We start from the raw sequence: 115,343 nt of genomic DNA on the forward strand, positions 1-115,343 counted from the left end.
TGTCTGACGCGGCTGGGTCGCGACGACGAGGCCGCGGTCATCGGTCGGCAGCTCGACGAGGCAAAGGCCCGGGCGGACGTCCCGATCGTGGCGTCGTGCGCGTGCCGGCTCGACGTCGAGGACGGTGATGGCGGCTGTTGTGGCTCCGGTTAGCGTCAATCGTCCGTGGGATCGGGTGCGCTGTTCTAGCGACCCGCTGACGCGTAGCAGGCCGGCGCGTGCCGCTGCGTACACTCCGGCTGTGGCAATCAGCAACGGCGACCTCGGTCACCTGCGGCGTTGCGTCGAGCTGGCCGGGGAGGCGCAGGCGGCCGGTGACGAGCCGTTCGGTTCACTGCTGGTCGACGCCAACGGCGTCGTCCGCCTCGAGGCCAGGAACCGGATCACCGAGGGTCCCCACGGTGGCGACGCGACCCGGCACCCGGAGTTCGAGATCGCCCGCTGGGCCGCGTCGAACCTCTCGCCCGACGAACGCGCCGCCGCCACGGTCTACACCTCGGGTGAACACTGCCCGATGTGCGCAGCCGCCCACGCCTGGGTGGGTCTCGGCCGCATCGTGTACGCGGCGTCCACCGCGCAGATGGTCGACTGGCTGCAGATCTGGGGCGTGTCGGCCTCACCCGTCGCACCGTTGCCGATCACGACGATCGCCCCGGGTGTCGACGCCGCCGGGCCCGCACCCGAACTCGCCGAGGAGATGAAGGTCATGTACGAAGGGACTTTCCGAAGGTGACCGATCCAGCGTGGGTCGAGCACGCGATCTGGTGGCAGGTCTACCCGTTGGGGTTCGTCGGCGCCTTTCCCGCCGACCCTCCACCGACCGCCGACGAACACCGCCTGCGCCGCGTCGCCGCGTGGTTCGACCACGCGCTGGAGCTCGGCGCATCGGGTATCGCGCTCGGACCCGTCTTCGCCTCGCAGACACACGGTTACGACACGGTCGACCACTACGCGATCGACCCGCGCCTCGGCGACGACTCCGACTTCGACCACCTCGTCGAGGAGGCCCGCGGGCGGGGGTTGCGCATCCTCCTCGACGGGGTGTTCAACCACGTCGGTACCCAGTTCAGCCGCCATCGGGATGCGCTCGCGGGCGGTGACGACTCGTGGTTCCGCAAGGGCCGCAACGGGTTCGCCACCTTCGAGGGGCACGACGGGTTGGTCACCCTGAACCATCGCAACCCGGCCGTCGTCGACTACGTCGTCGACGTGATGCTGCACTGGTTGCGCCGAGGTGCCGACGGCTGGCGGTTGGACGCCGCCTACGCGGTGCCCGACGCGTTCTGGGCGGAGGTGCTGCCCAGGGTGCGCCGCGAGTTCCCCGATGCGTGGTTCGTCGGCGAGGTCATCCACGGCGACTACGCGGGCACCGTCGCCGCATCGACGTTCGACTCCGTGACGCAGTACGAACTGTGGAAGGCCGTCTGGAGCAGCCTCAACGATGGCAACTTCCACGAACTCGACCACGCCCTGACGCGGCACGACGAATTCCTCACCGCGTTCGTTCCGATGACGTTCCTCGGCAATCACGACGTCACCCGCATCGCCAGCCAACTCACCGACGAGAGACACGTCGGGCATGCGCTCGCGCTGCTGCTGACCATCGGGGGCACGCCGAGCGTGTATGCGGGCGACGAGTGGGGCTACCGCGGAGTCAAGGAGGAGCGTGTCGGTGGCGATGACGCCGTCCGGCCCGAGTTCCCCTCCAGCCCAGACGAATCCGAGCACCTCGGCCACGACGCATTCCGGCTTCATCAGCACCTGATCGGCCTGCGCCGTCGCCACCCGTGGCTGCACGATGCGCACTCGTCCGCCCTGCACCTGACCAACCGCCAGTACGTCTACCGGACCACCTCCGAAACCGGAACGCTGCTGGTGGCGCTCAACGTGGATGACGAGCCGCTGCGAAAGTCATTGTCGGACTTCGACATCGACAGCGCACGCATTGCCGCCGGCTCCGGTGTTCCCGGCGAGGACCGCATCGACCGCATCGATGTCGAGCCGCACGGCTGGGTCATCCTCGAGGTCTAGCGCGGCCCCAGCATGCGCACGGTCCGCTCGTCGCGCTGGCCGCCGTAGTACCTGTGCAGCACCGCGGTGAAGTCACCGTCATCGTCGGTCACCTCGGCGAACAGCGTCATCGACGAGGCGAGCTTCATCGCATCGACCGAGCCCATCAACGCCTCGGCGGTGACGGCACCGGACTGCGCCACCAGCCGCGCGCACTGGTGCAGCCGTGGTCCCAGTACGTCGTGGCCGAGGTAGGCGAGCGCCTCCTCGCGGGAGCCGATGCCGTACCGGTCGGCCATCGCCGTCGACCCCAGCCCGCGCAGCTGCGGGAAGACGAACCACATCCAGTGCGAGCGCTTGCGACCGGCGCGCAGTTCGTCCAGCACGTCGTCGAAGACGGGGTGCTGCGCCTCGACGAAGCGCTCCAGCTGATGAGGATCGTCCATCCCTCCACCATGCCCGACCGCGGTCGGCGACGGCGCACGGGTTTGCTGAATCTGCGGCCCCCCAAGTGTTGTGTCCAGCCTCCCCGCCGGTGGGACACGCCGGTCGGCGCGCCGACCGCGTCGGGTGTCGTGCGGAGGGGATGGCGGCGCTTCCTCCGGATTGGTGTGGCTTGAGCTGCGACGATGACGACACATGCGCGAAAGATTTGTCGCAGCGGGTTGAGGCGGACCTGTGGACGCGGGGTATGTCGTCGCCACGTTAACCACTCCATTCACACAGGTCACAGGCAAGATGTGGTCCCGTTGGGCGGTCGAGGTCTCTGCGCCGAGTCGAAATCGTTAGCCAACCGCGACGTCACAACTCGGCGTTGAGAGCCGGGGCGAACCACATCCACGTGATTCACTGACGCTCGCAAGCAACGGAGATTGCTTAGGGACACAGAGATACAAAGGGAAGGACGGTCTGTTGCCGTTATGAAGTTCGACAGAATGATTCGTGGTACGTGGTTGCGCCGGTTGGTCGTTGGGCTGATGGCGGCGATCACCCTGCCCGGGCTGATCGGCTTCGTCGGGGGTTCGGCGACGGCTGGGGCGTTCTCCCGGCCCGGGCTGCCAGTGGAATACCTGGACGTGTTCTCCCCGGCGATGAACCGGAACATCCGGGTGCAGTTCCAAGGCGGTGGCCCGCATGCCATCTACCTGCTGGACGGCCTGCGCGCGCAGGACGACTACAGCGGCTGGGACATCAACACCCCCGCCTTCGAGTGGACCTACGGGTCCGGCCTCTCGACCGTGATGCCCGTCGGTGGTCAGTCGAGCTTCTACACCGACTGGTACCAGCCGTCGAAGGGTAACGGCCAGGACTACACCTACAAGTGGGAGACGTTCCTGACCCAGGAGCTGCCCGCCTTCCTCGAGACCAATTACGGTGTGTCACAGAACGGCAACGCCGTCGTCGGCCTGTCGATGGCCGGCGGAAGCGCCCTGACCTACTCGATCTACTACCCGCAGAAGTTCGTCTACGCGGCGTCGTTGTCGGGTTTCCTCAACCCGTCCGAGGGCTGGTGGCCGATGCTGATCGGGCTGGCGATGAACGACGCGGGTGGCTACAACGCCGAGAGCATGTGGGGTCCGTCGAGTGACCCGGCCTGGAAGCGCAACGACCCGATGGTGAACCTCAACCAGCTGGTCGCCAACAACACCAGGGTCTGGATCTACTGCGGCACCGGTACCCCGTCGGACCTCGACACCGGTACCTCCGGCGGCAACCTGATGTCGGCGCAGTTCCTCGAAGGGTTCACGTTGCGCACCAACGTGGCCTTCCGGGACAGCTACCTGGCCGCCGGCGGCACCAACGGCGTGTTCAACTTCCCGGCCACCGGCACCCACAGCTGGGGTTACTGGGGTCAGCAGCTGCAGCAGATGCTGCCCGACGTCCAGCGCACGCTGGGTGCTCAGGCCACCGCATAGGCGAACTGCCTGAAGAGAAGGACCAGGGAACCTGCCGTCACCCCCCGGGCGGCAGGTTTCCTTTTTCGTTCACAGCCGGGTGCTTCACAGCCGGGTGCATTGGGCGATGTCCTCCTCGAATTCCGCGAGCATCGCGTCGGTCAACGTCGGCCGGGTGTCGGCGATCGCGGCCAGATAGTCCTCGGTGCGTGCCGGCTCGCCGCGTCGGAACTCGATCTCGCGCTCGAACGCGGACTGAGATCCCTTGCGGGCGGCGAACTCGATGTCCGCAGGGGTGAACATCGCACTGGCGGCCACCAATTGGGTGACATCGGTCGAGTCCGACGGCGCGAGATACCTGGCCCAGATGGCGGCCCTGGCCGTCGCATCGGGTGGACCGACCGGGATGACGTAGTCGAATCGCCCGGGCCGCAGAATCGCCGAATCCAGCGACCGCACCGAATTGGTGGCGCAGACGAGCAATCTGTCCCCGTGCTGGCGGAAGGCGGGAATCAGCTTGAGCAGTTCGTTGGTCACCCCGTGCGCCGGATCCGTGGGAACGCCCGAACGGGAACCGGCGATCTCCTCCACCTCGTCGATGAAGACCAGCACGGAATCGAGGTCGGCCAGGGTCGCGAAGGCGTCGCGCAGCGCCCCTGCCATCGCGACACCCGGCGTGGCGAGCCGCGATGGAAACAGTTCGACGAACGGCCAGCCGAGCCGCCCGGCGACGGCCTTGGCGAAACTCGTCTTGCCCGTGCCGGGTGGCCCGAACAGGATCACCGCCTTCGGTGGCGTCACCGCGTATTCGGCTGCAGCGCTTGGCTCTACGAGGGGTAACACGATGCGTCGCTCGATGACGAGCTTCTCGGCCTCCATTCCGGCCATGGCGTGCCACTGGCCGCGCGGGATGACCTGCGCGCCAAGCGCTGACAGCAAGCCCGCATCCGACGAGCCCAGGTGGTCGATCTTCTCGAAGTAACTCAGCCCGGTGCGCTCCTCGTAGCCCCCATTCGACAGCGCCGTGGTCCCGGCCGCCTTGGGGGGCAGCATCGCCGTGATGCGCCGCGCCCCCGCCACCCTTAGGCGCTGCTCGAGTTCGTTGAGCAGAGCGCTGCCAATACCCCGATCGCGCCAGCGACTCGCCAACGCCACCATCGTGATCCACGCCCGGTCCCCGTGGACCAGTCCACTCGCCATGCCCACCGGTTGATCGCCGACGACCGCGACGACGCATGGTTGACCACCACGCGCACTGGTCACCACTTCGGATATGCCGAACGCGGGCAACGGTTCACCGGGGAGTCGGTTCTGCTCCCAGATCGAGATGAGCTCGTCGAGGTCGTCGTCGTGGAAGTCGCGCAGTCGCCAGGGGTTCATGCGTCATTCGTAGCTTGGCGAATGGCCCGTGCCATCGCCCGTTCGGGGGTTTGACACGGGTAGACGCCAAGCGGGGCCGCGGAGTCGAAAGACTCCACGGCCCCACTGTCGCCGGCGATCACCCGAGACGTGTCACCGGGCCGACCGCGGCTCAATCGAAGAACATGAACGGGGCCGGCGAGGAGAACTGGCCGTAGCTCATCGGCGGCGAGACGACCGGTGGCTTGACGACGATCGCGTTGTGGCCTTGCTTGTCGACGACCGTGGTTCGACCGTTGTCGGTGACGGTGCTGGGGTTCGCGGCGGACGCCATCGGCATCGCGGCGATCGCTGCTGCGGCGAGGCCCGTCATGAGGCCGGTGGCGATGTAGCGGAACTTCATGTGTTGCTCCTATCGTGGTTGTCGGATTCGATATCAGCTCCGAAATATGCTGTCCGTTAATGGAATCCGTTCTTTGCTTACGAGTTCCAATCTACCGAGCGGTGGTGGGAAGTCACGGCTTTCATGCCGAACGCACATGTGGCGAGGTGGGAGACGTGCGTTCGACGCGGTGATCACCGCCGAAGCGAAACGCGAACTCCAACAGAGGATGTCAACGAGCGTCGTAACCATCGATCGGCAACAGGACGCGGAATACGGTGCTGCCCTTGGCTGAATGCGCGGTGACGGTACCGCCGTGCGCCTCGGTGATGGAGGCGACGATGGCCAGTCCCAGTCCCGTACTGGTGCCCTCGCCGGACCGGGACCGGTTGCCTCGCACGAACCGGCCGAACAACTCGGGTAGGAGCTTCGCGTCGATCCCCGGCCCGTCGTCGGAGACCGTCAGCTCCGCCTCGGACCCGACCATCCGCAGGGCGGTTCTCACGATCACTCCCGCGGGAGTGTGATGACGAGCGTTGCCCAACAGGTTGCTGACCAGCTGATGGAGCTGTGCCTTGTCGCCCATCAGCCACAGCGGCTCGCGGGGAAGCTCGGTTAGCCATTCGTGATCGGGCGCGGAGACGGTTGCGTCGTTGACGGCATCGACGACCAGCTGGGTGAGCTCGACCCGCTCCATCTCGAGCCCCTGGCCCTCGTCGAGACGGGACAACAGCAGCATGTCACTGACCAGAGCGGTCATTCGGCGGGACTCCGACTCGATCCGGGCCAACGCGTATTCGGTCGTGGCGGGCAGCGACTCACTCTCCTGCCGGGTCAGTTCGGCGTAACCGAGGATCGCCGTCAGCGGTGTGCGCAGTTCGTGGCTGGCGTCGGTGAGGAACCGCCGCATCCGGCGATCGGACGCGGCCCGGGCGGCCAGCGCCGTGTCGACGTTGGCCAAGAGGCGGTTCAGGGTCTCCCCCACGATGCCGACTTCGTTGTCCGGGTCGGAGTCGGCCTTGCGAACGCGGTCGATGATGCGGTGGTCCTCGGCGGCCAGTGGCAAGGTGGCGGCGCGCGAGGCGGTGGCGGCGACTCTGCGCAACGGTCGCAGGGCCCACCGCAGCAGCACGACGGTTCCGATGCCGGCAAGGATGGCGGCCGCGAGTGAGATCGCCACGACCAGAACGGTCTTGGTGGCGACGAACGCGTTGACGCTCTCCAGTGACACGGCCGACACCAGCCGCTGGCCGTCACCTTCTTCGCTGCTGACCACCCGATAGTTGCCGAGGTCGCCCAGCTTCACGGTCCGCGGTGAGGGTCGACCCCAGTCCTGCGACTGGATCGAGGCGACCGCCGCCGGGGAGGCCGCGATGGTCTGGTCATCGGAGAACACCGCCGACGCGACCACCTCTCCGTCGTCGAGCACGGCGATCAGCGTGCCCGGCGCCTGACCTGTGAAGGCACTCAGCGCCATACCGCCGTCGGGCTGGGGCTTGGTGACGTAGGAGTGTTCGAACGCGGCCAGCGAGTGCGAGACCTCGTCGTCGCTCATCGCAGTGACGTAGGCGTGCAGGCTGTAGACCGAGAGGCCGCCAATGGTGAGGGCGACAACGGTTACCAGCGCCGAGACGCCGTACATCAGCTGGCGGCTGAGCGTCCGCGGACGCCACCAGGGCGAGGTGCGCTCGCGGGTCAACTGGGGGCCCGGAGTTGATATCCCACACCACGGATCGTGTGGATCATCGGCACGTGGCCGGCGTGCAGCTTCTTTCTCAGGTACGAGATGTAGAGATCGACGATGCTGGTGCGCCCACCGAACGAGTAGTTCCACACCTTCTCGAGGATCTCCTCGCGGTTCAGCGCACGACCATGGTGGCGCATGAGGTAGCGCAGCAGGTCGAACTCAGTCGTGGTGAGTTCGATGCGCTCACCACCGCGGGTGACCTCGTGGCTGGCGCCGTCGAGGACGAGGTCACCGATGCGAAGTACTTCGTCCTCCGCAGGCGTGACCTCGGCACCGCGGCGAAGCAGACCACGGAGCCGCGCGACCAATTCCTCCAGGTTGAAGGGCTTGGTCAGGTAGTCGTCGGCGCCTGCGGTGAGCCCCGTCACCCGGTCGCTGACCGAGTCCCGGGCGGTGAGGAAGAGCACCGGCGTGTACCCGGGCTGGGCACGGATGCGCTGCAGGATCTGCAGCCCGTCGACATCGGGAAGCATGATGTCGAGCACCAGGATGTCGGGATCGGTGCCGGAGAACTTGTCGATGGCCTGGCGGCCGTCGTGGGCCACCTCGACTTCCCATCCTTCGTAGCGAAGGGCCATCGTCACCAAGTTGGTGAGCGCGCGTTCGTCGTCGACGAGCAGAACCTTGATCGGTGATCCGTCGAGCCGGCGCATGGGCGGGAGCTTGCCCAGAATTGCGGACCTGGGTTGGGCACGTCGGGTCTCGGACGTCATCGTCATGCTTCCAGTCTCCCCCAGGTTGGGCCACTGCCAACAAGTTCACAGGTTCTTATTATGTTGGCTATTGGCAATGCATTTCGCTGGCTTCGCATGACGCGTGCTCATGTCCTTTACTTAGGACGTTGTCCGACAGCATCTCTGGACGGTCACCGAGGGGCGCGGTCAGCTCCCGGACAGGTAGTCGGCAGTCCGAGTCTGTGACGACCGCAACAGAACCGTTGGAGCGGGCAACATTTGCGTCTTCTATGCGTCCGACCATCTACCTTGCCGCATCGTGGATGCCATAACTACTCTCGCACTTGACAATTGATTGCGTCCGCGTCAAATGGACAAACCGCGATCACCTCCGCCAGGTTCGAGTCCGTCGACCGGCGCCCCCGATGGGAGTTCGACATCTTGCAAGGCAAACAACATCGTGATCCTGCGGATGCGGGTCGACTAAGCGCGCTCTCCGAGCGATTTGCTCCCGTAGTGCGATATGACCTGCCCGCCTCGCTGGTGGTCTTCCTCGTCGCGCTGCCACTGTCTCTGGGCATCGCGATCGCCTCCGGTGCGCCGGCGATGGCGGGTCTGATCGCCGCCGTGGTGGGTGGCGTCGTCGCGGGCGCGCTCGGCGGATCACCGCTTCAGGTCAGCGGTCCTGCGGCGGGCCTCACGGTCATCGTGGCCGGTCTGGTCGCCGAGTTCGGTTGGAAGGTGACCTGCGCCATCACCGTGGCGGCAGGTGTTCTCCAGGTGCTGTTCGGTGTGAGCCGGATCGCCCGCGCGGCCCTGGCGATTTCACCGGTCGTGGTCCACGCGATGCTCGCCGGGATCGGCCTCACGATCGTCCTACAACAAGTCCACGTATTGCTGGGCGGCGACTCACAGAGTTCGGCTTGGCGCAACGTGCTCGAACTGCCGAACCAATTGTTCGGCGCCGACCGGCCGGGTCTCATCGTCGGTGCGCTGGTCATCGTCATTCTGGTGGGGTGGCGCTGGGTACCGAAGCGCATCAACAAGATTCCGGGGCCGCTCGTCGCGATCGTCGCGGCGACCGCGGTGGCCATGGTGTTCGCGCTCGACGTCGAGCGTGTCACGCTGGATGGGTCGCTGCTCGACGCCATCGCGCTGCCGGGCCTGCCGGACGGTAACTGGGGCGCCTTCGCCACCGGTGTGCTCACCGTCGCTCTGATCGCGAGCGTCGAGAGCCTGCTGTCCGCGGTGTCGGTCGACCGGATGCAGAACGGTCCGCGCACGAACTTCGACCGCGAACTAGTCGGCCAGGGAACGGCGAACATTGCGTCCGGCGCCCTGGGCGGCCTCCCCGTCACCGGGGTCATCGTGCGGAGCTCGGCGAACGTGGCCGCCGGGGCCAAGACCCGGGCGTCGGGAATCATGCACGGCATCTGGGTGCTGGTCTTCGCTCTCCCGTTCGCGGGGCTCGTCGAGGCCGTTCCCATGGCGGCACTCGCCGGTCTGCTGATCGTGATCGGGTTCCAGTTGGTCAAACGCGCACACATCGAGACGGCCAAGCGCACGGGCGACATCGCCGTCTACGCGGTCACCATCGTCGGTGTCGTCTTCCTCAACCTCCTCGAGGGCGTGTTGATCGGCCTCGCGCTATCGATCGCGCTGACGGTGTGGCGGGTGGTCCGCACCCGGATCGTGGCCGAACCCGCCGATGACGGCACGTGGCGCGTCGTCATCGAAGGCTCGTGCAGTTTCCTGTCGCTGCCGCGGCTCACCGGTGTACTCGCCTCGGTGCCGCCGGGAACCAAGGCGACGGTCGAGCTGTCGGTGGACTTCATCGACCATGCCGCGCACGAGGCGATCGACGATTGGCGCCGCCAGCACTGCGCAGGCGGTGGCACCGTGGACATTCGCCAACTGGGCTCCGTCGAGATGGCCAGCGCACTGGATGGTCCGCCGGTGCGCGACATCCAGGCCGTCGACGTACGCGCCGGCGTCATGCCGTGGAGCTCGTGGCAGGGCGAGGTCACGAATGGTCAACGCAGTGAGGGGGATTCGTCTGCGGTGCTGAACGGGTTGGCGATCTACCAGCGTCGAACGGCATCCCACATGCGCCCCCACCTGGAGAAGCTCGCCCACGCGCAGGAGCCGGAGACGCTGTTCATCACCTGCACCGACTCGCGGATCGTGCCCAATGTCATCACGAGTAGCGGACCCGGTGACCTGTTCACGGTGCGCAACGTCGGAAACCTGGTGCCGGCCGATCATCGGGATCCGTCGGTGGAGGCTGCCATCGCGTTCGCGGTCGAGAAGCTCGACGTCTCGTCGATCGTGGTGTGTGGGCACTCCAGCTGCGGGGCAATGCACACCCTGCTCGGGGGCAAGGCGCCGCGCAGCCCCGGTGAGCAGCACCTGTCGACCTGGCTGGCGTACGGCAATCCCACCCTCGGGGCGTTCGACGGCGGCGACCACCCGGTGGCCCGCGCGGCAGCCGAGGCCGGCTTCGGTCCGGTGGATCAGTTGAGCATGGTCAATGTGGCGCTGCAGGTCGAGACCCTCGTCCGTCATCCGCTCGTCGTCGACCCGCACCGGCGAGGGACGCTCGAGGTCTTCGGGGTGTTCTACGACATCGCCAGCGCGGTCGTCCTGCGCATCACGACCACCGGCGTCGACTCCTTCGAGCTGGCGGCGAACCCCGCGTGACGCGCGTGGCCGCTAACCCTGAACGGTGGGGCGGATGGTGATGTCGCCGATCTCGACGTCGGGCGGCTGCTCGATCGCGAAGGCGATGGCTCTCGCGACGGCGTCGGCCGGGATGCCGAAGTCTTGGGTGTGGAGTTCAGTGCGGACGTACCCCGGAGAGATCGAGGTCGTGCGCACCACACCGTCGGTGGACTCTTGGCGGAGCGCCTCCATGAAGGTGCGCACGGCGTTCTTCGTCGCCGCATAGGCGGCCATCGTGGGCACGATCTTGAGGCCGGCCGTCGAGACCGTCGTGACGAAGTGGCCGCTGCCCTGGCGTTGGAACACCGGCATGGCGGCGGCGACGCCGTAGAGCACGCCGCGGAGGTTGACGTCGATCATCGTCGACCAGCCGTCGACATCGCCGTCGATCACCGGGCCAAGGTGCGCGATGCCGGCGTTGGAGACGAGCACGTCGAGCCTGCCGAACTCGTCCACCGCCCGGCTGACGAGTCGCTCCAGATCGGGTCGTCGGGTCACGTCCGTCGGCTCGACGAGCACGTGGGCACCCCGCTGCCGCAGCTCGGAGGCGAGGCGGTCCAAGCGATCGGCCCGGCGCGCTCCGAGCACCACCCTGGCTCCCCGCCCCGCCAACAGCCGGGCGGTCGCCTCCCCGATGCCGCTACTGGCTCCGGTGATCGCCACGACCTTCTCGAGCTGAACTGGTGTGGTCATCCGAACTACGACCATCGATCCCGCACCCGTATTCCCAGTCACCACAGCGCGCGGCCGCCGAGGAACCGGGGAACAAACCGCACTGGCCCAGGGTTGAGCGCATCAGGCTGAACTTTGAAGGAGTCACATGTCTGAAAGCATCGCAGTGCCCGTGCTCTTCGTCAGCGAGCCGATCGTGCTGCCCGGGATGGTCGTTCCGGTCGAACTGGACGACGCCGCCAGGACCGCGGTCGACGCCGCACAGGCCAGCGAGAGCGGCAAGCTGTTGATCGCGCCGCGCCTCGAAGACCGCTACCCCACCTACGGCGTGATCGCGTCGATCGTGCAGGTGGGCCGCATCCCCGGTGGTGGTGCCGCCGCCGTCGTCCGCGGTGAGCGTCGGGCCCACATCGGCTCCGGGACCACCGGACCCGGCGCGGCACTGTGGGTGGAGGTCACCGAGGCGACCGAGGTCGAACCGACCGACGAGACCAAGGCGCTCGCCGCCGAATACAAGAAACTCCTGCTGGCGATGCTTCAGCGCCGCGAGGCATGGCAGATCGTCGACGTGGTCAACAAGATCAGCGACCCGTCTGCGCTCGCCGACACCGCCGGCTACGCGTCGTACCTCACCGACGTCCAGAAGCGCGAGCTGCTGGAGACCGAGGACGTGGGGCAGCGGCTGCGGCTATTGATCGACGTGACCGCCGAACACCTCGCCGAGACGGAGGTGAACGACAAGATCGCCGACGACGTCCGCAGCGGCATGGAGAAGACGCAGAAGGAGTTCCTGCTGCGCCAACAGCTGGCCGCGATTCGCAAGGAGCTCGGCGAGGGCGAACCCGACGGGTCCGACGACTACCGCGCCCGTGTCGAGGCCGCCGATCTGCCCGAGAAGGTGCGCGAGGCCGCGCTGCGCGAGGTGGGCAAGCTGGAACGCTCTAGCGAGCAGAGCCCCGAGGGCGGCTGGATCCGGACCTGGTTGGACACCGTGCTCGACCTGCCGTGGAACGTCACGACCGAGGACTCGACCGATCTGGCGTCGGCCCGGGAGATCCTGGACGCCGATCACCACGGGCTCGACGACGTGAAGGATCGCATCGTCGAGTACCTGGCCGTGCGCGCCCGTCGTACCCAGCGGGGGCTGCAGGTCGTCGGGGGCCGTGGTTCGGGCGCCGTGATGGTGCTGGCCGGCCCTCCCGGCGTGGGCAAGACCTCGCTCGGTGAGAGCGTGGCGCGGGCGCTGGGCCGCAAGTTCGTGCGCGTCGCCTTGGGTGGCGTGCGCGACGAGGCGGAGATCCGCGGTCACCGGCGCACCTACGTCGGCGCGCTGCCGGGTCGGCTGGTCCGGGCGATCGGCGAGGCGGGCTCGATGAACCCCGTCGTGCTGCTGGACGAGATCGACAAGGTGGGTTCCGACTACCGCGGCGATCCGAGTGCGGCGCTGCTCGAGGTCCTGGACCCCGCGCAAAACCACACGTTCCGCGACCACTACCTGGATCTGGATCTGGACCTGTCGGACGTGGTCTTCCTGGCCACGGCCAACGTGATCGAGAACATCCCGTCGGCGCTGCTGGACCGGATGGAACTGGTGCAGATCGACGGCTACACCGAAGACGACAAGGTGGCCATCGCGCGTGACTTCCTGCTGCCGCGGCAGCGGGAGCGGGCGGCGCTGACCGCTGAGGAAGTCGAGGTGACGGATGTCGCGTTGCGGAAGATCGCGGCCGACTACACCCGCGAGCCCGGTATGCGTCAGTTCGAGCGCTTGCTGGCCAAGGCGTTGCGCAAGGCCACTACCAGGTTGGCCAAAGCTGACGAACCATTGGTGATCGATGAGCCCGATCTCGTTGACTACCTTGGCCGTCCGCGCTTCACGCCGGAGTCCGAGGAACGGACCGCGGTGCCCGGCGTGGCGACCGGTCTGGCCGTCACGGGGCTCGGTGGTGACGTGCTCTTCATCGAGGCGAACGCCAACGACGGGGACGCCGGCCTGCAGTTGACCGGTCAGCTGGGTGACGTGATGAAGGAGTCGGCGCAGATCGCGCTGTCCTACGTCAAGGCGCACGCCGAGCAGTTGGGCGTCGACCGTGCAGCGTTGGATCGGCAGATCCACGTCCACTTCCCCGCGGGTGCGGTGCCGAAGGACGGTCCGTCGGCAGGTGTCACGATGGTCACGGCCCTGGTGTCGATGGCCACCGGGCGGAAGGTCCGCTCCGATGTCGGCATGACCGGTGAGGTCACGCTGAACGGTCGGGTGCTGCCGATTGGTGGGGTGAAGCAGAAGCTGCTCGCTGCCCAGCGGGCCGGCCTGAAGACGGTGTTCATCCCGCAGCGCAACGAGGCCGATCTGGACGACGTCCCGGCCGAGGTGCTCGACGCGCTGGAGGTGAAGCCGATGACCGACGTCGCCGACATCGTCGCCCAGGCGTTGGAGCCGGCGGAGGCGGCAGCCACCGTCGCGGCCTGACACACGACCGCGAGCAGACGCAAAGGGCCCTGATCGAGTCGGTTTCAGGGCCCTTTGCGTCTGCTCGCGCAGAAGCAGAGGAGCGGAGAAGCTGGGCTGGACGCCGGCGACGTGAGAACCTCGAGGCATGGCCTACGACGAGGAGCTGGCCAACCGCGTCCGTGAACTCTTCGCCGCCGTGGGTGGGGTCGAGGAGAAGCGGATGTTCGGCGGGCTGGCGTTCCTCGTCGGGGGCAACATGGCGGTGTGCGTCAGCGGTAGCGGTGGGTTGATGGTTCGCGTCCCCGCCGAGCAGACCGACGCACTGACCGCACGCGACCACGTCGAACCAATGATCATGGGCGGCAAGGAGACCCGAGGCTGGATCAGGGTGACCACCGACGGGCTGACGACTACGCGCCGCCTGGGTGCCTGGGTCGACCGCGGTACCGCCTACGCCTCCAGCCTGCCCGCCAAGTAGCGGCGTTTCCCGTCGCCGCCACCGGGTATCACCGCGCCATGGCCACCAGCGACTCCAGCCAGAACGACACCGCGAATCGACTCCTCAAGGTGGCGGGTAAGACCTACGCCGACGAGGCAGGTATCACGATGAAGGACACGCCGATGCCGCTGTTCCAGTTGCTGGTGCTGTGCATGCTGGCCAGCAAGCCGATCGATGCGGGCATCGCGGTCGAGGCCGCTCGCGAGCTGTTCCACGCCGGTCTCCGCACGCCCGACGCCGTGCTCGACGCCGAGCGCCAGACGATGATCGACGCCTTCGGCCGCGCGAGCTATGCCCGCTACGACGAGAGTTCGGCGACGCGGCTGGTCGAGATGGCGCGGCTGGTCCGCGACGACTTCGACGGCGACCTACGCAAGTTGGCCGAGGCCGCCGACGGGGACGCTGCCAAGGCGGCCACGCTGCTTCAGCGCTTCAAGGGCATTGGCGCGACGGGCGCCGACATCTTCCTGCGTGAGGTGCAGGACACCTGGACGTGGGTTCGGCCGCGCTTCGACGACCGTGCCCTGGATGCCGCGAAGCGCCTCGGCCTGCCGACCGATCCGCAGGAGTTGAGCCGGCTCGCCACGGGCGGCAACGCCCAACTGGCCGCGGCGCTGGTGCGCGCCGCCCTCGACGATGACGTGCGGGCCGCCGTGACCGGCTGACGCCCGACACGCGCGGCCGAGGCGTAGGACACAATGGGCACCCAACGGTGCAGGGGGTCGCGTGAGCTCAGTGGCATGCGGGGAACCGCTGTCGTTGGCGCATCTCCCCTCCCGCCAGGTCGTCAGGCTCGAAGGGGTCACCGCCGCGGGTGCTCGCCGTCATCGAACGCCTGCTATCCAAGAAGAGAAAGCGATGAAGGGAACCTGCCGTGATCGTCGACCCCGAGGAACTGACCGGCACCAAGCAGGCCGTGCTGCTCGTTCTGATGGCCGAGGCGCGAGCCGTCCGCAATCCCGAACTCGCAGCGCTGGGGCCAGAATTGAAGAAGCAGGACCGTGACGAGCTGGTCCGGCGCGGCCTGATCGAGGTCTCGACGGAGAACCGCGCGATGGTGTTGGAGCTGACCGACCGGGGCTGGGCGACGTGCGCGGCGATCATCGGTGCCGAGGTGCCTGCACAGTCGAAGGGTCAGGGCAAGGCGCTCTACACCGTCCTGCGCGCACTCCGCCGCTACTTCGACCGCGAGGGTCTCAAGCCCGGCGAGGTCTTCTTCCCGCTCGACGACAACGCGCTGGCCGGCGAACCCGACGTCCTGGGTGACGAGGTGGAGGAGAAGGTGCGCGCGGCCTACGTCCGACTGGCGGCGCGCTCGGGTGGTTGGGTCGACCTGGTCCGGCTGCGGCAGGACCTCTTGGAGGTGTCGCGGCACGACCTGGATGCCGCGCTGACCCGGATGTACCGCATCCCGGGGGTCAGCCTCGTGCCCGAGGAGAACCAGAAGACGTTGACCGCCGAGGATCACGCCGCCGCCGTGTCGATCGGCGACCAGGCCAAGCACCTCATTGCGATCGAGATCTGATGGATCCACGCGAGAGGGAGGCCCTGAGCTCATTGCGGCTGTCGTGGGCGCCGACCGCCGACGACCTGTGGCACGCCCAAGGCGCTCTGCACGTGCCCGGCTTCAACGACAAGGCCCTCGACGAGGTGATGTCCGCGTTCGGCGACGCCGGCCGCGAGCAGCAGTCCAGCCCGCTCGGCGTCGTCGTGCAGGGCCCGGCCGGTTCGGGAAAGACCCACCTGCTCGGGCAGGTGCGCGAACGGGTCCAGGACGCCGGCGGATTCTTCTTCGTCGTCGAGCTACTCGACGCCACCAGCTTCTGGGAGTCCGCTCGCAGCAGCATCCTTCGCAGTTTGAACCGACCCGCCAAGGGCCGGGAGACGCAGCTCAAGGAGCTGCTCTACCAGCTGTGCTCGGTGGCGCACGTGTCCCGGGTGGACCGCAAGGCCATCATCGGCGACGACCCCCTGACCCCCGAGGTGTTGACCTCGTTCGTCAACGCGCTGCGCACCGCAGACCCGGCGACGGTCGGACAGACGCGCCACACCCTTCGCGCGCTGGTGCTGTCCGGGGCACTGGACTTCGACGTCCAGGACGTCGGGCAGGCGTATCTCAACTCTGCCGAGGACGTCGACGACTCCGGGCGCCGGGAGTGGTCCCTCGGGGTGTCGACCCTGTCCCCGCAGGAACTGGTGCGCGACATCTCGTGGCTCGTCGCGCTGGCCGGTCCGTCGGTGTTGGCGATCGACCAGATCGACACCCTTCTCGCCCAGGGCGCCGATCGCGCCGACCCGGCTGCGCGGGCCGGCGGGGCCGTCGACAACAGCGACGTGGAACACGTTGCGCACGGGCTGATGTCGATCCGGCAGAACATGCGCCGGACCGCCGCGGTGGTGGCGTGTCTGCCCACCGCGTGGGAGTCGATCCGCCTGCGCGCCACCGCGACCGTCTCCGACCGGTTCCGCGAGGCGACGAAGCTTCAGGGCCTGCCGAGCCCGGACATCGGTCGCGCCATCCTGGAGCGGCGATTCACCGCCAGCTACCGAGCGATCGGCTTCACGCCGCCGTACCCGAGCTGGCCGATCCTTCCGTCGGCGTTCGACGACGCCCCGGACTACACACCCCGCATGCTGCTCAAGCGCGCCGACACCCACGTCAGGAGCTGTCTGGACCGCGACGTCGTCGGCGAGTTGGCGCACCTGCATGCACCGTCGGTGGTGGACGCGCCAGTAGATCAGCCGTCCGCCGACGCAGGCACCGAGCTGGACCGCCGGTTCGCCGACTACCGGCGACGGGCGGTCGGTGCGGCCGCGCTCGATCCCGAGGGCGAGGACACCACGGTGCCGAGCCTGCTGTCCGCTGCCCTCGACGCCTGGATCACCGAACGGGGTGACACCGAGCAGTCGTTCCGGCTCGACCCGCCACCTCCGGCCCGGCAGGCGCATCTGCACGGTCGGCTTCGGCAGAGCCTGGATGCCGGGGGCGACGACGAGCGGCATTGGGGTTTCCGCGCGATCGCCGCCACGCATGCCGGCGCCGCGCAGAGCCGAATTAGGAATGCTTACGCCGCAGCGGGTTTCGGCACGAACCTGAACAAGCGCAAGCTCTTCCTCCTGCGCAACACGCCATGGCCCAGCGGCGTCAAGACCGCCGCCCTGGTCGCCGACTTCGAGGCGGCGGGCGGTCGCACGCTCGCCCTGTCGGAGGACGACCTGCGCACCCTGTCGGCGTTGCGGGATCTGATCGTGGACAACGATCCCGGGCTACCCGGATGGTTGCAGGCGCGCAAACCCGCCCACGGGCTGAGCTTCCTGCGGCATGCCCTCGGCGAGGGCGCCGGGCCCATGCCCGATCCGCCAACGGTGCACGAACCGGACCCCGCGCCCGAAACCGAGGCCGCCGGGCCGCTACCGCGGGAGCACTCCCCCACCGCCATCACGTTGGGCACCGACGACACCACGGGTGAACCGTTGAGCGTGAACCTGCTCGCGTTGCGCAAGCACACCGCGATCTTCGCGGGCTCGGGGTCGGGCAAGACCGTGCTCATTCGGCGGCTCGTCGAGGAGTGCGCCCTGCGTGGCGTGTCGTCGATCGTCCTGGACCCGAACAACGACCTCGCCCGCCTCGGCGAGCCGTGGCCCGAGCCGCCGCAAGGGTGGAACGTCGCCGATACTCCGCGTGCCGACGAGTACCTGGACAACACCGACGTCGTGGTGTGGACTCCGGGGCGGGCCGGCGGCAGACCCCTGTCGTTTCAACCGCTCCCGGACTTCGCCAGCGTGGCCGACGACCGCGACGAGTATCACGAAGCCGTCGAATCCGCTTTCGCCGCACTGGAATCCCACGCCCTCATCACGGGTAAGACGCCCAAGGCCAACCAGTCCCGGGCGGTCTTGCGGGAGTCGCTGCAGTGGTACGGGCGCCAACCGTCGCCGACCCTGCGCGGCTTCCTCGCGGCGCTGGCCGACCTGCCCGACGGCGTCAGCGTGATCGCCAATGCCGGCGAACGGGCCGCCGAGCTCGGTCAGAACCTGCGGGCGGCAATGGTCAACGATCCGATGTTCGGCGGTGACGGCACGCCCGCCGATCCCGGGATACTGCTTACGCCGCCGCCCGGCTATCGCGCCAGGGTGTCGGTGATCAGCCTGGTCGGTTTGCCGAACGACCAGCAGAAGGCGGGTTTCGTCAGCCAGCTGCAGATGGCGCTGTTCGCGTGGATCAAGCGCAACCCCGCGGGCGATCGACCCCTTGGCGGACTGCTCGTAATGGACGAGGCGCAGAACTTTGCGCCGTCGGGGCGTAGCACGGTGTCACTGCAGAGCACGTTGGCGTTGTCGTCGCAGGCCCGCAAGTACGGGCTGGGCCTGGTGTTCGCCACGCAGTCCCCGCGAGGGCTGCACAACAACATTCCTGGCAACTCCGCCACGCAGTTCTACGGGCTGCTCAACTCGCCCAACCAGATCACGGTCGCCCAGGAATTCGCTCGCGTCAAGGGCGGGTACGTGTCGGACATCAGCAGACTGCGGGCGGGCAATTTCTACGCCGCGCTCGAAGGCACCGCATTCCACAAGATCACCACACCCTGGTGTCTCTCGCAGCATCCCCACAGTCCGCTCACCACCGAAGAGGTCTTGGACCTGGCCCGACGACCGTTGCGAGACAAGGATCGACGGTCGTGAAGATCACTGCGGGGCAGGTGGCGGTCGTGACCGGTGGCACGAGCGGTATCGGCTTCGCCCTGGCCGATTCGCTGGCGGCCCGTGGTGTGCACGTCGTGATCGCCGACGTGCGCGACGAGTCGATCCCGCCCGCCGTCGAGGCGCTGTCGTCACACGGCGTCGACGTCGTCGGTATGCGCACCGACGTGGGCGTCGAGGCCGAGGTTCAGTCGCTCGCCGACGCCGTCGTCGAGAGATTCGGCCGGGTGGATCTGGTGTGCAACAACGCCGGGGTCGTCTGCGAGCTGGCGCCGATGTGGGAACAGAGCGTCGAGACGTGGCGCTGGCTCGTCGACGTCAAGCTGATGGGTGTGGTGCACGGTGTGCGGGCCTTCGCCCCCATGTTCATCGCACGGGGTTCGGGACACTTCCTCAACACCGCGTCGGCAGGTGGGCTGATGGCGCTGCCCATGATGACGCCGTACAACGCCACGATGCACGCGGTGGTCGGCCTGACCGAGACGCTGGACGCCGAGTTGCGTTCGCTGTCAACCAATCTGGGCGCGACGGTGCTGTGTCCCGGCCTGGTCAACACCGCGCTGGGATCCCACTCCGCGGCAATCGCCCCGCCGGGTGTCACCACGCTTCCCGCGGACTCGGGCATCATCACCGGCGGCGACGAGCCGTCGGTCATCGCCGAGGCGGCCCTCGCGGCCGTGGCGGCCGGCCGCGTGCACGCCGTCGTCGGCGCCGGTGCAGACCCGGCGGCGCGCGGCCGTGTCGACGCGCTGCTGGCCGACCTCGGCTGAGGTCAGTAGTCGACGCGAAAGTTGCCGATCAGCCGGATCAGGTTGCCGTCGGGATCGCTCAACGTGGCCAACTCGACGCCTTTGTTGACGCCCTCGACCGCACCTGGTTCGAGCCCGAGACTCGTAGCCTCGCCGACGTGCGCCGCCAGGTCGCTCACGGCGAAGTTCACCAGGCCCGAACCCGCCCGCTCCGCGTCGACGAACACCTGCAGCCAGCCGCCCGGCACCACCTGCCACTCGGCCAGCACCGGCATGGGTTCGTTGTCGGCGGGGCGGCCGAAGAGCTTCTGGTACCACGCCTTCGAGACGTCGAGATTGGATACCGGCACGACAGACAGCACGTGTTGAAACGACATGTCAGTACAGACCTCTCGGGCTCGTAGAACTCATCGGCTACGAAGGCGGGACCGACCACGCCGTGGCCGGTCCCGCTTCGTTCGAATCAACTTACGGCTGCTTCTGCCCGGGAATTCCCTCGTAGGCGATGTCACCGCTCTTGAGGTTCTGCGCGGTCAGCTCGCCGAGGCCGTCGAGGAACTTCTGGCGCTCGGTCACCACGTGCTGGATGGCGACGTCGACGTTGTCCTTGGTGATGGCGGGCATCACGTAGACGGGCTCCTTGTTGACGTCCTCCTTCTTGACCAGCGCGTTGGCGACGGCGAGACCGGCGGACAGTTCGACGGTGCCGTTCTGCAGTGAGGTGCCGATGAACTCGCCGCTCTTGACGGCGTTGAGGCCGTCCTCGATGCCGTCGATGCCGACGATCGGCACGTCGGTGCGGTTGGCTTCCTTCAGTGCCTGCAGGGCGCCGAGGCCCATGTCGTCGTTCTGCGAGACGACGCCGTTGACCTGCGGTCCGAAGCTGGAGATCCAGTTCTTCATCTTGTTGACGGCTTCGTCACGCTTCCAGTTGGCCGTGTCCTTGGCCAGCACCTTGATGTCGGGGTACTTGGCCAGCACCTGGTCGATGCCCTTGCCGCGGTTGATCTCACCGGAGCCACCGAGGGGGCCCTGCAGGATCACGATGTTGCCCTTGCCGCCGAGGCGGTCGGCCATCATCTGCATCTCCTGCGCGCCCGCCGCCACGTCATCCGGCTGGACGTTGCCCGCGAGGTCGGGGCTGTCCAGCGCGGCGTTGACCGCCAACAGCGGAATGTCCTTGGCCTTGGCCGCCTGGATCTGCGGTGCGAGCGAATCCGCTTGCACCGGAACGACGATGATGGCCGCCACGCCCTGGTTGATCAGCGAGTCGACTTGGCTGGCCTGGGTGGACACGTCGTTGTTGGCCGAGTTCCACACCAACTCGATGTTGTTCGCCTTGGCGTAGGTCTCCATGCCCTCCTTGCCGGCGGTGATGAACGAGCTCATGTCGTACACCGTGACACCGACCCGCGTGGTGTCACTGTTGGCCGCGGTGTCACCCGCGCCGCACGCGGTCAGGCCAAGGCCTAGCAGGCCCGCCGAGGCGATGACGCCCAGCTTGATCGTAACTCTCATAGGTGATGTCTCTCTTCGTTGAATAGGTTGTCGGACAAAAGATTACGGTTGCGTCTGCCCTGGGATGCCCTCGTAGGCGATGTCGCCGGTCTCGAGGTTCTTCTTGGTCAGCTCGGACAGACCGGCGAGGAACTCAGCCCGCTTGGTGACGACGTGCTCGATCGCGACGTCGACGTTCGCCTGGGTGATTGCGGGCATGATGTAGACCGGCGCGGTGTTCACCTTCTCGCCCTTCGCCAGCGCGTTGGCGACGGCCAGCCCGGCGGACAGTTCGACGGTGCCGTTCTGCAGTGAGGTGCCGATGAACTCACCGCTCTTGACGGCGTTGAGGCCGTCCTCGATGCCGTCGATGCCGACGATCGGCACGTCGGTCCGACCGGCTTCCTTCAGCGCCTGCAGGGCACCGAGGCCCATGTCGTCGTTCTCGGCGACCACGCCGTTGATCTGCGGCCCGAAGCCCGAGATCCAGTTCTTCACCTTGTTGACTGCCTCGTCGCGCTTCCAGTTGGCCGTGTCCATCGCCAGCACCTTCATCTCGGGGTACCTGGCCAGCACGTTGTTGATGCCCTTGGTGCGGTCGAGCTCGCCGGACTGGCCGAGCGGGCCCTGCAGGACGACGATGTTGCCCTTGCCGCCGAGCTTGTCGGCCATCATCTGCATTTCCTGCTCACCGGCCTTGACGTCGTCCGGCTGCACGTTGCCGGCGATGTCCTTGCTGTCCAGCGCGGCGTTGACGGGAACCAGCGGGATGTCCTTGGCCTTGGCCGACGCCACCTGCGGCCCCAGCGAATCCGCCTGCACCGGAACGACGATGATGGCGTCGACGCCCTGGTTGATCAGCGAGTCGACCTGGGTGGCCTGGGTGGAGACGTCGAGGTTGGCGGAGTTCCACACCAGCTCGATGTTGTTGTCCTTGGCGTACTGATCCATCCCCTCCTTGCCCGCGGTGATGAACGAGCTCATGTCGTAGACCGACACGCCCACCCTGGTCTTGCCGCTGTTGGCCTCCGTGTCACCGGCGCCGCAGGCGGTCAGGCCGAGGCCCAGCAATCCGGCCGAGGCGATGGCGACGAACTTCGTTGTTTGTCTCATGTGGTTTCTCATTCTCGTGTAGTCGAAGGGTTGGACGAACAGGTTGTCTGGCTGCCGATCACGTACGTCTTCTGGTCGACCAGACGTCGACCGCCACCGCTGCGACGATCAGGACGCCCTTGATCACGTCCTGCCAGTAGGCAGGCACGACCAGGATGTCCAGTCCGTTGTTCAGCGTCTGAATGATGAACAGGCCCAGCACCGTTCCCCAGATGGTGCCGCGACCGCCCATCAGGCTGGCACCGCCGATCACCACCGCGGCGATGGCGTCGAGCTCATAGCCCTGGCCGAGGTTCGGTGGACCCGAGATGACACGGGAGGCCAGCATCACGCCGGAGATGCCCGCCAGCAGCCCGGACAGCGCGTAGACGCTGAACAAGACGTTCTTGGCGTTGATGCCGGCGATCTCCGACGCGTTGCGGTTTCCGCCGACGGCGTACACGCGCATGCCATAGGTGGTCCGCTTCATCACGATTGCTAGCACGACGATGCCGAGGATCATCACGAGCACGGGGATCGTCAGGCCGAGGATCTTGGTGTTGGCGATGGACCCAAATTCGGCGGGCAGCCCGTTGATCGGCGCGCCGCCACCGATGACGTAGGCCAAACCCGAGCCAGCCGTCAACGTACCCAATGTTGCGATGAAGGGTGGAACGTTGATGCGCGACACCAGGATTCCGTTGATGGAGCCCACTATCAGGCCGACCGCCATCGCCACCAGCACGGTCATCCAGACCTGGCCGGGATTGGCCTTGGCCGTCGCCGCACCCGCCATCGCCGACACCGCGATCACGCTGCCCACCGAGAGGTCGATGCCGCCGGTGAGGACCACCAGCGTCTGGCCCAGGGCGATCAAGGCGAACGGAGCGGCCGCGACGAGGATGGTGACCAGGTTGTCGACCGTGCCGAATCGCGCACTGCGATAACTGAAGTACGCGATCACCATCAGCATGATGATGACCATCGAGTAGCGCAAGGCGATACCGCTGATCCACTCGCGGGAGAACAGCCGGACCGGCTCACCGGTCGTCGGTGACGTGACGACCGGCGCCTTGGACGGGCCTGCCGTGTCTTCGGTGTCGACTGGGGTGGTCATGATGCTGCCTCCGGATCTGGGTTCGAATCGTGCGTGGGTCCGTCGAGTGCGGTGGCCAGGCGGAATACCGACTCCTGCACGGAGGGGTGGTCGAGCGCGTCGCGGTCGAGTTCCCCGACGAACGCGCCGTCGCGCATGACGAACGCGCGATGCGACAGCCCGATGATCTCCGGCATGTCGGACGACGCCATCACCACGGCCATTCCCGCCTCGGCGAATTCGGTGATGATGCGGTAGATCTCACTGCGCGCACCGACGTCCACCCCGCGGGTGGGTTCGTCGAGCAGCAGCACGTTGACCTCACCGGTGAGCCAGCGGGCCAGCACCACCTTCTGCTGGTTGCCGCCCGAGAGCGTGCCCACCGGCTGGCTCAGGCCGCTGCTGCGCAACCGCACCGACTCCATCACGTCGGACACGGCCTTAGTACGCGCCTTGCCGCGCAGCCAACCCGCGACGCTGAACGAGGACAGCCGCGGAAGCGACCCGTTGTCCAGCACGCTCATCGACAGCACGACACCGGAGATCTTGCGGTCCTCGGGGACCATCGCCATGCCCTCGGTGATCGCGGCGGCGGGTGCGTTGCGCTTGACCTTCTTGCCGCGTACGACGATCTCGCCCGAACTTGTGTGCCTGGCGCCGAAGATGGCCTCCAGCAGTTCGGTTCGTCCTGCGCCGACCAAACCGGCCAGACCGAGGATCTCCCCGGAGTTGACCGAGAACGACACCGGCTTGGAGGCGCCGTCGACCACGAGGTCGCGAACCTCCAGCACGGGCTCGGACTTGGGCGGCACGCGCGGGGGGAACAGGGCATTCAACTCACGGCCGATCATCGCGGTGACGATGTCGTCGTCGGTCACCTCGGCGACCGTCTCGTCGAGGATCAACCCACCGTCCCGCAACACCACCACGCGATCGGCGATGGCACGGATCTCGGCCATCTTGTGGGTGGTGTACACCATCGCCACGCCGTGCTCGCGCAGTCGTCGCACGATGCCGTAGAGGCCTTCGACCTCGCGCTCGGAGATCGCGGAGGTCGGCTCGTCGAGCATCACGACCTGCGCACCGGTACGGGCGGCCTTGACGATCTCGACGATCTGCCGCAGGCCGACGGGCAGGCCGCCCATCCGCGCGGTCGGAGAGATGTCGACCCCGAAGACCGCCAGAGCTTCCTTCGCCTCGCCGATCATCGCCCGGCGGTTGAGGAAGGGTCCGGTCTTGATCTCCCGGCCCACGAACAGGTTCTCGTACACGGTCATGTCCTCGATGGAGGCCAGCTCCTGCGGGACGATGGCCACGCCGTGGCGAACCGCGTCGCGCGGGTTGCCCGGTGCCAGGTGGGCACCCGCCACGGTGACCGAACCGGAGTCCGCACTGTACTGGCCGCTGACGATCTTCATCAGCGTCGACTTGCCCGCGCCGTTCTCACCCGCCAGGGCCGTGACCGTCCCTGGTTGGAGGTTCAACGTGATGCTCTCGAGGACCGGGACACCACCGAAACTCTTGCTGATGTCGACGCATTCGAGGATGGCTGAGCTCATGGCAGACTCCCTGATGAACTGGCGGCGACGGCAACCGGAGCCTCGTCGCGACCGCCCATGGTGACGAGGACCTTGACGTTCTCCGGATCCGCCGAGGCGGTGAAGGCTTCGGCGGAGTCCTCGAACGCATAACGGGCGCTGATGATCTCGTCGATGGGTACGGCGCCGGCGGTGAGGAGGTCGATGGCCGCGGTGAAGTCCTCCCTGACGTACATCAGGTTGCCGATCAGTGACAGTTCGCGGTCCTGGACGAGGTCCAGACGGACGGGGGTGGCTCCGGCGGCCACGCCCACGATCATGATCGCGCCGCCCTTGTCGACCAGCTCGATGGCCTGGGCCACCGAACTCTCCCTGGCGACGCAGTCGATCACGACGGCAGCGGGCCCGCCCATGACGGCGAGTGCGGTGTCGACCGCATCGGGGGCGGTCGGGTCGAAAGTGCCTGCGGCACCAAGACGTTCGGCACGATCCCGCTTGGAGGCGAGCAGGTCCGCGACGATCACCTTGGCGCCCGCTTCGCGGGCGGCCAGCAGGACGAACAACCCGATGGGTCCCGCACCGATCACGACGACGGGGCGCCCGCGCAGATCACCAACCGCCTCGGCGGCACGGCGCACGGCGTGGATCGGGGTAGCCAGCGGCTCGACGAGGATGGCGTGGTCGTCGTCGAAGTCGGGGTTGAGCGCAATGACGCGGTCGACGGCGACGGTGAAGCTGTCGGCGAGGCCACCGGGTGTCTGGCAGCCAAGCACCAGGAGGTCGCGGCAGATGTTGTATCGCCCCGCCCGGCACTGGGTGCAGTGGCCGCAGGCCAGGTTGGGTTCCACGACGACGCGGGCGCCGATCCAGGAGTCGTCGACCCCGTCCCCCACGGCATCGACGACGCCGACGACCTCGTGCCCTGGCCGGTACGGCAGGTCGATGAACGGGTGGTGGCCACAGGCGGCGTGCAGGTCGGACCCGCAGATGCCGACGACGGTGCCGCGGATGCGGACTTCGCCGGCCACGGGTGCGGCCTCGGGCACGCTCTCGAAGACGACGTCCTCCAAGGAGTTGACGACGACGCGACGGTTCACCATGCGGTGTATCCCCCGTCGGCGACCAGCACGGAGCCGGTGATGAACGAGGCGGCATCGCTGGCGAGGAACACCACGCTCGGTGCGATCTCCTCCGGCATCGCGTACCGCTGCTGGGGCGCGTCGTCGATCCAGTACCGCTTGAGATCGGGCCGGTCCACCGGTGCCATCTCGGTCTTGCAGTAGCCCGGTGCGACGGCATTCACCCGGATGCCGAGCGGAGCCCATTCGGCGGCAAGGGATTTCGTGAGGTGGTGAACCGCCGCCTTGGAGGCGTTGTAGGCAGGCTGCATCTGGGGCCGGTTCACGATGAGGCCCGACATCGACCCGATGTTGACCACCGAGCCGCTACCGCGTTCCCGCATGTGGGCACCGACGGCCAGGGAACATGCCCACAGCGCCTTGACGTTCAGGTCGAACACGTCATCCCATTGCTGTTCGGTGACGTCCCACGATTCGGCGTGGTAGCAGGTGCCTGCGTTGTTCACCAGGATGTCGACCTGGCCCAGGGCGTCGACGGCCTCGGCGGTCATCCGCTCGACGTCGGCCTGGCTGGTGATGTCGGCGGTGATCGGATGCATCGTGTGCCCGGCGCTGGCGGCCTCCGCCACGACCTTCGCGTTGCGCTCGCCACTACGGCCGGAGATGGCCACGGTGGCACCCGCTTCGGCGAGGCCGAACGCGAAGGCCTTGCCCAGGCCCTGGTTTCCCCCGGTGACCAGCGCGGTGCGGCCGGTCAGGTCGAACGGCGAACGGGTATTCACGACTGTGCCTTCCTTCATTGCGGGCCGACCCTTCATGTCGGCACGACGATCGATTTGAGGCTGGCCGGATCGGTGTCGCTGTCCAGCGCCTGGCCCACGTGTTCGAGGTCGTATCTTCCGGTCACCATGCCATCCAGGTCGACGGCCCCGGAGGTGACCAGATGTATTGCCGCAGGCCAGGTGTCGGTATAGCGAAACACCCCCGTCACGGTGATCTCCATGTTCTGGACGTAGCCGACGGGTAGCGTCACGTCGCCAGAACCCATGCCGACGAGGACCACGTGGCCGGCCGGTCCGACCGCCTTGATGCCGCTGACCACCGCGGGTGCCGCGCCACTGGCGTCGACGAACGCGTCCACCTGAGGATCGAGCGCTGCGACGTCGTCGACCATCGGGTCGATCACCTCGGTGGCGCCGAAGCGTAGGGCGCTCTCCCGCCGTGACTCGAGAGGATCCGATACGACGACCCTGGCGGCGCCGAACGCGCGGGCGGCCTGGGCGCACATGACGCCGATCGGTCCGGCACCGGCAATGAGGATGGACGATCCGGGCGCCACGTGTGCCTTGCGCATGGTCGTGACCGCCACCGACAGCGGCTCGAGGAGGGCGGCAGCCTCATCGGACATGGAATCCGGTACCGGGTGGGCGAATTCGGCGTCGATCGTCACGTAGCGGCAGAACGCACCATCGATCGGCGGGGTGGCGTAGAACTCCATGTAGGGGCAGAGGTTGTAGCGCCCGGCCATGCACTGCTCGCACCGACGGCAGGGATGCTGCGGCTCGACGGCGACCCGCTGCCCGACGCGGGTCGGGTCGACGCGATCGCCCACGGCCGAAATGCGACCCGCCAGCTCGTGGCCGAGGACCATCGGCTGTTCGACGACGAAGTCGCCGATCCGTCCGTGGCGGTAGTAGTGCACGTCGGAGCCGCAGACCCCGACCGCGGCCACCTCGACCAGCACCTCGTGCGGGCCCGGCGTCGGGACGGCCCGGTCCTCGATCTCGAGTGTGCCGACCCCGGTCATCACGCTGGCCCGCATGGTCTCGGCCGGTGGCGAGGTGGGTGAAATCTCGTTGCTCATATCGCTTCCCTTCGTTCGGAGGTCAGTAGGGCCCGGCCGACGATCACCTGTCGTACGCCGGCTGCGGCGCAAAGGGGGGCGATCTCCTTCGTCACGCCGCCGTCGACCGCCACGGGTAGTCCAGTGAATTGCGTCGTGCACGCGGTGACCAGACCCAGCCGTTCCAGACGACAACTGTCCTTGGTGCCCGGCTCGATGAGCATCACCAGCACGCCGTCGGGATCGGTGGGCCACCGAGGATCCCCGAGGCCGTCCCATTCGCGCCATACGGCGATCCACGCCCGGCCGCCGTGCGCGCGGATCGCCTGCACCCGCTCGGCGGTGAACGCCGACCAGGGCAGGAACACGACACCTGGTTGCAGGGCCAGGATCTTGGGTAGCACGGCGTCGACGAAGTCGACGGATCCGATCAGGTGAACTCCGATCCTCTCCCGGTCGACGGCCGACGAGATCATTTGCAGCTCAGCCAGACTCACGCCCTGCGGCAGGCCTTCCGATACCGCCATCACGTCGACGTGGACGTCGAGTCCGCCGTCGGCCAGCGTCTGCGCGGCCGCAACCCTGGAGTCGGGCGCCGCGTACACGGACCCCGCCAGGAGACCGGGAAAGTCGTGGTGCCACGTCGCGAGCGCGGTCACGGCGCCCCTCCGCCTTCGAGCATCGGCGACGCCGCGAGGGCCGCCCACCGCTCCCGCAGCGCGCCGACGTTGCGGCCGTGCTGGCGGGGCTGCACACGGGCCCTGGCGTCGGGCAGCCATTGCTTGGCGAGGTCGACCAGCCCGGCGCGGTCGGAGCGCGAGGCGACGGCCGCCGCCTGGATGCAGGCGCCACGGGCGGTCGCCTCGTCGACGTCGGGCAGCGTGACCTCGTCGTCGATCAGGTCCGCCAGCAGTTGAAGGGTTGCCGGTGACCGGGCTCCTCCGCCGACAGCCGTTGCGGCGCCGCCGAGTTCGACACCGCACGCCAGGAGGCCGTCCCGTCCGGATAAGAGCGACAGCAGCGGACCCTCGACGAAGGAACGGGCCAGTTCCTCGCGGGTGGTCAGCGAGGTGACATCGGCCAAGACACCCCGCGCGTCCGGCCGGTCGGGTGTGCGCTCACCGTCGAGGAACGGCACCAACACCGGGCCCTGGGCGGGTCCGGCGGCCAGCGCGAGCGCGGAGATGCCAGCAAGGTCGGTGCCCAGCAGCACGGCTGCCCGGTCGACCACCCGCGCAGCGTTCAGCGTGCTCATCAAGGGGAGATACCCGCCCGTCATGTCGGCCACACCATCGACGGCGCCGGTCGTGTCGAACACTGGGCCCCGCGAGGACGTCGCGATCACACCGGAGGTGCCGATGCCGAAGTATTGGTCGCCGTCTGTGAGTCCCAGACCCAGGTACGCCGCGTGCTGGTCGCCGCCACCCGCGCCGACCGACACGTCCCGGCCGAGACCGAGTCGAGCGGCCTTCTCGGGCAGGACGGTGCCGGCCACTTCGGTGGGTCCGAGCACGGTCGGCAGTTTGGACGACCAGTTGCGGTCACCGGCGGCCAGCTCGAGGTAGGACGGAATCCATTGTCCTTCAACGGTATCGAAGTAGCCCGTACCGGATGCGTCGGAGCGGTCGGTCACCTTCTGCCCGGTGAGCCAGTAGGTCAGGTAGTCGTGTGGCAGCAACACCGTCGCCACGCGGTCGAGCAGGCCGGGCTCGTGTTCGGCGACCCATGCCAGCTTGGCGATCGTGAACGCGGCGGTCGGCAGCGTGCCGATGCGCATCACCCACCGGCGGGCGCCGATGCGCTCGACGAGGCGGGCCAGATGGGGTGCGCCGGTGGTGTCGTTCCACAGTTTGGCGGCGCGCAGCACCTCGCCGGCACCGTTGAGGAGGACCAGCCCGTGACACTGCGCCGCGACCGAGACCGCACGGACGTCGGGCCGCTCGTCGCACCGGCCCATGGCTTGGCTCGACGCCGCGACGAACGCGTCGATCCAGTCGCTCGGGTGCTGCTCGCTGCGAGGCGGGAACGCCGGAGGGTGCGGCGCCGCGCCCGAGCCCATGAGCCGCCCCGTCGCGAGGTCGCGGATCTCGACCTTGCACGACTGGGTCGACGAGTCGACGCCCATCACCGCGGAAACCGTCATGCGCCGCGCACCACCGGTGCAGCGTCGTCACCGGGGAGGTGTCCCCGGACGCCCACGCCGCCTGCGGGGTGGCTGTCGATGACGTCGCGGACGGTATGGCCACGCATCGACATCGTCACCACGGCGACCGCGTCACTCCACGCGCCAACGGCGAGAGTGCTTGCCATGGCGATCATGTCGCCCGGGTCGGCGTCGGCGGGGGTCGGGGGAAGTGCGGCCACGCTCGCGGCGGCGGCGGCGAACGGGGAGGTGGGACTCTCGGTCACGGCGACGACGTGGATGCCTCGTCGGCCGAGTCGTTCGACGAGATTGGTCAGCTCTTGGCTCTGCCCCGTCTTGGAGATCGCGACGACGAGGTCGGAGGTCGTGATCGCGCCCATGCCGCCGTGCAGGGCGTCCATCGAGGGTAGGTACACCGCGGGTGTCCCGCAGACCGACAGGAGGTGGGCCAGGCGCTCGGCCATGATGCCCGAGGTGCCGGACCCGGTGGTGACGACCTTGCCGGTGATGCCGATCATCTGGTGTGCCACGGCGACGACGCTGGACTCCACGGCCCCGACCAGCGCAGTCAATGTCGCTGCCTCACGGGATAACACGGCGCTGGCCACGGAGACTAGGCCAGTGTCGTCTTTGCTCATCTGCAAACCCCGAAGCTCGTGTGATTGCTTGTGATGTGGATCATGCAATGCATATGCTCACATGTCAACGCCGCTGCACATATGTGCAGAGGTGGGATGAGCGAGCGGCTCACGATTCACCGGAGGCGGCCGATGGGACCCGACGAGTTGTTCCAGCGCGCGGTGATCGCCCGTCGCTACTACCTGGAGGGACGCACCCGGATCCAGATCGCCGAGGAGTTCGGGCTGTCCCGGTTCAAGGTCGCCAGGATGCTCGACGAGGCCGTCGAGTCGGGCATGGTCGAGATCAAGATCCACAATCCGGGCGCCATCGACGTCGAGCTCTCCACCGCCCTGCAACGCGAGTACGGACTCGAGCATGCGTATGCCGTAGCGGCCGACTCGAGCAATGCCACCGACCACGTCGACGCGGTCGCGAAGGCGATGGCCGAACTGCTGCAATCGATTCTGCGCGCCGGTGACGTCGTCGGCGTCGACTGCGGCCGCACCCTGACCCACATCGCCCCGTACCTGACGTCGCTACCGCGCTGCGACGTCGTGCAACTCACGGGGATGGCGGGTCCGATCACGTCGAACGGCACCGACCTGGTGCGGCGGATCAGCGAAGTCAGCGGCGGCGAGTCCTGGCCGTTGTACGCGCCCCTCGTCGTCACCGACGCGCGGACCGCCAGCAGCCTGGGCGACAACCTTCAAATTCGCGAGGCGATCGACCGTCAATCGTCGGTCAGCTGCGCGATCGTGTCCGTGGGCGCGTGGAGCCCCGGTGCCTCGCAGGTGTACGAGTCGCTGTCGGCCGAGGAGACCCGATCGCTCGGGAAGGCGGGGGTGTGCGCGGAGACGTGCGCACTCCTGCTCGACGCCGATGGCCGACGGGTCCCCGGGCTGGACGAACGCAGAATGGGCGTTGCAGAACACGTGCTGCGGGGTATTCCGACGAGGATCGCCATCGCCGCAGGCAAGGAGAAGGCGGCCGCCACCAGAGCTGTACTCAAATCCGGGCTGGTGTCGTCGGTGGTGACCGACGTGGACATCGCCACCGCCGTCCTCGATTGAGTTGTCCACGAACCGAAGGAGAAGTTGACTGATGTCCCAAACGAGCCAACCCGTAGTGGATTTCGACTTCCGGTTGGATGGTTCGGTGGCTCTGGTGACCGGCGGTGCGTCGGGAATCGGTGCGGCGATCGCGGCCGCCCTGGCCGCCAAGGGTGCCCGGGTGGCCGTCGTCGACCTGAATGAGGCGGGTGCCACCGAGGTCGCCGCACGCCTCCCAGATAGCCGCGGATTCGGTTGCAATGTCGCCGAGTCCGATTCGGTGACCGCCGCGGTCGACGCCGTCATCGCGGAGTTCGGCCGGATCGATGTCCTGGTCAACAGTGCAGGTGTCGCGAGACTCGCACCGGCGGAGGACCTTTCGTTGGCGGACTGGGACTCCACGATGGCCATCAACCTCAAGGGCACCTTCCTGATGTGTCAGACGGCGGGCAGGCACATGCTGGCCGCGGGCCGTGGCGCCATCATCAACATGGCGTCACAGGCCGCCAGCGTGGCGATCGACGAACACGTCGCCTACTGCGCCTCGAAGTTCGGGGTCGTCGGGATCACGAAGGTGCTCGCCACCGAGTGGGCAGGTCGTGGTGTGCGGGTCAACAGCATCTCCCCCACCGTCGTGCTGACCGACCTTGGCATCAAGGCGTGGGACAACCCCAAGGGCGATGCGCTCAAGAAGCTGATTCCGACCGGTCGGTTCGCCTATCCCGATGAGATAGCCGCTGCGGCAGTCTTTCTCGCCTCGGGAGCCGCGGCCATGATCAACGGTGCCGACCTGGTGATCGACGGCGGCTACACGATCAAGTAGCAGTGGATGCGGGCCGCGTCAGAGTGCAGTCGATGCGCGGGTCACCAGTTCCGGGCTGAACACCACATGCTGAGGTTCGCCCGCCGGTGTCTCGGCGGCTGCAAGCAGCAGTTCGACAGCCGTCGACCCGATGTCCGCACTCGGCTGGCGGATCGACGACAACGCCACGGCCGCTGAGCGGGCGAAGTCGATGTCGTCGTAGCCGATCACCGCGACGTCGTCGGGTACGCGCAAGCCGCCGGTGGTCAACGCCTGCAGCATCCCGATCGCCAAGAGATCATTGGCGCAGAACACCGCATCGGGTCGCCGCTCGGCGGGCATGGCGCACAACCGCTCACCGGCCGCCCGTCCCGCCAGCACGCTGGGTTCCTCGGTGGGCATCACGTCCAACGTGGTGCCGGGGTGCTCTTCGGCGGCGGCCCTGGCGCCGGCGAGGCGGTCGGTGACCTGCCGCAGGGTCAGCGGTCCGCCGACGAACGCGATGTGCGATCGGCCCGTCTCACAGAGGTGCCCGATGGCAAGCCGACCGCCGGCGACGTCGTCGACGGCCACCGACGCGAATTCGGTGCCCGCACCGTCGCGGTCGACGAGCACCACCGGCACACCGCGCCGGCGAAGCGCGCGGAGGCGATCGAGGTGCTCGCCGACCGGTGAGATCAACAACCCGAAGACGCGTTGCTCCTCGAAGGTGTCGAGATAGGCGCGCTCGCGCTGCGAATCGTCGTCGGACGTGCCCAGTAGCACCACCAGATCACTGCGGGCGGCCCGTCGTTCGGCAGCCCGGGCCACGTCGGTGAAGAACGGGTTGCCGACGTCGAGGACCAAGAGCCCGACGCAGCGCGACCGGCCCGCCCGCAGCTGTCGGGCGGCGTCGTTGCGAACGAAGCCCAACTCGTCGATCGCGGCGAGCACCCGCGCGACGGTCGCCGGTGCCACCCGTTCGGGGGCGTTGAGCACGTTGGACACCGTGCCGACGGACACCGACGCCGCTGCGGCGACGTCGCGAATCCCGGCGGGCACGAACGCTACTCGCCGGCCAGGGAACGAGGCGCCAACCGCACCAGCTGTGTGACGTGCCGGGGACCCAGCTCCTCCAGACGCGTCACGCCGAGCAGCCGCATGGTGCGCTCGACCTGGTCGGTGAGGATCTCGATGGCACGGTTCACTCCCGCCTCGCCGCCCGCCATCAACCCGTACAGGTACGCCCGGCCGATCAGCGTGAAGCGGGCGCCCATGGCCACGGCGGCCACGACGTCGGCACCGGACATGATGCCGGTGTCGAGGATGATCTCGACGTCGTCACCGACCTCGGCGACCACCTCGGGCAGCAGGTGGAACGGGATCGGAGCCCGATCCAATTGTCGTCCACCATGATTGGACAGGATGATGCCGTCGACGCCGAGATCGGTGACCGCCCGCGCATCATCGACCGTTTGTATGCCCTTGACCACGAACTTGCCGGGCCACTGGGACTTGATCCAGGCGAGGTCCTCGAACGTGACGGTGGGATCGAACATGGTGTCCAGCAGTTCGGCCACGGTGCCCGACCAACGGTCGAGCGAGGCGAACGCCAGCGGTTCGGTGGTCAGGAAGTCGAACCACCACTGCGGCCGCGGCAGCGCGTTGGCGATGGTGCGCAGCGTGAGCGCGGGCGGTATGGACATGCCGTTGCGCTTGTCGCGCAGGCGGGCGCCGGCGACGGGAACGTCGACGGTCACCAGCAGGGTGTCATAGCCCGCCGTCACCGCGCGTTCGACGAGCGCCATCGACCGGTCGCGGTCCTTCCACATGTAGAGCTGGAACCAGTTGCGGCCCAACGGGTTCGCCTTCTTGACGTCCTCGATGGCCGTGGTGCCCATCGTGGACAGCGAGAACGGGATGCCGGCCTTCGCCGCCGCGTGGGCGCCGGCGATCTCGCCCTCGGTGTGCATCATGCGGGTGAACCCGGTCGGTGCGATGCCGAACGGCAGGCTCACCGGCGCACCGAGGACGTCCCATCCGGTGCTGACCTTCGACACGTCGCGAAGGATGGCCGGATGGAACTCCACGTCGGAGAACGCTTGCCGCGCCCGCGCGATGGAGAGTTCGGCCTCCGCGGAGCCGTCGGTGTAGTCGAACGCCGCCCGCGGGGTGCGGCGCTTGGCGATGCGGCGGAGATCCTCGATCGTCAGCGCCTTGTCGAGCCGGCGCTTGGTGGCGTCGAACTCCGGTTTCTTGAACTGCATGAGCGGCGCGAGATCGTTCCAGTTGGGAATCCTTCTCTCCATGACGTCAAACCCTTCCAGCTGTCGTCCGTTGCGGGTCGAAACGTTCGCCCGCCAGCGCGGCGGCCATGCCGCCGCGGAGATCCTCGAGATCGCCGCGCAACAGGTCGTGCGCGCGGGCCTGAATCAACACGTTACCGATCGCGGTGGCCTCGACGGGGCCGGCGACCACCGGCCTGCCGACGCGGTCGGCGACCAGTTGGCAGAGCAGTCGGTTCCTCGCCCCGCCGCCCACCAGGTGAACCGTCTCGACGGGCACGCCCGTGAGGGCGGCCGACTGCTCGACGCCGCGGGCGAACCCGGCGGCTAGGCTCTCGACGATGGCCCGCGCCATCTCCGGTCGGTTCGCCGGTGCGGGCTCGCCACGTTCGGCGTACCACCCGAGGATGCGGCCGGGCATGTCGCCCGGCTCGACGAACCGCGGGTCGTCGGCGTCGAACACCGCCGGTGGTGTCGGGCAGGCGGCGGCCTGCTCCAGCAAGCGGGGCAGATCGACCCGCGAGCCGTCGCGCTCCCAGTGCCGCACGGTCTCACTGAGCAGCCAGAGTCCCATCACGTTGCGCAGGAAGCGGATTCGACCGTCAGCGCCCACCTCGTTGGTGAAGTTTGCGGCGCGGGCGTCGGCGGTGACCACCGGCGTGGCCAGCTCCACCCCGACGAGTGCCCACGTGCCACAGGAGATGTAGGCCGAGGACTCCGAGCGCATCGGGATGGCAACCACCGCCGAGGCCGTGTCGTGTGAGGCCACCGTGGTGACGCGCAGGCCCGCGGTCAACCCGGCCCGGTCGGCGAGATCGGGCAGCACGAAGCCGAGCTCCGCACCCGGTTCCGTGAGCGCGGGGAAGAGCCCGCCGGGCAGGCCCAGCCTCGACTCCAGCTCGTCGTCCCACCGCCCGTCGATGCCGAGCAATCCCGTCGTGGACGCATTGGTCCGCTCGGTCGCCATCGCGCCCGTCAGCCAGTAACCGATGAGGTCGGGCACCAGCAGCGCGGTGTCCGCGAGGTCGAGCAGACCCTCTTGCTGGTCGGCGGCGAGCTGGAACATGGTGTTGAAGGCCAGGAACTGCAATCCGTTGCGGGCGAAGATCTGTTCCTGTGGGAGTGCGGCGTGCACGATCTCGGCGCCGCGTGCGCAGCGGGAATCGCGGTAGTTGTACGGCAGCCCAAGGAGTTTCCCGTCGCGCAACAGTCCGTAGTCGACCGCCCAGGAGTCGACCCCGATGCTCATCAGATCCGGTGCCGCGCGCACCGCTTCGGCCAACCCGGCGCAGATTCCGGCGAACAGACCGGGTAGATCCCAGTGCATCGCGGTGCGCTCGCCGTTCCATAGATAGACCGGCTCATTGGCGAACCGGTTCATCTGGCGCATCTCGAGCGACCCCTGGCCCACCTCGGCCAACATCACCCGGCCGCTGGTGGCGCCGAGGTCGACTGCGACGAAAGAGGAACTCACCTGTGTCCTTTGCTCTTCGCGCAAGCGCTCATCGTAAGAACGCCGCCGCCACGCCGGCATCGACCGGCACGTGCAGTCCCGTCGTGTGCGAGAAGTCCGACGTACACAACGCGAACGCGGCGTTGGCGATGTTCTCCGGCAGGACTTCACGTTTCAGCAGGGTGCGCTGCGCGTAGTAGGCGCCGAGCTCCTCCTCCGGCACGCCGTACACCGCGGCTCGCTTGGCACCCCAGCCGCCGGCGAAGATGCCAGAGCCGCGCACCACCCCGTCGGGGTTGATGCCGTTGACCTTGACGCCGTGCTCCCCGAGTTCGGCCGCCAGTAGCCGCACTTGATGCGCCTGGTCGGCCTTGGTTGCCGAGTAGGCGATGTTGATGGGCCCGGCGAACACCGCGTTCTTCGACGAGATGTAGATGATGTCCCCGCCGAGGCCCTGGTCGATCAGCGCTCGCGCGGCGGCCTTGGACACTAGGAACGAGCCGCGGGCCATCACGTTGTGCTGCAGGTCCCAGTCCGCCGCCGTCGTCTCCAGGAGCGACTTGGACAGTGAGAGACCCGCGTTGTTGACCACGATGTCGATACCGCCGAACGCCAGGACGGTGGCGTCGATCGCGGCCTGTACGGCGGCCTCGTCGGTGACGTCGGCGGCGATGCCGATCGCGACGTCGGCCGAACCAATTGCTTCCGCTGCCGCACCGGCCTTCTCGGCATCGAGGTCGGCGATGACGACGCAGGCGCCCTCCGCCGCGAGGCGGGTCGCGATGGCCTTGCCGATACCCGACGCAGCGCCGGTGACCAGCGCGATGCGGGTGGCGAGCGCCTTCGGCTTGGGCATCCGCGCCAGCTTGGCCTCCTCGAGCGCCCAGTACTCGATGCGGAACTTCTCCGCTTCGTCGATCGGCGCGTAGGTGGAGATGGCCTCCGCCCCGCGCATCACGTTGATGGCGTTGAGGTAGAACTCGCCGGCCACCCGCGCCGTCTGCTTGTCCTTGCCGTAGCTGAACATCCCGACACCGGGGATCAGCACGATGGCCGGATCCGCCCCGCGCAGCGCGGGGCTGTCGGCGGAGGCGTGCCGGTCGTAGTACGCCTGGTAGTCCGCGCGGTAGGTCTGGTGCAAGTCGGCCAGCCTGGTCCGGCAGTCCTCGAGCGAGGCGTCGGCGGGCAGGTCGAGCACCATCGGCTTGACCTTGGTGCGCAGGAAGTGGTCGGGGCAGCTGGTGCCCAGTGCCGCGAGCCGCGGATGCGCACTGGTGGAAAGGAATTCGAGCACCCGAGGGTCGTCGGTGAAGTGGCCGACCTGAGGTTTGTCCGCCGATGCCAACCCGCGGACGAAGGGGGCCAGTGCGGCGGCCTTGGCCCGCCGCTGCTCGTCGGGCAGCGCGCCATAACCGTCCAGTGGCGCACCGAATGGCTGCGGTCGGCCGTTGGCCTCGATGTACTTCGCGACGGTGTCGATGATCTCCAGCGACCGTGCCTCGGCCTCGGTGGAGGTGTCTCCCCACGCGGTGATGCCGTGCCCGCCGAGGATGGTGCCGATGGCCTGCGGGTTGCGCTCCTTGATCTCGGCGATGTCGAGGCCCAGCTGAAAGCCGGGCCGGCGCCATGGAACCCACACCACGCGGTCACCGAAGATCTGCTTGGTCAACGCCTCACCGTCGGCGGCGGTCGCCAGCGCGATGCCCGAGTCGGGATGCAGGTGGTCGACGTGTGCCGCATCGACGAGACCGTGCATGGCGGTGTCGATGGACGGTGCCGCCCCGCCGCGGCCGTGCAGGCAGTAGTCGAAGGCGGCCACCATCTCGTCCTCGCGCTCGACGCCGGGGTAGACGTGGACCAGCGTACGCATCCGGTCCAGCCGAAGGACGGCCAGTCCGGTCTCGGTCAGTGTGCCGAGGTCTCCCCCGGAACCCTTGACCCACAACAGGTCTACCGGTTCTCCGGTGACGGGATCGACGTCGGAACCCTTGGTCGAGGTGTTGCCGCCCGCGTAGTTGGTGTTCTTGGGATCTGCCCCGAGTCGGTTGGAGCGGGCGATCAGATCGGCAACGCATGCGTTGGTCATTCATGCTCCCCAGGACGATTGGGTTCCGCCGACGCGGTCGGCGTCGACGGTCTTCTGATACCCGGACTCGGCGAACGCACGCATCGGGTGTGCGGGCAGGCCGCGTTCGGTGCGCCAGTGGGCCATCGCGGGACGGACGTCGGTGTAGAAGGCATCCATGAAGATCTCGTTGGCGCCCAGTACGTCACCGGCCTCCTGTGCCGACGCCAGCTCCTCGGTGTCCACCAGCAGCGCCCGTGCCGTCATCTCGGCCACGTTGAGCACTGAGCGGATCTGGCCCGGGATCTTGGCCTCCACGTTGTGACACTGGTCGAGCATCAACGCGAGGTCGGATCCCGTCTCCAGACCGCCGCCGCGGATCACCTCGAACATGATCCGGAACAGCTGGAACGGGTCGGCCGCGCCGACGATGAGGTCGTCGTCGGCGTAGAAGCGGGAGTTGAAGTCGAACGAACCGAGCTTCTGCAGCCGTAGCAGCTGCGCGACGATGAACTCGATGTTGGTTCCCGGTGCGTGGTGGCCGGTGTCGAGGCAGACCTTCGCGCGCTCGCCTAGCGCGCTGACCTGAGCGTAGGAGGTGCCCCAATCCGGCACGTCGGTCATGTACATCGCGGGTTCGAAGAACTTGTACTCCAACACCATTCGCTGATGGGGACCGATGTGCTGGTAGATCGACGCCAACGATTCCGCCAGCCGGTCCTGCCTGCCGCGGATGTCGCCCTGGCCTGGGTAGTTGGTGCCGTCGGCCAGCCAGATCTTGAGATCCCGTGAGCCCGTCTGGTCCATGATCTCGATACATGCCAGATGGTGGTCGATCGCCTTCTGCCGCACCATCTTGTCGATGTGCGTCAGGCTGCCGAACTTGTAGTCGTCGTCCTGGAAGGTGTTGGAGTTGATGGTGCCCAGTTGCACGCCGTGCTCGGCCGCGAAGGCGCCGAGCGCGGCGTAGTCGTCGACCCGGTCCCACGGGATGTGCAGTGCCACGGTCGGAGCCATGCCCGTGAACCGGTGCACCGTCGCGGCGTCGGCGATCTTCTCCTGGATGGTTCGCGGCGTGCCCGGCGTACCGAAGACCTTGAACCGCGTTCCCGAGTTTCCGAACGCCCACGACGGCAGTTCGATGGCGATGTTGTCGAGCAAGCTGTTGGTCATACCCCGCACCTCAGCGTTGTTGAAACGTTTCAATATGTGGTGCCGCTCACCCTAGGGAAGCCGCCCGGCGGAAGTCAACCGCCCCCCCGCGCGATATGTGCACCCGCACCCGCGCTTGCCACGGGCGCGGGTGCACAAATCGCGCGGGGCGCTACAGGAGGGTGGCGCTACCGTCGGCGAGCACGCGGACCTTGGCGCCCGCGAGGTCCTCGCGAGTACTCGCCTCGGCCTCGGTGGCGTCGGTGATCACCGCGAGGGCGCGGCTGTCGGTGGGCGTGCGGACCGCGAGGAACGCCTTCTCTGGAATGCCGTCGCGGCTGACCGGCGTGGTCCACGACTCGACGGTCCCGACACCCTCCCACTCGTCCTCGGCGATCCGCGTCGGCTGGGCGTCGACAGCAGATTGCACGTCCTCCCAACGGAATTCGTTCACTGGCGGCTCGGTCCCGTAGACGCCGAAGCTGTGCTTGGTCAGGTAACCGCCATTGGCCGTGACGAGGCCGACGGTCCCCGGCGACGAGGTCAGCCGCTCCGCCATGGTGGCGATGGAGTGCGTGACGTAGTTGTTCCACGGCCCGCCCGCAAAGGTCAGGCCGCCGGTCACCGTCAGCGGGTGAGGGCCGTCGAGCGCAAGACCGAGTTCGCGTGCGGCGACCTGGACCGCTGAGGGGAAGCAGGAGTACAGGTCGACGAAGTCCATGTCGTCGATGCCCCGACCCGCCAGCTCCAGCGCCCGGCCACCGGCGATCCGGATGGCGGGTGATCGGTCGAACGCGTCGCGCTCGCCGATCAGATAGGTGTCATGAGCGTCGGTGCCCGCATACGGGAACACCCAGCGATCGTTCGGAACCTGAAGGTATGTAGCTCTTTCCACCGACATCAGCACCAGGGCGGCTCCCTGGTCGACCATGTTGTTGGAGTTCATCAACTTGGTGTACGGCCAGCTGATCATCCGGTTGGTCGCACTGGGCTGCCAGACGTCCTCGGCGGTCACGACGCTCCGGTTCCAGGCGTGCGGGTTGCCCTGGGCGACGGTGCTGAATCCGGCCCACAGCTCGCCGATCCGGCGGCGGTGTTCGTCGGGCGTCTCCCCAGCCGTGATGCGCAACGCCTGCTCGAACATCGGGTAGACGAACGACGGCCGATCCAGATGAATGCGCAGTTCGACGGGCCCGGCCAGCGCGAACTCGTCCTCGGCGCCCTGCGGAACGGGCACCGAGTCGTCCTGCTTCGTGTAGTCCAGCTTGCCGCCCGCTGCCCGCACCTTGGTCCGGGTGCGCCACGTCTCGGCACCGGCGATGATCACGGCGTCCGCGGCGCCGCGTTGGATGTCGAGACACGCCTGGTTGACCAGCGATTGCGGGACGTTACCGCCGATGCTGGTGTACCGACCCTCGGCGTTGGTGGCTCGAATCCGTTCGGCGAGAAGCAGTCCGGGGTTGCGGTACCGCCAGGACAGCAGGTTGACGATGCGCACGGAGTCCACGGCTTCGAGCACCCGCGGATCGGCCGCGGCCCGAGCCGCCTGCTCCATCAGGTCGACGGGCTCCACCGTCGGATCACCGTCGCGTTGGTTGACCTGGCCGTAGCCGACGAGCACCGGTGTTCTGGCATCCAGCGGCATGGGTTGCCTTTCTGCTTCTCTGCTCGCGCTGGTGGGCTAGGAGGGGAAGGGTCCGACGCGGTAGATGGACTTCAGCGTCTGGTAGGCGGCCAGGCCCTCCGGGCCCAGTTCGCGACCCATGCCGCTGGCCTTGACGCCGCCGAACGGTGACTGCATGTCCAGCTGATAGTCGTTGACGCCGATGGTGCCCGTGTGGACGGCGCGGGCGACGTCGGTGGCGCGCTCGGTGTCGGTTGACCACACCGTGCCGCCGAGACCGAACTCGCTGTCGTTGGCGATCTCGATCGCCTCGCGGTCGGAGTCATACGGAATCACCGCGACCACCGGTCCGAAGATCTCCTCCTGCGCGATGCGGGCGGAGTTGTCGACGTCGGCGAAGACGGTCGGCGAGACGAACCAGCCTCGCGGCTGATCGGCCGGAACCGCGCCGCCCGCAACGACTTTGCCGCCTTCAGACTTGCCGACGTCGATGTAGTTCAGCACGCGTTCGCGCTGGCGGGCACTGACCAGCGGGCCGATGACGGTGCCCTTGTCCAGCGGGTCCCCGACGGTGAGACCGTCGGCGAGCGCCGCCACCGCGTCGACCACTTCGCCGTAACGCGACCGCGGGGCCAGGATCCGCGAGCTCAGATGACACGTCTGCCCGTTGTTGACGAACGAGGCCGACCGCAGACCCTTGATCGTCGCGTCGAGGTCGGCATCGTCGAGGATGATCGCCGCTGACTTGCCGCCCAGTTCCAGCGTGACCGGCCGCAGAAGTCGCCCGCACATCTCGGCGATGACGCGGCCCGCCGCGGTCGATCCCGTGAAGGCCACCTTGTCGATGCCGGGATGCTGCACCAGGTGCGCGCCTGCCACCGGTCCACCGGCCACGATGTTGAGAACGCCTGGCGGCAGGCCGGCCTCCTCCGCCGCCTCGCCGAATACCAATGCATCCAAGGCAGTTTCGGGAGCCGCCTTGAGCACCATCGTGCACCCCGCGGCCAGGGCGGGCGCGATCTTCATGGCCGCCAGCGCCTGCGGGTAGTTCCACGGCGTGATGGCGCCGACGACTCCGACGGGTTCGCGGCGCACGATGGTGTGCCCGATCATCGCGGGCCGGATCTCCTCATCGTCGGACTCGGCGATTAGCCCCGCGTAGTACCGCAGCAGCGCCGCGGGGAAGGCACCGTTCGAGCCCCGCGACAGCCGGATCGGCATGCCGTTCTCGCGGGTGCACAACTCGTTGGTGGTCGACGATCGCGCGGTCAGCGCGTCGGCTAAGCGGAGCAGAATGTCGGCGCGCTCGGCCGCGGGGGTGGCACGCCAGCCGTCCAGTGCCGCGCCCGCCGCTGCCACGGCGTCGTCGATCTCGGATTCGGTCGCCGAGGAGCCGTCGCCGAGCGGTTCCCCGGTCGCCGCCTCGATGACCGGTTCCACGTGAGTGGCCTTGCGAAACCGCCCGTCGATGAACAGCCTGCCGCCGTCGAAATCCGTAAGCGTCGTCATGAGGTGCTCCTGTCGTCGGGCCCGGACCATGCGAACAGCACGCCCTCGGTGATCAATCGGTCGATGTCGTCGGAGTCCAGATCCAGCACGGCACCCACGATCTCCCGAGTCTGCTCCCCCGGCATCGGGGCGGGCCGTTGGGGCGCGTCGGCGATCCGCCGGAACGGCGCCGGATGGGTTTCGGCGGTCAGCGGTGCAGCGAACAGCGGGTGGGCCATGTCGCCGTACAAATGGCGGAAGGTGAGTTGCGGATCGGCGAGGACGTCGACCGCACGATTCATCGGGCCCGCGGGCACCCCGGCGTCCTGGGCCGCCGCGGCGACCTCGGCCTTGTCGCGGGTCGACGTCCACTCCGCCAGCTGCTCCAGCAATGACGCTCTTTCACCGCGCAATTCGACGGCCCCCATGACCTTGGCCAGCGCCACGCGATCATCGTCGGAACGCACCGAGATCACGCACCATTCGTCGTCCCCAGCGCACGGGTAGACGGCGTGGACGGCGGCGTCGTCGGCGACGTCGAGGCCCGCGGCTCGTGCGGCGTCGGCGGCGTAGGTGGTGGCGAGCTGGTTGACCGCGGCCTCGGCCTGCGACACGTGCACGTGGGCACCCGCCCCGGAGGTGCTCCGGGCGATGAGTGCCGCAAGGGCACCGATCGCGGTGATCCTGGCGACGACGTGGTCCGGGAAGATCGTCGTGGCGTCGTAGAAGCCGACGTCGTTCGCGTCATCGGAGGTCCACAGCCGGCTGACACCGGTGGTGGCGCGCACCAGCGGTCCGTAACCCATCCGCCCGCTCCACGGACCGGTCGCGCCGAAGGCGCTGCTCTCGGCAAGGATGATCCCTGGGTTGAGAGCGCGCAGCTCACCAAAGGAGAAGCCAAGGGCAGCAAGGGTTCCCGGTTTGAAGTTGGCGAACACCGCATCGGACTCCGACACCAGCCGACTGAACATGGCGGCACCCTGCGGATGACGCAGATCAAGACCGAGGCTCGACTCGTTGCGATGGGTGAGCGCCCACGATCTGCTCATCGGCTGACCGGGCGGGGTCTGCCGTAACCCGTCGGGATACGTCGCACTCTCCACCTTGATCACCTCGGCACCGAGGTCGGCGAACAGTCGGCCGAGCTCGCCACCGGCGACGATGACGCCGAGATCCAGCACGCGCAATTCCTCGAACGGCTGCCCGCCCGGTGCATGGGCGGCCGGTGCGGACGGGCGCTCCACGTCGAGCCATCGGCCGTCGTCGGCACCGGGATCCGGGCAGGGACGCTCCAGACCCGCTCGGCGGCCGTCGATCACGAACGGACCGGCCAACATTTCGAGCGTCGCATCTGGCGACACTCGGGCCTCGGTCAGCGCGCCGACGTCGCGGAAGTGATCCGACGCGAGTGCCTGGGCGGGACTGAGCACGGCGGCGATGGGGACACCCCGGCGTTGACCCTCGGCGACGAGGGCGTCCATCGTCTGGTCCGCGAACAGGTCGGCGATGACGGCGTTGAGTTCACTCGAGGCGGCGTAGCGGGCGCCGATCGACTCGAACTTGGCGTCGGAGAACTGCTCCGGTTCGCCGAGCCAGGCCCGCATGCCCCGCCACTGTCGTGCCGACAGCAGGCAGATCCTGACGAACCCATCGCGGCACGGGAACGTGGGATAGATCTGCTGATTGCGCGGGCGTCCGCGCCACAATTCGCCGGACGACTTCTGCCCGACGGCGGCCTGACCCTCCGACCCGAAGGGTGGATCGAGGCACTGGACGACGGCTTCGAACCGGGAGAAGTCGATGTAATCACCACGGCCGCAGCGCAATCGGTGATAGTACGCGACCAGTGCGACCCAGGCGCCCTGAACTGCGGCGGTACCCGACGCGATGCCGTTCGGCGGCAGCACCGGACGCCCCGCGGTGGGTCCCGAGCGGGACAGTGCCGTCGACATCGCGTACAGCACGGCGTCTGTGGCCCGCCAGTCCGCGCGCGGACCCGACGTGCCGAAGTCGGTGATCTCGAGCGCGACGAGATGATCGAACCGGTCCGCCAGCTCGGCGGCGGACCTGCCGAACGAGACGGCGCCGACGGGTCCCCCACCGTCGACCAGGATGTCGGCGCGGGCGACCAGTTCGACGAAGCGGTCCCGGTCGCCGGCCTCGTGCGGATCGAGCACGGCACTTCGCTTGTTGGCGTTGTCGAGCGCGAAGGCCACCGACGCCCCCGCCACGGTGGGCCGGGCCGTGCGGTGGGCGGCACCGCCCGGTGCCTCGACCTTCAGCACGTCGGCGCCCAGATCGGCCAGGAGTCGGCTCACGCCGTCCGAATCCGGGCCCCCGGTGTCGAGCACCCGCACCGACGCCAGAAGCTGACACGTGTCAAGCATGCCGATCAGTATCGTTCAGCGACTGCGGACGGCGCGGGGCGGGGCCGAGCTACTCGTTGTCACCGCCCGTGGCCTCGGACGCCGAGATCGTCGATGCGGACGCGACGCCATGCGCGGCGGGCCACATCCAATCGCGGACCTCGGGGAGGTCGTCACCGTGCTCACGGGTGTATTCGCGCGCCGAGATCCGCCGGTCGACCATGTCCTGGCGCAGCGTGGCGTACTTCGTCTGCAGCGACGGCACGCGATCGATCACGTCGATCACCAGGTGGAACCGGTCGAGATCGTTGAGCATCACCATGTCGAACGGCGTGGTGGTGGTGCCCTCCTCCTTGTATCCCCTGACGTGGAAGGCATTGGCGTTGGTGCGGCGGTAGATCAGCCGGTGGATGAGCCACGGGTACCCGTGATAGGCGAAGACGACCGGCTTGTCGGGTGTGAAGACCATGTCGAAGGCCTTGCTGGACAAGCCGTGTGGATGTTCGGTGTCATCCTGCAGCCGCATCAGGTCCACGACGTTGACGAACCGGATCCGCAAACCCGGAATGTGCTGCTTCAGCAGGTCGACCGCCGCGAGTCCCTCCAGCGTCGGAACGTCACCGGCCGTGGCGATCACGACGTCGGGTTCCTCGCCGGGCTCCTCGCTGCCCGCCCACTCCCAGATGCCGAGCCCCCTGGTGCAGTGGGCGACCGCCTCCTCCATGGTCAGGAAGTTGGGCGCCGGCTGCTTGCCCGCGACCACCACGTTGACGTACTGGCGGGAGCGCAAGCAGTGGTCATACGTGGAGAGCAGGGTGTTCGCATCCGGTGGGAGATAGACCCTGACGACCTCGGCGCGCTTGTTGACGACGTGATCGATGAAGCCGGGGTCCTGGTGGCTGAACCCGTTGTGGTCCTGTCGCCAGACATGGCTCGACAGCAAGTAGTTCAAGCTTGCGATCGGTCGGCGCCACGGAATGTGGTTGGTGACCTTCAGCCACTTGGCGTGCTGGTTCATCATCGAGTCGATGATGTGGATGAACGCCTCGTAGCAGTTGAACAGACCGTGCCGCCCGGTCAGCAAGTATCCCTCGAGCCACCCCTGGCACTGGTGCTCGGACAGCATCTCTACGACCCGGCCGACGCGGGCGAGGTGATCGTCGACCTCGGCCGAGACGTACTCGGCGTTCCACTGCTTGTCGGTCGCGTCGAACACGCCCTGCAAGCGGTTCGAGGCTGTCTCGTCGGGCCCGAAGATGCGGAAGTTGTTCGGGTTCAACCGAATCACGTCGGTCAGCCAGCCGCCAAGGACCCTGGTGGCCTCCGCCAGGGTCGCCCCCGGGGCGGGAACGTCGACGCCGTATTCGCGGAAGTCGGGCAGCCGCAGATCCTTCAGGAGCTGTCCGCCGTTGGTGTGGGGGTTGTCGCTCATCCGCAACGTGCCCTCCGGCGCCAGTTCGGCGATGTCGGACTGCAGTCGGCCGTCCTCGTCGAACAGCTCGTCGGGTCGGTAGGAGGCCAGCCAGGTGGCGAGCACCTCGAGGTGTTCCGGTGTGTCGCGGGCGTTGGCGAGGGGCACCTGATGGGCACGCCAGGAACCGGTGGTCTTCTTGCCGTCGATGTAGGCGGGTCCGGTCCATCCCTTCGGGGTACGGAACACGATCATCGGCCAACGCGGCCGATCCTCGCCGCCGCCCTGCGCCGTGGCCTTGATCCGCGCGATCTCGTCGAGGACGGCGTCGAGCAAGGTGGCGAATCGACGATGGACGTCGGCGAAGTCCGTGTGCTCTGGATCGTCGGGGACCTCGAAGAAGTATGGCTCGTGCCCGTAGCCGACCATCAGACTGCGCAGTTCGTCTTCTGGAATGCGTGCCAGCACAGTCGGATTGGCGATCTTGAACCCGTTCAGGTGCAAGATGGGAAGCACCACGCCGTCCTTGGCGGGATTGGTGAACTTGTTCGAGTGCCAACTCGTCGCTAGCGCCCCAGTTTCCGCCTCGCCGTCACCGACGACGGCCGCGACGAGTAGGTCCGGGTTGTCGAAGGCCGCACCGTAGGCGTGCGAAAGGGCATAACCCAACTCGCCGCCCTCATGGATTGAACCCGGCGTCTCGGGAGCGACGTGGGAGGGGATGCCCCCGGGAAAGGAGAACTGCCGGAACAGTCGACGCAGCCCCTCGGCGTCCTGGGTGATGTCGGAGTACACCTCCGAATACGTCCCGTCGAGGTAGGCGTTGGCGACCAGGCCGGGACCGCCGTGCCCCGGGCCGGTGACGTAGATCGTCGACTGCGCGCGCGCCTTGATCGCGCGGTTGAGGTGGGCGTAGAGGAAGTTGAGTCCGGGTGTGGTCCCCCAGTGGCCCAGCAGCCGGGGCTTGACGTCGTCACGGGTCAGCGGGGTGCGCAGCAGCGGGTTGTCGAGCAGGTAGATCTGGCCCACGGAGAGGTAGTTCGCCGCCCGCCACCAGCGGTCGAGCCGGGCGATCGTCGCCTCGTCGGGTGGGGCGGCATGGTCAGTGGTCCAGGCGGTCATCGAAATACACTCCTACGGCGTCGGGTGACGCCCTGGGTGACATCCAACCGCCGGAGAAGCCCGGCCGCTGGGTCGGACTGAGGAATTCACCTGGAGGTTACCCGTGTGTTGGGTCACTCGACGGTCGGTTCTGACCTGGGCAAACTCATAGGCACGTAAGCTTGGCCGATCATGATCGACGTCGCCGAGGCGCAGCTGCCCCCTCACCCGCTGATCGGTCAGCTGTCGGCTCTGCACCACTTCCGCGTCTACGTCGACATCGGCGTCGTGGTCGTCGTGCTGGTCCTGACGAACCTGGTGGCGCACTTCACCACCCCGTGGGCCAACGTCGTCGTAGTACCCGCTGCGGCGATCGGTCTGGTGCTCCTGGTGCGGTCGCGCGGCCTGGGCTGGAACGAGCTGGGGCTCGGTCGCGAGCAGTGGCGTTCGGGGGCGTGGTACGCGCTGGGAGCCGTCGTGCTGGTCGGGACGGTCGTGGTCGCGGGTGCGCTGCTGCCGTGGACGCGGCCCATGTTCATGAACGACCACTACGCCACCATTTCGGGTGCGCTGCTCGCCTCGATGATCATCATCCCGTTGCAGACCGTGATCCCCGAGGAACTGGCCTTCCGCGGCGTCCTGCACGGCGCACTCGACCGCGCCTGGGGGTTCCGCGGGGTGGCGGCGGCGGGGTCCCTGCTGTTCGGCATGTGGCACATCGCCACGTCGTTCGGCCTGACCAGTAGCAACGTCGGCTTCACCGATCTGTTCGGTGCGGGCGTGGTCGGCATGGTCGCCGGTGTGGTGATGGCCGTGATCGCGACTGGTGCGGCCGGTTTCGTCTTCACCTGGCTGCGCAGGCGCAGCGGCAGCCTGATCGCTCCGATTGCCCTGCACTGGTCGCTGAACGGCTTGGGCGCGCTCGCCGCCGCCGTGGTCTGGCACCTCTCGACGTAACCCGTCGGTCAGCCCGGCTGACGCCGTCTGGCACGAAACTCGCGATTCTTCAGCTTGTTCCCGCACGTCGCCATGTCACACCACGTTCCGCCGTGGTTTCGGGAGCGGTCGTAGAACGCCCATCGGCAGCCGTCGTTCGCGCAGGCCTTCAGATGGGTCCAGGTGCCGTCGAGCTGAGCGTCCCTGACCGTCAGCAGAAGCGAGAGCAGTCGGGCTCGCAACGAATCGTCCTGGTCGATCAGCGAGACCCGACCGTTCTCGTCGAGGGCGGCACGGATGACGGCGGCGCCGGCGAGCCCGTGCAGCGGCCCCATCGCCGCGGGATCCGGCGCCGGTCCGCCCGAATTGTGAATCACCAGCGCGCGCAAGCTTTCTCGTACCTCGGCAACCATGCGTAGGTCGTCATGGCCCACGGTGCTCTCGGCGGCCAGCAGGCCGTTGCCGACGAGCCATGGGCGGGCGTCGTCGACCTTGGCCAACCGGTCCTGGCCGGATTCGAGGTCGACGGTGTTGATGAGGCTCTGGACCCGGCGCAAGGGGTTCGGCGCCGGTTTGCCCTCGTGGTCACCGGTCCACTGGGTAGACGTCACGCGGTCATCATAGGCCCGATCGTGACCGCCTTGAAGCCTTGACTGGTCATTAGTGACCGGTATAGCGTTTTAGAAGGTCACGATACGAGGAGTTGACGATGACGCCACGAAACGGCATACCGATCTACTACAGAGGCCCTGCGACCGTCGCCGACGGCCGTCAAAGCCCCCGCATCGCGTTGGCCGACGTGACATGCTCGAGACGCATGTGGGCACGCCTGTTCGCTACCCGCTACGACCTGCAGATCGAACGAGGGGTCACGGTCGCGGCGGGCACACCCCTGGCGGCGCACTACCTGAGGCTGGCCTCGCGCCGCGAGCGCGAGGACTTGGCCGCGGGGCTGAGGCGAATGTTGGAGGACGTCGGCCGGCTGCCCAGCCGACCTGGGGTTCGGTTGCGCGTGCCCCTCCACGCCGAGGCGGTCGAACGGTCGGCCGAGGTCGTGCAGGACGTGCTGGCACGACTGCTCGGACCGCTGCCGGTGCGGGCCCGCGGCATGGCGCGGCTGCGCATCCTTCTCAGCGACGGCCGCGGCCCGGTCTATGGCCCGGGCCGTGGCACGCTCGCCGCGTCGATGCGCGGTGTCCTTGCGGCGCTGTGACCGGCGCGACTACCTCTTGCGGACCGCGCCGACGATCGCGAGCAGGATCACCGCTCCGAGGATCGCGGTGAACAGGGTGAACCACCAGCCACCCGCCGCGGTGTCGACGAAGAAGCTCAGCAGGAAGCCGCCGATGAGTGCGCCCACGATCCCGATGACGATGTTCATCAGAATGCCCGAGCCACCACCCTTGACGATCTTGCCGGCGATCCAGCCCGCCAACGCTCCGATGATGATGTAACCGATCCACCCGACGCTGGTCAGCGTGGTGGATCGAGCCGCCAGAAACTCCGTTGCCGTGATCATGTCCATGACGAACTCCTGCGTGTAATCGGCCGAACCAACGCGCTCGCTGGTTCCTTTCTCGGTCTACCGGTCGCCGGTAACGATTGGGCACCCGATAGGTGCACGTTCGTCAGTCGATTTGCTCCGATCACCCCGGCGGCAGCATCTCCGGTGGCGCGTTGGTCACCGGCACGGGGACGCCGACGCCGGGTCGGGCCGGCGGTGCGTTCGGATCCGGTGGTGGTGCGTTCGGGTCGGGCTCGGGCGGCGGCGGAGGCGGAGGCGGAGTGAACGGCCGGATCGACTGCGTGAGCACGGTCGCGGCGGCCTTGTCCACGGGGTGATTCGCCGAGCCCAGCCACACCACGAACCAGCGCTGCGGGGTCCGCTGGCCACGCGGGGTGCCCGGGTCCGGCGTCTGGCCGACGACGCCTGCCCAGATTTGCCCGTTGGGCTTGGCGGCGTCGGTGAACTTGACTTCGTAGGACGAGAACGCCCCCGGCATTCCGGCCGCGTCGAGGGGCCCTGCCTCCTGGCCCTGGCGCGTACCCGCGAACGGCATGAAGAACTCGCCCATGTCGGAGGCCAGGCGCGTGGCGGCCTTCGCGTTGTCGGTCTCGGCGCCGGCGAACAGCTTCAGGTCGAGCCGACCGAGCAACACGCTGGTGTCGGACGGTGCCTCGGCCCCCTGCTCGGGGATCTTCGTCAGCAACGCCTGGCCGTAGGACAGCTGCGTGTTGTCCGACAGCTTCCAGCCGGCCGGCACCACATAGCTGAAGCCGCCTGCGGCATTGTCGACGCGGCCGGGTTCGGGTGGCGGCGGCGCGGGAGGCGCGTTGGGATCCGGCGGCGGGGCGTTCGGATCGGCCGGGGGCGGTGGTGGCGCGTTGGGATCGACCGGAGCCGGAGCCGGGGCCGGGGCGGGCGCAGGAGCTGGGGCAGGCCCCGGAGCGGGCGCGGGCGCCGGGGCGGGCGGGACGGGTTCGGCGAACGCGACGGGACCGGGGAGGGCGAGGGTGATCGCGGTCATGCCGGCGATGGCGGCCGTGGCGAGCGCCTTGGGGAAGCCCATGCGTCGTGAAGGGTGCTGCATGGGGAAGAAACTACCGTGTTACAGCCGTGACGCAAGTGTGAGTTGCTCTTAGAGTGTCAAACTTGGAGATTGCTGAGAGCTCGAAACGCGTGCAAGGGACATGCGTTGACAATTGCTGGCGGGAGCCGGACACGGCAAGGCACCCGCGCGGTGCGCGGGTGGTCGATGCTTGTTGATCGTGGGGGTCGCCACGGTCGTTACGGGGCCGGATGGATCGCGACTTCCTGCGACTTGACGGTGAAGAAGACGCGTTGCCCGGGACCGAGTCGCAGATCCGACGCGGACTCGGCGGTGATGTCGGCGGACAGCCCCGGCGAGCCGTCGGGTTGCTGGTCGGCTCGGACCCTGATGGCCGGGCCGCGGCTGTCGAGTTCGGCGATGACGACCTCGACGGTGTTACGGGGGCTGCCGTGCGGCTCGTCGCGGTAGACCGCCACGGCCGAGGGGTGGAAGGTGGCGGTGACGGGTTCACCCTCGCGGACGGCGCCGTCGTCGGGGCGGCCGTGCCACACCTGCTGCCAGCTGGTCACCAGCGTGGGGCCGGCCCCGGCTCGGCCGTTCACCAGGTTGATTCCGGCGAACCGTGCCCCGAAACTGCTGCGCGGCGCCGCCACGACGTCGGCGGTTCGGCCGGCTTCCGCGATGCGGCCCGACTCCAGCACCATGACGCGGTCGGCGAGGGTCACGACGTCGAGGAGATCGTGGGTGACCAGAACCGACGACCGGCCGTCGCGGGTCAGGACGCGGCGCAACACCGCGCGCATCGCCGCCGCTGTCCCGACGTCCAGTCCGGCCAGGGGTTCGTCGAGCAGCAGGACGTCGGGGTCTGCGGCCAGCGCCCGGGCCAGGGCGACGCGCTGCGCCTGGCCGCCGGACAGTCGACGCGGCCTACGGTGGGCCAGGTCCGCCGCCTCGACTTCGGCCAACCAATGTCCGGCGGCGTCATGAGACACCTTGCGCGACAGTCGATTCCCGCTACGGGCGCCGAACGCCACGTTGGCCGAAACCGACAGGTGGGGAAACAGCAGGGGGTCCTGCATGAGAAGGCCGATGCGACGGTCGTACGTCTCGACCCGCGTGCCGGTGGAACTGTCGGTGAGCACCCGGTCCCCCACGCGCACCGACCCGGGATCGGGTCGGACCAGACCGGCGATGACGTGCAGGACGGTGGACTTGCCCGCCCCGTTGGGGCCGAGGATCGCCAGCACCTCCCCTGGCGGAACCGCGAATTCAACGTCCAGGCCCCGGCTCTCGACGACGGCCCGCACCTCGCAGCCGCTCATGGTTCACCGCCAGCCACTCGCTGCACCGGCCTTGATCCTGTGGCTGCCGAGACCGATGACGACGACGGCTGCCACCGCGACGAGCAGCACCGACAAGGCCACCGCCGCCTGCGCGTCGACCTCCCGTTGCAGGTAGATCTCCAGCGGAAGCGTGCGGGTCACCCCTTCGCGCGACCCCGCAAACGTCAACGTCGCACCGAATTCGCCGAGTGACCGGGCGAAGGCGAGCACCGCCCCCGACGCCAGCCCTGGCGCCAGCAGCGGCAACGTCACCCGCCACCACACCGCGGACGGTCGTGCCCCGAGGGTGGCGGCCACCACCTCGTACTCGGACCCGCCGGTGCGCGCGGCACCCTCCAGGGCAATGACGAGGAAGGGCAGCGAGACGAACGTCTGCGCGAGCACCACCGCGGTGGTGGTGAAGGCGATCTGAATGCCCGCCGCGTCGAGATATCTACCGAGCAGTCCGAGACGTCCGAACGCGTAGAGCAGGGCGATGCCACCCACCACCGGCGGCAGGACCAACGGCAGCAGGATCAACGGGCGCACCCATCGGACTGCACGGGAATCGTTGCGCGCCAACACCATTGCCATCGGCACGCCGAAGACGATGCACAGCGTCGTGCTCGCTGCCGAGGTCTTGAAGCTGAGCTCGAGCGCAGTCAGTGAGGAACTGCTGGTGATCAACGTCCAAAACTGGGACCAGTCGACCCTCGCCGCGATGGCGATCAACGGCAGGATGACGAAGGTCGCGCCGATGGCGGCGGGCAGGTAGATCCAGCGCGGCAGACCGCCAGGAGTGCTCAAGGCTTGGCGAAGCCCGCCTGCTCGAGGATCTTCTGGCCCTCGTCGCTCGTCACCAGGTCCACGAACCGCTGCGCTGCGGCGGCGTCGGTCGCTTCCTTCAACACGGCGATCGGATAGATGTTGACCGCCGCGGCCGCCTCGGGGAACTCGACCGTCGTCACGTCCTCGCCCGCGCCGAGCGCATCGCTGACGTACACGACGCCGGCGTCGGCTTGCCCGCTGGTCACCTTGGTCAGCACGTCGGTGACGGAGGACTCCTCGCTGACGGGGTCGAGGGTCACCACCGCCGCTCGCTCCACCTTCTCCGTGGCCGAGCCGCACGGGACCTGCGGCGCGCAGGCGACGACGGCCAACCCGGGCCGGGTCAGATCCCCGAAGGTGGCCACCTTCTTCGGGTTCCCCGGCGCGGTCACGATGACGAGCGTGTTGGACGCGAAGTCCACCGCATCACCCGACAGCAGGCCCGCCGCCGCGGCCTCGTCCATGTTCTTGGTATCCGCGGAGGCGAACACGTCGGCCGTCGCGCCCTGCGTCAATTGCGTGACGAGGTCCGACGAACCGGCGAAGGTGAAGTCGACGGACCAGCCGGGGTCGTCGGTGGTGAACCGGTCGCCGATGGCGGTGAACGGCTTCTTCAACGAGGCGGCCGCGTAGACGGCGAGCGAGCCACCGGCCGGGGTATCGCCACCGGTGCGCGTTCCGCATGCGGTCGCCACCAGGAGTAGTGCCGATACGGCCGCGATGGCGCGGCGGGCGCTGGTCACGGTGTAACCCTAGGTGACCTCCATGCGACCGTCCTTCGTTCACCGCGTGGCGCGTTTCGCCGGGTAGCTACTGTCCAGTAACATCATGGGCGACTCGCTGGGTTCAGCGTCGAACACGAGGAGGTCGTAGTGATGGATGTGCTGCTCACCGGCGGTGACACCGAACTAGGACGCATCATCGCGGAGGGCTTCCGCGACGCCGGACACCAGGTCGTCATCGCGGGCGCGCGCCGCGACGATCTCGAGGTCGCGGCGAAGGAGCTCGACGTCGACTCGATCGTCTTCGACAACACCGACCCGGCCAGTCTCGAGGAAGCCCGTTCGCAGTTCCCCCACCACCTCGACACGATCATCAACGTCCCCGCGCACCGTGGGGACGGCGGGGATCCCCGCACCTACACGCTCACCGAGCGTGCCGCCGCATGGCGTACGGCGCTCGATGCGACCGTGCTCTCGGCCGTGCTCACCATCCAGATCCTCGGCGATCACCTGCGTTCCGGCGGATCGATCGTCAACGTCGTCGGCGACAACGCCAGCGAGGGCAGTGCCGAAGCGGCGATCAAGGCCGCGCTGTCGAACTGGACGGCGGGACAAGCGACTCACTTCGGAATTCGCGGGATCACCCTCAATGCGGTGGCATCGGGACGTGGCGCCGAGCCCGGCTACGACGGCATCGCCAGGACCTCACCATCGGTCGCCGCCGAGATCACCCGGCTGGCATTGTTCCTGACGACCCCCGCCGCCAGGCACATCACCGGTCAGACGCTGCACGTCTCGCACGGCGCGTTGGCCAGCTTCGCCTGAGTCCCCAGTTATTCCCTCTTCGCGGACAGCGAAACGGGGTACCGGTTCCGTTTACCCGTGGCTAGTGTCACCTGAGTGACGATCCGACTCGGACTACAGATTCCCAACTTCTCCTACGGCACCGGGGTCGAGGCACTCTTCCCCACCGTCATCGCCCAGGCGCAGGAAGCCGAAGCCGCCGGGTATGACTCCGTCTTCGTGATGGATCACTTCTACCAGCTACCCGGGCTCGGTACCCCCGACCAGCCGATGCTCGAGGCCTACACCGCACTCGGCGCGCTCGCGGCGGTCACCGACAGCGTCCAACTCGGCACGCTCGTCACGGGTAACACCTACCGCAACCCCACGTTGCTCGCCAAGGCCATCACCACCCTGGACGTGATCAGTCAGGGCCGGGCGATCCTGGGCATCGGGACGGGCTGGTACGAGTTGGAGCACGATTCGCTGGGTTATGACTTCGGCACGTTCACCGACCGGTTCAACCGGCTCCATGAGTCGCTGGAGATCATCTTGCCGATGCTCGCCGGTGAGCGGCCGACGTTCTCCGGGAAGTACTACCGCACCCAGGAGGCGATGGCCGAACCGCGCTTCCGCGACCACATTCCGCTGATGATCGGCGGCAGCGGCGAGAAGAAGACGATTCCGTTGGCCGCCAAGCACTTCGACCACCTCAACATCATCGCCGGCTTCGACGAGTTGCCCCGCAAGCTTGCGGTGCTCAAGGAGAACTGCGAGAAGATCGACCGCGATCCCGCCACTCTCGAGACCAGCATGCTGGTGGTCGCGATCGTTGGCGAAGGCATCACCGCCGACTTCATTCCCGAGGACTTCCGGCAGCAGGCGGTGTTCGGTAGCCCCGAACAGGTGGCCGATCAGATCAAGACGAAGGTCCTCGATGCAGGGGTGGACGGTGTCATCCTCAGCCCCGTCACGAGCCTCGACGGGTATCACCCCGGGCCGGTCACGGAGGTCGCCGAGAAGCTGAAGCCCCTGCTGGCGGGGTAAACATTTGGGTGCGGTGGGTTATCTCACCGCGCTCCGGGGAACGCGTCCGACTAACCTATCGGTTGTACTGAGTAGGTTTTCGCACGCGAGGAGCAGCAATGAGCCACCCCGGAGCTACGGCATCGGATCGGCATAAGGTCGTCATCATCGGTTCCGGGTTCGGTGGGTTGAACTCCGCTCAGAAGCTGAAGCGCACCGATGTGGACATCAAGCTGATCGCCCGCACGACCCACCACCTCTTCCAGCCCTTGCTGTATCAGGTGGCGACCGGCATCATCTCGGAGGGCGAGATCGCCCCACCCACGCGACTCATCCTGAAGAAGCAGGAGAACGCCCAAGTGTTGCTGGGCGATGTCACGCACATCGACTTGGCGCGCAAGACGGTGACCTCGGAACTGCTCGGGCACGACTACACGACGCCGTACGACAGCCTGATCATCGCCGCGGGCGCGGGCCAGTCCTACTTCGGCAATGATCACTTCGCCGAGTTCGCCCCCGGCATGAAGTCGATCGACGACGCGCTCGAACTGCGGGGTCGCATCCTCGGCGCCTTCGAGCAGGCGGAACGGTCCAGCGACCCGGTGCGGCGCAAGAAGCTCCTGACCTTCGTCGTCGTGGGGGCGGGCCCGACGGGTGTCGAGATGGCCGGCCAGATCCAGGAGTTGGCCGACCAGACGCTCAAGGGCAGCTTCCGGCACATCGACCCGACCGAGGCGCATGTCATCCTCCTCGACGCCGCACCCGCCGTGCTGCCGCCGATGGGCGAGAAGCTGGGTCGCAAGGCCCAGCAGCGGCTCGAGAAGATGGGCGTCGAAATCCAGCTGAACGCCATGGTGACCGACGTCGACCGCAACGGGATCACGGTCAAGGACGCCGACGGCACGAGCCGGCGCATCGAGTCGGCGTGCAAGGTGTGGTCCGCCGGTGTGGCGGCGAGCCCGCTCGGTCGCGACCTCGCCGAGCAGTCCGACACCGAGATCGACCGGGCCGGCCGCGTGAAGGTTCTGCCCGACCTCTCGATCCCCGGTCATCCCAACGTCTTCGTCATCGGTGACATGGCCTCCGTCGAAGGCGTTCCCGGCATGGCGCAGGGTGCCATCCAGGGCGCCAAGTACGTCTCGAAGATCATCAACAACGAGGCCAAGGCCCGCGAGCACGGCACCGTCCCGAAGCCGCGCGAGCCGTTCAGTTACTTCGACAAGGGCTCCATGGCCACCGTCTCGAAGTACAACGCGGTCGCGCAGGTCGGCAAGTTCGAGTTCAGCGGTTTCATCGCGTGGTTGGCGTGGCTGGGACTGCACCTGATCTACCTCGTCGGCTTCAAGACGAAGGTGGCCACCCTGATGTCATGGGCGGTGACGTTCCTCAGCAAGGAGCGCGGGCAGCTGACCATCACCGAGCAGCAGGCGTATGCGCGAACGCGGATCGAGCAACTCGAGGACCTCGCGGCCTCGGCGCGGGAGACGGAGCGGGCGGCGAGCTAGAGCCGTTCGCCCTGCCAGGTGGCCAGGCAGCCGCCCGGCGCCAGCTGGAGCACCGTGCCCTGGGCATCGAATGTGGTTGCAGGCCAGCGTAGTTCGCTGATGCACGCCAGCGGGGTGCCAAGCTCGTCATCGGTGACCGACCCGACGCCCAACTCGACGCGGTGACGCAGCAGCGGGGTGCCGTCGACGTCAGCGTGCACGGCACCCGACCAGAAGCCGTGGCGCTCCCCCGTTCTGCCGACCTGAACGCGTTCGCGCACTCGCACGCTGCCCCCGTCGCCAACCCGCAGCCGGGTGGACGTGGCGTGTCTGGCGCGTCCGGCGACGATCGTCGGTTGCGGATCGAGGTCGAGCTGTCCCTGCACCTCGAGATCCCAATCGGCTCGAGATTCCATGGTGACGGTTCCCGGCATGGCCATCGTCGCGGCGGCGCTGCGCAATCGGAGCTGGGCCCCCTCCTCCACGACCACCCGCACCCGGATGGTGTCCCCGCCCAGCGGCGTCGCCGCGGCCGAGACCAGATGCACCGTGTGGGTATCGGTGCGGCGGGCCGCCACCCCGCCTGCGCACTCGATGCGCGGTCCGCGGCCGGGCGAGGCGACGATCAGAACGTCGGACAGCACCCTTACACCGGAACGCGGAGCTGTTGGTGGACCCAGTCCAGGACGAGGGACGCGGCAGGATCCTCGGTGAGCGAGATCAGCACGAACGGGCGGTCATCGCGGACCATCGCGGCATCGCGGCGCATCACGTCGAGGTCGGCGCCGACCATCGGGGCGAGGTCGGTCTTGTTGATCACCAACAGATCCGAGAACGTCACACCGGGTCCACCCTTGCGCGGCACCTTGTCGCCGCCTGCCACGTCGATGACGAAGATCTGCGTGTCGATCAGGCCCGAGGAGAAGGTCGCGGTCAGGTTGTCACCACCGGACTCGACGAGGATCAGATCCAGTTTGGGGTTGCCGGCGATCAGGTCGTCGATCGCGTCGAGGTTGGCGGTGATGTCGTCGCGGATGGCGGTATGCGGACATCCACCGGTCTGCACGGCGGCGATGCGCTCGTCGGGCAGCACGGCGTGGCGGCGTAGGAAGTCCGCGTCCTCGGTGGTGTAGATGTCGTTGGTCAGGACCGCGAGGGACAGCTCGTCGCGTAGTTGCCTACACAGGGCGGCCACCAGGGCGGTCTTGCCGGAGCCCACCGGGCCACCGATGCCGATGCGCAGCGGCTCCCCCGGCTGGCGGGCCCGGCGCGGACGTTGGAGGTGATCGTGGGGATCACCGTCGAGCAAATGTGGTGGCATGGTGCACCTTTCAGGAGACGAACAAGGGTCGGTCGCGCTCGACGTGCTTTTGGGCGAGTGCGTCCAGCAGGGGGTCGGACAGGTCGGCGAGCTCCTTGGCGGCCTCGGCGGCGGTCTGATCGCACAGGTCGGACAACTCGAAGGTCAGCGCCGCGACGTCACCGGGGTCGAGCGCCAGCAGGCGTTGCGCGGCGGTGGCCGACCCCGTCATCGTCGTGTAGACCACCGAGAGAGCCGTCTGTTCCGGGAGCAGGCCGCTGGCCGCGCCCGCCGCGCCCGCCGCGACCCCGAAGTGAGGTTTGACGCCCACACGCTCCCAGTCGTCGTCCGGCCACACCTTGCGGGCCAGCCGAACGAGGCCCCGGCCCTGCGCCCGTGACGCACTGCGGGCGGCGGGAGCCGGTGTGCGGGCGTCGGTCTCGAGGTCGGCCTCACCGAGGGTCACGGTGCCCGCGTGTACGGCAGCGGCAATCGACGCCGTGACCAGCCCGGTGGTGCGGATGCGGCGCCGCAGATACGCCCGCAACGTCGGCAGGTCACCCATCAGCCCACTGGTCACGGCCTCCTCGACACCGCCGGAGTGGACGTGCCCGCCGGTCGGCAACCGGGAGTCGGCCAGGATCAGCAGCGTGGTCAGATTCGACATCTCAGAACAGGAAGTATCTCTGCGCCATCGGTAGTTCGGTGGCGGGTTGCTCGGCCCACACGTCACCGTCGATGGTCACGGTGAAGGTGTCGGGGTCGACTTCGATGCGCGGCAGGGCGTCGTTGAGCGGCATGTCGGCCTTGCCCACCCTGCGGACGTTGGCGACGGGCACGAGTCGGCGGTTGACGTTCAGCCGGTCGGCGAGGTGGTCCTCGATGGCCTGGGGTGCGACGAAGTGCACCGACGTCGCTGCAGCGGCCGCGGGCGCCGCACCGAACATGGGCCGTGGCAGGACGGGCTGCGGTGTCGGGATCGAGGCGTTCGCATCCCCCATCGCGGCCCAGGCGATCATGCCGCCCTTGATGACTGCGTGGGGGCGGACACCGAAGAAGGCCGGCTCCCAGAGCACCAGATCGGCGAGCTTGCCGACTTCGACCGAGCCGATCTCGTGGTCGATGCCGTGGGCGACCGCCGGACAGATGGTGTACTTCGCGACGTAACGGCGCACCCGGTTGTTGTCGGCCGCACCGTCACCCTCCAACGCACCGCGGCGCTTCTTCATCACGTGCGCGGTCTGCCAGGTGCGCAGCACCACCTCGCCGATGCGACCCATGGCCTGTGCATCGCTACCGATCATCGAGATCGCGCCGATGTCGTGCAGCAGGTCCTCCGCCGCGATCGTCGACGGCCGGATGCGGCTCTCGGCGAACGCCAGATCCTCTGGGACGCTGGGGTTCAGGTGGTGGCACACCATCAACATGTCGAGATGCTCGTCGAGGGTGTTGACGGTATGCGGACGCGTGGGGTTGGTCGAACTGGGCAACACGTTGGGGTGCGACACCACCGTGATGATGTCGGGCGCGTGCCCGCCACCCGCACCCTCGGTGTGATAGGCGTGAATGGCCCGGCCATTGATGGCCGCCAGCGTGTCCTCGACGAAGCCCGCCTCGTTGAGGGTGTCCGAGTGCAGGTTGACCTGGACTCCGGCCTGGTCGGCGACCGTGAGGCACGCATCGATCGCGGCGGGGGTGGTCCCCCAGTCTTCGTGCAGCTTGAATCCGGCTGCCCCGGCACGCAATTGCTCCCACATGGCTTCGGAGCTGACGGTGTTGCCCTTGCCGAGGAGCAGGACGTTGAGCGGCCAGTGGTCGAGCGCTTCGAGCATCCGCGCCAGATGCCACGCACCCGGCGTGACGGTCGTGGCCTTGCTGCCCTCCGCTGGGCCGGTACCACCGGCGACGATCGTGGTGATGCCCCCGCCGAGCGCCTCCTCCATGATCTGCGGACAGATGAGGTGCACGTGGCAGTCGATCGCGCCCGCGGTCAGGATGCGGCCGTTACCCGCGATCACCTCCGTGGAGGGGCCCACCACCAGATCGGGATGCACGCCCGACATGATGTCCGGGTTGCCGGCCTTGCCGATGGCGGCAATGCGGCCGTCGCGAATACCGACGTCCGCCTTGATGATTCCCCAGTGATCGATGATGACCACGCCGGTGATGACGGTGTCGGGCGCACCGTCGGCCCTGGTGGCGCGCGACTGGCCCATCGACTCGCGGAGCACCTTGCCGCCGCCGAAGACCGCCTCGTCGCCTGCCCGCCCCGGACCGCCGCTGCGGTCCTCGGTGATCTCGATGAACAGATCGGTGTCGGCGAGGCGGATGCGATCGCCGGTGGTCGGACCGAACAGTGCGGCGTAGCGGGAACGCGAGAGCTCGCTCATGTGTTGCCGTCCAGCTTTCCGGGCGGGGTCAGGGACAGACCGTGGACTTCCCGGCTGCCGCTGAGCGGTACCAGTGAGACATGTTGTCCGATACCGGGTTCGAAGCGCACGGCCGTTCCGGCGGGAATGTCGAGTCGGTGACCGTGAGCGGCCTCGCGGTCGAACTCCAGCGCGGCGTTGGCCTGTGGCAGGTGGACGTGGCTGCCGACCTGGACGGGCCGGTCACCGGTATTGACGACGTCCAGCTCGAGCCGATCGACGCCTTCGTTGAGCGTGATGTCACCCTCGCCGTACAGGAATTCGCCTGGAATCACTAGTGCCGTCCGTTCTTCGCGCAAGCGCTCATCTCCCACCTCACGGGATCGGGTGGTGGACGGTGACGAGCTTGGTGCCGTCGGGGAACGTGGCCTCGACCTGGACGTCGTAGAGCATCTCGGGCACACCGTCCATCACGTCGGCGCGGTCGAGCACCTCGCGCCCGCTGTTCATCAGCTCGGCGACGGTACGGCCGTCACGGGCGCCCTCGAGGAGGTGGTCGGTGATTACCGCGACCGCCTCGGGATGGTTCAGCCGCAAACCGCGTGCCTGGCGGCGACGGGCGAGTTCGGCCGCATACGAGATGAGCAGGCGGTCCTGCTCGTGCGGTGACAGGCGCATAGATCGCGATCCTGCCACGGCGGGCGGCAGTCAGCAGCGCACGCGTGAATGCGCCTGCGTTCAGCCCTCGTTCGGCAGGTTCTGCAACCGCACCTGGCCGCGGGCGACCATCTTGTCGTTGGTGTCGGTGATCTCGATGAGCCAGATCTGCTGGCGTCGACCGCGGTGAATGGGCGTGGACACGGCGGTGACCATGCCCGCGGTGATGGCGCGCAGGAAGTCGGTGTTGTTGTTCACGCCGACCACGTTGCTGCCGCTGCCCCTGGCCTGAAGCCACGTTGCCGCCGAGACGCTGGCGACGCTTTCCACGATCGCGCAGTACACCCCGCCGTGCACGATCCCGTGCGGTTGCAGGTGCTTCGCGTTGATCGTCAGTTGAGCCTTCGAACCGTCGGGCGTCACGTCCAGATAGGTCAGGCCGATCTCGTCATCGAAGCCGCCACCTACGCCGTTGGGCATCCAAGTCGTCACACCGAATTGTCTACACGCCGCCGAACCGGCCCCGGCACGACACCCCTGAAAAACGGGTGGCCCCGCACACGGTGCGTGTGCGGGGCCCACCCTCGAACGGACCGGTGATCTCTGCAGCCCACAGGATTCCACGGCGGTCCGGTGGTTCGGTGCGGCCGAACGCGTCGGCACCAGAGAGCATAGGGAAGCCTTGCCTAATTTAGCAAGAGCCCTCCCCGGCAGGTTCGGCCGCCGCGCACCGGCGCTCCGAAACCGACCAGCGCGTCCAGCACCGCCTGGCCGCGGCGCATGCTGGTCTGCTCACTGGATCCGGCCAGTAGCGGCACCCGGGTGGCCTCGCTGACTACGGCGGCACCGACGATGTGCCACATGGCCGAGGTCGACATGGCGCCGCGGCTGACGTCGACCAGCCTGTCGAACAACGGCGTCAGCGTGCGGTGACTACGGTGCGCGACCCAGGTCGCGAGCGCGGCCTCGTTCGGAAGCGCCACGATTCCATCGCGCGTCCGGTCCGGGCTGACGATCTGACCATCGTCGGGAAGGGCGCGCAGTGTCGGATCGACGACGCCGACCCAGTCGATGGCACCTTCGGAATCGACGTGCACCCAGAGGTTCTCCAGACCGGTGTCCCAGGCCCGGCCCTCGAGGGCCAGGAGCGGCACCACGCGCCCGATCACGACGTGGGCCAGGCTCGCCGCCAGCTGGTGCGTGACCCCGACGCGGTGGTCCGTCTCCGCGGCGGCCGCGTCGAACATTGCCTGAAGGCGGTCGGTCGCCAACGCGTCGGTCAGCGGCCACCAGCGCCGACGGGACACGTCGCGCATGACCGCGACGCCGTACGTCCGCGGACGTTCGGGCGACAACTCGCGCAGGCGGCGGCTGGATTCGTGCAAGGGCAAGGTCCGGGTGATGGACATGCGGATGATCAGCGGGTCGTCAACGGCAACCGACACGGCACCTCCTAGTTAGGTTAGCCTTACTATAAGGAAAGTCGACTGCGGGGAGACGTGCTGTGACGGGACTCACAACTGACGGGAATTGGGTATACGGCCGCACGTTTGGCGGGTCGGGAAGGAATGGGAACACCCGCCCGTTGACGCTTCGGGGGAACGTATCCGTCGCACCCCGGCAACTGATACGACGCACGGTAGTAAGCCCGTAGTACCCTGTAAGCATTGCTCAGGAGAGTGAACGAATCATGCCCAAGCAGACGCGCCTCGGGGAACTCGAACGCGAAGTGATGGACCACCTGTGGTCTTCGCGCGACCCTCAGACCGTCCGTCAGGTGCACGAAGCACTGGCGGTGCGGCGAGACCTTGCCTACACGACGGTCATGACTGTGCTCCAACGCCTGGCCAAGAAGAACCTCGTCGTGCAACACCGCGACGACAGGGCGCACCGCTACGCCCCGACTCACGGCCGGGATGTCCTGGTCGCCGGCCTCATGGTCGACGCGCTCGACCAGGCCTCGGACTTCGGCAGTCGCGAGGCCGCACTCGTCCACTTCGTCGAACGGGTGGGCGCCAACGAGGCGGCCGCCCTGCGCCGAGCGCTGGCCGAGTTGGAGGCCAAGGAGAGTTCTGCCTCGGTCGCTGGTAATTCGGGTACCGCCTGAGGGACACTGTCAGTGTGTCCGCGCTGGCGTTCTCCTTAGTCGCGCTACTCCTCATCGGCCCAGTTCCGGCGTTGTTGGCGCGAGCGTCGTGGCCCTTGCGTGCGCCGCGGGCGGCGGTAGTGCTGTGGCAGTCGATCGCCCTCGCCGCCGTGTTGTCCGCGTTCAGCGCCGGCATCGCCATCGCCAGCCGACTGTTCGTCCCAGGTCCCGACGGTAGGCCGACCGCCACGGTCACCAGCGAGATCAGGGTGCTTGGCTGGCCGCTGTGGTTGCTGTACGTCGCCGTCTTCGCCGTCACGCTCCTGATCGGCGCCCGATTGATGGTGTCGGTGGTGCAGGTCGCGATCGCCACCCGCAGGCGACGGGCGCATCACCGCATGCTCGTCGACCTCCTCGGCCGGTCGCACGATCCGTCGGTGCGGTCGTCGCACGGGCTGCGCATCCTGGACGTCGCCCAGCCGTTGGCCTACTGTCTGCCCGGCGTCCGCAGCCGGGTCGTCGTCAGCGAGGGCACGCTGAGCGCGCTGTCGGACACCGAGTTGGCCGCCATCCTCAGCCACGAACATGCCCACCTGCGCGCCAGGCACGATCTGGTGCTGGAGATGTTCACCGCCGTCCACGCCGCCTTCCCGCGCTTCGTCCGGAGTGCCAATGCGCTCGACGCGGTGCGGCTGCTCATCGAGGCGCTCGCCGACGACGCCGCCGTCCGCAAGGCGGGCCCCACTCCCCTGGCCCGGGCGCTGGTCGCCTGCGCCTCGAGCTGGGCACCGTCCGGAGCGCTGGCCGCCGGCGGGCCACACACCATCACGCGGGTGCGCCGCCTGGCCGGCGAGCCGAACAGCGTCCTGCTGGCGACGGCCGCGTACGTCACCGCCGCAGCCGTTCTGGTCGTCCCCACCGTGGCGCTGGCGGTGCCCTGGCTCACCGAGCTACAGCGCCTGATCTCCGCGTAGATTCGACCCTCGGAACTCCTCGCCACACCCCAACCACGAAAGGCTGCCCGTGAGCTCGCCCGAAACCAACGCCACGGCTCAAATCGGCGTCACCGGCCTGGCCGTGATGGGGTCGAACATCGCCCGCAACTTCGCCCATCACGGGTACACCGTTGCGGTGCACAATCGGACGACCGCCAAGATCGACGCCCTGCTCGACGCCCACGGCACGGAGGGCAACTTCGTTCGCGGTAACACCATCCCGGAATTCCTTGCCACCCTGGAGAAGCCGCGACGGGTGCTGATCATGGTCAAGGCGGGTGGCCCCACCGACGCCGTGATCAACGAGCTCGCCGACGCGATGGAGGAGGGCGACATCATCATCGACGGCGGCAACTCCCTCTACACCGACACCATCCGTCGCGAGAAGGCCATCCGCGAACGTGGTCTGCACTACGTCGGCGCAGGCATCTCCGGTGGCGAGGAGGGCGCCCTCAACGGGCCGTCCATCATGCCCGGCGGCCCCAAGGAGTCCTACGAGTCGCTCGGCCCGCTGCTCGAGGAGATCTCCGCGCACGTCGACGGCGTCCCCTGCTGCACGCACATCGGGCCCGACGGGTCGGGCCACTTCGTGAAGATGGTGCACAACGGCATCGAGTACTCCGACATGCAGCTGATCGGCGAGGCCTACCAGCTGCTGCGCGACGGCCTCGGCAAGACGGCACCGGAGATCGCCGACATCTTCCGCGACTGGAACGAAGGCGATCTCGACAGCTACCTCATCGAGATCACCGCCGAGGTGCTCAAGCAGACCGACGCCAAGACCGGCAAGCCCCTCGTCGACGTCATCCTCGACGAGGCCGAACAGAAGGGAACCGGCCGCTGGACGGTCGTGTCCGCGCTCGATCTCGGGGTGCCGGTCACCGGTATCGCCGAAGCCGTCTTCGCCCGCGCCCTCTCGGGGTCGGTCTCGCAGCGCAAGGCCACCACCGGTCTGGCCGCGGGCACCCTCGGCGCCAAGCCGACCGATGCCGCCGCCTTCATCGAGGACGTCCGGCAGGCGCTCTACGCCTCCAAGATCGTCGCTTATGCCCAGGGCTTCAACCAGATTCAGGCGGGCAGCCTCGAATACGACTGGGGCATCACCCCCGGCGATCTGGCCACCATCTGGCGCGGCGGCTGCATCATCCGGGCCAAGTTCCTTAACTTCATCAAGGAGGCGTTCGACGACGAGCCGGAGTTGGCGACCCTGCTCGTCGCACCGTACTTCCGCAGCGCCGTCGAGGCGGCCGTCGACGGCTGGCGGCGGGTGGTGGTCACCGCGACCGAGCTGGGTATCCCGGTCCCCGGCTTCTCGTCGGCACTCTCCTACTACGACGCGCTGCGCACCGAGCGGCTGCCCGCGGCTCTGACGCAGGGTTTGCGCGATTTCTTCGGCGCCCATACCTACGGACGCATCGACGAGGACCCGAGCAAGAAGTTCCACACGCAGTGGAGCGGCGATCGCAGCGAGTCGCCGGCCTAGTCTCCTCGGCGATTAAACTGGCCGGCGATGAGATTCCTTGACGGGCATCACCCGCCCTACGACCTGACCTACAACGACGTCTTCGTCGTACCCGGCCGGTCGGATGTCACGTCGCGTTTCGACGTCGACCTCGCGACCGTCGACGGCTCGGGCACCACCATCCCGGTGGTCGTGGCCAACATGACCGCCGTCGCCGGTCGCCGGATGGCCGAGACGGTCGCCCGACGTGGCGGCATCGTCGTTCTGCCACAAGATCTTCCGGCTGCGGCGGTGCGCGAGATGGTCGAGTTCGTGAAGAGCCGCGACCTGGTCGTGGATACCCCGGTGACCCTGTCACCCGAGGCTTCGGTATCCGACGCCACCGCGCTGATCCACAAGCGCGCCCACGGTGCCGCCGTCGTGGTCGACGCCGAGGGCAAGCCGGTCGGTCTGGTCACCGAGGGGTCCTGCCAGGGCGTCGACCGCTTCGCGCGGGTCCGCGACGTCGCGATCACCGACTTCGTCACCGCCCCGGTGGGCACCGATCCGCGCACGGTGTTCGACCGGCTCGAGCACAGTCCCGTCGGGGTGGCCGTGATGACCGGGGCCGACGGCCGCCTGGCCGGCGTGCTCACGCGAACGGGCGCCATCCGCGCGGGCATCTACGCGCCCGCCGTCGACGCCGAGGGTCGCCTGCGCATCGCCGCCGCCATCGGCATCAACGGTGACGTCGCGGCCAAGGCTCGGGAGTTGGCCGAGGCCGGCGCCGACCTGCTCGTCGTCGACACGGCGCACGGCCATCAGCTGAAGATGCTCGACGCCATCAAGGCCGTCTCGTCGCTGAACCTGGGCTTGCCGTTGGCGGCAGGCAACGTGGTCTCGGCGGAGGGCACGCGCGACCTGATCAGCGCCGGTGCCTCGATCGTCAAGGTGGGCGTCGGCCCAGGCGCGATGTGCACGACCAGGATGATGACCGGCGTCGGGCGACCGCAGTTCTCGGCCGTGGTCGAATGTGCTTCCGCAGCAAGGCAACTGGGAGCCCACGTCTGGGCGGACGGCGGCGTTCGCCACCCGCGCGACGTCGCCCTGGCCCTGGCCGCGGGCGCATCCAACGTGATGATCGGCTCCTGGTTCGCCGGGACCTACGAGTCGCCGGGTGACCTGCTGTACGACCGGCAGGACCGGTCGTACAAGGAGAGCTATGGCATGGCGTCGAAGCGGGCGGTGGCGGCGAGGACGTCTGGCGACAGCCAGTTCGATCGCGCACGCAAGGCTCTGTTCGAAGAAGGCATCTCGACGTCGAGGATGACGCTGGACCCGGACCGCGGTGGCGTCGAGGACCTGCTCGACCACATCACCTCCGGCGTGCGGAGCACCTGTACCTACGTCGGCGCGGCCACATTGCCCGAATTGCACGACAAGGTCGTCCTCGGCGTGCAGTCCGCAGCCGGCTTCGCCGAGGGGCATCCGCTGCCGACGGGCTGGTGACCGCCCGGCGGGCGGCGTCGACTCGGCTACGATTGACCCCATCTCGTCGCCGTCAATCGAAAGGGAACACGTGCCGCAGGCACCCGCCGAGGCCCCGGAACCTGAACGGGCCTCCTCGGAGCCGTCCGACGCCGAACCCTCCAGTAGGCAGCCGGGCCTAGTGCCCGGCGCCCGTTGCGCGAGGCTCTCATGAGCCTGGTTCTCAGTCTTATCGCCTTCTTGCTGCTGACCGCCGGGACGGCGCTGTTCGTCGCCGCGGAGTTCTCCCTCACCGCTCTGGAACGCAGCACGGTCGACACCAATGCCAAGAATGGCGGCTGGCGTGACGCGTACGTCCAGAAGGCGCACAAGTCGCTGTCCTTCCAGCTGTCGGGGGCGCAGCTCGGCATCTCGATCACCACGCTGGCCACCGGTTACCTGGCCGAACCCGTCGTCGCGACCCTGTTGCGCCCGCCGCTGCAGGCAGTTCGGCTGCCCGAGACCATGATCGACGGTGTCGCGCTGGCGTTGGCGCTGTTGATCGCCACGTCGATCTCGATGATCTTCGGGGAGCTGGTGCCCAAGAACCTGGCCGTCGCCAAACCGGCGCCGACCGCCCGGTGGGCCGCCCCACTGCAATGGTGGTTCTCCCGGCTGCTCACCCCGGCCATCAAGGTCACCAACGGCACCGCCAACTGGATTCTGCGCCGGGTCGGGATCGAACCCGCCGAGGAGCTGAGATCCGCGCGCTCACCGCAGGAGCTGGTGTCGCTGGTACGGACCTCCAAGCGCAGCGGTTCGCTGGATGCGAGCACGGCGGATCTCGTCGACCGTTCGCTGCAGTTCGGTGAGCGGTCGGCCGAGGAGCTCATGACGCCACGGTCGAAGATCGAAGCCCTGCACGTCGACGACACCGTCGCAGACCTGGTCCTCAAGGCGATGGAGACGGGCTTCTCCCGCTTCCCCATCGTCGACGGCGACCTCGACGAGACGGTGGGCATCGTGCACGTCAAGCAGGTGTTCACGGTGCCGGTCGCCGACCGCGCGAACACCCGGCTGTCGGTGATCGCCCTACCCGTGGCCACCGTGCCGTCCAGCCTCGACGGGGATGCCGTGATGGCGCAGATCCGCGCCAACGGCCTGCAGACCGCGCTGGTGGTCGACGAGTACGGCGGCACGGCCGGCATGGTCACCGTCGAGGACCTCATCGAGGAGATCGTCGGTGACGTCCGCGATGAGCACGATGACGCCACCCCGGACGTCGTCGAGGTGCGCAACGGCTGGCGGATCTCCGGGCTGCTGCGCATCGACGAGGTCGAGACCGAGACCCCGTTCCGGCCGCCGGAGGGCGAATACGAGACGATCGGCGGTCTGATCCTTCAGGAATTGGGTCACATTCCCGAGCCGGGCGAGACCGTCGAGCTCACCGAGTTCGATCCGGACGGCCCGGTCGACGATCCCGTGCACTGGCAGGCCACGGTCATCCAGATGGACGGGCGACGCATCGATCTGCTCGAGCTGTCCGAACTGGGTCGCCGCGGTAAACCGGGGAAGTCGGAAGAGTCGGACCGGTCGGAAAGGAAGAAGGGACAGTGAGCTCCGACGTCTTCGGCGTGCTGCTGACCGTGCTGTTGCTCGCCCTCAACGCCTTCTTCGTGGGATCGGAGTTCGCGTTGATCTCGGCTCGCCGCGACCGCCTGGAAGCACTGGCCGAACAGGGCAAGAAGAGCGCCGTCACGGTCATCAGGGCGGGTGAGCGGCTGTCCCTGATGCTCGCCGGCGCCCAGCTCGGCATCACGATCTGCTCGATCCTGCTCGGTCGGGTCGGCGAGCCAGCGGTGGCCCACCTCCTGGAGGTGCCGTTCGGCGCCGTCGGCATCCCGGACTCGGTGCTGCACACCGTGTCGTTCATCATCGCCCTCGGCGTCGTGGTCACTCTGCACGTGCTGCTCGGCGAGATGGTGCCGAAGAACATCGCCATCGCCGGACCCGAGTCCACCGCGATGCTGCTGATACCGCCGTACCTGGTCTACATGCGGCTGGCCAAGCCGTTCATCGCGTTCTACAACTGGTGCGCCAACACGACACTGCGTTCTTTCGGGGTCGAACCCAAGGACGAACTCGACGTGACGGTGTCTACCGTCGAGCTGTCGGAGATGATCGCCGAATCGCTGTCCGAGGGTCTGCTCGATCCCGAAGAACACGGCAGGCTCACCCGTGCCCTGCAGGTGCGTACGCACGTCGTCGCCGACGTGGCGATACCGCTCGGCGACATCCGGGCGGTGCCGGTCGCCGGACCCGGCCTGGGCCCGACGGTCGGCGCGATCGAACGCGCGCTGGTCGACACGGGCTACTCGCGCTTCCCCGTCACCGACCACACGGGCGCCTATCTCGGGTATCTGCACATCAAGGACGTGCTCTCGCTGATGAACGACCCCGATGCCGTGCTCGACGCATCCAGCGTGCGCGCGCTGCCGCGGTTGCCGTCATCGCTACCGGTCCCCGACGCGCTGACCCGGCTGCGGCGGGACAACAGCCACCTGGCGCTGGTCACCACCGGCGATCAGGTCACTGCCGTCGTGGCGCTGGAAGACCTCGTCGAGGATCTGGTGGGGACGGTGCGCGACGGAACGCACCGTGTCTGAGTCGGTCGTCGAGCTCGACGAAGCCGACTGGATCGCGCGCGAGCGCCGGCACGTCGACCGGGCCGAGGACTTTCTCGGGCCACACCGGGCCCGCGCCCAGCGCGGCGAAGCACATCCGGTGTGGGACTTCCTGTTCACCTACTACAGCCTGCGTCCGCGACAGTTGCGCCGCTGGCACCCCGGGTTCGGCGTCGCGCTCACGGGCGCTGCGGCGGAGCGGTTCGCCGACCGCGCCGGTTACGACCGCCGAGGCTCGACCATCGCGGTCGGCCCGGCGTACCTACACAGCCGCCTCGACACGGTCCAGTTCATCGCGGACCTGTTGCGGGCCACCGCTAGTCGGCCGGCACGGCTGAACTGCTTCGGCCTGCACGAGTGGGCGATGGTCTATCGCGCCGACGAGGTGCGGCACGATCGGGTCCCCCTGCGACTCGGCGCGTCGGGCACCGATGCGGTGGTCGAGGCGACGCCGTTGCGCTGCAGCCACTTCGACGCCTACCGCTTCTTCACCGGACCGGCCGCGCCGCGCAACGCCGATTCGTTGAGCCGCCAGTCGCAGCTCGTCAGCGAACAGCCGGGGTGCGTGCACGCCAACATGGACTTGTACAAATGGGGATACAAGCTCGGTGCGCTGGTGCCGTCGGAGTTGCTGATGGACTGTCTGGACCTCGCGGCCGACGCGCGGATCCTCGACATGCGCGCCAGCCCGTATGACCTGCTGTCCTTCGGGATCGCGCCCATCGCGATCGAGGACGCCGCGGGCCGCACCGAGTACGTCCGATGCCAACGCGAGATCGCGGAGCGCGCCGCACCGCTGCGGGCGGCCCTGCTGACCCGCTGCGACGCGTTGCTCGCCGCGGCCACACAGCCCAATCGGCCCGCTATTACCCACGGGTAAGCTGGATCGACGCTTCAGAGAGGGAACCTCATGACAGATCGCGTGACCGTCGGAAACCTGCGCGTGGCACGTGTGCTGCACGACTTCATCACCAATGAGGCGCTGCCGGGCACCGGCTTGGACGCCGACAGCTTCTGGGCGGGCGTGGACAAGGTCGTCACCGATCTGGCGCCGCAGAACCAGGATCTGCTGGCCCGCCGGGACGAGTTGCAGGCGCAGATCGACAAGTGGCATCGGCAGCGCGTCATCGGACCCTTCGACGCGACCGAGTACCAGGAGTTCCTCACCGCGATCGGGTATCTCGAGCCCGAGCCAGCGGACTTCTCCATCACCACCTCGGGCGTCGACGCCGAGATCACCAGCACCGCCGGACCCCAGTTGGTCGTTCCGGTGCTCAACGCCCGCTTTGCCCTCAACGCGTCCAACGCCCGTTGGGGCTCGCTGTACGACGCGCTCTACGGCACCGACGTCATCCCCGAAACCGACGGCGCCGAGAAGGGCGGCGGCGGCTACAACCGGGTGCGCGGTGACGCGGTCATCGCCTACGCGCGCACGTTCCTCGACGAATCAGTGCCGCTGGAGACGGGATCCTGGGCGGACGCGACCGGGTTGAGCGTCGACGACGGCACGCTACGGGTAGCCCTCGCCGACGGCTCGTCGGCAGCCGATGACTCCTCGCGCGAGCGCTCGTCGGTCACCTTGGCCAGCCCGGACAAGTTCGTCGGCTACACCGGCGACCTCGGCTCGCCGGCCTGGTCGGTGCTGCTCGTCAACAATGGCCTGCACATCGAAGTCCTCATCGACCCCGAATCCCCCGTCGGCGCGACCGACGAGGCGGGCATCAAGGACGTCGTGCTGGAATCCGCGATCACCACGATCATGGACTTCGAGGACTCCGTGGCCGCCGTCGACGCCGACGACAAGGTGCTCGGCTACCGCAACTGGCTCGGCCTCAACCGTGGCGACCTGACCGAAGAGGTCCACAAGGGTGACAAGACGTTCACCCGGGTGCTCAACGAGGACCGCATCTTCACCCGGCCAGACGGCGGCGAACTGACGCTGCCCGGCCGAAGCCTGCTCTTCACCCGCAACGTCGGGCACCTGATGACCAACGACGCCATCACGGACGCGAATGGCGACGAGGTGCCGGAGGGCATTCAGGATGCGCTGTTCACCGGGTTGATCGCCATGCACGGTTTGAAGGCTGGCTCCGAGAACGGTGCACTGCTCAATAGCCGCACCGGTTCGATCTACATCGTCAAGCCGAAGATGCACGGACCCGCCGAGGTCGCGTTCACCTGCGAGCTGTTCAGCCGCGTCGAGGACGTGCTCGGTCTGCCGCAGGCCACCATGAAGGTCGGCATCATGGACGAGGAGCGGCGCACGACGCTGAACCTCAAGGCGTGCATCAAGGCCGCCGCCGACCGCGTCGTGTTCATCAACACCGGTTTCCTGGATCGCACCGGCGACGAGATCCACACCTCCATGGAGGCGGGTCCGATGATCCGAAAGGGCGCGATGAAGAGCCAGCCGTGGATCAAGGCCTACGAGGACGCCAACGTCGACATCGGCCTGGCCGCAGGCTTGTCGGGCAAGGCGCAGATCGGTAAGGGCATGTGGGCCATGACCGAGCTGATGGCCGACATGGTCGAGCAGAAGATCGGCCAGCCCAAGGCAGGAGCCACGACCGCGTGGGTGCCGTCGCCGACCGGTGCGACCCTGCACGCGATGCACTACCACCAGGTGGACGTGTTCGAGGTGCAGAAGGAGCTGGCGGGAAAGTCCAGAACCACGATCGACGAGCTGCTGACGATCCCGCTGGCCAAGGAACTCGCGTGGGAGCCTGCCGAGATCCGCGAGGAAGTCGACAACAACTGTCAGTCGATCCTCGGGTACGTGGTGCGGTGGATCGACGCGGGCGTCGGCTGCTCCAAGGTGCCCGACATTCACGACGTGGCGCTGATGGAGGATCGAGCCACCCTCCGCATCTCGAGTCAGTTGCTGGCCAACTGGTTGCGGCACGGCGTGATCACCGAAGAGGACGTCAAGAAGAGCCTGCGTCGGATGGCCACGGTGGTCGACGAGCAGAACGCCGAGGACCCCGACTACCTGCCGATGGCGCCCGACCCGGAAGCCAGCATCGCCTTCGAGGCGGCCCAGGAGCTCATCCTGTCCGGCACCGAGCAGCCCAACGGCTATACCGAGCCGATCCTGCACCGGCGCCGCCGGGAGTTCAAGGCCCGCCACGCCAACCGTGGCTAGACTTCGGCGGGGCCGCGTGACACGCCACCTTCGGAGAATCATCAACACCAGCGACGAGTACAGGGGTTTCAGGGATGGGTAGGCACAGCATTCCCGACCCCGAGGACACCCCGGACGAGGGAGAGGTCAGCGCATCCGGTCCGGGCGAACGGCCGTCGCCTGAATACTCCGGCGCGGCAGACCAATTCGACGACGACTACGACGACTACGAAGACGACGACTACGAAGACGTCGACTACGCAGACGGGGGTTTCGCCGCCGAGCACGACGAATGGCAGCCCGCCCCGGGCGCGGACGCCGGGTACGACTTCTCCTATCTCGAGCAGCCGGAACCAGAAACGCAGGCCTTCGCGTCGTCGGCTTCGCCCCCCAACCGTCGCGACTGGGAGAGCAGCGAGTGGACGGGCAGCCACCGGGCCATCGTGCCCCAGAGGCGCGGGGTCAGCGTGGGGGTCATCATCGCGTTGGTCACCGTCGTCGTCGTGGTCGGTGCGGTCATCGCCTGGCGCTTCTTCGGCGATGCCCTGTCGCAACGTTCACAGGCCGGTGCGGCCCGGTGTGTGGCCGGCGAGGTCGCTGTCGCGGTGATCGTGGACCCGGCGATTGCCGGAAGCATCACGCCTCTGGCGGACAAGTACAACGAGTCGGCGGACCCGGTCGGGGACAAGTGCGTGAAGGTCGGCGTGAAGTCAGCCGAATCCGATCAGGTGATCAACGGTTTCGTCGGGCCGTGGCGAGGCGATCTGGGCGAGCGCCCGGCGCTGTGGATTCCCGGCAGTTCGATCTCCGAGGCCCGCCTCGAGGCCGCAACCGGTGAGAAGACGGTGAGTGACAGTCGCTCCCTGGTCACCTCCCCGGTGCTGCTCGCGGTGCGCCCGCAGCTGAAGGATGCCCTCGCTCAGCAGAACTGGGGCACGCTCCCTGCACTGCAGAACAACCCCGCATCGCTGGACGGGGTGGACCTGCCCGGGTGGGGATCCCTGCGGTTGGCCCTGCCGCTCGCCGGTGACAGTGACGCCACGTATCTGGCCGCCGAGGCCGTCGCATCCGCGGCAGCACCACGGGGTCAGCCGCCGACGTCGGGTGCCAACGCCATCGCCAGCTTGATGGCAGGGCAGCCCAAACTCGCCGACGATGCCTCGGCCACGGCGATGGATGCGCTGATCGAGGCGCGTGACCCCGCTTCCGCGGACGTCCACGCCGTGGTTGCCACCGAGCAACAGATCTTCCAGCGGGGAAACCAGCCTGACGCCAAGGGGCAGCTCGCCGCGTGGCTGCCGCCGGGGCCGACCGCCACCGCCGACTACCCGACGGTCCTGCTCTCGGGTGACTGGCTGAGTCAGGAACAGATCAGCGCCGCAAGCGAATTCGCTCGCTTCCTGCGCAATCCCGAAGCGCTGGCGAGCCTGTCCGAAGCCGGCTTCCGCGCCGAGGGCACCACCATGCCGCAGAGTGACGTCATCGACTTCGCCTCGCTGAGTGCCCCGCTGTCGGTGGGCGACGGCGGCATGCGTGCCACGCTCGCCAACCTCGTCAGCACCCCCGCTCAGAGTCCCGCCGTCACCGTGCTGCTCGACCAGTCGATGACGCCCGACGAGGGTGGCAAGTCCAGGCTGGCCAACGTCACCGCTGCGCTGACCGCACGCCTGCAGGCGCTGCCGCCGAGTTCGGCGGTCGGCCTGTGGACGTTCGACGGCGTGGCCGGTCGGTCCGAGGTACCCATGGGACCGCTCGCCGACCAGGTGGCTGGGGAGCCGCGCTCGGCCGTACTCACCGCCAACCTGAACGGTCAGACGCCCAGCAACGGCGGTGCGGTGTCCTTCACCACGCTGCGGTTGATGTACCCGGACGCCGTCGCGAACTTCCGCGAGAGACAACCCAATTCGGTGCTCGTCATCACGGCGGGCCCGCACACCGACCAGTCGCTCGACGGCGCCGGCCTGCAGGACTTCATCCGGCAGAACTTCAACCAGGCGCGGCCGGTCGCGGTCGACGTGATCGACTTCGGCGGCGACCCCGACCGGAGCAGCTGGGAAGCGGTGGCTCAGGCGACCGGTGGGAACTATCAGAACCTCGCCACTTCGGCGGGCCCGGAGCTCACGACGGCGTTGACGACCGCGCTCGGCTAATTGCCGAGCAGCCGCAGCGCGTGCCCGGTGAAGTCGGCGGGCACCTCGACCTGGGGATAGTGACCGACGCCGTCCAGCTCGACGACGTCGGCGGCTGGCCGCAACTCCCGCAGACCGTCGAGCACGTTGACCGTGGCGACGGGATCGTCGAGCGCCCACAGGAAGCTGAGCGGTTTCGACCAGTCCCGTACGGCGCCGTGCCACCGCGCCGCGTGGCGTACCCGCTCGTCGAGATAGGAGATCAGCAGGTGCGCGATGCGATTGCCCCCGCGGTGCGCCAGCAATGCCCACTGGGCGTCGGCCTCCTCCGCCGAGAGCGGGTGCCCGGCGCTGAACAGCTCGCCGAATCCCTTGGTGAACGTCCGCCGGTTGGTCAGCCGGGCCGCGGCGGGTCCCAGCGGGCCGCGCAGCAACTTCTGCGCTGGCCGTAGCGACGCCCGCTCCAGGATCACGCTACCGTTGGTGAGCACCGCCGCGCGGAGGTCGAAACCCAAGCGGCCCTCGATGTCTCGCGCCAGAAGCTCCGTGGCGACCGAGGTGCCCATGTCGTGGGCGATCAGGACGACGGGACCAGACACCTCGGCGGTGACCACCGACTCCACCAGGTCGGCCTGTTCGAAGAGGCTGTAGCGGTGCGGGCGCGGTTTCTCCGAGAGCCCGAAGCCGAGGAAGTCCATCGTCAGCCAGGCGCGGTCACCCAGGTGCTGGACGACCTCGCGGTAGTCATAGGAACTCGACGGGTAGCCGTGCAGCAGGAGCACCGTCGGGCCAGTGCCCGTCGCGCCGCGGACGAACACCGAACCCGGGCCCCTCTCGACGAAGTGTCCCCCGTCGAGCCAATCCCGAACGCTACGCGGCAGCGAGGACGACACGGCCCCAAGGTTAGGCGAACGCCTCCACCGGCGGGCAGGAGCAGACCAGATTGCGGTCACCGTAGGCGCTGTCGATGCGACGCACCGGCGGCCACACCTTGGGCCTGACGCCCTTGCCCAGCGGGTAGGCCGCCTGCTCGCGGGTGTACGGGTGGTTCCAGTCCTCGACGAGGAGGCACTCGGCCGTGTGCGGGGCGCCGCGTAGCGGGTTGTCCTCCACCGACCACCGTCCGGAGGCCACTTCGTCGATCTCGGCGCGGATCGCGATCATGGCCTGGCAGAACGCGTCCACCTCCGCCAGGCTCTCGCTCTCGGTCGGTTCGACCATCAGCGTGCCTGCGACGGGGAAGCTCATCGTCGGGGCGTGGAAACCGTAGTCCGCCAACCGCTTTGCAACGTCGTCGACCGTCACGCCGGTGGTCTTGGTGATGGTGCGCAGATCGAGGATGCACTCGTGGGCCACCATGCCGTTCTCGCCGGTGTAGAGCACCGGGTAGTACTCGTCGAGACGGCGGGCGACGTAGTTCGCCGAGGCGATCGCGGTGAGGGTCGCGGCCCGCAGGCCGGGGGCGCCCATCATGCGAATGTAGGCCCACGTGATCGGCAAGACGGACGCCGATCCGTAGGGCGCGGCCGACACGGTGTAGGTGTCGGTGAGCTCGTCGGCCATCGGGTGCCCTGGCAGGTAGGGGGCGAGATGGCTGCGCACCGCGACCGGTCCGACGCCGGGTCCGCCGCCACCGTGCGGGATGCAGAACGTCTTGTGCAGGTTCAGGTGGCTGACGTCGCCACCGAATCGGCCGGGTCGGGCCAGGCCGACGAGGGCGTTCAGGTTGGCGCCGTCGACGTACACCTGACCGCCGATGTCGTGCACGGCCGCGCAGATGTCCTCGACGTCGTGTTCGAAGACGCCGTGGGTCGACGGATAGGTGATCATCAGCGCGGCCACGGCGTCGCCGTGTTCGACGATCTTGGCGCGGAGGTCGTCGAGGTCGACGTCACCGTTCTGCCTGCAGGCGACGACGACGACGCGCATGCCGGCCAGCGCCGCCGACGCCGCGTTGGTGCCGTGCGCGCTCGACGGGATGAGGCAGATGTTGCGTTGCGCGTCTCCGCGGCTGAGGTGGTAGGCCTGGATCGCCAGCAGGCCCGCGTACTCCCCCTGCGAGCCGGCGTTGGGCTGCAGGGAGACCGCGTCGTAGCCGGTGATCTGGGTCAGCCAGCCCTCGAGGTCGGCGATCAGCTTGCGCAGGCCCGGGGTGTCCGAGGCGGGGCCGAACGGGTGCTGACGGGCGAACTCCGGCCAGGTGATGGGCTCCATCTCGGCGGCGGCGTTGAGCTTCATCGTGCACGACCCCAGCGGGATCATGCTGCGATCCAGCGCGATGTCCTTGTCGGCGAGCGAGCGCAGATAGCGCATCATCTCGGTCTCGGTGCGGTACTTGGTGAATGCCGGATGGGTGAGGAAAGACGAAGTGCGCGTGGCGATTTCGGGGCCGGCCCAGTGCTGGCCGCCGCGGGTGGCGCCGAACGCGGCGAGGATGTCCTCGACGTGGGTGGCGGTGGTGGCCTCGTCGCAGGCAACCGAGACGTGGTCGGCGTCGACCAGCCACACGTTGATGCCGCGGGTCTTGGCGGCGGCGCGGATCTCCTCGGCGCGGCCGGGCACGCGGGCCAGCACGGTGTCGAAGAACGCGTCGTGCACCACCTCGACACCTGCATCGGTGAGCCCCATCGCGATGCCGACCGCATTGCCGTGCACCCGGTGGGCGATGGCGGTCAGTCCGTCGGCGCCGTGATAGCTGGCGTACATGGCGGCCATCACCGCCAAAAGCACCTGCGCCGTGCAGATGTTGCTGGTGGCCTTGTCGCGGCGGATGTGCTGTTCGCGGGTCTGCAGCGCGAGCCGGTACGCCAGTGAGCCGTCGGAGTCCACCGAGACCCCCACCAGACGACCCGGTAGCTGACGTGCGTGCTTGGTGTGCACCGCCAGGTAGCCCGCATGCGGCCCGCCGAATCCCATTGGCACGCCGAATCGTTGGGTGGTGCCGAAGGCCACGTCGGCGCCGATCTCTCCCGGCGGGGTGATCAGCGTCAGGGCCAGCAGGTCGGCACCGACCGCGACGAGCGCGCCGCGGTCGTGGGCCTGCTGGACCAGGTGGCTCCAATCATTGACGCATCCGCTGGCACCGGGCAGCTGGACGATGACGCCGAAGAAGTCGCCGTCGGGAAGCCCTTGGCGCAGGTCGGCGGTGACGATGTCGATGCCGAGCGGTGCGGCGCGGGTGGCGAGCAGCGCAGCGGTCTGGCGGTAGACGTCGCTGTCGACGAGCAGGGTGCTGGCCGATCCCTTCACCGCGCGGTGCATCAACGTCATGGCCTCGGCGGCGGCGGTGCCCTCGTCGAGCATGGAGGCGTTGGCCACCTCGAGGCCCGTCAGTTCCTCCACCATCGTCTGAAAGTTGAGCAGGGCCTCGAGCCTGCCCTGGCTGATCTCCGGCTGGTAGGGCGTGTAGGCGGTGTACCAGGCCGGGTTCTCGAGGATGTTGCGCTTCAGCACGGCCGGCGTCAGCGTGTCGAAGTAGCCCTGTCCGATCATCGAGACCGCGACGGTGTTCGCGTCGGCCATCGCCCGCAATTCGGCCAACGACTGCTCCTCGGACGCCGGCGGCGGCAGCTGGTCCAGTCCGGGGGCCACACCGTCGACCGTGATGGCGTCGAGAATGCCCGTGGGCAAAGCCTTTTCGGCTAGCTCACCGAGTGATTCCACGCCGATGACCTCGAGCATGGTCGCGACGGCGTCGGCGTCCGGTCCGATGTGCCGGTCGGCGAACCGGGGCTGGTGATGTTCATTGCTGGGATGGGACGGAGCACCGGACAAGGGAGGACCTCTCAGAGCGCGGAACCGCTAGCGGTCCTCTCCCTCTGTCGTCGACCCGTAACGGGCGCCTGAGAGATTCGGCGTCCGGTCGCTGCCGGCGGAGCCTTTCCCCATGGGCGGGCAAGATAACGCCACTTTCCAGAGGCATCGTGGCTCCGCGCGGTCCTGGTGCCTGAGAGGTTGACGGAGAGGTGTTGCTCCTTCGGCGTCCGTGGCTGGCGGCCACGGAACTCTCCCGCGCGGGGGCGATGCGGTGTCGAGTCTACCGGAGGGCCCGGAAGGGGGCTCACCCGGCGACGGGCCGGAGTTAGCCGATCTTGCGGTCGCGGGTCTTGCGACGTGACGCGAGTTCGTCCTCCGGGCTGGCGATGGACTCCCCGCCGTCGGCCCGCTCGCCGGGGAAGTCCGCGATGGCACCGGTGAGCTCACGCATCGCGCCGGATACGGCGATGCCGAAGACGCCCTGGCCGCCCTGCAGGAGGTCGACGACCTCTTCGGCCGAGGTGCACTCGTACACGGTGGTGCCGTCGGAGAACAACGTGATGTTCGCCAGGTCCTTGACGCCGCGCTGGCGCAGGTGATCGACGGCGACCCGAATGTTGTGCAGCGAGATGCCGGTATCCAGAAGCCTTTTCACGATCTTGAGGACGAGGATGTCCTTGAACGAGTAGAGCCGCTGACTACCCGACCCCGCCGCGCCGCGGATCGAGGGAACCACCAGCGACGTCCGCGCCCAGTAGTCCAGCTGGCGGTACGTGATACCCGCGATCTGGCAGGCGCTGGGGCCGCGATAACCCACCAATTCGTCCGGAACCGAGTTGTCGGGGAACAAGCCCGCCTGGACGGGTTCGCTAGGGGCTGCTGAGACCGCCCGCTCCGGCGTGCCGCTGGAGGTGAGGTCCAACTGCTCCTGACGTGGCGTGTCGCCCACTGCCCATCCTCTCGCCGATCGAACTGGATCCGTGCCCCGCAGCCGTCAACGACGACCCAACACGTTTGCTCCGAGCTGTCGAGTATGACGAGCATACGCTTTCCGCCCGGCACTCACTGCTTCTCGTAACGATCAAAGTATGGCTGCCCACCACGTGGATCGCCGAAACCGTCCCCGCGTGTCGAGTGCGTGAGACGCATCCGTGACTATGGGAATCTCAGGTGGCCTTGAAGTCGTCGGGTGACACCGAATCCAAGAACTCCTTGAACTTCTCGACCTCGTCCTCACGGACCGCCCCGGTGGTCTCCTCGTCGGACTCGTCGGGAATCAGCAACCCGGCCTCGGCCAGCACGGCCTCTTCGACGTAGATGGGAACACCCACGCGCATGGCGATGGCCACCGAGTCCGAGGGGCGCGCCGAGACCTTGATGTCGCGATCGAAGACCAGGTCGGCGTAGAACGTGCCCTCCTGCAGGTCGACGATCCGCACTTCCTTGAGTGAATGGCCAAGGGCGGTAATGAGATCCTGGATCAAGTCGTGGGTCAGTGGGCGCGCAGGCTCGACGCCCTGCTGTTCGAGGGCGATCGCCTGCGCTTCGAACTGACCGATCCAAATCGGCAGGTAGCGATCGCCGTTGGACTCTCGCAGCAACAGAACCGGCTGGTTCTGAGGCTGTTCCACGCGAATGCCGATCACACGAACCTCGCCCATCTGTGTCTGCCCTCCGCGCCGCAAGCCGTTCCTGGTGAGTCTAATCCTCAGCGATCGAGAACGTCGCGCACGGCGGACTTGATCAGCGACGTGTGCAACGTAATGGCGAGGGCGGCGACTTCCCGCGCGAGGTCGTCGGCGCGGTCGCGAGCGCCCGCCTTCACCACCGGCCCGGCTATCTGAGCGATCAGGTCGGACTGCCGGTCCGCCGCCGACCGGAACGCCCGCAGATGCCGCGGTTCGACGCCGTAGTCGGCTAGTGCCTTGGCGCACTGCGCGATCACGACGGAGTGCTCGTCGAAGAACCCGCCCGGTCCGGTTCTGATGACGCCCGCCTTGATGAGGGCGCCGAGCAGTTCCTCGTCCACCCCGGAACGGGCCAGCAGATCCTCCCGGCTCAGCCTGATCTGTGCGGGGGCCACCGCCGCGGTGTCGTGGGGGGCGCCGTCGCCGGACACTTGAACCAGTTTCGGTACGCCGTAACCGGTTCCGGTGATGGGCAATGCCCCGTCGAGTTGCGCGTCGAGCTGGGCCTTGATGACCTTCAACGGCAGGTAGTGATCGCGCTGCGCGGTCAGGATGAAGCGAAGTCGCGCACAGTCATAGGCGGTGAACCGCCGGTAACCCGAGCCCGAGCGCTGGGGCGTGACCAGTCCTTCAGCTTCCAGGAAGCGGATCTTGGAGATGGTCACGTCCGGAAAGTCGGGTCGCAGCGAGTCCAGGACCGCTCCGATCGACATCCCGGCGAACGCTGGGGTGTCGGGGGCGGTCATCAGTTGCTGGTACCGCCTTCGTCACCCTTCGGGCCCGTGAGGAAGACCAACCGGAACTTGCCGATCTGGACCTCGTCGCCATTGGCGAGCACCGCCGAATCCACGGGCTCGCGGTTGACGTACGTGCCGTTGAGGCTGCCGACGTCGACGACCTGGAACTCAGGACCTTCGAGGCGGAACTCCGCATGCCTGCGGCTGACGGTGACGTCATCGAGGAAGATGTCGCTGTCTGGGTGCCGACCGGCCGAAGTCCTCGCCTGGTCGAGCAGGAACCTCGAGCCGGCGTTCGGACCGCGCTTGACGACGAGAAGTGCCGAACCGGCCGGTAGGCCTTCGACTCCCGATACCGCGTTGTCGCCGCTCGTTGCGGGCGGTGCGTCCAACTCGTTGAGGAAATCCGATCGGAAGACCGAGGTGGTCTCGACCGTGACTTCTTCGGACTGATCAGCTCCCGAACTGGTGTCGTTCTCCGTCACCCGGTGCTCCTCACTGGCTGCTGTGGCAATGGTGGGCAGGCGCGCCGGCTCCCGCTCGAGACATCCAAGAGGGATGACGCCGGCCGTCATGCATCTCGTGTCGACCGTACCGCGCGGCGGTGGTCGCTGTGTCAGGCACTACCGGATCAACGCCGGAATTCTCATTCGTCGAGGGTGGCACCGTACGCGTCGGCGTCGAGCAGGCCGTCGAGGGCTTCGGTCAACGCCGCGGCGTCGATCTGCAGGTCGATGAGCCAACCGGCACCGTACGGGTCCGAGTTGACCAACTCCGGGGAGTCGGTCACTTCGCCGTTGACGGCAACGACTTTCGCGGTGATCGGCGCGAAGAGATCGGAGTTCGACTTCGTCGACTCGACCGTGCCGAACTCGCCACCGGCAGTGACGTCGGCGTCAACGTCGGGCAATTCGACGAACACGACGTCGCCGAGGGCCGCCTGCGCGTAGTCGGTGATACCAACGCGCACGGTGTCGTCACCGGTCCGACGCACCCACTCGTGGTCCTCGGTGTAGTAGAGGTCGGACGGAATCTGGCTCACTGGGCTCCTTCTTCTCGGGCTCGGCGTTCTCCACCCGGATACCGGATGTCGTGCTCACTTGACTGGCTGAGCGTATTGGCGTGGTTTCGGTTGCCGCAAGGCGGTCACGTTCACGACGTCCGCCTGTTGCACCGACATCGTGCCGCCGACGCGTTCGACGCTGTCGACGGCGCCGCCGGGAATGTTCATCGCCGCGGCCAGGGTCGCCGGATCACCAATGGCGATAATGGAATAGGGCGGTGCCAGCGTGGTGGCATCGACGACCAGCGCACCGGGTGACCCGACGATCCAGGTGTCGACCCCGACGCGGACGACGGATCCGCCGGGACCGGATATCTGCATGGCCTCCGCACCCGCCGCGCGCAGTTCGTTGACGACGTCCAGCATCGTCTCGGGAGACACGCCCGGCGCGACGTCGTCGATGGTGATCGTCACGCCGGGACCGGTCGCCGCCACCGTCCCGATCAAGATCGACAGGGCGGCCAGCCGGGACTGGGCACTCTCCACGGCGGCCTGGTCGTTGCTCCCCGAGGACTGCAGCGCTTCGAGGGTGCGCTGCAGGTCGGCGACTTCGGTGTTGAGCGCGGCCTCGCGCTGCTGCAGGGAGTCCAGCAGCACCAAGAGGTCAGCCGGCCGGGCAGTCTCCAGCGAGTCGCCGGAATCGGTCTGCCGCGCCTGGGTGACGATCGCCACCCCGAGGACGGCGCACAGCACGACCGCGAGCGCGCCGAAGGCGATCTGGGTCCGGCCCCGCCGGGGTGCCTCCGCCGCGCCGTCGGGCCGCTCGTGTCGGCCGTGGCCGGTTTCGGGTTCGGGTTCAGTCATGTCTCACGCGCCGAACAGCCTGCGCCGCAGGGCGGCGGCGTTGCCGAAGATCCTGATGCCGAGCACGACGATGATCGCGGTCGAGAGCTGGGTGCCCACGCCGAGCTGGTCGCCGACGAAGACGATGAGCGTGGCGACGAGCACGTTGAACACGAACGACACCACGAACACCTTCGAGTCGAAGATCCGCTCCAGGTACGCCCGCAGCCCGCCGAACACCGCGTCCAGCGCCGCGACCACCGCGATCGGCAGGTACGGCTGGATCACCTCGGGAACGCTCGGGTGAAACACCAGGCCGAGGACGATGCCGACGACGAGTGCAGCTATTCCGACCATCTGTCTCCGATCACGCGCACCCGCATCATGGCCCAATCTGCTTGGCGAAGTTGACGTCTCGCACCGAGCCGGCGGGCAGCACCACGTCCTCGGCCTCGCTGACGTTGAGGCCGACCCCGTACGACGACTCGAGCAGCCTCAGGCGCGCGAGAGCGGGACTCTGGTCGAAGGTGTCGTGCATTCCGTGCGGCGGGCCGACGGCCAGCACCACGTACGGGTTGCTGATCGGCTGGTTGTCGACCAGCAGGCCGCCCCCCGCCTGCCGCACCGTCACGTTGGGTCCGATGCGCACGCCGCCGACCGCGATCGCCTCGGCGCCACTGACCCACAGCGAGTTGACGACGAGTTGCAGATCGCGGTCGAGGATGACCTGGGGGCTGCCCGCCACGCGTTGCTTCGATACGTCGCTCAGGTCGCGCGCGGCGGTGGGTTCGGTGACCGTGACGGTCAGCCCAGGGCCGTGGACGGCGGTGGCGGCAGCGGCGAACTCGGCACCGTCGAGATTGGCGAGCAGCTGGCGTCCCTGCTGGTCACCGGCGAGCCGACGGCGTCGTTCCGCCTCGACCTGATCGGCCAGCGCGTCGCGGCGAGCGGTTGCGTCGGTCGTCGCCCGTTCGGCGTTGCGCACCCCCCCGGCGAGCACCTGTCTGGTCTCCTGGGTGGCCGGCGCGACGGATTGCGCCTGGGCGGCAGCGGCGGCGAACACCGTGGTCACCAACGATCCCGCCAGGAGCTGCCACCCCCAGTTCGCGGCCCTGCCGCGGGACTGACCGGACTCGCGCCGCTGCGCGGCCGCGGCATAGCCGGGATCGAGGTGCTCGGACAGCAACGAGCGCAGCAGCGACGGCACCGGGATCAGGGTCGGCGCACCCGCTTCGTGTGCGTGGCGTCCGGCGTCCGGGCTGTAGCCGCCGAGCGCGCGCTCGGCGTCAGCCATTCCCCTGGCTGCCCGCCGCCACCCGTGGCATCTGACGGACCACCATGGTGGCCTGCAGGAGATACAGCACGCCCGACCACAGATACATGGCCATCCCCCAGCCGAGGAACGCCCAGCCGACCGCGAGGATCACCCGACTCCACAACGCCTCCCACTGGCCGAGGAGGACCAGCGGGAAGGCCGACATCAACGCGAACGTCGCCGCCTTGCCGAGGTAGGTGACGGGCAGCGCGGTCAAGCCCCGACTGCGCAGCACGGGCAGGGTGAGCGCGAGGATCGCGTCGCGCGCGACCAGCACGATCACGATCCACCAGGGCACGATGCCGTACACCGCCATCGCAATCGGCACGACGATCATGTAGATGCGGTCGACGGCCGGGTCGAGCAGGGCCCCGAGCCGCGACGACTGATTGTCGACCAGGCGCGCGATCTTGCCGTCCGCCCAGTCGGAGAACCCGCTGAACATCAGCACCGCGACGGCGATGGCGTTCGCGTCGACGGCCAGCAGGTAGATGAACACGGGCACCAGGATCAGCCGCAACACGCTGAGCGCGTTCGGAATGGTCAACACCCGATCGGAGGTCAATTCCCCGGCCGCGTCACTCCAGCCCTCGGGAGCGTCCATGCAGTGAACCTAGCGGAACACTCCCGGCAGGCTCAGGCCAGACATGGCGTCATCGGCCAGCGGGTTGTCGTGAATCATGTACGTCCACGTCGAGGTGGGCCTGGCCAGCTTCGACAGGTCCAGTCCCTGCTCGTCGTCGACCACGTTGGCGGTCTCGAAGGTCTGCTGGGCGGCTTCGATGGCGTCGGCCGCCAACGAGCCGAAGGCGTCCACGGCCAGCCGGTGGAATTCGTCGAGGGGGTTCTGCCTGCCCAGGGCCCGCAGGTGAATGCTCTCGCGAATGTCCGACAGATAGGCCTGATGGTCGGCCCAGCCGCGATCCAGGTGGTAGAGCATGATCTGGCGGCACACCTTCTCCAGCCGCTCCTCGTCGATCTCCTTGGCGAGTTCCTCGTAGCGCTCCGGCGACCGTTCCTCCAGCTCCTGGCGGGCGGTTGCGGTGCGCAGCAAGGTGTTTCGTCGCTCCACCAGGATCGCCCGCTGCTGGGCGACCAGTTGGTTGTAGCGCCAGGTGTTGGCGTGCACGTCGAGCAGCCTGCCCTCGGCGATGCGCTGGGCGTGCTCGAGCAGCTGGGCGGCCTTTGGATCGAGGATGCGGCCGTCTCCGCTCTCCAGGTCGGTGCCCGTCGGGAGCTTCTCCGGGTCGAGATGCGAGAGGACGACGTCGTCCTCCCAGCTGGCGAAGAACACCGACGAGCCGGGGTCACCCTGGCGGCCGGCGCGCCCGCGCAACTGGTTGTCCAGCCGCTCGGTGTGATGGCGGCCCGTGCCGATGACGTGCAGCCCGCCGAGCTCGGCGACCTCATCATGGCCCGCCTCGTCGGACCCGCCCAGTCGGATGTCGGTACCGCGGCCGGCGATCTGGGTCGACACGGTCACGGTGTTGAGCTGGCCCGCCTCGGCGATGACGCGGGCCTCCTCCTCGTCGTTCTTGGCATTGAGGACCACGGCGGGCACCCCCGCCTTGACGAGCCGCTCGTGCAGTTCCTCGGACTCGGCGACGTCGCGGGTGCCGACGAGGATCGGCTGACCGGTCGCGTGGATGGTCTTGATGTGGTCGATGACGGCGTCGATCTTGGCCGCGGCAGTGATGTAGACACGGTCGGCGTCGTCCTCGCGGATGTTTGGCGTGTTCGGCGGGATCGGTGACACCCCGAGCTTGTAGAACTGTCGCAGCTGCTCGCCGGCGGCCAACGCCGTGCCGGTCATCCCGCACACCGTCGGGTAGCGATTGATCAGCGCCTGGACGGTGATGGTGTCGAGCACCTCACCGGTCTCGGTGGTCTCGATGCCCTCCTTGGCCTCGACCGCGGCCTGCAGCCCGTCGGGCCAGCGCTGCAGTTGGGCGATGCGCCCCCGGGACGCATTGATCAGCTGCACCCGGCTGTCGCGGACGATGTAGTGCACGTCGCGCTGCAGGAGGACGTGGGCGTGCAGGGCGACGTTGATCTCGGTCAGCGTGGTGCTGACGTTCTCCTCGGAGTAGATGTCGACGCCGCCGAGCGCCTTCTCCAGCTTGCGGGCGCCCGTGTCGGTGAGGTGCACGTTGCGGCGGTCGGCATCGGCTTCATAGTCCTTGCCGCTTACCAGCTCGCCGACCATCCGGATGATCTCCAGCCGCGGTTGCTCGCGGTGGGTGGTACCGGCCAGCACCAGCGGGACCAGCGCTTCGTCGACGAGCACGGAGTCGGCCTCGTCGATCAGTGCGACGTCGGGGTCGGGTGACACCAGGTCGCCGACGTCGGTCACCAGCTGATCGCGCAGGACGTCGAAGCCGATCTCGTTGACCGACGCGTAGGTGACGTCGCAGGCGTAGGCGGCGCGGCGCTCGTCGGCGGTGGACTCCGCGGTGATCCACCCGACCGTCAGGCCCATCGCCTCCAGCAGCGGGCCCATCCACTCGGCGTCGCGTCGCGCCAGGTAGTCGTTGACCGAGATGACGTGGACGCTACGGCCGGCGATCGCGTACCCCGCGGCGGCGATGGCGCCGGCCAGTGTCTTGCCCTCGCCGGTCGCCATCTCGACGACGTCGCCCGCCAGCATCCGAAGGGCGCCGAGGAGCTGAACGTCGAAGGGCCGCAACGTGGTTGCGCGTTCGGAGGCTTCGCGCGCGATGGCCAGGAACTGCGGGATGTCACTCGATTCGGCGAGCTCGTCGAGGTTGAGCAGTTTGGCGGCCTTGCGCAGCTGCTCGTCGTCGAGGCCCGCCGCCTTGTCGTCGTATTCCGCCGAGGCGCGCACCGAGTCCATCGACTGGGCCTGGTCCTTGTCGGTACTGGCGCCGAGCAGCTTCCAGAACCGGTTGCTCAAACGACCGGAGGTGCGGTCCTTGTTCTTCGAGGCAATCTTTGGCACCCGTTCACGGTACGCGGCCCCCCTCCCCCCGCGAGCGTGCGCGTCTGCGGGCGACACGCCGGGCAAGAATGGGAGAACGCGCACGCTCGCCAGGCGGAATCGGTACCGAACCAGCGGCGGTGGGAAGACCTTCGATTCGCTACGCGGCGCCCGGTGCCGACGCGATCGCATATCCGCCCTCTGAACGGCTGCCATCAGCCACCCGGGGTACCTTGCCGGAATGGAAATGTTCACCCCGACGCTGGACTGGAGCGCCGAGTGGTTGACGTCGCTGTGGTGGATCATCCGGTGGTGGGCCTATACCGCGGTCGCGACCCTCATCGTCCTGGTGTTGCTCGGCCGCTTCACCAACTGGGGTCGGCAATTCTGGAAGGTCACCGGCGCGTACTTCAGTGGCCGCTCGAGCATCCTGGTCTGGACCTGGCTGGCGGGGTTGCTGCTGTCGGTGATCATTGGCGTCCGGCTGACCGTGCTGTTCAGCTATCAGAGCAACGACATGCTGACCAGCTTCCAGGTGATCGCCGCGGGCGTCGGCGGCGGCGACGACACCATCAAGGAGTCCGGCCGCGACGGCTTCTGGCTGTCGATCATCGTGTTCAGCATCATGGCCATCATCTACGTGGCGCGGATCATGCTGGATCTGTTCTTGATGCAGCGGTTCATGCTGCGGTGGCGCGCCTGGCTGACCGACCGGCTGACCGGGGACTGGCTCGACGGCAAGGCCTACTACCGCGCCCGCTTCATCGACGACACGATCGACAACCCCGACCAGCGCATCCAGTACGACATCGACATCTTCACCACGGGCGTGGGTCCCACGCCCAACAACCCGAACAACACCACCGGGTCGACGCTGCTGTTCGGCGCGGTGAGCTCGATCGTGACGATGATCTCGTTCACCGCCATCCTTTGGAATCTGTCGGGTCCGCTGACGCTGTTCGGCGTCACCCTCCCGCGGGCGATGTTCTGGATCGGCCTCGGGTATGTGGTCTTCGCCTCGGTCATCGCGTTCTGGATCGGCAAGCCGATCATCTGGTTCGCCTTCGACAACGAGAAGTACAACGCCGCGTTCCGTTACGCGCTGGTGCGCCTGAGGGAGGCGTCGGAGGCAGTCGCCTTCTATCGGGGTGAGATCGCCGAGCGCACCGGTCTCCGACAGCGTTTCGCGCGCGTCCTCGACAACTACAAGCGCTACATCAACCGAATGATCGGGTTCTACGGATGGAACCTGTCGCTGAGCCAGATCATCGTGCCGCTGCCCTACGTCCTGCAGTTCCCGCGGTTCTTCGCCGGGGAGATCAAGCTCGGCGACATGACGCAGACGGCGTCGGCGTTCGGCAGCATCCAGGACGGATTGTCGTTCTTCCGTAACGCCTATGACCAGTTCGCGGGGTACCGCGCCGCGATCATCCGTCTGCACGGGCTGGTCATCGCCAACGAGGAGGGCCGGGCGTTGCCCTCGGTGACGACGGCGGCCTGCGTGGACGGCACGGTCCAGCTCGACGACGTCGAAGTCCGCACCCCCGACGGCCGCCAACTCGTCAACCCGCTGGACCTGCACCTCGGGATCGGCGACACCCTGGTCATCACCGGCAAGTCGGGCAGCGGGAAGACGACGCTGCTGCGCAGCCTCGCCGAGTTGTGGCCGTTCACCTCCGGCACGCTGACCCGGCCGTGTGGACCCAACGAGACGATGTTCCTCTCGCAGCTGCCCTACGTGCCGCTGGGTGATCTGAGGGCGGTGGTGTCCTACCCGTGCGAGGAGGGCCAGCTCCAGGACTCCGAGTTGCACGACGTGCTGGAACGGGTTGCGCTGCCCCACCTGCATGATCGGCTCGACGAGGTTCAGGACTGGGCCAAGGTGCTCTCCCCGGGTGAGCAGCAGCGGATCGCGTTCGCGCGCATCCTGCTGACCAAGCCGAAGGCCGTGTTCCTCGACGAGTCGACGTCGGCGCTGGACGAGGGCCTGGAGATGACGCTGTACCGGCTCGTCCGGACCGAACTGCCCGACACCATCCTGGTCAGCGTCAGCCACCGCAAGACCGTCGAGCAGCACCACGATCAGGAACTGCGCCTCCTCGGTGGCGGCGAGTGGCAGCTGAGCGATCTGGGTCAGGAGCCTGAGCCCGTTCCCGTCTGACCTCGCGGTGCGAAGCTGGCGGAGTAACTTCCCCGCATGGAGATGTTCACCCCGTCGCTCGACTGGGGCAACGAGGTCCTCGCGTCACTGTTCTGGGTGGCCAAGGCCTGGCTGATCAGCGCGGTCGCCATGCTCGCGGTCCTGGCGCTGATCGCCCGGTTCACCACGTGGGGTCGCCAGTACTGGCGCATCACCGGCCCGTACTTCGTTGGGCGACAGAGCATCCCGGTGTGGGTCCTAGTGGGTGTGCTGCTGCTGTCGGTGATGTTCTCGGTACGGATGGACGTGCTGTTCAGCTATTACGGCAACGATCAGTACTCCGCACTGCAGGTCGCGTTCGAGGGCGCCAGCGCGGGCAACGAGGCGGTGCGTGACTCCGGCATTCGCGGCTTCTGGTTCTCGATCCTCGTCTTCGGCCTGCTGGTGGTCACCTACCTCGCCCAGACGCTGCTGGACCTGTATCTGATGCAGTTCTTCATCATTCGGTGGCGCGTGTGGCTGACCGACCGGTTGACGAGCGACTGGTTCGACGGGCGGGCCTACTACCGCGGGCGGTTCATCGACACCCCGATCGACAACCCGGATCAACGCATCCAGCAGGACATCGACGTGTTCACCACCGGGACGGGGCCCGAGACGAACACCCCGACCGTCGGGACGTCCACGACGTTGCTGTTCGGTGCGGTGTACTCGATCGTGTCCGTGGTCGCGTTCACTCCGATCCTGTGGAACCTGTCCGGCCCGTTGACCTTCTTCGGGGTCACGGTGCCCAAGGCCCTGTTCTGGATCGTGTTGCTCTTCGTGGCCTTTGCGACCGCGGTGTCGTTCTGGATCGGCCGCCCCATCATCCGGCTCAGCTTTCGCAACGAGATGACCAATGCCGCGTTCCGTTATGCCCTGGTGCGCGTGCGTGATGCCGCCGAGGCGGTCGGCTTCTCGCGCGGTGAACGCGTCGAGTGCATCGGGTTGTCGGACCGGTTCGCCAGGATCATCGTCAACTACCGGGCGCTGGTGTGGCGGGGGGTGGCCTTCCTCGGCTGGAACAAGGCGATGAGCCAGATCGTCGATCCGCTCCCGCTCATCGTCCAGGCGCCTCGGCTGTTCGCCGGTGAGATCAACCTGGGTGACGTCAGTCAGTCGTCGAGTGCCTTCCGCTCGGTGCAGGCATCGTTGTCGTTCTTCCGGGCGGTGTACGACTCGTTCGCCAGCTACCGCGCAACGATCATCCGGCTGGACGGACTCCTCAGCGCCAACGAACAGGCAAGGGCGCTAAGCCAACTCGCGGTGGGCGACAGTGTGGGTGGCGCCGTGGAGATCGACGACGTGAGCGTGCGCTCCCCCGCCGGTGACCCGCTGATCGATGGCCTCGCGGTGCGACTGGCGGCCGGCGGGTCGCTGGTGATCACCGGCCGGTCGGGCACCGGCAAGACCACCCTGCTGCGCAGCCTGGCCCAGATGTGGCCCTACACCTCGGGCACCGCCCGCTATCCCGCCGACGACGCGACGATGTTCTTGCCGCAGCTGCCCTACGCTCCGCTGGGTGACCTGCGGACCGTCGTCTGCTACCCCGCGACGTCGGAATCGTTCGGCGACAGCGATATTCGTTCGGCACTGGACACCGTCGCGCTCGGCCATCTCGGTTCTCGGCTGGACGAGACGACGGACTGGAGCAAGGTGCTGTCGCCGGGCGAACAGCAGCGCGTGGCATTCGCGCGGGTCCTGCTCAACGCGCCTCGGGCGGTCTTCCTCGATGAGTCCACGTCGGCGCTCGACGAAGGTCAGGAGTTCGCGCTCTACCGGACGCTGCGCGAGAAATTGCCGGACTGCATCGTGGTCAGCGTGAGCCACCGCAGCACCGTCGAGCAGCATCACGACGCCCGGCTGGAACTGCTCGGGGCCGGTCGGTGGCGCTTGGCCCCAACGGCTTAGCGGGCCGCGGCGTGCGTTCCCGCTCGCCGTCCGAAGAACGACCCCTCGCCGAGTTGGGTGCCGCTGGAGTACCCCTTGCCGTCCTGGGCGATGTTGGACGCACACGCGCCTGCCGCGTAGAGCCCGGCGACGACGCTGCCGTCCTCGCGGAGCACTTCACCGTCGACGGTCGTCGCGAGCCCGCCCATCGTGAAGCCGGCGTACATCGCCTTGCCCAGCGTGAGGTCGAAAGCGCCCCATGGCCCCTTGTCCTGGGGCGCAAGGAATTCCGGCTGCTTGTGGAAGTCGGGGTCCTCACCCTTGGCGGCGTAGGTGTTGTAGCGGTCGAGCGTCGCGACCAGGTTGCCGGTGGGGATGCCCAGAGCGGCCTCCATCTCCTCGACGGTCTCCCAGCCGTCGATCAGAGGGATCAGCGGCACCTCGGGACGTTCCAGATGGTCCTCGTCGACGATGAGGAACGCTGCGCTGTCCGGCTGGTCCATCACGAAACCCGCTGTGCGCGAATGGTAGGAGTCCTCGGTGACGAACCGTTCACCGTTCTTGTTGACGATGATGCCGGTGAGCAGGATGGCGGGCGGGTACGGCGGTGCGGTGATGAAGATCTGGTCCATGTGCTTGGTGGCGCCACCGGCCGACACCCCGAGCCGGATGCCGAGGCCGTCGTCGTAGGTGTTGCCGAGCACGAACGGCTTCTCGGCGAGCTTCGGGGTGTAGGTGGCGACCATGTCCGGGTTCATCACGAAGCCGCCCGCCGCGATGACGACGGCCTTGGCGCGAATGAATCCGGTGTCCTCGAACCGCTTCCACGCGACGCCGACGACGGCGTCGTCCTCGACTACCAGGCCTGCGGCACCGGTCTCGTAGCGGACGTCCACGCCGAGCTCGGCAGCCCGCTTGACGAGGAGGTCGACGACCATGCTGGCGCCCTGAGTGTCACCGGGCACCGGCACCTTGTGACCGCGCGGCGCAGGCACGGCCTCGTTCTTGTATGGCCACACCTTCTCGTTGCCGGTGAACATCAGCCCCTCGGTGTTGGGCTGGATCACGGCCTTGTGCGGGTAGTAGCTGCGCTCGAACTGAAAGCCCAAGTCCTCCAACCACGTGAAGTGCTCGACGCTGCCGTCGGAGTAGGCCCGGATCTTGTCGAACTCCGGTTCGCGCGATACCGCGACGAGGTAGGAGTACATCTCGTCCGCCGTGTCCTCGTGGCCGGTGGCCTTCTGTACCTCGGTGCCACCGCCCAGGTAGAAGTGTCCGCCGGCCATCGACGTGGTACCTCCAGCGGCGGCCGCACGCTCGAGAAGGATCACACGCGCGCCGGCAGCGGCAGCGCTGACCGCGGCGCATCCGCCGGCGATGCCGAAACCGACGATGACGACGTCGACCTCGTCGGACCACTCCGCGACGTCGGCGGCGGCGAGGGTGCTCGGAATCTGAGTGCTCACGCTTGCTCCTGTTTGATGTAGTCGAAGAAGGTTCGGATGTCCGGCGGGACGTACGCGATCTCGAGGCAGGGCACGCCGGCGTCCGCTGCGGAGACGTAGGCGAAGCGCATCCCGCCCGGCATGACGCCCTGCGAGAGCACCGGCGCACCGTCCCGTTCGGCGTCGCGCACCATGGCCTCGAAGGTCTCCACGTCGGCGGCCTCGATGCAGACGTGGTGCAGTCCCGGGCCCGCAGTGTCGAGGAACTCGGCGTAGACGCTCTCGCCGCGGACCGGCTCGATGACCTCGAGCTGGGTGTCCCCGGCGTAGGAGAGCGAGACGTTGGCGACGAAGTCGGCGGGCCGCCCGCGATGTGTGCAGGTGTCGGGGCCGAAGTGGACGTCGGGCATGCGCACCCACTTCTTGGCGCCCATCAAGCGGGTCAGCGCCGATTGGGTGGCGTCGAGGTCTCGCGTCACCCAGGCAATCTGGACAGGTGTCTGGTCAGGCATCGCTCAGAAGGATATCCCCGTCGGGGACCGCTGGCTAGAACGTGTTCTAGTTCGCGGCCAGGGCGGTGATGAGGAGCTGGATCTGTCCGTCGAAGACGTCGGCGGGGTCCGACAGGGTGTCGGCGCCGTACTGACCGAACACCTCGAGGCTGATCGCCCCGAGCATCGTCGACCACAGCAGGAAGCACTTCAACACCGTGGCGTCCCCGCCGTCGAACGCGAATTCGGTTCGGAGGCCGTCGAAGTCGGCTGCGGTCGATCGAGACGGGGTGGGGCCCCCGTCGGGCACCTCGCCAGCCTCGACGCCGGCGGCCACCACCGCGAACAGTGCGGCCACCACGCGCGTGCCGGGGCCGACCGTGAGCTCGGCGGGGGCGTGGTAACCGGGCACGGGACTGCCGTACATCAGCGCCCAGCTCGCCGGCTGCTCGACGGCCCACCGGCGCGCCGCGCGCGCAATCTCGAGCAGTCGGTCGCGCCAGTCGTCGGTCGCGCCCGCCGCGGCCCGGTCGACCGTGTCCGCGAGGTCGGTGTACGCATCGACGATCAGCAACGTCAGGAGCTCGTCGCGGCTCGCCACGTAGCGATACACCGCCGACGACACCATGCCGAGGTCGCGGGCGATCGCCCGCAACGACAATCCGGCCGCCCCGTCGGTCACCAGATGCCGGCGGCCGACCTCGATGATGTCCCGTTCGATGCGGTCGCGGGTCTCCTGCCGTTTGCCCATGCGCTCAGTGTCGCACAAAACGAGAGCGATGCTCTTGCTTTGTGCGCGACTTCGTGCCACGCTCAACGAGAGCACTGCTCACTTTATTCTTCACGATCGAGGAGCCGATATGACCACCATCCGCTACGACGAGCCGAACGACCTCGCCCAGGCTGCCAACGCGATCCTTCGATGGCTCGCCGAGGCGGGGCTCAGCATCGCCGGGTCGTGCGCGCTGCGCGTCCGCGGCCGCAAGACTGGAACCCTTCGCGCGGTGGTGATCAACCTGATGACCGTCGACGGCCGGGACTTCGTGGTGTCCCCACGCGGCAACACACAGTGGGCCCGCAACGCCAGGGCCGCTGGCCGAGTAGAGATCGGTCCGCGGTGGCGTTCGCGCGAAGTGAGCATCAGCGAGGTCGCCGACGACGACAAGCCCGAACTCCTCACGCGCTACCTCCAGCGTTGGTACTGGGAGGTCAAGGGGCACGTCGGCGGCCTGACGCCCGAGTCCACCGACGCGCAGGTCCGCGCCGTGGCGCCGTCGATCCCGGTGTTCGAACTGGTGTGACGGTCCGCCCGTCAGGCGCCGCCGCGCAACATCTGCACGATCGTGGCAGCGGTGGCGGCGCCGAGCTCACCGGAGATCTGGATCGACTGGCCGTCGATGGCCTGGCTGATCGCCGGTGCGGCCAGCACCACCCCGTTGCGGACGAAGGCCAGCTGCTTGCCGACGTTGGCGGCGGTGTACCTCGCGAAGTCGGCGCTCGACCCGGCGGTCATCGACATTTGCACGGTGTGGAAGTCGCCCGTCGGAAGCTTCGTCTCGGTGGCCCCGGTCAGATTGAGCGACAAGGCAACTGGACCGAGCTGGTACACCGCGGCACGGTCGACGTCACACGCCCGAATGGGCGCCTCCGGCGGCGTCGGCGGTGGAACGGGCGGGCAGTCCTCGGGATTGGCGACCAGCGGTACCTCCACCACGGGCCGCACGGCAAGCGGTATCCCGAGCACCGGCGGGGTCACGGTCGTCGGCATGGTGGGAGTGCGCTGCGGGACCCGGCCCTGGTCCTTCATCATGAAGGCCATCGCGACGCCGACGACGAGGGTGCTGACCATGGCCAGGATGCCGATCGACGCCAACACGGCGATCATGACCCGGCGAACGGTCCACGGCTCCCCCGGGGCGAACCAGGCGAACCACGAATAGAGCCGATAGCGCATCAGCGGTCAGGCCGGCGGCGGGGCTCCCGGTGCGGGCGCAGCGGAGGCGATCCCGGCGGAGGCGCTGATGACCTCTTCGCGGATCTGCTGATCGGTCTTGGACCACGTGACGGCGGCGGGGTACTGCCCCCACGTGCTGTTGAACATCCCGATGATGACGGCGCGCCCGTCATCGGTGAGCACGTAGACGGGGCCACCCGAATCACCCTTCTGGCTGACGACGCCGTTGGCCATCGTGAACCACCCGTTGTTGACGGCCTCCACAGTGCCACAGCTCTCACCGGTCACTACGCCGAAGTGGCACACGCGTTGACCCTGTCGGGGCACGATCGCCGGGTCGAAGGACAGGGACCTCCCGCTGGGCAGGACGTCGTTGATCTGCACGTCGGGGGCCAGGGCGATGGCCTCCCAGTCGGAGATGTCGTGATCGGTGGAGACGGTTGCGCCGTCGGGGGTGTTGTCGCGGAAGACGGTTTGCCGACCGACGACGTTGCCGTCCTTGTCACCGACGGACCCACTCCCGCGGCAGTGCCCGGCCGTGTAACCGGTCCTGGTCGCGACGTCGACGTACGCGAGCGTGCACTTGTTGGTGTCCTGGCGAATCTCCATGCCCGGATGGACCACGACGCCCGGCGCGGCGTGCGCAGGCGCGGAACTCAGTACGGCGATCGAAGCGGCTGCCAGCACGACCGCGCGCAAGGGTGTTCGGCGCAACGTCGTCTCCGATCGCTAGAAGGGCGAATGTCGAGCGTACCGAGAGCAAAGGCGGCCCGCACCCAAAGGTGCGAGCCGCCTCGTCTGCCTTCGACTACGGAATCGTCGCGATGCTACGGAATCGTTACAACCTGACCGGGATGGATCAGATCGGGGTTGGCGATGCCGCTCGCGGAGGCGATGTCGTGGTACCTGTTGCCGTCACCGTAGAACCGTTCCGCGATGGCCCACAACGTGTCACCCGACACCACGGTGTAGGTCCGGGCGGCAGGCGGCGGCGGTGGTGGTGGTGGCGGGGGCGGCGGTGCCGGAGGAGCCACCGCCGGAGGCGCGTCCTGGGTGACCGCGGCGGGCACCACCTCGGCTTCGGCCGGTGCGTCGGTGACCGGTGGCGGAGACGCGGGCACCTCGTCGGTCTTGGTGTCGGACGACCACGCCGGCCCGTCGAACCCGTACAGCACGAGGTTGCGATCGTTCTGCAGGACTAGACGAACGTCCTTGGCGCCCTTGGTCTGGCTGGCCCACACCGGATCCTTGGGGGTGTAGAGAACGAAGTTGCCGTCGCTCTGCACCTCGGCACGGACCACGTTCTTCCCGTTGGTTCCCGTCGACCAGACGGATTCGGCGCCGGCGTAGAGCACCATGTTTCCGTCGTCCTGCAGGATCAGCCGGTACGCCCCGTTCTCGGACGTCAACGCCTGACCCACCTCCAACTTCTCACCGTTGTGAAGTCTGTCTCCCACGATCGTGTACCTTTCCTCGTTTGGCACGGGGCAGCCTACTGGCCGCCGTGCGCCGCGGAGGGCGTTCGGCTTGGTGCGATGAAAACGCTTGTCGAACAGTCGGTTGCGTGCCGACGACGACTTAGGAGTCGAACCCGAGACCGAGGGCGTCGAGCGTGCGGAGGAGCACGTTGCGGTGGCCGGCGGAGTGATCGGCGCGGTCGAGGGACCACCGCGTCGCTTGGATGCCGACACTGGCAAACGGCTCAGGCGGGAATGGAAGCGGCTTCCGGCGCACCATCTCCAGCTCCGTCCGCGGTGTCGGCACACCGCCGAGCAGGTCGAGGCAGACGTCTGCGGCAAACCGCGCTGCGCCCACGCCGAGGCCGGTGAAGCCATTGACGTAGGCCACCCGGCCCTCGCGGGCGAGCCCCCAGTGCGCACAGAACCGGGTGTTGGTGTCGATCGGGCCCGCCCATTTGTGGCTGAACCGGACGTCCTCGAGCTGGGGGAAGGTGATGAAGAAGTGCGCGGCGAGCCTGCGGTAACTCTCGGGCCGATCCTCGTAGCCGGCGTCGACCTTGCGGCCGAAGTGGTAGATCGCGTCGTAGCCGCCGAAGACGATGCGGTTGTCCTCGGTCATGCGGTAGTAGTGAAACTGGTTGGCGGAGTCGCCGATTCCCTGACGGTTGCGCCATCCAATGCTGTCCACTTGGGCGTCGGTCAGCGGCTCGGTGGACAGTACGTAGTCGTAGACCGGGATTGTGTGGAACGTGTTGCGGCGCAATAGGTGCGGGAATACATTGGTCGCCAGCACGACGCGCTTGGCCGTGATGACGGCATCGGTGGTGTCGACGTGAATCGACGCCGTGCCCGAGTTCAACGACCGCGCGTTGGTGTGCTCGTAGATGCTGACGCCGGCCTCGGTGCACGCGCGGGCCAACTCGAGTGCCAGCTTCGCGGGGTGCACGATCGCGCACGTGTCGGCGTGTTGCAGCCCGGCGAGGAACGTCGGCGAGTGCACCTCGGCGCGGATTTCGGCCTCGTCGAAGAATCGACCCTCACCCTCGGCCGCCGACTCCTTCAGCCAGGCGACCTGATGGGGCTCCGTCGCGACGCCCAGCATCCCGGTCCGTTGCCACTGGACGTCGAGGCCGAGCTCCTCGATCTCGGCCTGCATACCGTCCAGGTTCTCCAGGCCCATCGCGTCGAGCTGCTCGATCTCCTTGGGCCAGCGCGTCTTTCCGTTCTCCTTGCCGTGGGTCAGGCTGGCTTCGACGAAGCCCCCGTTGCGGCCGGACGCCGCCCACCCGATGCGGTGGGCGTCGATCAACACGATGCGTTGGTCCGGATCGCGCCGGGCGGCATGCAGTGCGGTCCACAGTCCGGCATAGCCGCCACCGACCACCAGGAGGTCGCAGCTGCGGGCCTGGGTCAGCTTCGGATGATCCGGCCGGTGGGACTCCTCGACGTCGAGCCACATCGAGCCGAAGGCGCTCGCCGCAAGGGACCGTTCGACCAGCGCGGGATCGACGGGACGATCGAAGACGGTTTCCACCCTGCCGACCCTACCCAGGTGCGGCGGCGGTGAGATTGGCCGGCGCCGGGCGTCGCGGAGCCCAGCCCGGCGGGCCGAAGACGTAGCCGGCGCGGTCGCGCCACCGGCTCGCCTGCCGGACGTCGCGGGCGATGGCCACGTATTCGTGGGTCTGCAACTTCCAGACGTCATAGGTCGAGACCTGCTTGGTCAGTCCGTAGTGCGGCCGAAACAGCTCGTCGCGATAGGTCCCGAACAGACGATCCCAGAGGATGAGGATGCCCCCGTAGTTCTTGTCGAGGTACTCGGGGTCCATGCCGTGGTGCACGCGGTGATGTGACGGAGTGTTGAAGACGTATTCGATGGGGCGCCACATCCTGCCGATGCGTTCGGTGTGCACCCAAAACTGGTAGATGAGGTTGAGCGAGAAGCTGGCGAACACCATCCACGGCGGAATGCCCAACAGCGGCAAGGGAATCCAAATCAGGATCTCTCCGCTGTTGTTCCACTTCTGGCGCAGCGCGGTGGCGAAGTTGAAGTACTGACTGGAGTGGTGTGCCTGATGCGTCGCCCACACCAGCCGGACGCGGTGCGCGATGCGGTGATAGGCGTAGAAGAGGAGGTCGACGCCGACTATGGCGATGACCCAGGTGTACCAGGCGGTCGACGGGAGGTGCCACGGCGCGAGGTAGGCGTAGATCGCGGCATAGCCGACCAGCGCGAGAGCCTTCCAGGCGCCCGTGGTCGCGACCGACACCAACCCCATCGAGATGCTGGTCCAGGCGTCGCGCCGCAGATAGGCCCCCGACGGCGCGCGGTCGTCGGCTAGGCGGTCGAGCGTCCGCGCCGCGGTCCACTCGACGACGAGTAGCAGCAGGAAGAAGGGGATCGCGAACAGCACGGGATCCCGCAGCTGCGGCGGCAAGACGTCCAGGAAGCCGCGAATGCCGTCCCACCAGTGCACGCCCACACCTCCTTCTCGAGAGGCGATCTTAACCAGCTGCCGCCTAGCGGAAGCTCAGTACGTCGTTCCCCCACGCCGCCCGCAGCTGGCGGTCGGCATCCTCGACCACGACGTCCTGCTTGTCGAGCAGCAGCGTGGCCCGGTCCTCGTCGCGGTAGCGCCGCCAGTGTGGCTCCCCCGGCAGGCCGGTGGGCTCACCGGTCGCGGCGAAGTTGACCCAGCGGGTGCGGATCCGTTCCGACAGTGCCGCCCCGACCTTGAGCCCGCCCAGCTTGAACGTCGGGTCCTTCGGTCCTGCGACGAGATTGCCCCAGACGTAGGGCAGTTCGGTGGCATGCGCGGCGCCGAGCCGCAGCAGGCGCAACATCGGTGTCGCCCAGTCGAACCGGTAGGTATAGACGGGGGCGGCCTTGGCGTGGCCCTCCGCGAACCAGATGGTCGGCATCCGGAAGCCGATGTCGCGGGCGACGCCCATGCCGGGTGTCTTGCCCCGGCCGCGGTAGGCCGTCACTAGATCCGCTTCGCTGGGCAGCTGCAACCCGGGTTGCTCGGCGGCGATCCCGTCGAACATGGCCTTGATCGCGGGCGGGGTGATGGGCATCAGCGGCGACTTCATGAAGCGGAACAGGGCCGCCTCGTGCTTGTTGGTGCCGATGATCAGGGGCACCGGATGCGTGCCGCCCGCGCGCGCGACCGCCACGGGATAGTCGGGAACCAGATCCCCGTCGACGATCGGCGCGTACGCCAGCGTTCCTGGCGTGCGCACCGGCACCTCGTCGAACAGGCGCTTGGAGGCGATCAGCAGCTGGCCCATCGGGGCGGCGGGCAGGCGGTCCGCCTCGTCTTCTCTCACCCCGAGGGTGTCGAGGAATTCCTCGGCGATGCGCCTGGAGCGGCTGGCGTCGTAGACCGACGTCGCGGGCGAACTCTGCGCGATGGCCGCGGAGAACAGACCGGACGCGGCCGGACTTGCCAGCAGCGTCGTGACGATGCCCGCGCCCGCGGACTCGCCGAACAGCGTCACCCTGGCGGGGTCGCCCCCGAAGGCGGTGATGTTGTCTCGCACCCACTGCAGCGCGAACAACACGTCGCGAAGGCCGAGGTTGCTCTCGAAGCGGGTGCGGTCGGTGCTGAACGACGACAGGTCCAGGAAGCCGAACGCCCCGAGCCGGTAGTTCACCGTCACGATCACGGCGTTCCCGCTGCTCGCCAACACGCGTCCGCGGTACAGCGACTGCGCCGAGGACCCCAGCACGTACGCGCCACCGTGTACCCACACCATCACGGGCTTGCCCGCGCCGGCCTCGGTGTCCGACGACGCCCACACGTTCAGCGTCAGCGAGTCGTCGCCCTGCGGCGCGCCGAGGTCGATCGGGATGCGCGGGTCGGTCGGCTGATGGCAGGCCGGCCCGACGCGGGTGGCGTCGGCGACGTCGGTCCAGGGATCCGGCGGGCGCGGCGCGCGCCATCGCAGATCGGCGACGGGTGGTGCCGCGTAACGGACGCCGCGCCATGACTTGACCCCGCCGTCGTCGACCCCGCGGACGCGTCCGTAGGCGGTCTCGACGATCGGCGCCTCGACCGATCGACCGCTGCTCGGCGCCGCCGTCACCGGCGAGTGCCCTTCGCGCCCACCCGGTCCGCGTCCGAGAAGCCGGGGGCCGCCTTACCGGGCGCCACGCCACGCTGCCGGGACACGTAGCCGGTGGTCGCCGCCATCGCCGAGGCCACGCCGGTGTCACTCGCCTCGTAGGTCATCGACCGGTCGGCCGCGAACCCCATCCGGGCGCCGACCGCGACGGCGTCCATGTTGGCGCCCAGGAACACGAAGTACCAGGAGTACTCGCCCTCCTGGCGCTTGATCGCGGCGCTGACGGCCTCGTGCGTCCACTCGACGCTCGAGTTCTCGTGACCGTCGGTCATGACGACGACGATCACGTGGCCGGGGCGCTGGTCCTCGGGCCGTGCCGCCAGCTCGGCGCCGACGTCGGTGATCAACCGGCCGACCCCGTCGTACAACGCGGTGGCGCCGCGTGGTTGCAACTGCAACGGCGGCACGTCGGCGATCGGGCGGTCTGCGTAGACCACCTCGTAGTGCGTGTCGAACTGCGCCAGCGTGACCGTGGCCTCCCCCGGCTGCTCGGCCTGCTCGGCGATGAACGCGTTGAAACCACCCTCGGTATCGGCCTTGATGCTCTCCATCGAACCCGACCGGTCGAGCAGTACGGCAATCAGCGTGCGCTGTGGATCCGTCACGGCAACTCCTTCAGAGGTGGCTTCTACGAACGTGGTTTCAGGTTACGCGCGCCCTCCGACAGTCCCCCCACCTCGAACCACGCCCACACCAGCAAACCCTCGGCGTCCACGCTGGTCCGACCCGTCTCGGCAGCCGGTTAGGTTGGGTCGGTGCGAAAGTGGGTGCTGCTGGCCGCCGCCATCATCAGCGAGGTGGCGGCGACCCTGTCCCTGCGGGCGTCGCAGGACCACGCCGCCTGGATCGTCGCCGTCGTCGCCGGCTACGCGGTGGCGTTCACCCTGCTGACCCTGGTGTTGCGCGAGGGCGTGCCGATCGGCGTCACCTACGGCATCTGGGGAGCCACGGGCACCGCGCTGACCGCGGTGTCGGCCGCGGTGATCTTCCGCGACCCGTTCACCTGGCCCATCGCGCTGGGCATCGGGCTCATCATCGCCGGTGTGCTGTTCATCGAACTCGGTTCGCGGCCAACGGATTCCGCCTCGTGATGTGGTTGGTGCTGGCCGTCGCGATCGGTGTCGAGGTGTTCGCCACGCTGGGCCTTCGCGCATCGGACGGCTTCCGCAAGCGCGCGTGGATCGTCCCGGTCGTGCTGGGCTACCTCGCGTCGTTCTACCTGCTGTGGCTGACGCTCTCGCTTGGCATGCCCGTCGGCATCGCCTACGGCGTATGGACGGCGTGCGGCGTGGCCCTGGTCGCGGTGCTCGCCCGCTACCTCTTCGGGGATCCGCTGACGGTCAAGATGCTGATCGGCATCGCCTTGATCATCGGCGGTGTGCTCACGATCGAACTGGTGGGCGTCGGCCACTGAGCACCCCCGCCGCGGCCGCGATCGCGAGCCCCGCCGCGGGCACGATGAGCAGCCCGACCCGCAGGCTCGTCGCGTCGGCGACGAAGCCGACGAGCGGTGGTGCACCGACGAAGCCGACGCGCATCAGCCACGCCAACACCGCCAGTCCGCTGCCAGGCCGCAGACCCGGAAGGCGGTCGGCGCCGTGCATGGCCGCGGGGATGACGGTCGCGGCACCGAGACCGGCCGCCGCGAAGCCCGCGATGGTCCCCGGCACGCTCGGGAAGGCCAGTGCTAGCCCCATGCCCGCCGCGACGAGCAGTCCCCCGCCGCGGGCCATCGCCCGTTCACCGAAGCGATCCACCATGCGGTCGCCGAAGACCCGCCCGATGAACTGAAAGCTGAGCAGCGCGAGATAGCCGAGTGCCGTGACGGCGCCGGCCGCCCCCAATCCGCTGCCCAGGTACAGCGCGGCCCAGGAACTGCCTGCGTCCTCGATCACCGCGCCGGCGGTCGCGATGAGCACCAGGAGCAGCATCGCGCCGTACACCCGCCGGTCCGGTTTGCGGCGGATCGCCGCGTCGCCCGGCGCGCGCTCCGGCTGATCGGGCCCCTTCAGCAGGAACGGATAGGCGGCCGCGGCCACGCCGACGAACACCGCGGCGCTCACCCCGAGGTGAACGGCGATCGGGACGTGGAGCGCGATCGCCGCGGCGGCCATGCCCGCCCCGATCACCGCGCCGACCGACCACACGGCGTGCAGCGAATTGATGATCGACCGGCCGAACTCCCGCTGCACCCGCAGACCGTGGGCGTTCTGAGCAACGTCGGCGACCGCATCGCAGGCGCCGCCGGCGAACAACAGGGCCGCCAGCACCGCCGGTGTCGTCGACGATCCCGCCGCGAACACCAAGAGGGCTATGCCGGCCGTGCAGAGCAGCCCGGTCCTGGCCGAGGTGAGACGACGGACGACCGCCCCCGCCGTGAGTCCGGCGACCAGCGCGCCGACCGGGAAGGCGGCGACGACCACGCCGTAGGCGGTGTTCGACAGCGCCAGCTCGGTCTTGAGTTCGGGGAAGCGCGGCACGAGGTTCGCGAAGATGGCACCGTTGGTGAGGAACATCGCCGCCACGGCGATACGTGCCCGCCCGTTGCGCCGACTGGCGTCACCTGTGAGCACTGAGCAGACGATACCGCCACACGCACTCCGTCCCTTCACGGCAAGATCACCCCCATGACTGAACTGCCCGGCTCATTGGTCGACCTCGCCCACCAATACGGCGTGGCGAGCACCTACGACGACTGGATGGGCGGTCACCGCGCGGTCGCCGAGTCGACGCTGGTCTCGGTGCTGACGGCGCTCGGCGTCGAGGCGGCCACCGAGGAGGAACGGCAGGCGTCGCTGACGGCTCGCGAGGGGGACCACTGGCGGCGCACGCTGCCTCCTGTGGTGGTCATGCGGGCTGGCCGGCCGACCTCGTTCTGGGTGCACGTGACCGACGGCGATCCGGTCGGCGGGTGGATCCGGCTGGAGGACGGCACGGTGCGCACGGGGTTGCGCCAGCTGCAGAACGACCGGCCGCCCTACGACCTCGACGGCCGGTCGATCGGCGAGGCCACGTTCGAGCTGCCCGCCGACCTGCCGGTGGGATACCACCGGTTGCACGTCGATGCCGGCGGCGTGGATGGTGATGCCGCGCTCATCGTCTCCCCGGCGGTGCTGAAGCTGCCCGCGTCGCTCGGCGGTGGGCGGACCTGGGGCCTGGCCACCCAGCTGTACAGCGTGCGTTCCGAAAGGTCTTGGGGCATCGGCGATCTGACCGATCTGGCCGATCTGGCGGTGTGGTCGGCCGCCCAGTACGGGGCGGGCTTCATCCTGGCCAACCCGCTGCACGCCGCCGCTCCGGCCGCGCCGATGGAGCCATCGCCCTACCTGCCGACGTCCCGCCGCTTCGTCAACCCGATGTATTTGCGGGTCGAGGCGATCCCGGAGTTCGCCTACGTACGTGACCGCGGTGGGCTGCGCAAGGCACGTTCGATTGCTCAAGCCAAGGCGAAGAAGGCTGCGCTCATCGACCGCGATGCGGCGTGGAAGAGCAAGCGCGCAGCGCTCGAGGCCGTCTACCGCGTGAGGCGGTCCGCGGGTCGCGAGCTGGCCTACGCGGCGTACCGGCGGCGCGAGGGACGCAGCCTGGACGACTTCGCCATCTGGTGCGCATTGGCCGAGAAGCACGGCAACGACTGGCACGGGTGGCCCGAGCGGCTGCAGCACCCGGCCGATCCAGCGGTGGCTGCGTTCGCGGTGAAGCGCGCCGACGCGGTGGATTTCCACCGATGGCTGCAGTGGCAGCTCGACGACCAGCTGACCGGCGCGCAGGCCACCGCGATCCAGGCGGGCATGTCGCTGGGCGTCATGCACGATCTGGCGGTCGGCGTCGATCCGAACGGTGCCGACGCGTGGGCGCTGCAGGACACCCTGGCGCTTGGTGTCAGCGTGGGCGCGCCGCCGGACGAGTACAACCAGCTGGGCCAGGACTGGTCACAACCTCCGTGGCGGCCCGACCAGCTGATCGAGCGGGGTTATGAACCGTTCCGCGCCTTGGTCAACGCGGTATTGCGGCACGCGGGCGGGCTCCGCATCGACCACGTGATCGGGTTGTTCCGACTGTGGTGGATCCCGAACGGCGCCGCGCCCACCGAGGGCACCTACGTGCGCTACGACCACGAGGCGCTGATCGGCATCGTCGCGTTGGAGGCGCAGCGGGCGGGCGCGGTCGTGGTCGGCGAGGATCTGGGCACCGTCGAACCGTGGGTCCGCGACTACCTCGACGAGCGGGGGCTGCTCGGCACCTCGATCCTGTGGTTCGAACTCGATCGCGACGGCGACGGCGGTCCGCTGCCCGCCCGCCGGTGGCGCGAGTACTGCCTGTCGTCGGTCACGACGCACGATCTGCCACCGACGGCGGGATACCTGGCGGGCGAACACGTGCGGATCCGGGAAGAGCTGGGGCTGCTGACCCGCCCGGCCGACGAGGAGCTGGCGCAGGACAGGGCCGAACAGGACGCGTGGCTCGCCGCGTTGCGCGCCGCCGAGCTGATCGGCGACGACCCGACGGTGGAGCAGGTCGTCAGCGCGTTGTACGGGTACCTCGGTCGGACGCCGTCGCGGCTGCTCGCGCTCGCGCTTCCGGATGCGGTGGGCGACCTGCGGGCCCAGAATCAACCTGGGACGACGAACGAGTATCCGAACTGGCGGGTGAAACTGGCCGGCCCGGATGGCACCGAACTGCTGCTGGAGGACGTGTTCACCGACCCGCGAGCCGCGGCGCTGGCCGCCGTGCTCGGAGCGCAGGTAACACCAGCGCGGGAGTGACCGAAGTTCTCCGTGAGGGCTGAACTGCGCTATGTTCGCAACGCACCGCGACACACGGAGGGCACGTGAAGAAGATTCTTGGACTGGCAGCCACCGGGCTGGTCATTCCCGCCGCCATCCTGGTCGGGGGCGCTTCGGCGGCCCTGCTCAGCCCTGCCGTGGCCGCGTCGGCTCCCGGCAACACCAACGCGCTGAACGTCGTGGGCGAGCCCTACTTCAAGGCCGTGAGCATCTTGAAGAGCCAGGGCGTCCGTGCGACGTTCGGCGGCTCGTTCGGCAGCGACCTGCCGCAGTCGCAGTGCATCGTGAGCCAGCAGAAGGCCACCAGCAAGAAGATGGTGCTGATGCTGGACTGCACGCAGGCCGCCGGTGAGGCGGCTGCGGGCTCCGCTGCGGAGCGTCCGTCTTCCGGTGTCGCCCCAGGTGCCGCCACACCGGCGCCCGGCGCAGGTCAGGGCACCTACGGCGGTCCCATCGGGGTGCCGGTCCCCGTCGGCTGACAGTTCAGCTATCCGGTACCTGCGTTCCCAGATAAGTCGCACAATCGCGTAGACTCCTCTCCCGACAGACGGCGATGAGGAGCAGACAGCCATGTTGCGACCGCAGCGTTTCCCCACCGAGGTCGACCCGGGCCCGGTACAGATCCAGGCCCGCCGGGTGCACTTCGACGTCGACGCGATCCCCCTGCACTGGATCCCCGACCACCCCGTCGCGTCCAACGTGATCAGCCTGCTGAACATCGTGCTGCCCGCCGCCGAGCGTTGGTTCGTCGCCGCGTACAACGAAGCGCTGCCGATGGTGAAGGACCCGAAGCTGGCGGAGGACATGCGCGGCTTCATCGGGCAGGAGGCCACTCACGCCGACGTGCACGACAAGGTGCTGCACGACTATCTAATCAACCACGGCGTCGACGTCAAGCCGCTCCTCGACCAGATCGAGTACGTCTTCACGAAGGTGCTGGCGCCCGACCCGTCGATCACCGATCCCAAGCGCAAGCTGAACCACCTGTGCGACCGGCTGTGGCTGATCGCCGCCATCGAGCACTACACCGCCGTGCTCGGCGACTTCTCGTTGAACTGTGCGTGGGACGACCACGGGGCCAACCCGACCATGGTGGACCTGTTCCGCTGGCACGGCAGCGAGGAGGTCGAGCACCGCATGGTCGCCCACGACGTCGCGCACTACTTCCACGACAGCTACGTGGACCGCATCCGCGCCATGATCATGGCCGTCATCTTCCTGTTCACCTTCTTCCAGCGCGGCGCCTGGTATCTGTCGAAGAACGATCCGACGTTCGACGTCGGCTGGTTCCGGATGCAGCGCCTGCGCATGCGGGACTCCAAGCTGGGACTGCTGCCGAAGTACCGAAAGTTGTTCGGCTCCAACACGTCCATGTACTTCCGTCCGGGTTTCTCGCCGGAGGAGATGGGTTCGACGGCGCAGGCCGTGGCGTACCTGGCCAGCTCTCCGGCGGCCCGCGCCGCGCACCTGTGATGTTCGATCGCTTCCGGCAGGCGCCACCGAGCGCGTCGGGGCGGTCCCGGCACGACCTGACGCTCGGCCTGGCGGACACCGTGGTCGCCGGTCTGTTCAATCTCTCCGGTGCGGTCCGCAACGTGGTGCCGCCACCGGACGTCGACCGACGCTTTCCGCTCGTCGTCGCCGACCGTCGCGTCGTCGCCCACGATCAGGACGTCATCGCGTTGACCCTCACCGCGCCGGACGGTGCCGCACTCCCCCGATGGCATCCAGGCGCCCACCTCGACGTGCACCTGCCCAGTGGCCTGGTGCGGCAGTACTCGCTGTGTGGTGACCCCGGGGTGACCGATTCCTACCGGATCGCAGTGCGGCGCATCCCGACTGGCGGCGGGGGGTCCGTCGAGGTGCACGACGCGTTGGCCTGTGGCGCGACGGTCACCACCAGCGGCCCGCGCAACGCCTTCCCGTTGACGGTGCCCGGGTACGGCTCGCCCGCCCAGCGCTTCCGGTTCATCGCGGGCGGCATCGGCATCACGCCGATCCTGCCGATGCTCGCGCAGGCGGAGCGACTCGGCGTGCCCTGGTCGATGGTCTACGCCGGCCGCAGCCGCGACACGTTGCCGTTCCTGGAGGAGCTGACGCGCTTCGGCGACCGAATCGAGATTCGCACCGACGACGAATGCGGTCTGCCCACGGCCGCCGATCTGCTCGGCGACTGCCCCGACGGTACGACGGTCTACGCGTGCGGACCTGCGCCGGTGCTGACGGCTTTGCGGGCAGCGCTGGCCGGGCGTGACGACGTCGAGTTGCACTTCGAACGCTTCGCCCCACCGCCGGTCGTCGACGGCACCGCGTTCTCGGCGGCGGTCGCGTCGACGGGTCGCTCCGTGCGGGTCGGCGGAGACGAGACGCTGCTGGCGGCGCTCAACCGCGAGGGCGTGCATGCGCCGTACTCGTGCCAGCAGGGGTTCTGCGGAACGTGCCGCACCCGGGTGTTGGCGGGCGTGGTCGAGCACCGCGACACCCTGCTCACCGACCCCGAGCGTGCCGCCGGGATGATGTTGATCTGCGTCTCCCGCGCCAGGGACGACGCTGATCTGCTCCTCGACCTCTAGCAGTTGACGGGTTGCCGTGACGTTGCACTGGGCCGACAGGCTTGCGTTGGCCGATTTGGTGCACCTCTACGCCGCGGCGGTCGACGACCGTCGCTTCGCCGACGCCGTCGAATTATTCACGGAGACAGCTGAATTGCACTTGCCCGATCCGCCACGCGAGCTGGACCCGGTCATCGTCAAGCGCGGCCGCGCCGGCGTCGGTGAGGCGATGGAGGCGCTCCGCGCGGTGCACCGTACCGAACACGCGATCGCCGGCGAGGTGTACGCCGCCGCGCCCGAACTCGGGTACGCGCTCGGTCGCATCACCTGCATAGCCCACCACTGGACCCGCTCGACGGAACAGGTGACGGACCTGGTGTGGCATCTGCGTTACGACGACGAGTACCTCAAGACGCCTGCCGGCTGGCGCATCCACGGACGGAAACTGACGATCAACGCGATCGAGACGCGCCCCGTCAGGCGTCTGCGAGACGAGCCATGAGGGCGTCGAGCAGCGGTCGCTGACCCTTCAGCAGCTTCACCCGGGCGTCGTCCACGGAACACCACGCCACGCGGTCCACCTCGGGAAACGTCCTGATCTTGCCCGACCCCTTCGGCCACTCCAGCTCGAAGGTATTGCTCACGCTATCGGTGACGTCGAGGTCGGCAGCGACGGCGAAGGCGGTGACGACCTTGCCGCCGGGTTGCTTCACCGGCGGCAGGTCGATCCGCGGGCCGTCGGGCACCGGCAGGCCGACCTCCTCGACGAACTCGCGTCGGGCCGCCACCCACGGGTCTTCGTCCTCGGTGTACTCCCCCTTGGGGATCGACCACGCGGCTTCGTCCTTGCGCGCCCAGAAGGGGCCGCCGGGATGGCCGATCAGGACCTCGATGCCGTCGGTGGCGGTTCGGTACAGCAGCAGTCCGGCGCTCGTCCGCGGCACTACCACTCCTTGAGGATGCGCAGCTTGTTGGCCTTCAGCACGGCGTCTCGCCGCAGTCGCTTCAACTCCTGCTGGAATGCGCTGTCGCCCTGCAGGTTCAGTGGCAGGACGAGGTCCGCGGTCAGCTGGTCCTCGAACAGCCACGGCTCGGGCCGCACCACCCACGACACCAGCGTGTTCTCCGCCATCCACTGGGTGAGCACGGCCTCGCCGCCCGCCAGCGTGATCTGTTTGCCCGAGCCCACGCGGCGCAGCTCCAGACCGAGCTCGGAGGCCAGCAGCACCCCGAGCGTCTTCCGCAGGGACGAACCCTCGGCACTGCCCCTGGCGCCCCCGAAGTGATAGCGGATCCGCTTGTAAAGATCCTGGCTCGCGGGCCGCTTCCCACTCGCGGGCGGCGGCGTCGGGCTGATCCCGACGTGTAGCAGGGTCAGCCCGTCGCGCACCTCGCAGCCGGCTGCGTCGACGGCCGTGGGAAGCGTGCGGAACCACCATCCGTACGCGCCGGGCGCCTGCGGCACGGGGCTCGGGTCGGCGAACACTTGCTCGCGCGTAAATCGCTGTGCATCAAGGAAATTCGCGACTGCATCCGCGTCCGGGCGTTCTGGCATACCTAAGCTTCCCATACCCACCGCGAGCCGGACTGCGAGTCGGTGGCGTGACCGCCTCTGCAACTCGGCATTACCGGTGACATCCGATTTCCCAGCGGCAGAGCGAAGCAGCCGTACCGGGACTTCCGTGGGGACGTGTCCAACTGCTTGGTCGAGGCCTGTCACGTGGATCAGCTTGAATCCCTTGCGATGTCCAATATCGCACGGTCGGGGTTCCGGAGGCCTAGGCTCGGAAACCTAGGGCGGTGGCGCTGGTGCCACGACCGGGTATGCGTCTGGGGCGGGACGGTTGAGATGTGCGAATCAACTAGTTCAAAGATTCTGTTGTACATGCCTTTTCGTCGCATGAATTCTTTCACCCCACGCTGCACAGGAGGATGACATGGGCGCGACCCCAACCCTGCAGAAGGCCCTCAGTCAGCGACAGCTGACGATGATCGCCATCGGCGGCGTCATCGGCGCCGGCCTGTTCGTCGGCTCCGGTGTGGTCATCGGCGATACCGGACCGGGCGCGTTCATCACCTACGCCCTCGCCGGCGTCCTGATCATCATGGTCATGCGCATGCTGGCGGAAATGGCGGTGGCCAACCCATCGACGGGATCGTTCGCCGACTATGCCCGCAACGCCATGGGCAACTGGGCTGGCTTCTCGGTGGGCTGGCTGTACTGGTACTTCTGGGTAATCGTCGTCGGCTTCGAGGCGATTGCCGGTGCCAAGGTCATCCAGTATTGGATCGACATCCCGCTGTGGTTATCCGCGTTGGTGCTGATGATCCTGATGACCGCGACCAACTTGTTCTCCGTGTCCTCGTTCGGAGAGTTCGAGTTCTGGTTCGCGGGCATCAAGGTCGCGGCCATCATCGCCTTCATCGGGCTGGGCGCGCTGTTCGTGCTGGGGCTGTGGCCGAACAAGTCGATGGACTTCTCGAACCTGTGGAGCCACGGCGGCTTCTTTCCGTTCGGCGCGATGGCGGTGACGGTGGGTGTGGTCACGGTGATCTTCTCGATGGTCGGCGCAGAGATCGCCACCATCGCGGCAGCGGAATCGTCGGATCCCGAACGTGCAGTGGCGAAGGCCGCCAATTCGGTGATCGTGCGCATCGCGGTGTTCTTCGTGGGCTCGGCGTTCCTGTTGGTGACGATCCTGCCGTGGAACGACGACGGGGTGGCCGCATCGCCCTTCGTCGCGGCGTTCACCGAGATGGGCATCCCCTACGCGGACCACATCATGAACGCCGTCGTCCTGACCGCGGTGCTCAGCTGTCTGAACTCCGGGATGTACACCGCCTCGCGCATGCTGTTCGTCCTAGCCGCCCGCCGCGAAGCGCCCGCCCAACTCGTCAGCGTGACTCGTCGCGGGGTGCCTGCCGTCGCGATTCTCACGTCCTCGGTGATCGGGTTCCTCTGCGTGATCGCCGCGGCGGTCTCACCGGACACCATCTTCGCGTTCCTGCTGAACTCCAGCGGCGCGATCATCCTGTTCGTCTACCTGCTGATCGCCATCTCCCAGATCGTGCTGCGGCGGCGCACCGAAGACTCGGAGCTCACGGTAAAGATGTGGCTCTTCCCGGTGCTGTCCATCATCACCGCCGTCGCGATCCTGGCGATCCTGGTGCAGATGTTCGTACAGGGTGGAGGCAACCGGGATGCGTTGATGCTCAGCCTGCTGTCGTGGGCGGTCGTCATCCTGGTCTACTTCGCGAATCGGTGGTTCATCAACCGTCGTCCCGAGGTCGAGGGCGCGGTCGCAAAGGGACGGCCGCACCGCGTGCTGGTGCTGGCCAATCAGCAGGTCCAGTCCCAGGAACTGCTCGATGAGTTGCGCCGCATCGACGCCGACAGTGCCACGACCTACTTCGTCGTCGTCCCGGCCAGCCCGATCGAGGCGGGTACCGCCGCGTCGCATGGTCCGCTGGACCTTCGGGAGGCGACGCTGAAGGTCGCCCAGCAGCGGCTCGACGGCACCCTGGCGACCCTTCGCACGGAGCACCTCGATGCCGACGGAGAGATCGGGGACTACCGACCACTGCGGGCCCTCGCCAAGGGCGTGGACTCGTTCCATCCGGACCAGATCGTCATCGCGACGCTGCCCCCCGAGGATTCGGTGTGGCACCGGTTCGACGTCGTGGACCGCGCCCGGGCGGAGCACGGTGTCCCGGTGACACACGTCGTGGCCGCTCCGGTCGTGGTCTGAGGGATCGCTCCGATGACCATCATCGCCGGTTTCAGTTCGAGCAGACAGGGTCCCGCGCCGCTCAACCTCGCTGCCCAGGTCGCCCGCGGTACGGGCGACAAGATCATCGCGACGGCCATCGTCGAACGGCCGTGGCCACCCAAGAACGACCCCGTCGAGAACGAGTACCTGGACTACGTCACCGCGCAGGCCGCACGGTCGCTCGACCGTGTGGTGGGCGACCTGGCCGACGGTCTCGACATCTCGACCGTGGTCCACCAGTCGACCTCGATTCCCACGGGTTTGATCGAACTGGCGGCCATGCACCAGGCGCACCTCGTCACGGTCGGGTCGTCGTCGTCGGGTCTGCTGGGCCGGGTGGGCCTCGGCAGCGTGACGGAGAGGCTCGTCCACACCGCGGCGGTTCCAGTCGCCATCGCGCCTCGCGGTTATGCCCCGGGAACCACGCCGGTGCGTCGACTCAGTGCAGCGTATGGCGGCGAGGCCGACGTGAACGGGCTCGTTGCGGCGGCTGCCGAACTCGCCAAGGAGTGGTCGGTACCGCTGCGGATCGTGACGTTCGCGGTGCGGCCGGTCCGGGTGTTCGCCGGGTCCATCGAGACGTCGGCCGAGGACCTCGTCGTGCAGCAGTGGTCGAAGCGGACCTACGACGACATCGTCAAGCAGCTCAACGTCGTTCGCGCCCGCATCCCGGTGCCCGATGTGGACGTGGTGGTCGGCAGCGGTCACGACTGGCGCGAAGCGGTGGAGGCCGTGCCCTGGCAGGCGGGCGACGTGCTGGTTCTCGGCTCGGGTGCGGCAGGACCGGCCGCTCACGTCTTCCTCGGCTCGGCCGCTTCGAAGATCCTGCGCCACGCCCCCGTGCCGGTGATGATCCTCCCGCGGCACCAGAGATCGCCGTAACCGGTTGGCATGTGCCTGGTTTACCGAGCGTCGGAGTGGCGTGCCGAGTGCAATCCGGAGTTCGCCGCTAGAGTGCCCTCGTGGCGGCTGAGTCTTACCACCGGTACGTGGCTCTCGGGGACAGTCAGACCGAGGGCCTGTGGGACGGTGACGACACCGCCGGGGTCAGGGGTTTTGCCGACCGACTGGCGGATCGGCTGGAGGAACTCCACCCCGGCGTCCGCTACGCGAACCTTGCCGTCCGCGGGCGGCGCATCCGTGACGTCCTCGACAATCAGTTGCCCGCGGCCGTCGAGATGCACCCCGATCTGATCACCAGCTGCATCGGGATGAACGACGTGACCCGCCCCGGCAAGACCTTCGGATCCGCGCTCGAGGACATCGACCTGCTGCACGACCGGCTCGCCGAGACGGGCGCCACGGTCGTGACGACCACGTTTCCCGATCTCGAGCAGATACTGCCGGTGGGCCGCGTGCTCGGCAACCGCGTGGTGGAGATGAACGCGGTCATCCGGGCGGCGGCGGCACGGCACGGCTTCCGGCTCGTCGACCTCTACGCGGCGGAGTCGATGGGCGATCCGGACGTGTGGAGTGCCGACCGCGTGCACGGGTCATCCGCGGGGCACCAACTCTTCGCTGCGGCCGCCGCCGAGGCGCTGGAACTGCATGGCAGTAATCATGATTGGGCCGTGTCGAAACCGGACGTGCTCACGCCGAACGTTCGGTCCCGGATGTACTCCCAGGCGATGTGGACCCAGAATCTGTTGATGCCGTGGATTTGGCGACACCTACGCGGGCTGTCCAGCGGGAACGACCGCGAGCCCAAGCGGCCGCGGCTGGAACCCGTGGCGGTCGAGTTAGAACCCGAAGCCGCCGAGGCTGTTGAGTAGGCCCAGCGGAATCGGGGACTCGCCGTTGCCCAGCGAGGTCATCACACTCGGGCAGAAGGCGGAGATCGCGAGCCCCGTGAACATGGTGGCGGGTCCCAGCGACATGCCGCCGGCGTCGGCGACCCTCGCGGCGGTGTCGGCCATGTCCTGGCCGGGCTGCGACAGCATCGGGCACACCGATCGGCCGAGTTCGACGGCTTGGCCGGGATCGACCATGCCGATGCCCGCGGTGCCCAGCGAATCGACGAAGTCGGTGGTGGGGTCGGCGGACGCGGGCGCCGCGGCCACGACGGCGGCGCAGAGGGCGCCGGTGGCCACCACGGCGAGGCGGGCGGTCAATGATGTGCTGCTCACGCCGACGAGAGTACGGCGCAGCGGTGGAATCCGGCCAATCAGACGCCGGTCCACACTTCGTCGATCTGGCCGCCCACGTCGATGACCTTCGCCTTCAGGGACTCGGGGCTGTCGATCTCACCGGCCACGTGCTGGGCGATGAAACGTTTGATCTCGGCGTCGACGCCGCCCACGATCCGGACCAACTCGGCGCGCAGCGTCGTCGACGTGATGTGGATCGAGATGTCGGACGGGCGAGGCTTCTCGACGTCGAGCACCAACGCCAGCTCGTTGACGGCGATCGCGGTGGCCTTCAGGGCGATCTCGCCGAAGACCTTGAAGCGGGGCTTGTCGATGCGCAGATCGATGACCAGTTCGATCTCCAGCGGGATGCGGATGTCGAAGGTGATCACTTCGCCGAGCTCCCGGGTCACCGAAGGATCCTGCACCTTCACCTTCGCGGTGACTTTCGCGATCTTGCCCGGACCTTGGGCCATCGGGCCCATGGAGAATTCCTCGCCCGCGATCTGCCCGATCGCCGCGCCGACGCGCTGCTCGGTCACCGCGAGCTCGAAGAACCTGCGGCCGAATTCCTCGTAGGTCATGGTGTCGTAGTCAGACATGGTCCAGTTACCTTGTCACGTCCACTGGTCGTCGGCGAACACTCTCACCGCTCGGGTTCGCGTCGGTCGGGTGTCGACGTCGGCGAAGAGGATCATCCGGTGACCGTCGCGCTGCACTCTGGCCGCCACGGAGTGCCCGGCCCGAATGATCCCGTCCCACTGCGCGCCGTGCAGTCGGGCGACCAGTTCGGAGGTGCCGAGGTGCTCGAGGTCTCCGCCGGTGACGTGCGCG

Annotated in this window: 108 protein-coding genes, 1 pseudogene and 2 riboswitches (2 of these 111 cut by a window edge); of the genes and pseudogenes, 40 read left to right on the forward strand and 69 right to left on the reverse strand. The window is 68.0% G+C overall.

Features of this window, described 5'->3' with window-relative positions:
• The 3 genes from QUE68_RS13170 to QUE68_RS13180 all read left to right on the forward strand — a co-directional run.
• On the forward strand, positions 1-153 hold the end of the coding sequence (locus QUE68_RS13170) for a tetratricopeptide repeat protein (RefSeq protein ID WP_284236085.1). It extends 1,542 nt beyond the left edge of the window; the window shows 153 of its 1,695 coding nt (coding positions 1,543-1,695); its start codon lies beyond the left edge, outside the window; its stop codon occupies positions 151-153.
• An 88-nt stretch (positions 154-241) separates the two neighbouring features.
• Complete coding sequence (locus tag QUE68_RS13175; RefSeq protein ID WP_284226538.1) at positions 242-733, forward strand: nucleoside deaminase; 492 nt, start codon at positions 242-244, stop codon at positions 731-733.
• Complete coding sequence (locus tag QUE68_RS13180) at positions 730-2,031, forward strand: alpha-amylase family protein (RefSeq protein WP_284226539.1); 1,302 nt, start codon at positions 730-732, stop codon at positions 2,029-2,031. The genes QUE68_RS13175 and QUE68_RS13180 overlap by 4 nt, the downstream gene beginning before the upstream one ends.
• Here the strand turns inward: QUE68_RS13180 and QUE68_RS13185 are convergent.
• Positions 2,028-2,456, reverse strand: a complete 429-nt coding sequence (locus tag QUE68_RS13185) for a DUF1810 domain-containing protein (protein ID WP_284226540.1) — start codon at positions 2,454-2,456, stop codon at positions 2,028-2,030. The two genes, QUE68_RS13180 and QUE68_RS13185, sit on opposite strands and share 4 nt — an antisense overlap.
• Before the next feature lie 474 nt (positions 2,457-2,930).
• Here QUE68_RS13185 and QUE68_RS13190 point away from each other — a divergent pair, with 474 nt between their 5' ends.
• Positions 2,931-3,926, forward strand: a complete 996-nt coding sequence (locus tag QUE68_RS13190; RefSeq protein ID WP_284226541.1) for an esterase family protein — start codon at positions 2,931-2,933, stop codon at positions 3,924-3,926.
• A gap of 84 nt (positions 3,927-4,010) precedes the next feature.
• Here QUE68_RS13190 and QUE68_RS13195 read toward each other — a convergent pair whose 3' ends face one another.
• The 4 genes from QUE68_RS13195 to QUE68_RS13210 form a co-directional block, all read right to left on the reverse strand.
• Positions 4,011-5,285 (reverse strand): ATP-binding protein, encoded by a 1,275-nt coding sequence (locus tag QUE68_RS13195; protein ID WP_284226543.1) that lies wholly within the window; start codon positions 5,283-5,285, stop codon positions 4,011-4,013.
• A 151-nt stretch (positions 5,286-5,436) separates the two neighbouring features.
• Entirely contained in the window at positions 5,437-5,667 is a 231-nt protein-coding gene (locus tag QUE68_RS13200; protein WP_284226544.1) for a hypothetical protein, read from the reverse strand.
• A gap of 211 nt (positions 5,668-5,878) precedes the next feature.
• Entirely contained in the window at positions 5,879-7,345 is a 1,467-nt protein-coding gene (locus tag QUE68_RS13205; RefSeq protein ID WP_458574911.1) for a sensor histidine kinase, read from the reverse strand.
• Positions 7,342-8,106 (reverse strand): response regulator transcription factor, encoded by a 765-nt coding sequence (locus QUE68_RS13210; protein ID WP_284230918.1) that lies wholly within the window; start codon positions 8,104-8,106, stop codon positions 7,342-7,344. Before QUE68_RS13210 ends, QUE68_RS13205 begins: the two co-directional genes overlap by 4 nt.
• 399 nt (positions 8,107-8,505) lie before the next feature.
• On the opposite strand from QUE68_RS13210, the gene QUE68_RS13215 reads away from it, so the two are divergent.
• Positions 8,506-10,767: a SulP family inorganic anion transporter gene (locus tag QUE68_RS13215; protein ID WP_454786360.1), complete on the forward strand. Its 2,262-nt coding sequence runs from the start codon at positions 8,506-8,508 to the stop codon at positions 10,765-10,767.
• Positions 10,768-10,779: 12 nt separating this feature from the next.
• On the opposite strand, the gene QUE68_RS13220 is transcribed toward QUE68_RS13215, so the two are convergent.
• Positions 10,780-11,481, reverse strand: a complete 702-nt coding sequence (locus QUE68_RS13220; protein WP_284226546.1) for an SDR family oxidoreductase — start codon at positions 11,479-11,481, stop codon at positions 10,780-10,782.
• Between the two features lie 127 nt (positions 11,482-11,608).
• Here QUE68_RS13220 and lon point away from each other — a divergent pair, with 127 nt between their 5' ends.
• The 6 genes from lon (at position 11,609) to QUE68_RS13250 (ending at position 19,882) form a co-directional block, all read left to right on the forward strand.
• Positions 11,609-13,930 carry an endopeptidase La gene (gene lon, locus QUE68_RS13225; RefSeq protein ID WP_284226548.1) on the forward strand — a complete coding sequence of 774 codons (2,322 nt, stop codon included), beginning with the start codon at positions 11,609-11,611 and terminating at the stop codon, positions 13,928-13,930.
• Positions 13,931-14,057: 127 nt separating this feature from the next.
• Positions 14,058-14,390: a TfoX/Sxy family protein gene (locus QUE68_RS13230; protein ID WP_284226550.1), complete on the forward strand. Its 333-nt coding sequence runs from the start codon at positions 14,058-14,060 to the stop codon at positions 14,388-14,390.
• A gap of 38 nt (positions 14,391-14,428) precedes the next feature.
• Positions 14,429-15,076, forward strand: a complete 648-nt coding sequence (locus tag QUE68_RS13235) for an HhH-GDP family DNA glycosylase (RefSeq protein ID WP_284226552.1) — start codon at positions 14,429-14,431, stop codon at positions 15,074-15,076.
• Between the two features lie 209 nt (positions 15,077-15,285).
• Complete coding sequence (locus tag QUE68_RS13240; RefSeq protein ID WP_284226553.1) at positions 15,286-15,936, forward strand: hypothetical protein; 651 nt, start codon at positions 15,286-15,288, stop codon at positions 15,934-15,936.
• Positions 15,936-19,094 carry a helicase HerA domain-containing protein gene (locus tag QUE68_RS13245; protein ID WP_284226554.1) on the forward strand — a complete coding sequence of 1,053 codons (3,159 nt, stop codon included), beginning with the start codon at positions 15,936-15,938 and terminating at the stop codon, positions 19,092-19,094. Before QUE68_RS13240 ends, QUE68_RS13245 begins: the two co-directional genes overlap by 1 nt.
• Positions 19,091-19,882 (forward strand): SDR family NAD(P)-dependent oxidoreductase, encoded by a 792-nt coding sequence (locus QUE68_RS13250; protein ID WP_284226555.1) that lies wholly within the window; start codon positions 19,091-19,093, stop codon positions 19,880-19,882. The genes QUE68_RS13245 and QUE68_RS13250 overlap by 4 nt, the downstream gene beginning before the upstream one ends.
• 2 nt (positions 19,883-19,884) lie before the next feature.
• Here QUE68_RS13250 and QUE68_RS13255 read toward each other — a convergent pair whose 3' ends face one another.
• The 11 genes from QUE68_RS13255 to QUE68_RS13305 form a co-directional block, all read right to left on the reverse strand.
• A complete protein-coding gene (locus QUE68_RS13255; protein ID WP_284226556.1) occupies positions 19,885-20,238 on the reverse strand; it encodes a VOC family protein in 354 nt (117 codons plus the stop codon).
• 91 nt (positions 20,239-20,329) lie between these two features.
• A complete protein-coding gene (locus QUE68_RS13260; protein WP_284226558.1) occupies positions 20,330-21,379 on the reverse strand; it encodes a substrate-binding domain-containing protein in 1,050 nt (349 codons plus the stop codon).
• Positions 21,380-21,421: 42 nt separating this feature from the next.
• The gene (locus tag QUE68_RS13265) at positions 21,422-22,471 is read right to left on the reverse strand and encodes a substrate-binding domain-containing protein (RefSeq protein ID WP_284226560.1); all 1,050 of its coding nucleotides are present in this window, start codon (positions 22,469-22,471) and stop codon (positions 21,422-21,424) included.
• 58 nt (positions 22,472-22,529) lie between these two features.
• Complete coding sequence (locus QUE68_RS13270) at positions 22,530-23,567, reverse strand: ABC transporter permease (RefSeq protein ID WP_284226561.1); 1,038 nt, start codon at positions 23,565-23,567, stop codon at positions 22,530-22,532.
• Positions 23,564-25,105, reverse strand: a complete 1,542-nt coding sequence (locus QUE68_RS13275) for a sugar ABC transporter ATP-binding protein (protein ID WP_284226562.1) — start codon at positions 25,103-25,105, stop codon at positions 23,564-23,566. Before QUE68_RS13275 ends, QUE68_RS13270 begins: the two co-directional genes overlap by 4 nt.
• On the reverse strand, positions 25,102-26,184 hold the full coding sequence (locus QUE68_RS13280; protein WP_284226564.1) for a zinc-dependent alcohol dehydrogenase: 1,083 nt from the start codon (positions 26,182-26,184) through the stop codon (positions 25,102-25,104). The genes QUE68_RS13275 and QUE68_RS13280 overlap by 4 nt, the downstream gene beginning before the upstream one ends.
• The gene (locus QUE68_RS13285; protein ID WP_284226565.1) at positions 26,178-26,945 is read right to left on the reverse strand and encodes an SDR family NAD(P)-dependent oxidoreductase; all 768 of its coding nucleotides are present in this window, start codon (positions 26,943-26,945) and stop codon (positions 26,178-26,180) included. The genes QUE68_RS13280 and QUE68_RS13285 overlap by 7 nt, the downstream gene beginning before the upstream one ends.
• Positions 26,946-26,977: 32 nt before the next feature.
• Positions 26,978-28,027: an NAD(P)-dependent alcohol dehydrogenase gene (locus QUE68_RS13290; RefSeq protein WP_284226566.1), complete on the reverse strand. Its 1,050-nt coding sequence runs from the start codon at positions 28,025-28,027 to the stop codon at positions 26,978-26,980.
• Positions 28,024-28,665 (reverse strand): beta/alpha barrel domain-containing protein, encoded by a 642-nt coding sequence (locus QUE68_RS13295; protein ID WP_284226567.1) that lies wholly within the window; start codon positions 28,663-28,665, stop codon positions 28,024-28,026. The genes QUE68_RS13290 and QUE68_RS13295 overlap by 4 nt, the downstream gene beginning before the upstream one ends.
• The gene (locus QUE68_RS13300) at positions 28,662-30,149 is read right to left on the reverse strand and encodes an FGGY family carbohydrate kinase (RefSeq protein WP_284226569.1); all 1,488 of its coding nucleotides are present in this window, start codon (positions 30,147-30,149) and stop codon (positions 28,662-28,664) included. The genes QUE68_RS13295 and QUE68_RS13300 overlap by 4 nt, the downstream gene beginning before the upstream one ends.
• Entirely contained in the window at positions 30,146-30,787 is a 642-nt protein-coding gene (locus QUE68_RS13305; protein ID WP_284226571.1) for an SIS domain-containing protein, read from the reverse strand. Before QUE68_RS13305 ends, QUE68_RS13300 begins: the two co-directional genes overlap by 4 nt.
• Before the next feature lie 132 nt (positions 30,788-30,919).
• Here QUE68_RS13305 and QUE68_RS13310 point away from each other — a divergent pair, with 132 nt between their 5' ends.
• Positions 30,920-31,840, forward strand: coding sequence for a sugar-binding transcriptional regulator (locus QUE68_RS13310; protein WP_284230920.1), 921 nt, complete (start codon positions 30,920-30,922; stop codon positions 31,838-31,840).
• 31 nt (positions 31,841-31,871) lie between these two features.
• Positions 31,872-32,642, forward strand: a complete 771-nt coding sequence (locus QUE68_RS13315) for a GolD/DthD family dehydrogenase (RefSeq protein ID WP_284236084.1) — start codon at positions 31,872-31,874, stop codon at positions 32,640-32,642.
• A gap of 18 nt (positions 32,643-32,660) precedes the next feature.
• Here QUE68_RS13315 and QUE68_RS13320 read toward each other — a convergent pair whose 3' ends face one another.
• The 9 genes from QUE68_RS13320 to QUE68_RS13360 form a co-directional block, all read right to left on the reverse strand.
• Positions 32,661-33,662 carry a LacI family DNA-binding transcriptional regulator gene (locus tag QUE68_RS13320; protein ID WP_284236083.1) on the reverse strand — a complete coding sequence of 334 codons (1,002 nt, stop codon included), beginning with the start codon at positions 33,660-33,662 and terminating at the stop codon, positions 32,661-32,663.
• A gap of 5 nt (positions 33,663-33,667) precedes the next feature.
• The gene (locus tag QUE68_RS13325) at positions 33,668-34,909 is read right to left on the reverse strand and encodes an alpha-hydroxy acid oxidase (protein ID WP_284236081.1); all 1,242 of its coding nucleotides are present in this window, start codon (positions 34,907-34,909) and stop codon (positions 33,668-33,670) included.
• A 4-nt stretch (positions 34,910-34,913) separates the two neighbouring features.
• Positions 34,914-36,308, reverse strand: coding sequence for a rhamnulokinase (locus QUE68_RS13330; RefSeq protein ID WP_286275817.1), 1,395 nt, complete (start codon positions 36,306-36,308; stop codon positions 34,914-34,916).
• Positions 36,309-36,387: 79 nt separating this feature from the next.
• Positions 36,388-38,424, reverse strand: coding sequence for a bifunctional aldolase/short-chain dehydrogenase (locus tag QUE68_RS13335; protein ID WP_284236079.1), 2,037 nt, complete (start codon positions 38,422-38,424; stop codon positions 36,388-36,390).
• Positions 38,425-39,576, reverse strand: coding sequence for an L-rhamnose isomerase (rhaI, locus tag QUE68_RS13340; protein WP_284226578.1), 1,152 nt, complete (start codon positions 39,574-39,576; stop codon positions 38,425-38,427). It lies immediately after the preceding gene.
• Positions 39,577-39,727: 151 nt separating this feature from the next.
• Positions 39,728-41,200, reverse strand: a complete 1,473-nt coding sequence (locus QUE68_RS13345; RefSeq protein ID WP_284226579.1) for an acetyl-CoA acetyltransferase — start codon at positions 41,198-41,200, stop codon at positions 39,728-39,730.
• Between the two features lie 36 nt (positions 41,201-41,236).
• On the reverse strand, positions 41,237-42,688 hold the full coding sequence (locus QUE68_RS13350) for an aldehyde dehydrogenase (RefSeq protein ID WP_284226580.1): 1,452 nt from the start codon (positions 42,686-42,688) through the stop codon (positions 41,237-41,239).
• The gene (locus tag QUE68_RS13355; protein ID WP_284226582.1) at positions 42,685-45,054 is read right to left on the reverse strand and encodes a CoA transferase; all 2,370 of its coding nucleotides are present in this window, start codon (positions 45,052-45,054) and stop codon (positions 42,685-42,687) included. The genes QUE68_RS13350 and QUE68_RS13355 overlap by 4 nt, the downstream gene beginning before the upstream one ends.
• A 49-nt stretch (positions 45,055-45,103) precedes the next feature.
• A complete protein-coding gene (locus QUE68_RS13360; protein ID WP_284226583.1) occupies positions 45,104-47,566 on the reverse strand; it encodes a phosphoketolase family protein in 2,463 nt (820 codons plus the stop codon).
• Between the two features lie 171 nt (positions 47,567-47,737).
• Here QUE68_RS13360 and QUE68_RS13365 point away from each other — a divergent pair, with 171 nt between their 5' ends.
• The gene (locus QUE68_RS13365; protein ID WP_284226584.1) at positions 47,738-48,502 is read left to right on the forward strand and encodes a CPBP family intramembrane glutamic endopeptidase; all 765 of its coding nucleotides are present in this window, start codon (positions 47,738-47,740) and stop codon (positions 48,500-48,502) included.
• Positions 48,503-48,510: 8 nt separating this feature from the next.
• On the opposite strand, the gene QUE68_RS13370 is transcribed toward QUE68_RS13365, so the two are convergent.
• The gene (locus tag QUE68_RS13370) at positions 48,511-49,092 is read right to left on the reverse strand and encodes a CGNR zinc finger domain-containing protein (RefSeq protein ID WP_284226585.1); all 582 of its coding nucleotides are present in this window, start codon (positions 49,090-49,092) and stop codon (positions 48,511-48,513) included.
• 98 nt (positions 49,093-49,190) lie between these two features.
• On the opposite strand from QUE68_RS13370, the gene QUE68_RS13375 reads away from it, so the two are divergent.
• Positions 49,191-49,694 (forward strand): hypothetical protein, encoded by a 504-nt coding sequence (locus QUE68_RS13375; RefSeq protein WP_284236078.1) that lies wholly within the window; start codon positions 49,191-49,193, stop codon positions 49,692-49,694.
• A gap of 9 nt (positions 49,695-49,703) precedes the next feature.
• Here the strand turns inward: QUE68_RS13375 and QUE68_RS13380 are convergent, their stop codons facing one another.
• From QUE68_RS13380 to modA, 6 genes and pseudogenes are all read right to left on the reverse strand, one after another.
• Entirely contained in the window at positions 49,704-50,006 is a 303-nt protein-coding gene (locus QUE68_RS13380; RefSeq protein ID WP_284226587.1) for a GlsB/YeaQ/YmgE family stress response membrane protein, read from the reverse strand.
• 121 nt (positions 50,007-50,127) lie between these two features.
• Entirely contained in the window at positions 50,128-51,072 is a 945-nt protein-coding gene (locus QUE68_RS13385; protein WP_284226588.1) for an APA family fibronectin-binding glycoprotein, read from the reverse strand.
• A gap of 197 nt (positions 51,073-51,269) precedes the next feature.
• On the reverse strand, positions 51,270-51,836 hold the full coding sequence (locus tag QUE68_RS29625; RefSeq protein ID WP_454786361.1) for a TOBE domain-containing protein: 567 nt from the start codon (positions 51,834-51,836) through the stop codon (positions 51,270-51,272).
• A gap of 87 nt (positions 51,837-51,923) precedes the next feature.
• Positions 51,924-52,295: pseudogene (locus QUE68_RS29630) on the reverse strand (ATP-binding cassette domain-containing protein); the annotation flags it as partial.
• A 63-nt stretch (positions 52,296-52,358) separates the two neighbouring features.
• Positions 52,359-53,162, reverse strand: coding sequence for an ABC transporter permease (locus tag QUE68_RS13395; RefSeq protein WP_284226590.1), 804 nt, complete (start codon positions 53,160-53,162; stop codon positions 52,359-52,361).
• Positions 53,159-53,926: a molybdate ABC transporter substrate-binding protein gene (modA, locus tag QUE68_RS13400; RefSeq protein ID WP_454786508.1), complete on the reverse strand. Its 768-nt coding sequence runs from the start codon at positions 53,924-53,926 to the stop codon at positions 53,159-53,161. Before modA ends, QUE68_RS13395 begins: the two co-directional genes overlap by 4 nt.
• Before the next feature lie 132 nt (positions 53,927-54,058).
• On the opposite strand from modA, the gene QUE68_RS13405 reads away from it, so the two are divergent.
• The 3 genes from QUE68_RS13405 (at position 54,059) to QUE68_RS13415 (ending at position 57,219) form a co-directional block, all read left to right on the forward strand.
• Entirely contained in the window at positions 54,059-54,730 is a 672-nt protein-coding gene (locus QUE68_RS13405) for an SDR family oxidoreductase (protein ID WP_284230924.1), read from the forward strand.
• 75 nt (positions 54,731-54,805) lie between these two features.
• Positions 54,806-55,735 carry an LLM class F420-dependent oxidoreductase gene (locus tag QUE68_RS13410; protein WP_284226592.1) on the forward strand — a complete coding sequence of 310 codons (930 nt, stop codon included), beginning with the start codon at positions 54,806-54,808 and terminating at the stop codon, positions 55,733-55,735.
• 98 nt (positions 55,736-55,833) lie between these two features.
• Positions 55,834-57,219, forward strand: coding sequence for an NAD(P)/FAD-dependent oxidoreductase (locus tag QUE68_RS13415; RefSeq protein ID WP_284236077.1), 1,386 nt, complete (start codon positions 55,834-55,836; stop codon positions 57,217-57,219).
• Here the strand turns inward: QUE68_RS13415 and QUE68_RS13420 are convergent.
• From QUE68_RS13420 to QUE68_RS13455, 8 genes are all read right to left on the reverse strand, one after another.
• Positions 57,216-57,842, reverse strand: a complete 627-nt coding sequence (locus tag QUE68_RS13420; RefSeq protein ID WP_284226596.1) for an urease accessory protein UreD — start codon at positions 57,840-57,842, stop codon at positions 57,216-57,218. The two genes, QUE68_RS13415 and QUE68_RS13420, sit on opposite strands and share 4 nt — an antisense overlap.
• 2 nt (positions 57,843-57,844) lie before the next feature.
• Positions 57,845-58,519 carry an urease accessory protein UreG gene (gene ureG, locus QUE68_RS13425; protein WP_284226597.1) on the reverse strand — a complete coding sequence of 225 codons (675 nt, stop codon included), beginning with the start codon at positions 58,517-58,519 and terminating at the stop codon, positions 57,845-57,847.
• Positions 58,520-58,529: 10 nt separating this feature from the next.
• Positions 58,530-59,165, reverse strand: coding sequence for an urease accessory protein UreF (locus QUE68_RS13430; protein WP_284226598.1), 636 nt, complete (start codon positions 59,163-59,165; stop codon positions 58,530-58,532).
• A gap of 1 nt (position 59,166) precedes the next feature.
• Positions 59,167-60,888 carry an urease subunit alpha gene (locus QUE68_RS13435; RefSeq protein WP_284226599.1) on the reverse strand — a complete coding sequence of 574 codons (1,722 nt, stop codon included), beginning with the start codon at positions 60,886-60,888 and terminating at the stop codon, positions 59,167-59,169.
• Complete coding sequence (locus QUE68_RS13440; RefSeq protein ID WP_284226600.1) at positions 60,885-61,202, reverse strand: urease subunit beta; 318 nt, start codon at positions 61,200-61,202, stop codon at positions 60,885-60,887. Before QUE68_RS13440 ends, QUE68_RS13435 begins: the two co-directional genes overlap by 4 nt.
• A 40-nt stretch (positions 61,203-61,242) precedes the next feature.
• Complete coding sequence (locus QUE68_RS13445) at positions 61,243-61,545, reverse strand: urease subunit gamma (RefSeq protein WP_284226602.1); 303 nt, start codon at positions 61,543-61,545, stop codon at positions 61,243-61,245.
• Between the two features lie 60 nt (positions 61,546-61,605).
• Complete coding sequence (locus QUE68_RS13450; protein WP_284226603.1) at positions 61,606-62,016, reverse strand: PaaI family thioesterase; 411 nt, start codon at positions 62,014-62,016, stop codon at positions 61,606-61,608.
• Positions 62,017-62,210: 194 nt separating this feature from the next.
• Positions 62,211-62,969: an iron reductase gene (locus QUE68_RS13455; protein WP_284226605.1), complete on the reverse strand. Its 759-nt coding sequence runs from the start codon at positions 62,967-62,969 to the stop codon at positions 62,211-62,213.
• Between the two features lie 245 nt (positions 62,970-63,214).
• Between QUE68_RS13455 and QUE68_RS13460 the strand changes: the two genes are divergently transcribed.
• From QUE68_RS13460 to QUE68_RS13500, 9 genes are all read left to right on the forward strand, one after another.
• Positions 63,215-63,631 carry a BlaI/MecI/CopY family transcriptional regulator gene (locus QUE68_RS13460; RefSeq protein WP_284226606.1) on the forward strand — a complete coding sequence of 139 codons (417 nt, stop codon included), beginning with the start codon at positions 63,215-63,217 and terminating at the stop codon, positions 63,629-63,631.
• 14 nt (positions 63,632-63,645) lie between these two features.
• Positions 63,646-64,584: a M56 family metallopeptidase gene (locus QUE68_RS13465; protein WP_284226607.1), complete on the forward strand. Its 939-nt coding sequence runs from the start codon at positions 63,646-63,648 to the stop codon at positions 64,582-64,584.
• A gap of 106 nt (positions 64,585-64,690) precedes the next feature.
• The gene (gndA, locus tag QUE68_RS13470; RefSeq protein ID WP_286275818.1) at positions 64,691-66,088 is read left to right on the forward strand and encodes an NADP-dependent phosphogluconate dehydrogenase; all 1,398 of its coding nucleotides are present in this window, start codon (positions 64,691-64,693) and stop codon (positions 66,086-66,088) included.
• Between the two features lie 27 nt (positions 66,089-66,115).
• Positions 66,116-67,555, forward strand: a complete 1,440-nt coding sequence (locus QUE68_RS13475) for a GuaB1 family IMP dehydrogenase-related protein (RefSeq protein ID WP_284226612.1) — start codon at positions 66,116-66,118, stop codon at positions 67,553-67,555.
• Positions 67,556-67,744: 189 nt separating this feature from the next.
• Positions 67,745-69,130 (forward strand): hemolysin family protein, encoded by a 1,386-nt coding sequence (locus QUE68_RS13480; protein ID WP_284226613.1) that lies wholly within the window; start codon positions 67,745-67,747, stop codon positions 69,128-69,130.
• The gene (locus tag QUE68_RS13485) at positions 69,127-70,179 is read left to right on the forward strand and encodes a hemolysin family protein (protein ID WP_284226614.1); all 1,053 of its coding nucleotides are present in this window, start codon (positions 69,127-69,129) and stop codon (positions 70,177-70,179) included. The genes QUE68_RS13480 and QUE68_RS13485 overlap by 4 nt, the downstream gene beginning before the upstream one ends.
• Positions 70,172-71,077: a 3-methyladenine DNA glycosylase gene (locus QUE68_RS13490; protein WP_284226615.1), complete on the forward strand. Its 906-nt coding sequence runs from the start codon at positions 70,172-70,174 to the stop codon at positions 71,075-71,077. The genes QUE68_RS13485 and QUE68_RS13490 overlap by 8 nt, the downstream gene beginning before the upstream one ends.
• Before the next feature lie 30 nt (positions 71,078-71,107).
• Positions 71,108-73,339 (forward strand): malate synthase G, encoded by a 2,232-nt coding sequence (locus tag QUE68_RS13495; RefSeq protein ID WP_284226616.1) that lies wholly within the window; start codon positions 71,108-71,110, stop codon positions 73,337-73,339.
• 74 nt (positions 73,340-73,413) lie between these two features.
• On the forward strand, positions 73,414-75,468 hold the full coding sequence (locus tag QUE68_RS13500) for a substrate-binding domain-containing protein (RefSeq protein WP_284236076.1): 2,055 nt from the start codon (positions 73,414-73,416) through the stop codon (positions 75,466-75,468).
• Here the strand turns inward: QUE68_RS13500 and QUE68_RS13505 are convergent.
• From QUE68_RS13505 to secA2, 12 genes are all read right to left on the reverse strand, one after another.
• The gene (locus tag QUE68_RS13505; RefSeq protein ID WP_284236075.1) at positions 75,465-76,340 is read right to left on the reverse strand and encodes an alpha/beta fold hydrolase; all 876 of its coding nucleotides are present in this window, start codon (positions 76,338-76,340) and stop codon (positions 75,465-75,467) included. The two genes, QUE68_RS13500 and QUE68_RS13505, sit on opposite strands and share 4 nt — an antisense overlap.
• 10 nt (positions 76,341-76,350) lie before the next feature.
• Positions 76,351-79,221 (reverse strand): aminomethyl-transferring glycine dehydrogenase, encoded by a 2,871-nt coding sequence (gene gcvP / locus QUE68_RS13510; protein ID WP_284236074.1) that lies wholly within the window; start codon positions 79,219-79,221, stop codon positions 76,351-76,353.
• 34 nt (positions 79,222-79,255) lie between these two features.
• A riboswitch (glycine riboswitch) is annotated at positions 79,256-79,371 on the reverse strand.
• Positions 79,372-79,469: riboswitch (glycine riboswitch) on the reverse strand.
• Between the two features lie 59 nt (positions 79,470-79,528).
• A complete protein-coding gene (locus QUE68_RS13515) occupies positions 79,529-80,152 on the reverse strand; it encodes a MerR family transcriptional regulator (RefSeq protein WP_284226623.1) in 624 nt (207 codons plus the stop codon).
• Between the two features lie 217 nt (positions 80,153-80,369).
• Positions 80,370-80,864 carry a bifunctional nuclease family protein gene (locus tag QUE68_RS13520; protein WP_284226624.1) on the reverse strand — a complete coding sequence of 165 codons (495 nt, stop codon included), beginning with the start codon at positions 80,862-80,864 and terminating at the stop codon, positions 80,370-80,372.
• 47 nt (positions 80,865-80,911) lie between these two features.
• Positions 80,912-81,637: a transcriptional regulator FtsR gene (ftsR, locus tag QUE68_RS13525; protein WP_284226626.1), complete on the reverse strand. Its 726-nt coding sequence runs from the start codon at positions 81,635-81,637 to the stop codon at positions 80,912-80,914.
• Positions 81,637-82,113 carry a glycogen accumulation regulator GarA gene (gene garA, locus QUE68_RS13530; RefSeq protein WP_284226627.1) on the reverse strand — a complete coding sequence of 159 codons (477 nt, stop codon included), beginning with the start codon at positions 82,111-82,113 and terminating at the stop codon, positions 81,637-81,639. The genes ftsR and garA overlap by 1 nt, the downstream gene beginning before the upstream one ends.
• A 161-nt stretch (positions 82,114-82,274) precedes the next feature.
• On the reverse strand, positions 82,275-82,670 hold the full coding sequence (gene gcvH / locus QUE68_RS13535; RefSeq protein ID WP_284226628.1) for a glycine cleavage system protein GcvH: 396 nt from the start codon (positions 82,668-82,670) through the stop codon (positions 82,275-82,277).
• 54 nt (positions 82,671-82,724) lie between these two features.
• Entirely contained in the window at positions 82,725-83,495 is a 771-nt protein-coding gene (locus QUE68_RS13540) for a DUF881 domain-containing protein (protein WP_284236073.1), read from the reverse strand.
• A gap of 3 nt (positions 83,496-83,498) precedes the next feature.
• Entirely contained in the window at positions 83,499-83,831 is a 333-nt protein-coding gene (locus QUE68_RS13545) for a small basic family protein (protein WP_284226631.1), read from the reverse strand.
• Positions 83,832-83,856: 25 nt separating this feature from the next.
• Positions 83,857-84,768, reverse strand: coding sequence for a DUF881 domain-containing protein (locus QUE68_RS13550; RefSeq protein ID WP_284236072.1), 912 nt, complete (start codon positions 84,766-84,768; stop codon positions 83,857-83,859).
• Positions 84,761-85,393: a CDP-alcohol phosphatidyltransferase family protein gene (locus QUE68_RS13555; protein WP_284236071.1), complete on the reverse strand. Its 633-nt coding sequence runs from the start codon at positions 85,391-85,393 to the stop codon at positions 84,761-84,763. Before QUE68_RS13555 ends, QUE68_RS13550 begins: the two co-directional genes overlap by 8 nt.
• 9 nt (positions 85,394-85,402) lie before the next feature.
• Positions 85,403-87,739, reverse strand: a complete 2,337-nt coding sequence (secA2, locus tag QUE68_RS13560) for an accessory Sec system translocase SecA2 (RefSeq protein WP_284230926.1) — start codon at positions 87,737-87,739, stop codon at positions 85,403-85,405.
• A 229-nt stretch (positions 87,740-87,968) separates the two neighbouring features.
• On the opposite strand from secA2, the gene QUE68_RS13565 reads away from it, so the two are divergent.
• Entirely contained in the window at positions 87,969-89,888 is a 1,920-nt protein-coding gene (locus QUE68_RS13565) for an ABC transporter ATP-binding protein/permease (RefSeq protein WP_284226636.1), read from the forward strand.
• A 36-nt stretch (positions 89,889-89,924) separates the two neighbouring features.
• Entirely contained in the window at positions 89,925-91,817 is a 1,893-nt protein-coding gene (locus QUE68_RS13570; protein WP_284236069.1) for an ABC transporter ATP-binding protein/permease, read from the forward strand.
• Here QUE68_RS13570 and QUE68_RS13575 read toward each other — a convergent pair.
• Genes QUE68_RS13575 through QUE68_RS13585 form a run of 3 tightly spaced genes read right to left on the reverse strand, consistent with a single transcriptional unit; the run spans position 91,814 to position 94,483 of the window.
• The gene (locus tag QUE68_RS13575; RefSeq protein ID WP_284226640.1) at positions 91,814-93,262 is read right to left on the reverse strand and encodes an FAD-binding protein; all 1,449 of its coding nucleotides are present in this window, start codon (positions 93,260-93,262) and stop codon (positions 91,814-91,816) included. The genes QUE68_RS13570 and QUE68_RS13575 overlap by 4 nt on opposite strands.
• The gene (locus QUE68_RS13580; protein WP_284226641.1) at positions 93,259-93,753 is read right to left on the reverse strand and encodes a VOC family protein; all 495 of its coding nucleotides are present in this window, start codon (positions 93,751-93,753) and stop codon (positions 93,259-93,261) included. Before QUE68_RS13580 ends, QUE68_RS13575 begins: the two co-directional genes overlap by 4 nt.
• 46 nt (positions 93,754-93,799) lie before the next feature.
• On the reverse strand, positions 93,800-94,483 hold the full coding sequence (locus QUE68_RS13585) for a TetR/AcrR family transcriptional regulator (protein ID WP_284226642.1): 684 nt from the start codon (positions 94,481-94,483) through the stop codon (positions 93,800-93,802).
• Positions 94,484-94,592: 109 nt separating this feature from the next.
• Here QUE68_RS13585 and QUE68_RS13590 point away from each other — a divergent pair, with 109 nt between their 5' ends.
• The gene (locus QUE68_RS13590) at positions 94,593-95,033 is read left to right on the forward strand and encodes a nitroreductase/quinone reductase family protein (RefSeq protein ID WP_286275688.1); all 441 of its coding nucleotides are present in this window, start codon (positions 94,593-94,595) and stop codon (positions 95,031-95,033) included.
• A gap of 11 nt (positions 95,034-95,044) precedes the next feature.
• Here the strand turns inward: QUE68_RS13590 and QUE68_RS13595 are convergent, their stop codons facing one another.
• From QUE68_RS13595 to QUE68_RS13625, 7 genes are all read right to left on the reverse strand, one after another.
• Positions 95,045-95,686: a SecDF P1 head subdomain-containing protein gene (locus tag QUE68_RS13595; protein ID WP_286275689.1), complete on the reverse strand. Its 642-nt coding sequence runs from the start codon at positions 95,684-95,686 to the stop codon at positions 95,045-95,047.
• A 6-nt stretch (positions 95,687-95,692) separates the two neighbouring features.
• On the reverse strand, positions 95,693-96,400 hold the full coding sequence (locus QUE68_RS13600) for an Rv1815 family serine proteinase (protein WP_286275690.1): 708 nt from the start codon (positions 96,398-96,400) through the stop codon (positions 95,693-95,695).
• Between the two features lie 113 nt (positions 96,401-96,513).
• Positions 96,514-97,143 carry a LysM peptidoglycan-binding domain-containing protein gene (locus QUE68_RS13605; protein WP_286275691.1) on the reverse strand — a complete coding sequence of 210 codons (630 nt, stop codon included), beginning with the start codon at positions 97,141-97,143 and terminating at the stop codon, positions 96,514-96,516.
• A 121-nt stretch (positions 97,144-97,264) separates the two neighbouring features.
• Positions 97,265-98,680, reverse strand: coding sequence for an NAD(P)/FAD-dependent oxidoreductase (locus tag QUE68_RS13610; protein WP_284226650.1), 1,416 nt, complete (start codon positions 98,678-98,680; stop codon positions 97,265-97,267).
• A gap of 10 nt (positions 98,681-98,690) precedes the next feature.
• Positions 98,691-99,623, reverse strand: coding sequence for a sterol desaturase family protein (locus tag QUE68_RS13615; RefSeq protein WP_286275692.1), 933 nt, complete (start codon positions 99,621-99,623; stop codon positions 98,691-98,693).
• Between the two features lie 43 nt (positions 99,624-99,666).
• Positions 99,667-101,235, reverse strand: coding sequence for a carboxylesterase/lipase family protein (locus QUE68_RS13620; RefSeq protein ID WP_286275693.1), 1,569 nt, complete (start codon positions 101,233-101,235; stop codon positions 99,667-99,669).
• Positions 101,232-101,879 (reverse strand): vWA domain-containing protein, encoded by a 648-nt coding sequence (locus QUE68_RS13625; protein ID WP_286275694.1) that lies wholly within the window; start codon positions 101,877-101,879, stop codon positions 101,232-101,234. The genes QUE68_RS13620 and QUE68_RS13625 overlap by 4 nt, the downstream gene beginning before the upstream one ends.
• A gap of 150 nt (positions 101,880-102,029) precedes the next feature.
• Here QUE68_RS13625 and QUE68_RS13630 point away from each other — a divergent pair, with 150 nt between their 5' ends.
• Together QUE68_RS13630 and QUE68_RS13635 are read left to right on the forward strand one after the other, a co-directional pair.
• A complete protein-coding gene (locus tag QUE68_RS13630) occupies positions 102,030-102,365 on the forward strand; it encodes a DMT family transporter (RefSeq protein ID WP_284226656.1) in 336 nt (111 codons plus the stop codon).
• Positions 102,365-102,688 carry a DMT family transporter gene (locus QUE68_RS13635; protein WP_284236243.1) on the forward strand — a complete coding sequence of 108 codons (324 nt, stop codon included), beginning with the start codon at positions 102,365-102,367 and terminating at the stop codon, positions 102,686-102,688. The genes QUE68_RS13630 and QUE68_RS13635 overlap by 1 nt, the downstream gene beginning before the upstream one ends.
• Here QUE68_RS13635 and QUE68_RS13640 read toward each other — a convergent pair.
• The gene (locus tag QUE68_RS13640; protein WP_284230931.1) at positions 102,657-103,790 is read right to left on the reverse strand and encodes an MFS transporter; all 1,134 of its coding nucleotides are present in this window, start codon (positions 103,788-103,790) and stop codon (positions 102,657-102,659) included. The genes QUE68_RS13635 and QUE68_RS13640 overlap by 32 nt on opposite strands.
• Positions 103,791-103,901: 111 nt before the next feature.
• On the opposite strand from QUE68_RS13640, the gene malQ reads away from it, so the two are divergent.
• The 5 genes from malQ to QUE68_RS13665 all read left to right on the forward strand — a co-directional run bounded on the left by malQ (position 103,902) and on the right by QUE68_RS13665 (position 109,115).
• Positions 103,902-106,040 (forward strand): 4-alpha-glucanotransferase, encoded by a 2,139-nt coding sequence (gene malQ, locus QUE68_RS13645; RefSeq protein ID WP_286275695.1) that lies wholly within the window; start codon positions 103,902-103,904, stop codon positions 106,038-106,040.
• A 65-nt stretch (positions 106,041-106,105) separates the two neighbouring features.
• The gene (locus tag QUE68_RS13650) at positions 106,106-106,540 is read left to right on the forward strand and encodes a hypothetical protein (RefSeq protein ID WP_284226657.1); all 435 of its coding nucleotides are present in this window, start codon (positions 106,106-106,108) and stop codon (positions 106,538-106,540) included.
• Between the two features lie 91 nt (positions 106,541-106,631).
• Complete coding sequence (locus QUE68_RS13655; RefSeq protein ID WP_286275696.1) at positions 106,632-107,534, forward strand: metal-dependent hydrolase; 903 nt, start codon at positions 106,632-106,634, stop codon at positions 107,532-107,534.
• On the forward strand, positions 107,534-108,634 hold the full coding sequence (locus QUE68_RS13660) for a PDR/VanB family oxidoreductase (protein WP_284226659.1): 1,101 nt from the start codon (positions 107,534-107,536) through the stop codon (positions 108,632-108,634). Before QUE68_RS13655 ends, QUE68_RS13660 begins: the two co-directional genes overlap by 1 nt.
• A gap of 16 nt (positions 108,635-108,650) precedes the next feature.
• Positions 108,651-109,115, forward strand: coding sequence for a nuclear transport factor 2 family protein (locus tag QUE68_RS13665; RefSeq protein WP_284226660.1), 465 nt, complete (start codon positions 108,651-108,653; stop codon positions 109,113-109,115).
• Here QUE68_RS13665 and QUE68_RS13670 read toward each other — a convergent pair.
• Positions 109,090-109,557, reverse strand: coding sequence for an NUDIX domain-containing protein (locus tag QUE68_RS13670; protein WP_284226661.1), 468 nt, complete (start codon positions 109,555-109,557; stop codon positions 109,090-109,092). The genes QUE68_RS13665 and QUE68_RS13670 overlap by 26 nt on opposite strands.
• Positions 109,557-110,099, reverse strand: coding sequence for a GIY-YIG nuclease family protein (locus tag QUE68_RS13675; RefSeq protein WP_284226662.1), 543 nt, complete (start codon positions 110,097-110,099; stop codon positions 109,557-109,559). The genes QUE68_RS13670 and QUE68_RS13675 overlap by 1 nt, the downstream gene beginning before the upstream one ends.
• Positions 110,100-110,550: 451 nt before the next feature.
• On the opposite strand from QUE68_RS13675, the gene QUE68_RS13680 reads away from it, so the two are divergent.
• The 3 genes from QUE68_RS13680 to QUE68_RS13690 all read left to right on the forward strand — a co-directional run bounded on the left by QUE68_RS13680 (position 110,551) and on the right by QUE68_RS13690 (position 114,155).
• The gene (locus QUE68_RS13680; RefSeq protein WP_284226663.1) at positions 110,551-112,362 is read left to right on the forward strand and encodes an amino acid permease; all 1,812 of its coding nucleotides are present in this window, start codon (positions 110,551-110,553) and stop codon (positions 112,360-112,362) included.
• 12 nt (positions 112,363-112,374) lie between these two features.
• Positions 112,375-113,265, forward strand: a complete 891-nt coding sequence (locus tag QUE68_RS13685) for a universal stress protein (protein WP_284226664.1) — start codon at positions 112,375-112,377, stop codon at positions 113,263-113,265.
• An 80-nt stretch (positions 113,266-113,345) separates the two neighbouring features.
• Entirely contained in the window at positions 113,346-114,155 is an 810-nt protein-coding gene (locus QUE68_RS13690; protein WP_284226665.1) for an SGNH/GDSL hydrolase family protein, read from the forward strand.
• Here the strand turns inward: QUE68_RS13690 and QUE68_RS13695 are convergent.
• The 3 genes in view from QUE68_RS13695 to QUE68_RS13705 are tightly spaced (at most 38 nt apart) and all read right to left on the reverse strand, a layout consistent with a single transcriptional unit that may run on beyond the window.
• Entirely contained in the window at positions 114,123-114,509 is a 387-nt protein-coding gene (locus QUE68_RS13695; RefSeq protein WP_284226666.1) for a DUF732 domain-containing protein, read from the reverse strand. The genes QUE68_RS13690 and QUE68_RS13695 overlap by 33 nt on opposite strands.
• Positions 114,510-114,547: 38 nt before the next feature.
• A complete protein-coding gene (locus QUE68_RS13700) occupies positions 114,548-115,111 on the reverse strand; it encodes a hypothetical protein (RefSeq protein WP_284226667.1) in 564 nt (187 codons plus the stop codon).
• 15 nt (positions 115,112-115,126) lie between these two features.
• On the reverse strand, positions 115,127-115,343 hold the end of the coding sequence (locus QUE68_RS13705) for a nuclear transport factor 2 family protein (RefSeq protein ID WP_284226668.1). 578 nt of this gene lie beyond the right edge of the window; the window shows 217 of its 795 coding nt (coding positions 579-795); its start codon lies off the right edge, out of view — the gene reads right to left on this strand; it ends in the stop codon at positions 115,127-115,129.

Source organism: Mycolicibacterium sp. TUM20985, assembly GCF_030295745.1.
Taxonomy (GTDB): Bacteria; Actinomycetota; Actinomycetes; order Mycobacteriales; family Mycobacteriaceae; genus Mycobacterium.

Coding starts and splice junctions, on each gene's coding strand:
- gndA (WP_286275818.1), top strand. CDS start 64,691: ATGGGGTCGAACATCGCCCGCAACTTCGCCCATCACGGGTACACCGTT.
- QUE68_RS13500 (WP_284236076.1), top strand. CDS start 73,414: ATGGGTAGGCACAGCATTCCCGACCCCGAGGACACCCCGGACGAGGGA.
- QUE68_RS13435 (WP_284226599.1), bottom strand. CDS start 60,888: ATGAGCGAGCTCTCGCGTTCCCGCTACGCCGCACTGTTCGGTCCGACC.
- QUE68_RS13280 (WP_284226564.1), bottom strand. CDS start 26,184: ATGGTGAACCGTCGCGTCGTCGTCAACTCCTTGGAGGACGTCGTCTTC.
- QUE68_RS13590 (WP_286275688.1), top strand. CDS start 94,593: ATGACCACCATCCGCTACGACGAGCCGAACGACCTCGCCCAGGCTGCC.
- QUE68_RS13460 (WP_284226606.1), top strand. CDS start 63,215: ATGCCCAAGCAGACGCGCCTCGGGGAACTCGAACGCGAAGTGATGGAC.
- QUE68_RS13360 (WP_284226583.1), bottom strand. CDS start 47,566: ATGACCGCCTGGACCACTGACCATGCCGCCCCACCCGACGAGGCGACG.
- QUE68_RS13655 (WP_286275696.1), top strand. CDS start 106,632: ATGTTGCGACCGCAGCGTTTCCCCACCGAGGTCGACCCGGGCCCGGTA.
- QUE68_RS13585 (WP_284226642.1), bottom strand. CDS start 94,483: ATGGGCAAACGGCAGGAGACCCGCGACCGCATCGAACGGGACATCATC.
- QUE68_RS13680 (WP_284226663.1), top strand. CDS start 110,551: ATGGGCGCGACCCCAACCCTGCAGAAGGCCCTCAGTCAGCGACAGCTG.
- QUE68_RS13255 (WP_284226556.1), bottom strand. CDS start 20,238: ATGTCGTTTCAACACGTGCTGTCTGTCGTGCCGGTATCCAATCTCGAC.
- QUE68_RS13545 (WP_284226631.1), bottom strand. CDS start 83,831: ATGGTCGGAATAGCTGCACTCGTCGTCGGCATCGTCCTCGGCCTGGTG.
- QUE68_RS13580 (WP_284226641.1), bottom strand. CDS start 93,753: ATGCCTGACCAGACACCTGTCCAGATTGCCTGGGTGACGCGAGACCTC.
- QUE68_RS13480 (WP_284226613.1), top strand. CDS start 67,745: ATGAGCCTGGTTCTCAGTCTTATCGCCTTCTTGCTGCTGACCGCCGGG.
- QUE68_RS13520 (WP_284226624.1), bottom strand. CDS start 80,864: ATGGGCGAGGTTCGTGTGATCGGCATTCGCGTGGAACAGCCTCAGAAC.
- QUE68_RS13330 (WP_286275817.1), bottom strand. CDS start 36,308: ATGTTGGCCGAGGTGGGCCAGGGGTCGCTCGAGATGCGCCAGATGAAC.
- QUE68_RS13335 (WP_284236079.1), bottom strand. CDS start 38,424: ATGACCAACGCATGCGTTGCCGATCTGATCGCCCGCTCCAACCGACTC.
- QUE68_RS13375 (WP_284236078.1), top strand. CDS start 49,191: ATGACGCCACGAAACGGCATACCGATCTACTACAGAGGCCCTGCGACC.
- QUE68_RS13355 (WP_284226582.1), bottom strand. CDS start 45,054: ATGCTTGACACGTGTCAGCTTCTGGCGTCGGTGCGGGTGCTCGACACC.
- ftsR (WP_284226626.1), bottom strand. CDS start 81,637: ATGACCGCCCCCGACACCCCAGCGTTCGCCGGGATGTCGATCGGAGCG.
- QUE68_RS13660 (WP_284226659.1), top strand. CDS start 107,534: ATGTTCGATCGCTTCCGGCAGGCGCCACCGAGCGCGTCGGGGCGGTCC.
- QUE68_RS13635 (WP_284236243.1), top strand. CDS start 102,365: ATGTGGTTGGTGCTGGCCGTCGCGATCGGTGTCGAGGTGTTCGCCACG.
- QUE68_RS13300 (WP_284226569.1), bottom strand. CDS start 30,149: ATGACGGTTTCCGCGGTGATGGGCGTCGACTCGTCGACCCAGTCGTGC.
- QUE68_RS13195 (WP_284226543.1), bottom strand. CDS start 5,285: ATGAACCCCTGGCGACTGCGCGACTTCCACGACGACGACCTCGACGAG.
- QUE68_RS13475 (WP_284226612.1), top strand. CDS start 66,116: ATGAGATTCCTTGACGGGCATCACCCGCCCTACGACCTGACCTACAAC.
- rhaI (WP_284226578.1), bottom strand. CDS start 39,576: ATGACCAACAGCTTGCTCGACAACATCGCCATCGAACTGCCGTCGTGG.
- QUE68_RS13550 (WP_284236072.1), bottom strand. CDS start 84,768: ATGGCTGACGCCGAGCGCGCGCTCGGCGGCTACAGCCCGGACGCCGGA.
- QUE68_RS13430 (WP_284226598.1), bottom strand. CDS start 59,165: ATGTCGAATCTGACCACGCTGCTGATCCTGGCCGACTCCCGGTTGCCG.
- QUE68_RS13495 (WP_284226616.1), top strand. CDS start 71,108: ATGACAGATCGCGTGACCGTCGGAAACCTGCGCGTGGCACGTGTGCTG.
- QUE68_RS13270 (WP_284226561.1), bottom strand. CDS start 23,567: ATGACCACCCCAGTCGACACCGAAGACACGGCAGGCCCGTCCAAGGCG.
- QUE68_RS13380 (WP_284226587.1), bottom strand. CDS start 50,006: ATGGACATGATCACGGCAACGGAGTTTCTGGCGGCTCGATCCACCACG.
- QUE68_RS13185 (WP_284226540.1), bottom strand. CDS start 2,456: ATGGACGATCCTCATCAGCTGGAGCGCTTCGTCGAGGCGCAGCACCCC.
- QUE68_RS13555 (WP_284236071.1), bottom strand. CDS start 85,393: ATGGACGCTCCCGAGGGCTGGAGTGACGCGGCCGGGGAATTGACCTCC.
- QUE68_RS13445 (WP_284226602.1), bottom strand. CDS start 61,545: ATGCGCCTGTCACCGCACGAGCAGGACCGCCTGCTCATCTCGTATGCG.
- QUE68_RS13245 (WP_284226554.1), top strand. CDS start 15,936: ATGGATCCACGCGAGAGGGAGGCCCTGAGCTCATTGCGGCTGTCGTGG.
- QUE68_RS13700 (WP_284226667.1), bottom strand. CDS start 115,111: ATGTCTGACTACGACACCATGACCTACGAGGAATTCGGCCGCAGGTTC.
- QUE68_RS13385 (WP_284226588.1), bottom strand. CDS start 51,072: ATGCAGCACCCTTCACGACGCATGGGCTTCCCCAAGGCGCTCGCCACG.
- lon (WP_284226548.1), top strand. CDS start 11,609: ATGTCTGAAAGCATCGCAGTGCCCGTGCTCTTCGTCAGCGAGCCGATC.
- QUE68_RS13565 (WP_284226636.1), top strand. CDS start 87,969: ATGGAAATGTTCACCCCGACGCTGGACTGGAGCGCCGAGTGGTTGACG.
- malQ (WP_286275695.1), top strand. CDS start 103,902: ATGACTGAACTGCCCGGCTCATTGGTCGACCTCGCCCACCAATACGGC.
- QUE68_RS13235 (WP_284226552.1), top strand. CDS start 14,429: ATGGCCACCAGCGACTCCAGCCAGAACGACACCGCGAATCGACTCCTC.
- QUE68_RS29625 (WP_454786361.1), bottom strand. CDS start 51,836: ATGCGCGCGGTGTTGCGCCGCGTCCTGACCCGCGACGGCCGGTCGTCG.
- QUE68_RS13210 (WP_284230918.1), bottom strand. CDS start 8,106: ATGACGTCCGAGACCCGACGTGCCCAACCCAGGTCCGCAATTCTGGGC.
- QUE68_RS13260 (WP_284226558.1), bottom strand. CDS start 21,379: ATGAGAGTTACGATCAAGCTGGGCGTCATCGCCTCGGCGGGCCTGCTA.
- QUE68_RS13415 (WP_284236077.1), top strand. CDS start 55,834: ATGAGCCACCCCGGAGCTACGGCATCGGATCGGCATAAGGTCGTCATC.
- QUE68_RS13310 (WP_284230920.1), top strand. CDS start 30,920: ATGGGACCCGACGAGTTGTTCCAGCGCGCGGTGATCGCCCGTCGCTAC.
- QUE68_RS13685 (WP_284226664.1), top strand. CDS start 112,375: ATGACCATCATCGCCGGTTTCAGTTCGAGCAGACAGGGTCCCGCGCCG.
- QUE68_RS13345 (WP_284226579.1), bottom strand. CDS start 41,200: ATGCCGCTGGATGCCAGAACACCGGTGCTCGTCGGCTACGGCCAGGTC.
- QUE68_RS13540 (WP_284236073.1), bottom strand. CDS start 83,495: ATGACTGAACCCGAACCCGAAACCGGCCACGGCCGACACGAGCGGCCC.
- QUE68_RS13290 (WP_284226566.1), bottom strand. CDS start 28,027: ATGAGCAACGAGATTTCACCCACCTCGCCACCGGCCGAGACCATGCGG.
- QUE68_RS13365 (WP_284226584.1), top strand. CDS start 47,738: ATGATCGACGTCGCCGAGGCGCAGCTGCCCCCTCACCCGCTGATCGGT.
- QUE68_RS13325 (WP_284236081.1), bottom strand. CDS start 34,909: ATGGAGAGAAGGATTCCCAACTGGAACGATCTCGCGCCGCTCATGCAG.
- QUE68_RS13230 (WP_284226550.1), top strand. CDS start 14,058: ATGGCCTACGACGAGGAGCTGGCCAACCGCGTCCGTGAACTCTTCGCC.
- QUE68_RS13265 (WP_284226560.1), bottom strand. CDS start 22,471: ATGAGACAAACAACGAAGTTCGTCGCCATCGCCTCGGCCGGATTGCTG.
- QUE68_RS13595 (WP_286275689.1), bottom strand. CDS start 95,686: ATGCGCTATCGGCTCTATTCGTGGTTCGCCTGGTTCGCCCCGGGGGAG.
- QUE68_RS13570 (WP_284236069.1), top strand. CDS start 89,925: ATGGAGATGTTCACCCCGTCGCTCGACTGGGGCAACGAGGTCCTCGCG.
- QUE68_RS13350 (WP_284226580.1), bottom strand. CDS start 42,688: ATGACGACGCTTACGGATTTCGACGGCGGCAGGCTGTTCATCGACGGG.
- QUE68_RS13190 (WP_284226541.1), top strand. CDS start 2,931: ATGAAGTTCGACAGAATGATTCGTGGTACGTGGTTGCGCCGGTTGGTC.
- QUE68_RS13305 (WP_284226571.1), bottom strand. CDS start 30,787: ATGAGCAAAGACGACACTGGCCTAGTCTCCGTGGCCAGCGCCGTGTTA.
- ureG (WP_284226597.1), bottom strand. CDS start 58,519: ATGCCACCACATTTGCTCGACGGTGATCCCCACGATCACCTCCAACGT.
- QUE68_RS13200 (WP_284226544.1), bottom strand. CDS start 5,667: ATGAAGTTCCGCTACATCGCCACCGGCCTCATGACGGGCCTCGCCGCA.
- QUE68_RS13405 (WP_284230924.1), top strand. CDS start 54,059: ATGGATGTGCTGCTCACCGGCGGTGACACCGAACTAGGACGCATCATC.
- QUE68_RS13315 (WP_284236084.1), top strand. CDS start 31,872: ATGTCCCAAACGAGCCAACCCGTAGTGGATTTCGACTTCCGGTTGGAT.
- QUE68_RS13220 (WP_284226546.1), bottom strand. CDS start 11,481: ATGACCACACCAGTTCAGCTCGAGAAGGTCGTGGCGATCACCGGAGCC.
- QUE68_RS13275 (WP_284226562.1), bottom strand. CDS start 25,105: ATGAGCTCAGCCATCCTCGAATGCGTCGACATCAGCAAGAGTTTCGGT.
- QUE68_RS13640 (WP_284230931.1), bottom strand. CDS start 103,790: ATGTTCCTCACCAACGGTGCCATCTTCGCGAACCTCGTGCCGCGCTTC.